Origin of the sequence: Pseudomonas sp. GL93 (assembly GCF_003408955.1) — a bacterium.
Taxonomy (GTDB): Bacteria; Pseudomonadota; Gammaproteobacteria; order Pseudomonadales; family Pseudomonadaceae; genus Aquipseudomonas; species Aquipseudomonas paracarnis.
Window position 1 is genome coordinate 1 of the sequence record NZ_NKRF01000075.1, and the last position, 115,343, is coordinate 115,343.

Here is a 115,343-nt window from a genome sequence, read left to right on the forward strand (position 1 = left end):
GCGCGGTGGTTGACGATCAGTTTTACAGGCGACCGCAAGTGGATTGCCTAAAGTCTGTTAGACCGAGGTGAGGCTATCGCAGGCAAGCCAGCTCCCACAGTTGATAGTGTTTGCACATTAAAATGTGGGAGCTGGCTTGCCTGCGATGGGGCCTTGCAGGTCAGCCCAGATGCTGGACCAAGCCCTGATAGCAAGTCGCCAAATGATAAGGCGTAGTCGAAGGCATATCCCGTCGGCTCACCTTACCCTCGGCATCCAGGCATTCATGCCAACCCTTGGCATGCAAAAAGCGCTGTTGCAACGCCTGCAACTGACGCTGCAGCACCGCTTCGCTACCTGGCCGCAAGGTCAGCGCCCGCAGGTACTCCGCCTGTGCCCAGATCCGTTGGGTACCGTCGCGCACCGTGCCATCCAGCGCGAGCATGCCGCTGACCGCACCGCTTAACTTATCCACACCCTTTTGCTCGGCATAGGCAAATGCCCGTGTCAGCGAGCCATGCAGCGCGGTGCCGCGCAGCACAGCTGAAGACTCGAGCAAAAAGAACCATTCGAACTGGTGCCCCGGCTCAAACCAGTTATCCACAGCGCCCAAAGGTTTCTCCATCATCACGCCGTGCTCGCGGTCGATGAAACGTTGCTGCATGGCCGTCGCCAGTGCCAGCAGGGCCGCTTGCACCTGGGCGTCCTCACGCACCGCGAGGGTGGCCAGGAAACCTTCGGCCAGGTGCATCAGCGGGTTTTGCAAGGGGCCTGAGTTGAGGGAGGCCCAATTGCGTTCCAGTACTGCTTCGTACAAACCGTCGCCGGTGGCAAAGCGTTGGGCGACGACTTCCAGGGCAGCGTTGAGCACCGACTCTACCAATGGCTCACGCACCTTCGCCCAGTAATGGGCGCAGGCAAAAATAATGAAGGCGTGGGTGTAGAGGTCTTTGCGCTTGTCCAGCGGCTGGCCGGCGGGGTCGATGCTGTAGAACCAGCCACCGTGTTCGGCATCATGGAAGTGCCGTTGCAGGGAGCGAAACAGCGCTGCCGCACGTTCTTCGGCAAAAGCCGCGCCGGGCTCGCCGATCAGGCTGGCGAACAGGTACAACTGCCGGGCGCAGGCCATGGCGCGATAGCGCTGTGGGGGCAGTGGCTGGTGGTCGGCGTCCAGGGCCTCAAAGGGCAATGCCAGGTCGGCATTCCAGCCCGGGCCTTGCCAGAGGGGCACGATCAGGTCATGGAAGTGCGTGAGCACAGGCGTCAGGGAAGAGGGGGAAGCGATGGGCATTGGCTGGCGTCGTCACGGCAGGGGGGTTTGCCGCGCATGGGAGCAGGCTTGGGATCGGTGGTGTTTGTACTGGCGCTATCGCGGGCAAGCCCGCTCCCACATTTTTGAAGTGTGAACCGTCTCACATGTGGGAGCTGGCTTGCCTGCGATGAGGCCCTTACAGGCGCTGGCGATCAGCCCGCCAACAACCACACCCCAGTCGCCGCCGAAGCCGCCCCGGCCACCCGCACCAAGGGTGCAGCAGCAGCTGGCAAAAAGCGCACGACTGCATAACCGGCTGCATGCAAGGCCGCGGTCGCCCCCACAAACCCAGCCGCATACGCCCAAGGGCTGGTCATGTCCGGCAGTTCCAGGCCATGGGCCACGCCGTGAAACAGCGCAAACAAGGCCGTGGCGCCCACGGCCACGAACAGCGGCGGCCGCACCGCCAACGCTACCGCCAGGCCCAAGGCCAGCACCGATGCGGCAATCCCGCTTTCCAGCGCCGGTAGTTGCAGCCCTTCAAAACCCAGCACGCCGCCGATCAGCATGGTGCCGACAAAGGTGCACGGCAGCGCCCAGCGCGCGGTGCCTTTTTGTTGGGCAGCCCAGAGGCCCACCGCAAGCATCGCCAGCAAATGATCGAGGCCGCCCAGGGGGTGGCTGATACCGGCCACCAGGCCATTGTCGCCATGGCCCGGATGGGCGAAGGCCAGGGCAGGGGCGAGCAGCAGCGCGGCGGCGGCGAAAAGTCTGTTGAGTCTCATGGACAGGTTCCTTATGGGTTGATCAGGCGGCGGTCAGCAGGCCCTGGCGTTCGATGAAGGCGACGATGTCGTCCAGGCCGACCCCGGTTTTCTGGTTGCTGAACACAAAGGGTTTGCCGTTGCGCATGCGTTGGGTGTCGCTGTTCATTAGCTCCAGCGAGGCACCCACCAGCGGGGCCAGGTCGATCTTGTTGATCACCAGCAGGTCAGACTTGCAAATACCGGGCCCGCCCTTGCGCGGCAGCTTGTCGCCCGCAGACACATCGATCACATAGATGGTCAGGTCCGACAGTTCCGGGCTGAAGGTGGCTGACAGGTTGTCGCCGCCGGACTCCACCAGAATCAGGTCCAGGCCGGGAAAGCGGCGGTTGGGTTGATCCACGGCCTCCAGGTTGATCGAGGCATCTTCGCGAATCGCTGTGTGCGGGCAGCCACCGGTTTCCACTCCGATGATGCGCTCCGGCGCCAGGGCCTGGTTGCGCACCAGGAAGTCGGCGTCTTCGCGGGTGTAGATGTCGTTGGTCACCACCGCCAGGTTGTAGCGATCGCGCAGCGCCAGGCACAGGGCCAGGGTCAGGGCGGTCTTGCCCGAGCCTACCGGGCCGCCGATACCGACGCGCAGGGGTTGTGTGTTCATGTGCTTCTCCACAATCAGGAACGGAACAGGCGGCTGTACTGGCGCTCGTGGGCCATGCACGCCAGGGACAGGCCAAAAGCGGCGCTGCCCATATGGTTAGGGTTAATGCGTCCGGCATCCTGCTGGGCTTGTTGCAGCAGCGGCAGCAGTTCGCTGGTCAGGCGCTGGGCGGCTTGCTGGCCCAGTGGCAGGGTTTTCATCAGCACTGCCAATTGGTTTTCCAGCCAGCTCCACAGCCAGGCGGCGAGGGCGTCGTCGGCGTTGATGTGCCAGGCGCGCGCGGCCAAGGCCCAGCCAAGGGCCAAGTGCGCTTCGTCGCGTTGTGCAAGAAAGTCACGGGCGCTGTTGTCCAGTTCCGGCAAGCCGTTGAGCAGTTGTTGCAGGGAGTAGCCCATCTGGCGACTCTCCTGATACAGCTCCCGGGTCTCACGACTGGCGCGATGCTCGTCGCACCACTGCGCCAGTTGTGTCCAGTCCTGCTCGACGGCTGCGCGGCAATGGGCAAGCAACAGCGGCGCTTCGAAACGCGCCAGGTTGAGCAGCAACTGGTCACTGATCCAACGTCGGGCGCTCGCGGCATCCTGCACGCGGCCGTTGTCCACCGCCATTTCCAGGCCCTGGGAATAGCTATAGCCGCCAATCGGCAGGTGCGGACTGGCCAGGCGTAGGAGCGCCCAGGCTGGGTTCATAGACGTACGCCGAACTGATGTAGCTTGGGGGCGTAGTTGAAGTCTTCATCACCATGGCGCGAATGATGATGGCCGCCGCCATAGGCGCCGTGCTCGGGTTGAAACGGCGCTTCGATGGTCTGTGCATCGGCACCCAGCTGTTCAAGCATGGCCTTGAGCACGTAGTCATCGAGCAGGCGCAGCCAGCCGTCACCGACTTGCAGGGCCACATGGCGGTTGCCCAGGTGATAGGCGGCGCGGGTCAACTCGAACGCGTTGCGGCAGGTGACGTGCAGCAGTTGTTCAGGACGGGCGCACACCCGTACGACGCGTCCGTCTTCTGCCTGTAGGAATTCACCATCGTGCAAGGGCGGCTGGCCCCGCTCCAAAAACAGGCCGACGTCTTCACCGTCGGCACTGAAACAGCGCAGGCGGCTTTTGCTGCGGGCTTCGAAATTGAGCAGCAACTCGGCGGCCCAGAGGGCTTGGGGGGCGATTCGGCGGTGTATCACCAGCATCAGAGAGCTTCCAGCTGTGAGCGATGAAAGACCTAGAGCAAGGGGCTTGCCAATCACGGAATTGAGTAGGAATTCCCTGTAGTCAGGCAGGCATGCTGCTCAATAGGGCGTCGGATAATTCAGTGCGTGAATCAATTTGGTGCGTGGCGAGGTTTATAGCACCGGCGAAGGGCGTTTTGCGTTGATGGCGGCGCTTGTCTTGATGAAATTTCTTTCATCTTTTTCTCTGTAGGCAGTTTTTAGGATTTTTCCTACGAATCATGAGGATTTGGAGTTCATGAGATTACCTGAGGGTTCTTTAGGCTATGCGCCCTGTTTAATACCCCCGTGACGTTCATCATGCTTCGATCAATTTTCTGTATATGCCTGGCCAGCCTGACCTTCTTCATTTCAACGGCATCGGCCAATTTTCAGCCCCGCGCCAGCTTCGGCTCGTCGCTGCAAAGCCTCAAGCCCGCCTCCATCGACGACGTGATCGACCGCGCCCATGAGTTGCTCGGTACGCCCTACAAGTGGGGCGGCACCTCGGCGGAGCAGGGCTTCGATTGCAGCAGCTTCCTGGTGTACCTGTTCAAGACCCAGGCCAATATCCAGATACCGCGCACCACCACGGCCATGCACCGCTCATCGGCGGCGACCATCAAGCGCAATGCGTTGAAGCCTGGGGATGCGGTGTTTTTCAAAGGCAACGGGCGCGGCCAGGTCAGCCATGTCGGGCTTTACATTGGCCAAGGCAAATTCATCCATTCGCCGCGCACCGGTAAAACCATCCGTATCGACTCATTGAGCAATAGCTACTGGAACAAGCACTACACCACCGCCAAACGGTTCCACACGGCGGGTTGATTGGCTTATTCGGTGCTGCCCAGCCCTTGCCAATGCTTGAGGCCGATAAAGATAAAGCGCAGTTGCTGGGTGATTTTCGCTTGGGGCGTAAGATGGGCCGGCAAGGCGTGGGGCGGTGGGTCGATGATATCGGGCAGGGTGGCGAACACACTCTTGACGATCAGGTCGGCCATCACGTGCAAACCTTCCGCATCCAGGTGCTGCAACTTGGGCATCAACGTCAAGTCGGCGGCCAGGTCGCGGGTGATGTCTTCGCGCAGGGCGGCGATGGCTTGGCGCACGGCCAGACAGCCGCCGTACTGTTCGCGAGCCAGGAAGAGGAACTGAGAGCGGTTAGCCGAAACCACATCGAGAAAGATGCGCACCGAGGCATCAATGATGCCGCCCATCACGAATTCGTTGTGGCGCACCAGGCGGATCGTGGCGCGAAAGGTCTGGCCGACCTCGCTGACCAATACCAGCCCAAGCTGGTCCATATCGGCGAAATGACGATAGAAACCGGTGGGCACGATACCCGCGGTCTTGGCCACTTCGCGCAAACTCAGGCTGCCAAACCCACGGCCACACTCCATCAGATGGCGGGCTGCGTCCATCAGGGCGAGGCGGGTCTGTTGCCTCTGTTCGGCGCGGGGCAGCATGAGCGGATGAGCTTTGTCGGCAAGTACAGCGACGCACTCTAGCAAAAGCGCTTTGCCGGCGTCGAACTTGGCAGGGGCGGGGCGGGACGCGGTCTATATAAAAGCAAAAGCCCGATCGGCAGATCGGGCTTTTTTTCTGGGCCACCACAGGCTTAGCTCTGTGCTTGATGCAGTTCTTGCAGACGGTCGGCACCGCCTTCAGCAACGCCTTCGGTGTAGGCGCGTTTGTTGGCTTGTTCAGCACCGCCTTCGACCAGACCTTTCTCTTGCAGGCGGTTGTAGCCATTTTCAGCCACGGCGCCTTTGGCGTAATCACGGTTTTCGTCTTCTTGCGAACCGCTGCGAGCCACGGTTTGGCTGGTTTGCACGGCTTGGGCTTTGTTCTGTGGGGTGACCTGTTCGGCAGCTGGCAGGGCAAAAGCGCTGGAAGCCAGGACAGATAACAGAACGGTAGCGAGTAATTGGCGTTTCATGATGGTTGCTCCTAGGGAGGGCGATAAAGTGGGTACAGGGCTAATGTTACCCTTGATAAGTCGATATAAAAGTTCATAAACACAATGGTAATAATCAACAGAATTGATTGTTCTCCCCGGAGGCTCTAGATCGAGCCTCTCAAGCCCGCGGCTTTGCACCGATGTGGGTATTTTCGACACGAGCCTGGGTAACAATGGTGCGTCATCGATGGGGAAAATTGTCGGGTTGATCAGGAAAATCGCTTTTTTCGGCTAAATCCGCCGTTGCGTTAAACCCCCAGGCACTTTGCCAGTCGTAGTCCTATAAGCTGTTTAAAAGGCTGTAGCCCAGCCAGTCGTATTCAGGAGCCCTGTGCAATGACGCGCACTCGTAAAATTCTCGCTTGGAGCTGCGCCAGCTTCGTTCTGTTAATGGCCATCGTGGTACTGGTGTTGGTGTTCTTCGACTGGAACCGCATCAAGCCGCCCCTCAATGCCAAGGTCTCCGAAGAACTGCACCGCCCGTTCGCCATCAACGGCAACCTCGCAGTGGTGTGGCAGCGTGAGCCCGATGAAGGCGGTTGGCGCGCCTGGGTGCCGTGGCCCCATGTAATTGCCGAAGACCTGACCCTGGGTAACCCAGATTGGTCGAAACAACCGCAGATGGTCACGCTCAAGAAGGTTGAGCTGCGCATATCGCCCCTGGCCTTGCTGGTGCAGCGTGTGGTGATCCCGCGCATCGACCTCACCGAACCCAGTGCCCAGTTGCAGCGCCTGGCTGATGGCCGTGCCAACTGGACCTTCAAGTTCGACCCCAAGGACCCTGACGCCGAACCGTCCAACTGGGTGGTGGACATTGGCGCCATCGGCTTCGACAAAGGCCATGTGACCCTTGACGATCAAAGCCTCAAGACCCAGCTGGATGTGATCATCGACCCGCTGGGCAAGCCGATTCCCTTTGGCGAAATCGTCGGCGACGCCGATGCCAAGAAGGCCCTGGAAAAAGGCTCGGCGCCTCAGGACTATGCGTTCGGCCTCAAGGTCAAAGGCCAGTACCACGGCCAGAAACTCGCGGGCACGGGTAAGATCGGTGGCTTGCTGGCCTTGCAGGACGCGGCCAAGCCGTTCCCGCTGCAAGCCCAGGTCAAGATCGCGGACACCAGCATCGCCCTGGCTGGCACCCTGACCGACCCGCTGAACCTCGGCGCCCTGGACCTGCGCCTGAAACTCTCGGGCAGCAGCCTGGGCAACCTGTACCCGCTCACCGGCGTGACCCTGCCGGACTCGCCGGCCTATTCCACCGACGGTCACCTGATCGCCAAACTGCATGAGGCCAGCGGCGCCTCCTTCCGCTACGAGAACTTCAACGGCAAGATCGGCAACAGCGACATCCACGGCGACCTGGCCTATGTCGCCAGCCAGCCACGGCCCAAGCTCAGTGGCGCGCTGGTGTCCAACCAACTGCTGATGGATGACCTGGCACCTTTGATTGGCGCGGACTCCAACGCCAAGCAAAAAGCCCGTGGTGGTGAAAGCAAACAGCCGGCGACCAAAGTGCTGCCGGTTGAAGAGTTCCGCACCGAGCGTTGGCGCGATATGGATGCCGACGTCGAGTTCACCGGCAAGCGCATCGTGCACAGCGCCGATTTGCCCTTTACCGACCTCTACACCCACCTGGTGCTTAACGACGGCCAACTGAGTCTCGAACCCCTGCGCTTCGGCGTGGCCGGTGGCAAGCTCGATGCGCAGATTCGCTTGAACGGCCGCATCACACCGATGGAAGGCCGCGCCAAACTCACGGCGCGTAACTTCAAGCTCAAGCAGTTGTTCCCGACCTTCGAACCGATGAAAACCAGCTTTGGTGAGCTCAACGGCGATGCCGATATTGCCGGGCGCGGTAACTCGGTGGCGGCACTGTTGGGCACGTCCAGCGGTGACCTGAAGATGCTCATCAACGATGGCGCCATCAGCCGAAGTCTGATGGAAATCGCCGGGCTCAACGTGGGCAACTACGTGGTGGGCCGCCTGTTCGGCGACGAGGAAGTGAAGATCAATTGCGCAGCGGCGGACTTCGGCATCAAGACAGGCCTGGCGACCACGCGGCTGTTTGTGTTCGACACCGAGAACGCGATCATCTACATCGACGGCACCGCGAATATGGCCACCGAGCAATTGGACCTGACCATCACGCCGGAATCCAAGGGCTTTCGCCTGTTCTCCCTGCGGTCACCCCTGTACGTCAACGGGCCGTTCATCAAGCCCAATGCCGGGGTCAAGGCCATCCCCCTGGCCCTGCGCGGTGCCGGCATGGTCGCTTTGGGTGTGATTGCCGGGCCTGCCGCCGGCTTGCTTGCCTTGGTAGCCCCAAGCGGTGGTGAGCCCAATGAGTGCGCACCGTTGCTGCAACAGATGAAGGAAGGCAAGGCGCCAAAGACTGTTAAGTAACTGTGGGAGCGGGCTTGCCCGCGATAGCGGAGTATCAGTCAATGATTTATCAACTGATCCAACGCTATCGCGGGCAAGCCCGCTCCCACAGTGGGTGTTGCGGTGTTAGTTATTACAGATCCTGCAGAATATCCGCCATGTCATCGGCGTGTTCTTCTTCCTGGGCCAGGATGTCTTCGAAGATGCGACGGGGAGTCGGGTCTTTGTCACCGATGTACTGGATGATCTCGCGGTAGCTGTCTACCGCGATCCGCTCGGCCACCAGGTCTTCGTAGACCATTTCCTTCAAGGTGTTGCCCGCCACGTATTGCGCATGGGAGTTCTTGGACAGCAGGTCGGGGTTGAACTCCGGCTCGCCGCCCAGTTGCACGATGCGCTCGGCCAGTTTGTCGGCGTGCTCGGCTTCCTGGGTCGCATGTTCCAAGAACTCATCGGCAGCCACGCTAGCCTTGAGGCCGTTGGCCATGAAGTAGTGACGCTTGTAGCGCAGCACGCAAACCAATTCGGTGGCCAGCGACTCGTTGAGCAGGCGGATGATTTCTTCGCGGTCGGCGTCATAGCCTTCGGTTACGGCGCCGTTTTCAACGTTCTGGCGGGCGCGGCTGCGCAGGGTCGCAACGTCAGTCAATTGTGCTTGAGTCATTTCAATCTCCTGGGGCTAATCCGGTTGTACGCCACGCTCTGCCGGCGTGATCGCTATCAGGTGTGAGTCCTGGGCGGCGCAAAAAGTTTTATTGGATTTGCCAGCAGGTGTCATCTTCTGGTCGTGGGAGTGGGTTAGCCTGACTTGATTCCGTCTGGTTCAAGGACGTTCGATACATGCCGCAGTCATTAGCCACACGTTACCCCCTGGTATTGGTACCCGGCATGCTGGGGTTTGTGCGCCTGGGGTGGTTCCCTTACTGGTACGGCATCGTCACGGCGCTGCGGGCTGGTGGGGCGCAGGTATTTGCCGTGCAAGTCGCGCCGCTGGATTCCAGTGAGGTACGCGGTGAGCAGTTGCTGGTGCAGATCGAGCGGATTCTGCGCGAGACCGGCGCCGACAAGGTCAACCTGATCGGGCATAGCCAGGGCTCGCTCACCGCTCGCTATGCGGCAGCCACACACCCGCAATGGGTGGCCTCGGTGACCTCGGTGGCCGGGCCCAACCATGGTTCGGAACTGGCCGATCATATCCACACCCATTACCCGGTCGACAGCGCCAAAGGCCGACTGATGAGCGCTGCCTTTCACTTGGCCGCCTGGGTGATGGGCCTGCTGGAAACCGGCTATCGCGGGCCGCGCTTCAAGGCCGATCTGCCGGCCTCGCATCAGTCCCTGACCAGCGCGGGCGTGGCGCTGTTCAATCGCCAATATCCCCAGGGGTTGCCCCAGGAATGGGGTGGGCACGGCCTGGAGGAGGTCAATGGCGTGCGCTATTACTCGTGGTCCGGCACCTTGCAGCCGGGCAAGACAGATCGCGGGCGCAACCTGTTGGACGGGACGAATCGCAGCTGCCGCTGGTTCGCCCGCAGCTTTGTGCGGGAGAAGGGCCAGTGTGACGGCATGGTCGGGCGTTACAGCTCACACCTGGGCACGGTGATCGGCGATGATTACGCCCTGGACCATTTCGATATCGTCAACCAATCCCTGGGACTGGTGGGCAAGGGCGCCGAGCCGATCCGCTTGTTTGTCGAGCATGCGCGACGGCTGAAGGCGGCCGGTGTTTAGCCGGGGGACCGCGTTATCGCTCTTCGCAGGCAAGCCAGCTCCCACCGTTGAAGTGCATTCCCCTGTGGGAGCTGGCTTGCCTGCGATAGCGAAAGCTCAGGCCACACTGACCCGACGGCCAACTGGCGTGGTCCAGCGCTCCGACAGAATCACCCCACCCAAGGTCAGCAAACCGCCCACCAAGTGATACAGCGCCAGCTCTTCCTTGAGCACCAGCGCTGCAATCAGCGCGGTGATCAAGGGCAGCAGATTGAAAAACAGTGTGGTACGGCTTGGCCCCAGGGTCTTCACCGAGTGCATCCACGCCAACGGCGCCAGCATCGACGCCAGCAGGCACGCATACAGCACCAGCGGGATATTCGCCCAACCCAGCCCTGCCTTGGCCGAAAACAGGAACAGCGGAAACAGCACCAGCACCGCCACCAGCACCTGCAAATACAGGAGCACCAATGGCGGCAGGCGCAGCTGCCATTTTTTCAGCAGGGTGCTGTAGACCGCATAGGCCAGCGTCGCAACCAGCATCATGCCGTCGCCCAGGTTGACCCCATGTTGCAGCAACGCGCCCAGGCTGCCGGCCGACACCACTACTACCACGCCTGCGAACGACAGCACCGCGCCGGTCATCGCACCAAAGGTCAGGCGTTGGCCAAGGCTGATGATCGCAGCGGTCAGCGCCATTAACGGCATCAGCGACAGGATGATGCCCATGTTGGTGGCGCTGGTCAGCGTCGCGGCGTAATAGGCCAGGCTTTGATACACCGCCATGCCGAGCACGCCGAGGATAAAGATCTTGCCCAGGTTGGGGCGGATCTGCGGCCAGTGGGCGACCACCGGTTTGAGCATGAACGGCGTGAACAGCAACGCAGCGAACAGCCAGCGGTAAAAGCCGATTTCAGCCGGGAAGATCGAGCCCACGGCCAATTTGTTGACCACGGTGTTGCCGGCCCAGATAAAGATAGCCAGCAGCGGATACGCGTATTGCATTGAAAAGAAACCCAGTGTGTTGACGAGGCAGGATTATCCTCTGTCTGGATCGAAGCCTATACTGCGATCCAGACAACTGAGCGTTGAATCCAGACAATATGTCCCGACACACCGTACGCCTACCGGATTTCGCCCGCCTGCCCAGCCCGGTGTATTTTCGGTATTCCGATTTTGCCCCGGACACCGAATGTACCCCGCACCAGCACACCTGGGGCTCGCTGGATTACTCGGCCAGCGGCGTGATGCGCATGGAAGTGGCGGGCAATCGCTTCATGTCGCCACCGCAATACGCGGTGTGGGTGCCGCCGCATACCGAGCACAGCTCCTACAATGCCGAGGCGATTGTCTACCACTCCGTAGGTCTGGCGCCGCAGCTATGCGAGCAGTTGCCGCAGCAGCCTTGCACGCTGGCGATCAGCGACATTCTCAAGGCGATCCTCAAGGATTTCGCCCTGCGCGACGTCAATGCGCCGCGCACCGACGCCGATATCCGGCTGGCCCAAGTGCTGGTGGACCAACTCCGGCAGGCGCCGGTCCACGATTGCTTCCTGCCCTACGCCCGCCACCCAGGATTGCTTGGGGTCTTGGAGGGCATGCAGGCAGAGCCGGGAGACAACCGCCCGCTGGCGCAATGGGCCGAGCAGGTGCATGTGAGCGAGCGCACCCTGGCGCGCCAGTTTGTGCGCGAGCTGGGCATGAGCTTTGGCGAATGGCGCCAGCGCCTGCGCTACCTGGCGGCCATCGAAGCGCTGGACAGCGACCGCAGCGTGCAACACGTGGCGTTTGATCTGGGCTACAGCACCGCCTCGGCGTTTATCGCCATGTTCCAACGCCACGCCGGCTGCACGCCGGAGCAATATCGGCGGTCGAGTATTCGTGGCCGGTGAAGTTGTAACAGGTTTTGACTACACTGCGCTGTAGGCCGTGCCCGTCGGCACGGTAACAGGGAGAAAACTCCATGAAGATGCTGCGTATTCCATTGTTGATGATGGGCCTGCTGATGTGTGCCCAGGGTTTTGCCGCCACTGCCCAGCAGAACAAAATGACCACCTGCAATGCCGAGGCCACCACCAAGACGCTCAAGGGCGATGAGCGCAAGACTTTCATGAAGACTTGCCTGTCGGCACCTGCCGCCAACGATGCCAAGACCCTGACCCCGCAGCAGCAGAAGATGAAAGATTGCAATGCGTCGGCGAAAACCCAGGCCTTGGCCGGTGATGCGCGCAAAACCTTCATGAGCACTTGCCTGAAGAAATAATAGCCCCGGGCCATAGAAGGCTGCGACACTCGCACACAGCCCCTTTGTAGGAGCGAGCAAGTGTGGCGAGGGAGCTTGCTCCCGCTGGAGCGCGAAGCGCTCCCAAACCGAACAGACGAGTATGCCTGGTGCACACCGGCTCAATGGTTTGGGGCTGCTTCGCAGCCCAGCGGGAGCAAGCTCCCTCGCCACAGCAAGCTCGCTCCTACAACATCCTTCAACGCCGTTTGTTTTGAGGCTGTATGCCAACGTTTTCTCAGCGTCATGTGTTGTTGCTGTCCAGCTACATCATCATTTTCGGCGGGTTGCTGCTGGTACTGCCGCTGAAATTGCTGCCCAGCCTGCTGGCCGGCCTGTTGGTCTATGAGCTGGTCAACATGCTCACCCCTCAACTGCAACGCCTGATCGAAGGCCGACGCGCGCGCTGGCTGGCGGTGGCCTTGCTGGGCACCCTGATCGTCAGCGTGTTGGCCTTGATCTTCGCCGGCGCCATCAGCTTCCTGCTCCACGAAGCGGAAAACCCCGGGGCTTCCCTGGACAAATTCATGGGCGTGGTCGACCGCGCGCGCGGTCAATTACCGCCGTCCATCGACGCTTACCTGCCCGCCAGCGCCGCGGAGTTTCGCGTGGCCATTGGTGATTGGCTAAGCAAGCACCTGAGCGAACTGCAACTGGTCGGCAAAGACGCCGCCCACATGTTCGTCACCTTGCTGATCGGCATGGTGCTGGGCGCGATCATCGCCCTGCAGCGCGTGCCCGACCTGACCAAGCGCAAGCCCCTGGCCGCCGCGCTGTTCGACCGCCTGCACCTGCTGGTCCAGGCGTTTCGCAACATCGTCTTCGCCCAGATCAAAATCGCCGCGCTCAACACCGCTTTCACCGCGGTTTTCCTGGCGGTGGTGCTGCCGCTGTGTGGCATTCACCTGCCGCTGACCAAGACCCTCATCGTGCTGACCTTCCTGCTCGGCCTGCTGCCGGTGATCGGCAACCTGATCTCCAACACGCTGATCACCATCGTGGCGTTGTCGCTGTCGATCTGGGTGGCGGTGGCGGCGCTGGGGTATTTGATCGTGATTCACAAGGTCGAGTACTTCCTCAACGCGCGTATCGTCGGCGGGCAGATCAGTGCCAAGTCATGGGAATTGCTGTTGGCGATGCTGGTGTTTGAGGCAGCGTTCGGCCTGCCGGGGGTGGTGGCGGGGCCGATTTACTATGCCTATCTGAAAAGCGAGCTGAAGCTGGGTGGGATGGTTTAAAGACAGATTCGGGGCCTGAACTGGCCTCTTCGCGAGCAAGCCCGCTCCCACATTCGACTGCATTCCAAAGGTGGAACGCGGTCAAGTGTGGGAGCGGGCTTGCTCGCGAAGGGCGCGCCACGGTTTCAGCTAAAACTCAGCTGCCGTAACGCTTGCTCGCCTCAATCGCCAAACCACTGCCAATACTGCCGAAGATATTGCCTTCCACATGCCGCGCATTCGGCAGCATTGCCGAGATGCTGTGGCGCAGTGCCGGAATGCCGCTGGAACCACCGGTAAAGAACACCGTGTCCACCTGGGCCACGCTCACCGATGCGTCATTGAGTAACTGTGTGACACTGCCGCGCACGCGTTCGAGCAGGTTATCGATGGATGACTCGAACAGTGCCCGACTCAGGTCGACGCTCAAGCCCGCTTCGATACGGTCCAGCGGCACGTGGCGGGTGTCTTCGTGGGTGAGCTGGATCTTGGTCTCTTCCACTTCCATGGCCAGCCAGTGCCCGGCGCGCTGTTCGATCAGTTTGAACAGGCGGTCGATGCCGCCGGTGTCTTCGATGTCGTAGCGCATACTGCCCAGGGCCAGCTGGGATTTTTGTGAATACACCGAGTTGATGGTGTGCCAGGTGGCCAGGTTCATGTGGTGGCTGGTGGGCATGTAGGCGCCGCTCTTCATGCGGCTGCCGTAGCCGAACAGCGGCATCATGCCGGCCAGCGAGAGCTGTTTGTCGAAGTCGGTACCGCCGATGTGCACGCCGCCGGTGGCGAGGATGTCGCTCTGGCGGTTGTCGTTATGGCGGCGATCCGGCGACAGGCGTACCAGGGAAAAGTCGGAGGTACCTCCGCCGATGTCGACGATCAGCACCAGCTCTTCTTTCTCGATGGTGGACTCGTAGTCGAACGCCGCTGCAATCGGTTCGTATTGGAACGAGATGTCCTTGAAGCCGATCTTGCGCGCCACATCCACCAGGGTGTTTTCCGCTTCCTGGTCGGCCATCGGGTCGTCATCGACGAAGAATACCGGGCGACCCAGTACCACTTCTTCGAATTCACGACCGGCGTTGGCTTCGGCGCGGCTCTTGAGCTGGCCGATAAACAGTGCCAGCAGGTCGGTGAAGGGCATGGCAGTGCCGAGCACGCTGGTGTCGTGCTTGATCAGCTTGGAACCCAGCAGGCTCTTGAGCGAGCGCATCAGGCGGCCTTCATAGTTCTCCAGGTATTCGTGCAGCGCCAGACGACCGTACACCGGGCGGCGTTCCTCGAAGTTGAAGAAGACCACTGACGGCAGGGTGATTTTGCCGTCCTCCAGCGCGATCAGCGTCTCCTCGCCGGGGCGGATCCAGCCGACGGTGGAGTTGGACGTGCCGAAGTCGATGCCGCAGGCACGGGCTGGAGATTCGTTTTTCATGTCTAACAGGTTCCGGTCAAAAAACGGCCGCGCAGTGTATGTCACTCGGGGCCGGATGCGTAGACCGGTGATCCGTAAATCCACCGGCATTCGTGCTACATAGCTACGTCTTGAGCCTACCGGGGTTTGGCTAGGCTGCGGTTTTACCGCTCACGGATGAACCGCTATGCCTGATGCAACCTTCACCGCCGACCTGCGCGGCGTGCACTACGACTTCCTCAAACAACGCGTGCCAAGCTGGTTCCTGGAGGGCACGACCCAGCGCCAGGAAGAGCTGGGCCAGCACGAGATGGACATTCCTTCCTGGTACCTGGCCACGACTCACCAGGACAAAACCGCCCTGGCCGCGCAGCACACACGTTTTCGCGAAACCCTCAATTCAATCGAAGCGCATCTCGGCCAGATCGACGACATCCTCGCGTTCGCCGAGCAGCCGCTCAAGGACGCACTCAAAAAGCAGTTCAACCTGGAGCTGGATGTACGCAATGTGTTCTTCGTGCGCAAATATGCCTACAAAGGTGCTCGCGATGATTTTTATGGCGCCTTCGTGTTTGACCAGCAAAACGATCCCTCCCTGACCTACACCTACCGAGGTATCTCCCTGCTGGAAGCGGCCCTGGCCAATTTCGAGGCCGATGAAGAACAGCCAGCGCCGTGCAACGATTGCCAACTCATTACCCGCTGGAACCCCGACAACCCCCATATCATCGCGACATTCGCCGCCGTCAGCGCCCACGCCGTGGCGATCAAGCCCCATGAGTTTGCCAAGCTGTGCCGCTCCCTGGACCTCGGCGCCCAGTATCACAAGCACATCAAGGCGGTGGTCGAACCCGACGCCGCCCAGGAGCGCGAGGCGCTGGAGCAAGTGCTTGAGGAGCATCAACGCCAGCAACTGGCGCTGAGCATCGAGATTGCCCGGTTGCAGTTAAACGGCGCGTTGAGTGCAGATGCCTACCAGATGCTCAAACAGGTGGTAGCCGGTTCCGGCACGCCGAAGCTTGCGGGTAAGCCGGTTACCTATGCCGCCCTCAAGGTACTGGACAGCGTGCTGGTGGGGCCGCTGCTGATTGGGCCAGACCGTGCACATTCGGACCGTACCGAGCGCCTGGTGGTGTACATACCCGGCGACCCGCAACAGCCGGTCAAGGAGTACGCCTCCAGTGGCGAGTTCATGGTCGACCTGCGCATGCGCTTGCACAGCGCGTCGTATCGACGCTTTTTCAGCCGCTTTGTGCCGGTGCGCGAGCAAGGCGGATTTTTCGCTCGTTTCAACCGGTTGTACCAGCCCGCCGACAATGGCAACGGCGGGGCGGATTATCCGCTGCGTACGCCGTTGGTGCATTTGCCCATGGACGAGTTCCTCCTCTGCGGTGATCTCTGGCGGCGCAGTCGCCAGGCGCATATCCGCAAGATCTTGAGTGATGCGCGGGCCGTGGCCGTACCCACCGAGGACGAGGACCGCAAGGCGCGGCTGGAGCGCCTGGAAAGTTTTTTCGATGCCGCTGTCAGCGTGTTCAACCTGGCGGCCTTCGTGGTGCCAGGGTTGGGGCCGATCATGCTGGCCGTGGGCGCGTCGCAGATGTGCTACGAGGTGTTTGAAGGGATAGAAGCCTATGGGCAAGGCGAGCCACGGCAAATGTGGGCGCATTTTGCGTCGGTGGCGTTGAACGTGGCGTTTATTTCCACCGGCGCCAAGGTGTTGCCAGCGGTCAAATGGCAAAGCGCGGTAGACCACCTCAAGCCTGTGACGATGCCGTCCGGCAAGCAGGTGCTGTGGAACCCTGACCTGGCGCCCTACGCGTCGCCGGTCAAACCGGCGCCCGAGGCCAAGGCCAACGCGCTGGGCCTGTATGACCACGACGGTCAACAGTTGCTGGCATTCGAGGATGCGCATTATCAGGTCAGGCAAGACCCTCACACCGGCGATTACCGCATTCAGCACCCGACGCGCCGCGACGCTTATGCGCCGGAGCTGGAGCACAACCACAACGGCGTTTGGACCCACGAGCTGGAAGAACCGCTGACCTGGGACGAATCAACCCTGCTCAAGCGCTTGGGGCTTGCCGAGCAGGCCGACCCGCTGCGTATCAGCGGCGTCGACACCGACGTGTTGCGCCAGGCCGCGGTCCATCACGAGCCACTGCCGTTGCTGCTGGAAGACACGCTCAAACGCTTCCAATTGCACCAACAGCTCACCACCTTTGCCGAGCAGATAAAAAGCAGCGACCCATTGGTGTACTCGAAAGCCGAACCGGCGCTGCAATTTGACCTGCTTCAGCGCCGTGGCCTGCTGCCCGACAACGTGGCGCTGAAAGTTATCGGCCCTCAGGACGAGGTGCTCTGGGAGGCGGTCGATGCACCGGCGTCGGCCAGCAAGCGCGTCATGGTGGTGACCGAAAGCGCCATGGCCCAGGGCCGTTTGCTCCGGGAGTTGCTGTACACCTTGCAGGGTGTCGACCCGCTGCTCAAAGAGTTTCCAGGTAGCCCCGAGGAGTCGCTGGAGGTGCGCGCCGGCAAGCTGCGCCATTATCTCGGCGATGCCGTTGACACGTTCAAGGGGCCGTTGCTGGAACAACGCTACCAAGCGCTGAACCCTACGTCCGATGCCGATGTACAGCGTTTGCTGGATACCTATCCGGCCTTGCCCACAGCGGTCGCCGAGCGTGTGTTGCAAGGGGCGACGACGGATCAGTTGCAGGCCTTTCGCAGCACGCGCCGCTTGCCCGAGCCCCTGGCCACGCAAGCCCAATGGTGTGCCCAGGAAACCCGGGTGGCCCGTGCCTACGAAGGGTTGCATCTGGACACCCAGACGCACCTCGACAGCCAGCGCCTGGCCTTGCGCACCCTGGAAACCCTGCCGGGCTGGGACCGCGGCTCGCGCATCGAGCTGCGTCAGTATTCGGCTGAAGGCACGGTGCTGGATGCCATCGGCTCGCCTGACTTTCCGCATAAACGCACGCTGGTATGGCTGGAAAGCGGCGACTTCCAAGCCTCCATGCCCGGCGATTTTTACAGCGCTATCTGGGAACAATTGGCGCTCGATGAACGCCAGCGCCTGGGTCTGAGCAGTGCCGCTGAACTGAAGCAGGCGATTCAACGCAGCCCGTTACCGCGCGAACCGTTGCGCACGGTGCTGGAGGAGAACCCGTTGCGCAAGCCTGACTATGACCCGATGGCCAGGCTGCTGGGCGGCGCGCCTGGGGTGCGCCAGTTGTTAAGGACGGCAGGGAATGTGCTTCGCTCCCCGGCGGAACGGGTACGGCGGTTGTTTCCAACCTTCAGCGACGAACAGGTCACAGTGTTCATTGAGTCGCTGGGCACAGACGTGCGGGGCGAGTTGGCCAGCCGTGAGTTGGAGTACCGCACCCTGAAAAAAACCTTGAAGGTGTGGGCGCAAGCAAAGGGGCCGCGGGCCTTGGCCCCTTACAGCGAGGAGTGGCGTGTGAGCGAAGAGATCAAACGCTGCTGGCGCCGTGAGACCGGGAGCCAACTGCACATTCGCCTGCCCAGGGACAACCTCTATTGGGTGGATTTGCCCGCCGTAAAAGGGGGCTTCGACCATGTCCGGGAGTTGGTGTTGTCGAATGTCAAATGGAGTGGGCATTCCAGTGCGTTGTTTCTCGAAAACTTTACCGAGTTGAACAGCCTGAGTATCACGGGGGCCGAAATGACCGAGCTGCCTGCGGTGATTGGCGACATGAAGCAGCTCACGTCGTTGAAGCTGCACGCCAACGGCTTGCAGTTGACCGAACGCAGCGCGGGACTGTTAAGCGATCTCAATGCGCTGCAAGTGCTCGACCTGTCGAGTAACCCATTGGGGGTGACGCCAGACTTCAGTGGCATGCCCCATTTAAGAGAGCTGAATCTATTCTGGACGCGAATCGAGCGGTGGCCGTCGGGGTTGAGAGAGCAGGCCGGGCTGGAGCGCCTCGACCTGCGTCAAAACCGTCTGCAACAGGTACCGCAGGACAACCTGGTGCCGCCCGCGGATCAATTGGAAACCGTGGCACGGATCAACAATGTCACCTTGCTTGAGGATAATCCCTTCCCGCCCGATTACTGGAAAACCTTCGATAAGTACTGGCAGGACCTGGCCCAGTCTCGACCCGACCTGTTGCAAGGGGCGCTGGAGGGCGCTTTCGACAGTAAAAACCCGCGCATCGAGAAGGTGGTGTACATGTACCCCGAGTACTCCGTGCAGAAGGCCAGGGCGCTTATCTGGTCCTGGGGTGACGGGGCCGAGGCGCAGTTGAACCGCCTCTGGCAAGAGCATTCTGTGCTGCTCCGGCAGTTGAACGGATGGCTGTTTTCAGGCGGTGGTGAGCGTCAGCGCTATGTGCGTGTCGGCGAGCGTGCCAATGACGCAGGGTCTTTGCGTGACCGCAACCATGCCTGGGAGCGTATCTTGCGCTGCTGGAGGCAAGAAACACCGCAACAGCTCACCAATGATGGCGAACCTTTCGGCCTTGAGTTGAACCTCAGTGATCTGAACCTGCCGAGCCTGCCTGACCTGGATGCGGATTTCAGCCATGTGGGCTCGCTCAAACTGAGCAATATGAACCTTCGCACCTCGCCGGAAGGGTTCCTCGCGCGTTTTCGCGGCGTGCGCTGGCTCGACTTGTCGAACAACCAGTTGCGTGAGTTACCGCCGGCGGTTGGGCAGATGCATGGCTTGACCCGCTTGTCCCTGCAAAACAACCGGATCCGCCTGACTGCCGATTCGGCGGCGATACTCTCGTCACGCATCACGCTCAAGGCTCTGGTGCTTAATTCAAACCCTCTGAGCAGGGCGCCGGACTTCAGCCAAATGACCAATCTGCACTCCTTGGACATGGGGGCCACCGGCCTCGATACGTGGCCTACCGGCTTGGACGAGCTCCCCCTGTTGGACATGGTGTACCTGCGAGGCAACAATATTTCCACCTTGCCCGATGCGCTGGTCGCACCGTCGGATGAGCAACTTGGACAGACACTGCGGGTCACCCGGGTAACCGACCTGGGCCTGAACCCGCTGTCCGCCGATACGCGTCAACGCATCAACGCCTACGGCGACCGGCTCACCGCCGCAGAGCGAGCAGCCAATCGATTGGTTGCCAGCGTGACGAGTGCGGTGGATGGCCCGGTGGAGCTGCATGGCGCGGATGCGCCGTTTCGGCGCTGGTCCACAGGCTTTTCCACTGAGCAATTGGCGCAGCGCCGGCTCCAGTGGTCCACCCTGCGTGCGTTACCCGGTTCGGACGGCTTCTTTGAAGTGCTCCGGGACCTGGAAATAGCGCCCGCTGGTCTTGAGGACTTGCAGCGCCGCATCTGGGAGGTGATCGATGGCATCACGCAAAACAGCAATGAGTCCGAGCAGTTGCGCAAGGAGATGTTCGAGTGGGCGGGGCGGGCGGCCTGCTGTGACCGGGCGGCATTGACCTTCAGCAACCTGGAGATCCTGCTGATGACCCACAACGCCAAGGCGCTTGCTTTGGACTCGACCCAGGGTGCGGCCCTGCTGAAGCTGTCCAAGGGGCTGTTCCGTCTCGATGAGCTGGAAAAGATCGCCCTGGAGGATATCGACCAGCGCAGAGCCGCGATCAACGCACGCGAGGGCTTGACCCCCGCCCAACGTGAGAGCGCCTTGAGGGCCGTGGAAGAGGTGGAGGTGCGCATGGCGTATCGCCATGGGCTCAAGGATCGCCTTGAATTGCCCGGCCAACCACAGCAGGCCCGGTTTGCCCATTTCGGCAATGTGACCCAGGCGATGCTCGATGCGGCCTACCAACGGGTGCTAAGCCTGGATAACTCCGCTCAGGAGTTGCAAGCCATGCTCGCCAGAGACTTCTGGAAAGACTATGTGGCGAATAAATACCGCGCGCGGTTTGAAGCACAGAACGAACCCCATCACGATCAAATGGAAGCCTTGCAGCGCGATTTCGAGGCCGGGACACTGCCTCGCGCCAGCTACGACGCCAAGGTCAAGGCATTGCAGGCGCAGTTCGAGATCGAAGAAGCGCAATTGATCGAACGCTTGAGCCGCGATGAAGTGGCGCAGGCGCTGGTTCCGACGGCAAGCCTTGAAGTCTTGGTAGAAAGCACCGGCCCCGGGCTGCAACTGTCCCAGGCGCAAGCCATCGACTTCCATGGCAAGCGCTACTTCGTGGCGAGCATGCCCGATGCGGGCGATGGCGAGCACTACGTGTTATGGGTACAAACGGCGGATAACCCCTTGCGTTTGACCAGCAGCGCAATCGTCGCCAAGCCTGATCTCAACGGCGTGTGGCGACGTAGAGGCCTGGCGGGCGGAATGGTGCAGCCGGGGGCCGGCGATGAGTTTGTCGATGCTTCGGAATCCATGCCGGTGAAGCCCTATACCACGGCCGAACTCAGTTACATGCGTCGGGAAGTGCACTTTACGGCCAACCCTAATCCGGTCGGCAGTTACATCCGCGCCAACAATGGCAAGTACCCCCTCAGGGATTACCAGGGCAGGCCGATCCGTATCCGCTCCCTGGAAAGGCAAGTGACCTTGGACTCCGGCACCCAATACACCTCCGCGCAGGTCAAACCCTACATTCAGTTTGAAGGGTATGAACACGTCGGCGCACGCTATGAAGCGCAACTGCAACTGCGCACATTCACGGCGCAGGATGTGAAAGTGCCGGGCGAAAAGGCGTTGATCGGCCAGTCCATGGTGGTGGCCAACCGGCGTATTGCCAAAGGGGAAATCGTCGGTGTATACGGCGGTACCGTATTGCCGTCGGGTATCTTCGGCGAGGGTGGCCAGACCTACACCATGAAGGTGGGCAGCCAGAGTGTTGCCCAGGGCAATAGTCTGGTGGAGGTGCCGATCCATTTGTCGGGGGACAATATTCTGTCGCGGATAAACACCCACTTTGAGTACGACGACAACGGCAAGCCGCTGCGCCAGGCGCCAGGTGGCTATAACGTCGAGACGGTGGGGTTTGATGTCGAGGCCGATATGTGGCTGGGTGTGGGGCCAGGGGCGCAGGTAAAGCGCAAACCCTTCATCCTCAACGCTCTTTTCGCCACAGAAGCTATCGCCGCGGGCACCGAACTGCGCATGGACTACCAGTACACCGAGGGGATGATAAAAAAGCAGTTCGCCTGATCCTACCCGCATCGGTAATCGGTCCGTCGTCGTAAATAGCGCTATCCCATCTTGAAAGGCGGCGTTTTGCCCCAATCTTGTGGGCATATCCAGGCGGTACACAGCCATTGCATGACGTCTGTGTGCCGCCGCTTAACTTATGACGCGCCCTGCATCAATTCCCAGGCTGCCAGCCATGGCGTGCCGTGTGGCGGGCTGCGCGATATCGATAACGGATGGTGATGCCCCCATGGATTTCAAAGACTACTACAAGATTCTCGGTGTCGAGCCGACGGCGGATGACAAGGAGATCAAGTCGGCTTATCGCAAGCTGGCGCGTAAATATCACCCGGACGTCAGCAAGGAAAAAGATGCCGAAGCCAAGTTCAAGGATGCGTCCGAGGCCTATGAAGCGCTGAAAAGCGCCGACAAGCGCGCCGAATACGACGAATTGCGCAAATACGGCCAGCATGGCCAGCCGTTCCAGGGCCCGCCGGGCTGGCAGAGCCGTGGCGGCTTTGGTGGTGGCCAGGACGCGGGCGACTTTTCGGACTTTTTCAGTTCGATCTTCGGTTCGCGCGGCGATGCCTTCGGTGGCGGCCAGCGCCGTCCTACCGGGCGCAAGGGCCAGGATGTGGAGATGCAGCTCACGGTTTCTCTGGAGGAAACCCTGTCCACCGAGTCCAAGCAGATCAGCTTCCAGGTGCCGCAGTACGATGCCTCCGGTCGGCATGTGAGCAACACCACCAAAAGCCTGAACGTGAAGATCCCGGCCGGTGTGGCCGATGGCGAGCGCATTCGCCTCAAGGCCCAGGGCGCGCCGGGCATTGGCGGCGGCGCCAATGGGGATTTGTACCTGATCATCAAGTTTGCGCCCCACCCCAAGTTCGAGGTGGACGGCGAAAACCTGATCATCAACCTGCCGCTGGCACCCTGGGAGTTGGCGCTGGGCACGGAAGTGGCCGTGCCGACCCTCACCGGCAAGATCAACCTCAAGGTGCCTGCCGGCAGCCAGAACGGCCAGCGCATGCGCGCCAAGGGCCATGGCTTGCTGAACAAGGCCGGGCAACGCGGCTACCTGTTCATCCAGCTCAAGGCCGTCATGCCCAAGGCGGCGGATGATGAGGTCAAGGCATTGTGGGAGGCCCTGGCGCAAAAGGCTGCTTTCAATCCGCGCGAGCAGTTCTGAGCGGGTCATTGATTTAGTTAGCGCCAGCCGCAAAAACGCCGTGCCTAGGATGACAACCTCTTCCAAGAAAAAGGTTGTCATCCCATGCCGGACTTTCAGGTCACCGACCCCGCCACTCCGCTTCCCGGTGAGCAGGGTCAACATTACGAACTGATCAAGCAGGCGATCCCCGCTTGCCTGGTCAACAGTTCGCCCTCCCGCCGCAAGGCCCTCAAAGATACGCCGCCGGCCATTCCCCGCTGGTATGGCGCCGCTTCCCAAGCCTGCAAAGATCGGCTCAAGGTGCTGCTGGATGCCCGTTGCGATTCGCTTAACGAACTGGAGAAAACCTTCAGCCACATACGCTCGGAGCAAGCGTTTGCCCAACCGTTGCTGGAAGCCAAGCTAAAGGCTATCGGCCATGAGCTGGACGTCAATCAAACCTGGTTGCGCCTGTATGTACCGGTCGAAGATGCCTTTGGCGTAAAGACCGGTGGCTTCAGGGTCAAAACGTTCTCGCTGCTGCACGCTGCCCTCGGCAATTTCGAGCAACGCGAGACTCGAGAGGACTATTTCGACAGTGCCTCAGGTTTCATCACCCCACCGGACGTGCGCGATCATTTCGAGCGCCACACCACGACCCTGAAGATTCATGCGTTCACTCAACTGTGCCGAGACCTGGACCTGGGCAAGCAGTACCAGGCTCACCTCAAGGCGCAATTGAAACCTGACGACGCCAAATCCCAAGTCGAACTGCGCGAACGTTATGTCCGGCATCAGAAAGCCGCCTTCAAGGCGGCGGCGTACCTGGCGTTGCTCAAAGGCGACATTGGCGACAGCGACCACGCGCTGCTGATGCGGGTGGCGGCCGGGGAAAAATACATCCGCAGCGACGGCAAGCCAATCGGCTATCGCAGCCTGAGCCTGATGAACCTGCATGTGCATGATTGCCTGGTCATCGACACTTGCGCCAAGCCTGGCTACACCTGCTGGGTCATCGTCTATATTCCCGATGACCCCGACCATCCCATCAAGCGTTATGAAAGCTTCAATGACTTTCGCAATGATTTGACCGAGCGCCTGAGCGCGAAAACCACCCAGCAAGCTGACCGCTCCCAAGGCTGGAAGGCTACGCCGAACCAGCATTTTTTTGCCCGGTTCGTTGCCGACAAAGACCGCGCGTACTACTACAAACGACTGACCGAACTGGTGCTGGACGCACCTCCCCAGCCGTTTGGCGCACAGGCCTTGCGATCGGAGTGGGGTCGCTTGCTCACTTCTCCGTCCTTCTCCACGCCTTCAACGCTGGGGGAGCCCCAACCCCGGGTGCGCGTCCCTGTCAGCGCCCCTGAGTTCAACATCCGCGCTCACACCCTCGTTGACCTTTGGCAAGTCCCGGACCTGTGGACTTATCGCCTGGGCAGCCTGCGTACCCGCCTGTTCGAGAATGCGCGGCATCGTGCGGTGAGCACCGCCGATGTCGATGAGGCCTCGCGCTCACTGCGCGCCGCGCATTACATGAGCATTGGCCTGTTCGGCCTGAACCTGGTGGCCATGGCGGTACCGCCGCTGGGCGTAGTGATGGCCGTGGCGATGGCCGGGCAACTACTTTACGAAGTCATCGACGGTGTTATCGAGCTGAGCGAAGGCGACCGCGAAGAGGGCTGGGCGCACATTACCGATGTGGTGGAAAACCTGGCGGCGCTGGCGGTACAGGCAGTCGTGGTGCACTTCACCGTGTTGCCGTTTATCGAGCAGCTCAAGGCCGTTACCCTGCCCAGTGGCAAGACTCGGCTCTGGAAACCCGACTTGTCGGCCTATGAGCACACCGCGTCCCTCCCTTCAGTGGCGGCGGATGAGCAAGGCCTGCACCGGCACAACGGCCAGACCGTGCTGCCATTGGAGGGTAAGCGCTATGCCGTGCAACAAGACCCGCTGACCGAGCAATATCGCATCCTGCACCCCACACGTGCCGAGGCCTATCAACCGATATTGAAGAGCAACGGCACTGGCCTCTGGAACCATGAAGTGGAGCGACCGCACACTTGGGAAGGCGCCACGTTGATGCGACGGTTGGGGGCCGTGACGGACGGCTTCAGCGATCTTGAGTTGGAGCAGGCACGCAGCGTGGCGGATGTGAGTGAGGCGGTGCTGCGCCGCGTGCACGCGGAGGGCGAACCGGTACCGGCGATTTTGCTCGACACCCTGCGCCAGTTCAGGGCGTATCGCGATGCGGTGAACGTCGCCGAGGGCATTCGCCTGGGCGCGCTCAGCAGCGAGCTGTGCAGTTATGCCGCATCCCTGGCGGTGGAGTTGCCGGGGTGGCCGGCGAGCAAGGCGATCGAGGCATTTTCCGGCACCGAGTTGAGCGGGCCGTCGATCAAGTACGGCAATCGTCAGGCAACGGCGGCGGACACCGTGCATATCCACCGTGGCCAATTGATGGGCGGCCAGTTGCCCCGGCGCATTATCGAAGCGCTCAGCGAACCTCAGCGCGATGCCCTGGTGGGCAGTTACACCCCCCGCACGCTCGAGGCTCGAACCAAGGTCCTGCAATTGATGCTGGAACAGCGGGCCGAGGCAGTGCGCGAACGCTTGATGAAGAGTATTTACGTCGAGCAGCAACCACCGTCCGACACCGCGATCATGTTGATCCAGCGCGACTTTAGCGGTGTGCCGACGATCCTGGCGCGCGAAGTGCTGGCCGACGCAACGCCGACCGAGCGCGACACCCTGAACAGCGCCAAGCGCATCCCGCTGCGCCTCGCTCAGAAGGCGCGCCGGGCGCAGCAGCAAATGCGCCTGACCCACGCACATGAGGGCTTGTACCTTGATGCGTTGGCTGGACCGGACACCGAAACCCTGGCCCTCCACACCCTGCCGGCGCTTCCCGGCTGGTCGGACAATCTGCGCCTGGAAGTGCGCGAGGGCCGGTTTGAAGGCCCATTGCGTGCCAGTTTTGGCCCTCAGGAGGCGAGCAATCGCAAGGTCCTGGCACGCATGGAGGATGGGCGTTATCAAGCCTTTGATGAGCGCGGTCAGCATCTGCATGGGCTCAATGGTTTCTATGGCGCCTTGCAGCACGCATTGACCGATGTCCATCGCAACGCGATTGGCCTGCCCCACGTCGGCCAGGGTGAGCAATTGAAGGGGTTGATCAAGCAGCATGCATTAGGCAGGGCACCGTTGCGCAAAGCCTTGGGCATGTCGCCGGAAAAGCTGCCGTTTTTTCAACCGCCGAGCGTGTTGCCAGGTGAGCGTCGCGGCTATCCATTGAGTGGGCGCGGTGGCACTGAGTGGGAAAAAATCACGCGCGAGCGGATCCGCAGCCTGTACCCGGAAATCACCCGGGACGAAATGCTCGCCCTGATCAATGAGCGCGGAGCATTGGATCTGAGCTGGCTGCGTGCGTTGGAGCAAGAGTACAAAACCCTGCATTCCACGTTGCATCAATGGCTGAGCGTACAGCCCCAGGGCATGGAGGCGTTCGGTGAACAGCACCGTAGGGTGCTGAGGGCCAGACGCAAGATTTTTACCACGCTGGATGACGCCTGGAGACGGGTTGGCCCACGGCACTATGATCGAAGCGGACGCCTTTTGGGGCAGAAAATCGAATGGTTGGAAGAGGACCTGGCGCAGCAGTTGCGAACCTTGCCCGCACTGACTGCAAACTTTGACCATGTCAGCTACTTGGGCATTGTGGGAACCGAAGGCTTGCAGCTGACGGATGCCGATGTGCAGCCACTGCTCGCCAACTTTCGCGGTCTGCGTCGATTAGGGATCGAGGCTGCTCAACTGACAAGCGTGCCATCAGCCATCGAACAGATGCCGCATTTGCAGCGGTTGCATTTGGGCGGCAACGATATTGTCCTGACGCCTGAAGACGTCCTGCGCTTGAAAGATCGGGTGCATCTCAAGGAGTTGTTTTTGGAGATGAACCCACTTGGCTTGCCACCCGATGTCGGTCGCATGCCGCGCTTACAGACCTTGCTGCTCAATGACACAAGCCTGGAGGAGTGGCCTGTCAGTGTGTTCCGTGTGCCCAGGCCGGAAAATTTCATTCTGGATATGCGGCAGAACCCGATAGCGCGGATTCCCGAGTTCGCGCCGGGCTCGGATAAGGCACTGATTGTGGCAAAAACGTTCCTCACCCGTGAAGAGCTGACGCCTGAGCTGCTTGCTCAATTCAAGCGGTACATCGAGGCCGCTGGCCGCGATCCGGATCGCCAGTTGCCGAAAAGGGGCGCGCTCGACAGCGAGCAGTGGAAAGCCGGTTATTCGGCGCAGGAATGGCCCTCCAGGCAAGTGTTATGGGACAGGCTGGAAGAGTCGTTTGGCTCTGAGGGTTTTTTCAATCTTCTTCGTGCCGTCGGGCGTTCGGGGGATGCGCCCGCCGCTAGCGGTGTGTGGTTGCCCGAGCTGACAGCCAAGGTCTGGCGCATGCTCGAGGCCATGGGCGAGGATGCCGAGTTGCGCGAGCAACTGTTCCTGATGGCCAGGGACCCCGCAGCCTGCGTGGACGCCGGAGCCCAGATGTTCAATGCGATGGGCGTTGCCGTGCTGCATTGGTCGGCGTACTTCAGCGAGGATGTGGCCTCCGTGCGCAAGGCTGTCTTCAACCTGGCCAGGGGCAAGTGGCGGCTCGATGAACTGGGCCGTATCGCCCATGAGCGCGTGTCCCAATTGCAGGCCGACGGCGTCAAGTTTCCGGAGTACGACGCGCAAGGCGCACGCGTCGATCATTACGATGCCCACGGCAATGTGATCGCCGATATCGATGAAGTCGAGATCTACCTGGCGTACACAACGCCACTGGCAACCCGCCTCGACCTGCCCTGGCAATCCCGGAGCATGATGTTCCGCGAGGATTATGTGACGACGCCCATGGTCGAGGCGGCATTCAACCGCGTACAGCTACTGGACCAAGGCGAGTTGCTGCGTGGCAACCTGCTGGAGCAACCGATGTGGACCGACTTTCTGCAGCGAGCTCATCCAGCGGACTACGCACCGATTGCCGAAAAGTTCGATGCACTGATCGACTATCAGGCCGCGCAGGAACAATGGGCTGGCGCTGCCCACCTCCCCGAGAGGGCGCGGCAGGCCCTGCGTCGAACCATCAGCCAGGCGGCCCGGCGCCTGGGCCGACCGGCTTCGGAAAGTGAACCGGGGCAACTGATGCCCCAGCAAGACTACGACGACACCTTTGGCCGCATCAATGCTGAGCTGATCACCTTGAACCAGACACTGACCGATCAAGCGATCAGCGCCATCCACTAGAACAGGAAGTACCGCTGGGCCATCGGCAAAACTTCAGCCGGTTCGCACCACAGCAATTGACCGTCGGCCTTGACCTGATAAGTCTGTGGATCAACCTCGATATCCGGCAGGTAGTCGTTGTGGATCAGGTCGGTTTTCTGCACATCGCGGCAACCCTTGACCACTGCGATTTGCTTCTTCAGGCCCAGGGCCTCGGGCAGCCCGGCCGCCTGCGCGGCCTGGCTGATAAAGGTCAGGCTGGTGGCGTGCAGCGAGCTGCCGAAGCTGGCGAACATGGGGCGGTAATGCACCGGCTGCGGCGTCGGGATCGAGGCGTTGGCGTCGCCCATCAGGCTCGAAGCAATGGCGCCGCCCTTGAGGATCAGCGTCGGCTTGATGCCGAAGAACGCCGGGCGCCATAGCACCAGGTCGGCCCATTTACCAACTTCGATGGAGCCGACGATATGGCTGATGCCGTGGGTGATCGCCGGGTTGATGGTGTATTTGGCGATGTAGCGTTTGGCGCGGAAGTTATCGTTGCCAGGGCCGTCACCGGGCAGGGGGCCACGCTGTTTTTTCATCTTGTCGGCGGTCTGCCAGGTGCGTGTGATCACCTCGCCGACGCGGCCCATGGCCTGGCTGTCGGAGCTGATCATCGAGAACGCGCCGAGGTCGTGCAGGATGTCTTCGGCGGCGATGGTTTCGCGGCGGATGCGGCTTTCGGCGAAGGCCACGTCTTCGGCAATGCTCGGGTCCAGGTGGTGACACACCATCAACATGTCCAGGTGTTCGTCGATGGTGTTACGCGTGAACGGCCGCGTCGGGTTGGTGGAACTGGGCAGCACATTGGGGAAACCGCAGGCCTTGATGATGTCCGGCGCATGCCCGCCACCGGCACCTTCGGTGTGGTACGTGTGGATGGTGCGGCCCTTGAGCGCGGCGAGGGTGGTTTCGACAAAACCCGACTCGTTGAGGGTGTCGCTGTGGATCGCCACCTGCACGTCGTAGGCATCGGCGACGCTCAGGCAGTTGTCGATGCTCGCCGGCGTGGTGCCCCAGTCTTCGTGCAGCTTCAAGCCGATAGCACCGGCCTTGACCTGCTCGATCAGCGGCTCGGGCAAACTGGCGTTGCCTTTGCCGGTAAAGCCAATGTTCATCGGGAACGAATCGCTGGCCTGCAGCATCCGCGCAAGGTGCCACGGGCCGGAGGTGCAGGTGGTGGCATTGGTGCCGGTGGCCGGCCCCGTGCCGCCGCCGATCATGGTGGTGACGCCGCTGGTCAGGGCCTCTTCGATCTGCTGTGGGCAAATGAAATGCACGTGGGAGTCGATGCCGCCGGCGGTGAGGATCATGCCTTCCCCGGCGATCACTTCGGTGCTGGCGCCGATGGCCATGGTCACGCCGGGCTGGATGTCCGGGTTGCCGGCTTTGCCAATCGCGTGGATGCGGCCATTCTTCAAGCCGACGTCGGCCTTGACGATGCCCCAGTGGTCGATGATCAATGCGTTGGTGATCAGCGTGTCGACCACTTCATGGGCGAGCAACTGGCTCTGGCCCTGGCCGTCGCGGATCACCTTGCCGCCGCCGAATTTGACCTCTTCGCCGTAGACGGTGAAGTCCTGTTCCACTTCGACGAACAGCTCGGTGTCGGCCAGGCGCACCTTGTCACCGACGGTGGGGCCGTACATGTCGGCGTAGGCTTGGCGGGTGATTTTCATGTGTGTGCCCTGAACAATAGGTGTTGAATGTGAAATCGCTATCGCAGGCAAGCCAGCTCCCACAGGGGATTGCATTCCAACTGTGGGAGCTGGCTTGCCTGCGATGAGGCCCTAAAGGTCGCCCATGACCCGCCCTGCAAACCCAAATACCCGCCTTGCACCACTCAACTCCACCAACTCCACCTCCCGACGCTGCCCCGGCTCAAACCGCACCGCCGTGCCCGCCGGGATACTAAGGCGCATGCCACGGCTGGCCGCTCGGTCGAATTCCAGCGCGTCATTGGTCTCGAAAAAATGGTAATGCGAGCCTACCTGGATCGGCCGGTCGCCGCTGTTGGCCACGCCGAGGATGAGGGTGCGGCGGCCGACATTCAGTTCGATCTCGCCAGGCTGGATCTGATATTCACCAGGAATCATGCAGGTTGCCCCAGGGTCTTGAAGTAGATGGCGGTCGGGCTGTAGCGCCCGTCCGGGCTTTGGCAATAGTCGGGCAGCTCACCGATCTTGGTGTAGCGCAGCGACTGGTAAAAGGCTTCGGCGCCGGAGCCGGCCTCGGTGTCCAGGTACAGCAGGCCACGCTTGTGCTGGCGCGCGGCGAGTTCCAGGGTATTCATCAATTGCTGGCCCAGGCCATGGCGACGGGCGCTGCTGTGCACCAGCAACTTTTGCACCTCGGCGCGGTTCAGGCCGTTGGCTTTCTGGCACAACGCCAATTGCACGCTGGCGATCACCTGCTCGTCGCGCACCACCACCCACAGCAGCAGGCTGGTGTCCTCGACCCCGGCTTGCACGCCGCTCAGGTAGTCCCGGGCCTGAACCTCATCGAAGTCGGCCATGAAGCCCACCGAAGCGCCATGCTGCACCGCGTCCAGCAATAGCTCGATCAAGCCCCGGCGGTAATGGGCAAAACTTTCCGCATTGACTCGACGCAGTTGTGCAGCGCTCATCGATGTCACTCCTTGGGCGGTTGTGCGCCCGGGTTCAAGGTCAGTTGCATAAAGGTGAGGTCGAGCCAGCGGCCGAACTTGATGCCCACTTGCGGCATCTGCCCGGTAATGCTGAAGCCCAGGCGCTCATGCAGGCGGATCGAGGCCAGGTTGCCGCTTTCGATGGCGGCGACCATGACGTGCTTGCCGCCGTTGCGGGCGCGCTCGATCAGGGCCTGCATCAGGCGTGGGCCGAGGCCTTTGCCGCGCTGGTCATTGCGCACGTAAACCGAGTGTTCCACGCTATAGCGGAAGCCCTCGAAAGGGCGCCAGTCGCCGAATGAGGCGTAGCCGGTGACTTCGTCGTTGTCCACAGCGACCAGGATCGGGTACTGCTGCGCCTGGCGTGCACTGAACCAGGCTTGGCGGTTGGCCAGGTCCACCGGCTGCTCGTTCCAGATCGCCGTGGTGTTCAACACCGCGTCGTTGTAGATGGCGCGAATAGCCGGCAGGTCGTGTTCGGTTGCATCACGAATCATGGCCGCACCTCACGCAATGGGCTGGTGGACGGTGACCAGCTTGGTGCCGTCTGGGAAGGTGGCTTCCACCTGGATATCCGGGATCATTTCCGGGATGCCTTCCATCACTTGTTCGCGGCTGAGCAGGGTGGTGCCGTAGTGCATCAGGTCGGCCACGGTGCGGCCATCGCGGGCGCCTTCCATCAGGGCGGCGGAGATATAGGCGATGGTCTCCGGGTAGTTGAGCTTCACCCCGCGCGCCAGGCGCCGCTCGGCGACTAAGCCTGCGGTGAAGATCAGCAGTTTGTCTTTTTCCCGTGGGGTCAGGTCCATGGTTCAGTCCGTCGTAAGGCAATTAAAAGGGCGGGCGCTAACCCCTGTAGGAGCGAGCTTGCTCGCGAAAAACCTGAGGGCGCCGCGTACATTCAGGATGCCCGCGTTATCGTTAACGATCTTCGCGAGCAAGCTCGCTCCTACCGAAGGGCGCATCTTCATGTGCTCCAGATTCGTGGTGCGACTGCTTCTCGCCCCAGCACTGCCGGGCGTAGCAATTTCCATAAATCAATCAACCAACCCCGCGCCAGCAGCGCTTCACTGGCCAGGCAACGCGCCACCAGCAAGCCGGGCAGTTGGGTCAGGTCACCGCGCACCGCGTGGGGCAGTGAGCGGCATTGTTCAAGCGATTGCGCATCGACTTCACCGGTCACCAACAAGGTGGCAAACACCGGTTGCCCATCCAGCCCGATAGGCGAATCCAGCAACCCATCGGCGCCCACAATGCGCTGGCGTTCATGCCAGAGCAACTGGCCGTCGCGGCGAATGTCCAGGTGCGATTGAAAGTGGCCCAGGTCGAATCGTTCGCCACTGGCCGGGCGGCCCAGGGCGACCACATCCCAGTAGAACAACCGCGCATCGCCCAGCAGCTCGATCTGTGTGGTGAGTTCGGCCTGGGCCGCGCTGAACACGATGGTTTCCTGAGGCAGCCATTCCAGGGTCGCGCCGGCTTCCACGGTCAGTTCAAGTTGCTGATACGCCGGGCCGCTGGCGCGGTACCACTTGGCGGCGCCGGGGCTGGTCAGTTGTGCCCAGGCCCCTGTGCCCACATGGGCGCTGATGTCCAGGCGATCGCCACCGGCAATCCCGCCGGGTGGGTGCACGATGATGTGCTGGCACACCTCGGGGCCTTCGGCGTACAGGTGCTTTTGCACCCGTAGCGGGCCCAGGTGGCGGCGCAGTACCGGGCGTGTGGTATCGCCGAAACGCGCGTAGCCGAGTTCCAGCTCGGCGTGCCAGCTGGGGGTGAACAGGGCAGGGGTAACGGGCAGGTTCATGGTGTGTGCTTATCGTTAGGAGGCTACAGATTAGATGGTTACCAGCCCACGCACACCCTCGTTTTCCATATTTTCACCACGGCCCTGCTGTACGATTTCGCCACGGGACATCACCAGGTACTGGTCAGCCAGTTCAGCGGCAAAGTCATAGAACTGCTCCACCAACAGGATCGCCATATCGCCGCGCGCCGCGAGCTTCTTGATCACCGCACCGATTTCCTTGATCACCGACGGCTGGATGCCTTCGGTGGGCTCATCGAGAATCAACAGGCGCGGGCGGCTCGCCAGGGCACGGCCAATCGCCAACTGTTGCTGCTGGCCGCCGGACAAATCGCCGCCACGTCGATGCTTCATTTGCAGCAACACCGGGAACAGTTCGTAGATGAAGGCCGGCACCTCTTTGGCTTCGGAACCGGGGAAACGCGACAGTCCCATCAGCAGGTTTTCTTCCACGGTCAGCCGCCCGAATATCTCCCGGCCCTGAGGCACGTAGGCGATGCCGGCATGTACTCGCTGGTGCGGCTTGAAGCCGGTGATGGCCTTGCCTTCCCAGTTCACCGCGCCTTCCTTGGCCGGCAACAGGCCCATCAGGCACTTGAGCAGGGTGGTCTTGCCCACGCCGTTACGCCCGAGCAGGCAGGTGACTTCGCCGACCTTCACGTCGAAGGACAGCCCGCGCAGAATGTGGCTACCGCCGTAATACTGGTGCAGCTTGTCGACTTGCAGCATTCTCAAAACCTCCTCAATGTGATCGTTCCCACGCTCTGCGTGGGAATGCATACCGTGACGCTCTGCGTCACCGTTGCGCAGCGGGACGCGGAGCGTCCAGCGTGGCATTCCCACGCGGAGCGTGGGAACGATCAGCCGTTCGTGTCAGCATTAGCGGCCGAGGTAAACCTCGATCACCCGCTCGTTTTCCTGCACCTGTTCCAGCGACCCTTCGGCCAGCACGCTGCCCTGGTGCAACACGGTGACGTGGTCGGCAATCGAGCCGACAAAGCCCATGTCGTGCTCCACCACCATCAGCGAGTGCTTGCCGGCCAGGCGTTTGAACAGCTCGGCGGTGAACTCGGTTTCGGCGTCGGTCATGCCTGCCCCCGGTTCATCCAGCAGCAACAGTTGCGGGTCTTGCATCAGCAGCATGCCGATTTCCAGGAACTGCTTCTGGCCGTGGGACAGTAAACCGGCGGGGCGATGCACGGAGGCGGTGAGGCGGATGGTGTCGAGCACTTCCTCGATACGGTCTTTCTGTTCGCCACTCAGGCGCGCCCGCAGGCTGGCCCACACCGACTTGTCGGTCTTCTGCGCCAGCTCCAGGTTTTCGAACACGCTGAGGGCTTCGAACACCGTGGGCTTTTGGAATTTGCGCCCGATACCGGCCTGGGCGATCTGCACTTCGCTCATGCGGGTCAGGTCCAGGGTTTCGCCAAACCAGGCCTTGCCGTGGCTGGGTCGGGTCTTGCCGGTGATCACGTCCATCAGCGTGGTCTTGCCCGCGCCGTTGGGGCCGATGATGCAGCGCAATTCGCCGACGCCGATGTACAGGTTCAGGTCGTTGAGGGCCTTGAAACCGTCAAAGCTGACGCTGATATCGTCCAGGGTCAGAATGGTGCCGTGGCGGGTGTTGAGCCCTTTGCCCGCGACCTGGCCGATGCCAATCGCCTCGCGGCCGCTGCCTGCGTCGAAAATAGGTTCAAGCATGACGTTCCTCATTTCTTCAGCAGGCCGATAACGCCCTTGGGCAGGTACAGGGTGACGATGATGAACAGCGCCCCCAGGAAGAACAGCCAGTACTCGGGGAAGGCCACGGTGAACCAGCTCTTCATGCCATTGACCACACCGGCGCCGAGCAACGGCCCGATCAACGTGCCACGCCCGCCCAGCGCTACCCACACGGCGGCTTCGATGGAGTTGGTCGGAGACATTTCGCTGGGGTTGATAATGCCCACCTGCGGCACATACAGCGCACCGGCAAGGCCGCACAACACTGCACTCAACACCCACACGAACAGCTTGAAACCGCGTGGGTCGTAACCGCAGAACATCAGGCGGTTCTCGGCGTCGCGCAGGGCAGTGAGCACGCGCCCGAACTTGCTCTTCGCCAGGCGCCAGCCGATGTAGAGGCTGGCCACCAGCAACAGCACCGTGGCGAGAAACAACACCGCTCGCGTGCCCGGTTCAGTGATGCCGAAACCGAGGATGCTGCGGAAGTTGGTAAAGCCGTTGTTGCCGCCGAACCCGGTCTCGTTGCGAAAGAACAACAGCATCCCGGCGAAGGTCAGGGCCTGGGTCATGATCGAGAAATACACGCCCTTGATTCGCGAGCGGAAGGCGAAGAAACCGAACACCAACGCCAGCAAACCAGGGGCCAGTACCACCAGGCACAAGGCCCAGAGGAAGTGGTCGGTGCCGGCCCAGTACCAGGGCAATTCGGTCCAGGACAAAAAGGTCATGAAGGCCGGCAACTCACTACCTGCCGCCTGGCGCATCAAGTACATGCCCATGGCGTAGCCGCCCAGGGCGAAGAACAAACCGTGGCCCAGGGACAGCATCCCGGCGTAACCCCACACCAGGTCCAGCGCCAAGGCGACGATGGCGTAACAGAGAATCTTGCCCACCAGGGTCAAGGTGTAGGCCGACACATGCAGCGGGTTGTCGGCAGACAATAGCGAACACAGGGGCAGCGCCAGCAGCAGGAGCAGGATGACTGCACCGACCGCAATCGTGACTTTGGGGCCGGCCTTTTGCGTGGCCGTAAGCATCAATGGCTGGTTCATCAGTCGATCACCCGTCCTTTCAGTGCAAAGAGTCCTTGCGGGCGTTTCTGGATAAACAGAATGATCAGCGCGAGGATCAGGATCTTGCCGAGTACGGCACCGATCTGGGGTTCGAGAATTTTGTTGGCGATCCCTAAGCCAAAAGCGGCCATGACACTGCCGGCCAACTGGCCGACGCCGCCGAGCACCACCACCAGGAACGAGTCGATGATGTAGCTCTGGCCCAGGTCCGGGCCGACGTTGCCGATCTGGCTCAGCGCCACGCCGCCCAAACCTGCGATACCGGAGCCGAGGCCAAAGGCGAGCATGTCCACGCGCCCGGTGGGCACGCCGCAGCAGGCGGCCATGTTGCGGTTCTGGGTGACGGCGCGCACGTTCAGACCCAGGCGCGTCTTGTTCAACAGCAGCCAGGTGAGCACCACCACGAACAGTGCGAAGGCGATGATCACGATGCGGTTGTACGGCAGCACCAAGTTGGGCAGTACCTGGATGCCGCCGGACAGCCAGGCCGGGTTCGACACTTCGACGTTCTGCGCGCCGAACACCAGGCGCACCAGCTGGATCAGCATCAGGCTGATGCCCCAGGTGGCGAGCAAGGTTTCCAGCGGGCGGCCATACAGGTGGCGAATCACCGTGCGTTCCAGCGCCATGCCGATGGCCGCGGTGACAAAGAACGCCACCGGCAACGCGATCAAGGGGTAGAACTCGATGGCCTGGGGCACATAGCGCTGCATCATCAACTGCACCACATAGGTGGAGTAGGCGCCGAGCATCAGCATCTCGCCATGGGCCATGTTGATCACGCCGAGCAGGCCGAAGGTGATCGCCAGGCCCAGAGCCGCCAGCAGCAGGATCGAGCCCAGGGACATGCCGCTGAACGCCTGGCCGAGGATCTCACCCATCATCAGTTTGCGTTTGACCTGGGCCAGGCTGGTTTCAGCGGCGGTGTGCACGGCGGCATCGGCTTCCACGCCTGGCGCCAGCAACGCTTCAAGGCGCGTGCGGGCCAGCGGGTCGCCGGTGCTGCCGAGCAAGCGCACGGCCGCCAGGCGCACCACAGGGTCGGGGTCGACCAGTTGCAGGTTGGCCAGGGCCAGGCTGAGGGCGCTGTGCACCTGCTCATCCGTCTCGGCGACGACCTGCTGGTCGAGGAATTTAAGTTGTGCAGGCACCGCGCTTTTTTGCAGGGTGCGCGCTGCCTCCAGGCGCACCTTGGGGTCGGCGGCGAGCAGTTGCTGGCTGGCTTGCACGTTATTGATCAAGCCGCGCAGGCGGTTGTTCAGGCGCACGGTCTTGGTTTCACCGTTGAGCGTGAGTTGGCCTTGTTGCAGCGCGTCTACCAGCTCGATGCGTGCTGGGTCGGGCTGTGCGGCCCAGTCCTGAAGGAGCTTGGCTTGTTGTGTCGGGTTGGCGCTGAGGAAGTCCTCGGCGTCGCTGGCGTGTGCGGCCAAGGGCAGCAACAGCACAAATGCCAGGAAATAACGAGAGAGGGCAGTGGGCATAGCAAAATGTCCTGATCATGCGCGGACGGTGTGGGCACCGGTTCTTTGTGGGAGCTGGCTTGCCTGCGATGGCATCGCTGCGGTGTATCAGGTACACCGAGTTGCTTGCATCGCAGGCAAGCCAGCTCCCACATTGACCGTGCCCTACCTCGGGGCTTTAGTTGCTCTTCACCGCATAGTCCGGCTTTTTGTCATTGCCCGGAATGTAAGGGCTCCATGGCTGTGCACGAATCGGCGCCTCGGTCTGCCACACCACCGAGAACTGCCCGTCGGCCTGGATCTCACCGATCATCACCGGCTTGTGCAGGTGGTGGTTGGTCTTGTCCATGGTCAGGGTGAAGCCCGACGGTGCAGCGAAGGTCTGGCCGCCCAGGGCTTCACGCACTTTGTCGACGTCGGTGGACTTGGCTTTTTCCGCCGCCTGCGCCCACATATGGATGCCCACATAGGTGGCTTCCATCGGGTCGTTGGTCACGGCTTTGTCGGCGCCCGGCAGGTTGTGTTTCTTGGCGTAGGCTTTCCAGTCGGCCACGAACTTCTGGTTCACCGGGTTCTCCACCGACTGGAAGTAGTTCCAGGCCGCGAGGTTGCCCACCAGCGGCTTGGTGTCGATGCCACGCAGTTCTTCTTCACCCACCGAGAACGCCACTACCGGGACATCGGTGGCTTTCAAGCCCTGGTTGGCCAGTTCTTTGTAGAACGGCACGTTGGAGTCGCCATTGACGGTGGAGACCACCGCGGTCTTGCCACCGGCGGAGAACTTCTTGATGTTGGCGACGATGGTCTGGTAATCGGCGTGGCCGAACGGGGTGTAGACCTCTTCGATGTCTTTGTCCGACACGCCTTTGGAATGCAGGAACGAACGCAGAATCTTGTTGGTGGTGCGCGGGTACACGTAGTCGGTGCCGAGCAGGAAGAAACGCTTGGCGCTGCCGCCTTCTTCGCTCATCAAATATTCCACCGCCGGGATCGCCTGCTGGTTCGGCGCCGCACCGGTATAGAACACGTTGGGCGACATCTCTTCGCCTTCGTACTGCACCGGGTAGAACAGCAAGCCGTTGAGCTCTTCAAACACCGGCAACACCGATTTACGCGACACCGAGGTCCAGCAGCCGAACACCACGGCGACCTTGTCCTGGGTCAGCAGTTGCCGGCCTTTCTCGGCGAACAGCGGCCAGTTGGACGCCGGGTCCACCACCACCGGTTCGAGCATCTTGCCGTTCACCCCGCCTTTGGCGTTGATCTCGTCAATGGTCATCAGCGCCATGTCTTTGAGCGAGGTTTCGGAGATCGCCATGGTCCCGGACAACGAGTGCAGGATGCCGACCTTGATGGTCTCGGCGGCCTGGACGGTCCAGGTCAAACCCATGGCGGCAATGGATGCCGACAAAGTGAAAGCCTTGATCAAGCTGCGACGCTTCATGGTGCGATCTCCGTAAACCATTAGTTGTTATGGGGCAGATACACAGCGCTTTGCAAAGGCTGTGCCTGCGACCCGCCGCAGCGGTTTCAACGAGGATTCAGGGCCGGGCAGCGGCGGTTGCGCACCAGCTTGGCGCTGTAAGCGCGGACGCAGGCGTGACGCGCCTCAAAAAAGGGCGCCGGGAGCAATATGCAGCGCAAACTCGGCGCACGGGTATTCCAGGATGGTCACTTCTTCCGACTATCCAGGTGTTTTCATGGACGATTCCTTTGCGCGTGACAAGCGTGCGGCACTGCCTCGCGGCCACGCCAAACTGGGGCAGCTCAGCCCCGCCTTTATCAGCACTGACGATGCCGCGCGTTATATTCACGAGCAAATCGGTAACCAGCGTGACGTGGAGTACGCCAGTGTCATTTTGCGGCGCCTGAGCGATAACCTGTACGTTGCCAGCGAACCGCGCGCGGGCAAGCCCACCACGTTCGACTGGAACCTGTTGCTGGACCGTGAACATGCCGCCGGCGATTTCGTGAACCCCGAGGGCTACCAGATTGTGGCGAGCCTGCATTCCCACCCCAGTTCACTGGACTTTGTAAAACGTACTTACCCCAAGTGGACGCTGCAGCAGATGCAGGCGTTCATGAGTTTTTATTCCACGCCGGATATCTACTTCAATCATCAGGACCGTGCGCGTTTTACCCAGGCTTATCTCTCGGGGCCAGATGGCGCGCTGTTGCGCTACACGCCGAGCAACTCCGCCGCCGAGGCGGGGTTTGTACACTGGCTGGACACCAATGGGCCGTGGTCCTCGCCCCATGCCCATGACGGCACGCTGGAAGGCATCTACAAGAAGCTAGCCGCGGTAGGCCAGTTGACCTTTGTGCAGTCCAGCCCTGCCTGGGGCAGCTCGACGGGGGATGTTCCCGCCGACTGGCAACCTTACCAGCCCTTCAGTGCGCCAGCGATGCCATTGCCCTGCGGGCCGGTGTTCACTGACGCCGAGCAGGCCTTGTCGTATGCCTGGTCGCGTATCCAGCGCACTCCCACCGCCCGGCAGCGGGTGCTGTTGCTCAAGCATGATCTGCAAAAATTGTTTGTCGCGGCGCAGCCGGAACTCTCCAGTGACGTCAGTGATCAACTGCCGCTGTTGCCGACCGGGCTTCACCTGCTGGGTATCTACTTTCACTCCCGGCCCTTGCCCGGCCAATACCCTGACCTGGATGCCTGGCTGTATAAGAACTTTGTCAGCCCGTCGGAGCTGGCCACGCATATCGCGCAATTTCGGCAGTATGCGCTGGGGGCCCAATCTACCCTGGGCGCGTCGTTGTACATCCGTATGCGCGACGAGGCGATCCTGCGCTATCGGTTTTCAGGCTCGGCGGCGGAGACGGCATTGTTTACCCGCTCGAGCACGGGTGAAGTGGGTGACAACGGCACTCAGGCGGCCTTGCAAGCCGGCACGCTGCTGACCCGGGCGTTCGTGTTGCAGGTGGCGGCCGCCGGGGAGTTGACCGTCGAGAAAACCAGTGCCCTGTGGGACCGCGCCGGCGTGGTCGATGCGCAGTGGAAACCTTATTCCCTGGTGGCCCTGCCCAGTTTGAGCCGTGGCTTTCTGAGTGCCGATGATGCCGCCCGTCATGCCCATGAACGGATCGGCGCACGGCGTGATCGCGAGTATGGCGGGGCGATCCTGCAACGCGCGGATGGTCGTTATGTGGCGACCGAACCTGTGGCGACCGGGCCCTGGCCGTTTGCCTTTGCGCGGTTGTACCCGAAAGACCGGCAAGGCGCGCCGATCATTCTGCACGCCGGGTGCCGGTTGCAGGGGCTTTACGGCTCGCGCACCGCCCTGTCCCTGGCCGACCCCGCCGAGGCGTTGACGCTCAAGTGGAGTCGCCAGGATGTCGAGGTCAACGGGCAGATGTTCCGTGATCTGGACGTACACCCGATTTTGCAGGCCGGAGTAACCGCTTATCTGTCCGGCGCCGAGGACAGCCTGATCGCCTACCAGCCGGGCCACACGACGGCCGAGTGGGTGTTGCATTGGCAAGCCGAGGCCATCAGCGGTATCAGCCAGATAGCCAAGAACCTGGCCGATGGCACGATGAAGCCCGCCGATGTGGTGCGCAAACTCGCCGAGGCCGGCGCCTTGCGGGTGGTGATCGGCAATGCGTTGTGGGGGCCGAGCGGGCCAGTCGAACTGGATTGGGGCCCGTATGTGCGCAGCATTGCCTGGCAGCGTCCCGAGCAGCCGAGCCATGGCGCGCTGTTTGAAAGCGCCGACGCGGCGGCCTTGGATGCGCTCGATCGAGTACCTTACAACCAAGAGCAAAACCGCTATTTTTTCTGTTTTATCCTCAAACACACGTCGCGCAATGACTACGTGGTCAGCGAGTGCGTGCCGATTACCCGGCAGTCACCGATGCTGACCCTTGCCAGCCTGTACGCGAGTACCGGCCCTGGTACTTATCAGTTGCCCGAGGGGTTTGAGTGTGAGGCGCTTTATTACACCAACCAATGGGCTGGCAATGGTGTCACTGCCTGGCTGGAGCGCTGCTTCATGCTGCCTGCGCACCTGGACATCGGCGTGTCCCAGGCACGCTTGATCACCCGCGGCTCGGCCCTGGGCGCGGCGGTCTATATCGCGACCCCCGAGAGGGCTTTGCTGTGCTATCGCTCGTCTTCGCCCAAGTCCTTGTTTGACTCGCAAAGCAAGGGCGACAGCCTGGAGACGATCGAGGCCAAGTTGAAGGGCGGCACCCTTGAGCCGCTGAGGTTTATTCGCAAGGTTGCCGAGGCGGGCGAGTTGCGGGTGGTGATGCAGAGTCCATGTTGGGACCGCACGGGAACGGTGAACAGGTTATGGAACCCGTATGCGAACCTGTCACGCCGTCGCTTGAGCCCGGTGTTTGTGTCGATGGATGACGCTGCCCGCTACGTACGGCGACGTGTGGCGGTGACGCAGTCGCAGGCGTACGGCGGCCTTATCCTGCGCCGCGATGACGGCGGGTTCGTTGCCTCCGAGCCTTTGGTGGTTGCCGATGAAGTCTTCGATCTCAAATGGATCTTCCCTGATGAGCTGGTGACGCGAGGGGAGTACCCCATACGCACCACCGTGGTGGCCAGCTATCACTCGAGGCCCGCGTCCCAGTGGCCGTTTTTGCTGACGGCGGCCGAAGCCTCTGTGTACAGCAACACGTTTTCCACCCGTCTGCTGGCCCATGCCTTGACGCTCGGCGAGAAGCGCCTGTATCACTACCTGCTGGGGCCTGATGGTTCGTTGACCTGCCTGTGGCCCGAGCCGCGGGGCAAGTACCCGCAGATTACCGAACAGCAACTGCTCACTCACCCGAAAAACCGTTATGACTGGCTCACCGCGCCACTGGAGCGCCAGATACGGGCGGGGGAACTGGCGCCTTCGGAGTACGTCAACCGTATTGCCCGCAGTTTTACCTTGAGTGTGGTGCAGGGCAGCGCGATGTGGGGTGAGCCGGGCGTGGTGTCCATGTGGAGCGCTTTTGCGACGCCGGCCAAAAGTGACGGTCAGTATGCCCAGGCGCGCCATGAACCTGCGTACAGCCCGTTGTTCATCCAAGCCGACGATGCCGTGCGGCATGTGCACGGGCAAATGGCGCAGCGCTCGCAACTGATGTTCGGGTACGTCCTCAAATCGATGGATAACCGTGGCTACGTGGCGACGTTGCCGGTGAGCGACGGCGGTTCGAAGCTGGCTCGCCGCCGGGTGTTCAGCAGTGCGGGCTTTCCGTATCGCTACGGTTTGGCGGGCATCTATATCTGTGTGCCCGAACAGGCCGACTTCCATCCAACCGGCGGCGTGCGCACGGGGGATGATATCTACCGAGCGCTGTTCTCGCCGACCGAATTGCTTGGAGTGTTTCATCAAGTGCAAGCCACGACAGCTCGCTCGGTGCTGCCGATGTATTTTTCCTGTGCCGACGGCGCCTTGCTCAAGTTTGTCGCGCGCGATACGCGGGGAATCTCGTACAGCGATGTCGTGAATTTGCGCCTGCGCTTGTTGAGCCCAGCTGTCTATATCCAACGTGTGGCGGCGGCGGGTGAGCTGCGTGTGTTGCAACCCAGCACACACTGGCTGGGGGCGGGCATCGTGGATGCCCAATGGCAGCCGGGGCGTTCACGCGCGGTCATGCCTGCGGGCGAACGCCAGTTGGCATTGGGGCCGTTGCACACTCACCGCGATGATGCCGCGTGGTTTTCCCAGGCTTATGTCGGCGGCTACACGGGGCAGCAGTACGTGAGTGCGCTGTTGACGAACCCCGCCGGCAGCAGCCATGTCCCTGTACTGCCATTGCCGGACGACGGCTTCCCGTCCAAGCCCGCTGAAGCTTTGTTTGACGGGCGCGGGTTGCCGGAAAAATACCGGCTCACCGCAGCCCATCTGCTGTTTCACGCGGGCCTCGATCAGCCGGCAGGTGTGGCGCAGAACGCCTTTCGTACTCACTTCGTGTCGTGGCGCGAGTTGGCGTATTACGTCCACGATCTGAAGCGAAAGGGCTTGCCGATCGTCACGTTCTATCTGTCTGCACGGGATGGGGCAGTGCTCGCCTACGACCCGCACTGGAGCAATGAGGAATACAACCTGCTTGCCACGTCTGACAAATGGTCGGCGCAAACAGGCTATACCCCGCAGGCGCCGACGCCTTCGCACTTCATCTCCGAACTCGCGCGAATCGGCCGGCTTCGTGTGGTGCGCAGCGGGGATTTCTGGACAGTGCGCGGTGTATTGGGGGCGCAGTTGAAGCTGTCGGTTGACCGCCCCCCAAAGGACGAGTTGTGAACATCAGTGTTTGTTTCAGGCGGAACCTGAAGTTGGTTCACCATGGCGTAAAAAGCGCGACAGCACCCACCGGTCCAACGCCCACACGGCGATCAGCGACGCCCCCACCAAGGGGAAGATGATCGCCAGCCCGAGCATGATCACCATTGCGGTTTTCCACTTGGGCAGGTCATGGCGCAGCGGCGGTACGCCCAGCCCACCCTGGGGCCGGCGCTTCCACCAGATCACCACGCCGCTGACCGCGCTGAGCAGAATCATCAGGCAGATCACCAGCACGATCAGTTGGTTGACCCAGCCGAACATCTTGCCCTCGTGCAGCATCACGCCGGTCTCGGTGGCGCGTGCGACCAGGTTGTAATGATCCCAGCGCACATCGGCCAGGACCTTGCCGGTGTACTGGTCCACGTGCAGGGTGGCGTCGTTGCGCGGGTCGTCGGCGAACACCGCGACGGTGAATACACCGGTGGCGGTGGTGGGGAAGGTGATGCTGTAGCCGGGTTCGACCTTGCGCGCATTGGCCAGGTCGACCACCTGTTGCAGACGTACGGTGGGCGCAGCCGGGCCCGCGTGCATCGCGCCGTGGTTCATGTGCTCGGCGTGGTCGCCGGACATTGGCATCGGCGTGTTTTCCAGGGCCCAGGGCACGGTTTGCTGGGTGGCCGTGTTGAGCACACGGGCCTGCTCGTCGGACTGCGGCACGTTGTTCCACATCGCGGCCGGGAAGGTGTTCCACAGGTCGGCGTATTGCTTGCCCCAGAAGCCGGTCCAGGTCATGCCGCTGAGCAGCATCACCAGCAGGAACGCCGCACCCCAGAACCCGACGACAGCGTGCAGGTCACGCCAGAACAAGCGGCCACGGCTGCCGAAGCGCGGCCACAACACGCCGGCCGAGGACTTGCCCCGCGGCCACCACAGGTACAGGCCGGACACCACCAGCATCACGCCCCAGCCGGCGGCCAATTCGATCAGGCGATCGCCGACGGTGCCGACCATCAGCTCGCCGTGCAGGGCGCGGACGATGGCTTGCAGGTTGTTGTTTGCGTCTTGCTCACCGAGGACGGTGCCGCGATAGGGGTCGATGAATACTGTCACTTCGTGGGCGTCGTTGCGCATCACGAACTGCGCGCTGCGGGTGGCGTCGGCAGGGGGCAGGTATTTGCTGATCGCGGCGTGGGGGTAGGCGGCCTGGGCACGCTGCAGTTGCTCGTCGGCGCTCAGCGCGTGGTCGGCGGCGGGCACTGTGAGCAGGTGGCCGTACATCAGCGGGTCGAGCTGGGGTTTGAACAGGTAGATGATGCCGGTGAGGGCCAGCAGCACCATGAAGGGGGCGACGAAGAGGCCGGCGTAGAAGTGCCAGCGCCAGGCCAGGTTGTAGAAGGAAATTTTTTGCGTGGTCATCGGCTGCTCCGCATAAGGCTTTTGATTTTTCTTGGTCTGTTACACCGTCATCGCAGGCAAGCCAGCTCCCACAGAGGACTGTATTCCACCTGTGGGAGCTGGCTTGCCTGCGATGCTTTTAGAAGCTCATGTCCACCTTGGTCCAGAGCGTACGTCCCGGCTCCTTGATGGCCTGCGGGTCGTTCGTTGGGTAACCGAAACCTGCGTTACCGGCCAGATTCAGATGCTCGGCATAGGCCTTGCCGAACAGGTTGTCGACCCCGGTACTGACCTTGAAGTGCTTGTTGATGCGGTACGCCGCATTCAGCGAGAACACGCCAAAGCCGCCACTCTTGTCGTAGTCCTTGCCGACTACGTTGCCTTTGTTTGGGTCGATGCGGTTTTGCGCCGCGACCACCCGCCACAACGCACCAGCGCTCCAATCGTCTTCGGTGTAGGTCAGGCCCAGGCGTGCGTCCAGGGGTGGCATTTGTGGCAGGGCTTTGCCGTCGCTGCTGTTCTTGCCCCAGGCATAGGCGAGGCTGGCGTCGGCTTTCCAGTGTTGGCTCAGCTTGTACGCCGCGCCCACTTCGCCGCCCATGATGCGTGCGTCCACATTGCGCGCCTGGGAGGTGGTGCCCATCATGCCGGGCCTGTAGTCGAACAGGATGAAGTCGCGTACCTGGCCGATATAGCCCGAGGCCCAGGCTTCCAGGTCGGCGCTCTTGTACTGGGCGCCGAAGTCGAGCTGGGTGGTTTTCTCCGGCTTTACGCCGTCGAAGGCATTCACCGAACCGGCCGCGCCGGTGTTGGGGGAAAACAGTTCCCAGTAATCGGGGAAACGTTCCGCGTGACCCAGGCCGGCATACAGCGTGGTGGGGCTGTCCGCCAGGTCGTGTTCATAGCGCACAAAGCCCGAGGGTAATGTATCGGCGCGGGTATCGCCGGCAGTCGGGTTGGGGCGTGACATCATTCCCGAGCCGGTGCGTTGACGGAAGTCCTTGGCCGAGGCGCGGTCCAGGCGTGCGCCGGTGATCAGGCGATCGTTGTCGGCGGCGTACCAGGTCAATTCACCGAACACGCCATAGTTGTGGAAGTTGGCGTCCTTGTTACGCGGCAGATCCTTGTACGTGTCGATGCCCATGCTGCTGCGCGCACGGTGTTCATTGGTCTGTGCATCCAGGCCGCTGATCAATTGCACATCCGCCCAGCGCCAGGTCGCCTTGATGCGTGCGCCAAGGGTGCGGCGGTCGACGTTGGACGCCATAGGCCCCGCCATCATGCCGGTGCCCGAAGGGACACGCAGGCTGTAGTTGTCCATCACATGGTCGGCGTAGTTGTAGTAGACCTGGGCCTCGACCTTATCCAGCACCTCGCCGAGATTGGATTTCTCGAAACGCAGCCCCAGGCTTTCGCGCAGGAACTGCGAGCCGTCCATGCCGCGCCCGGCGTAGCGCGCCTCGCCATCACCACGGCCGGCGGTGAGTTCCAGCAGGGTGTCGGCATCGGGCGTGAAACCCACCGCCACGTCGCCGTTCCACTTGTCATAGCGCGAGGCGACGGTGTCGTTGTTGCCGTCCTTGTAGTCGTCGGCATGGGCCTGGTTGCCGATCACCCGCACGTAGCCCAATGGCCCGCCGGCAGCGGCATCGATGACCTTGTCGAAACGCCCGTTGGAGCCGGCCAATACGCTGGCGTTGACCCGCGTGCCCAGCTCGCCGAACTGCTCCGGCTCACGGTCGAACAGGATGGTGCCCGCTGACGCACCCGGGCCCCAGAGCACGGTTTGCGGGCCTTTGATCACGGTGAGCTTGTCGTAGGTTTCCGGCGAAATATACGAAGTTGGCGCATCCATGCGGCCCGGGCAGGCGCCGAGCATCATGCCGCCGTTGGTGAGGATATTCAGGCGCGAGCCGAACATGCCACGCAGCACCGGGTCGCCATTGGTGCCGCCGTTGCGCACCAGGGCAAAGCCGGGGATGGTCTTGAGGTAGTCGCCGCCATCGCTGGCGGGTACCGGTTGGCGTGGGTCTTTGGGGTTGGTGACCACGGTCAGGGGCGAGCTGGGGGCGATCGCGGTGATCACCGTAGGACTCAGCTCATGCTCGTCGGCGTGAGCGTGGGCAGCCAATAGTGCGCCGCATAAGGCGGTGAGCAGGGCAGTACTTCCCAAACGGGTGTCAGCAGAAAACCTGGACATGACAAATTCCATCAATCAATCGTAAACAACACGGCCAGCAGCCTGCGGCTGTCTGTCTAAAGTCGGCCGGGGTGAAGTAACGCGGTGAAGGGCTTACGACACGATGGGCGGCGCGCGGCTGCGGGCGCCGGGGAAGATGCTCTGCCGGGCATGGCCCAGGCGCGTGGCGGGGGGGAGGGCGTTGGCGGGCGGCGGGATACCGAGGGTTACGTAGGAGACGCTGCCGGGCAGGGCCGGGCAACTGAACAGCAGGCTGCAATAGCCGCACTTCTCCCAGAGCACATGATGTTCATCGGGGGCTTTACTCGGCTTGGCTTCGTCGTGGCAGGCGGGCATATCCATGGACATACCGGCGTGATGATCCATCGGCATCGCCTGGGAAATCAGCGGACCGATAAAGATCATCAGCATGGCGAACAGGCTGATCCAACTGCCGCGCTTCACGCGGTAGTGGGGAGACAACCTGGCGCGAGGAGCGCCCATCGAGGTTGGCTTACTGAGCGTGCATATGCTCGTGGCCAGCCATCGGTGGCGCTTTGTGCACCGACACTTGCACCTCGACCTTGCCGGCTTTCTCGAAGGTGAGGGTCAGCGGGAATTGCTTGCCATCGGCCAACAGGCTGCGGTCTTTAAGGCCCAGCAGCATGACGTGGTAGGCCATCGGCGCGAAGGTCAGTTCACCCTTGGCCGGTACGGCAACGCTGGGCACTTGTTGCATCTTCATCAGGTCGCCTTGCATTACATGCTCATGCAACTCGGCTTTCTCGGCGACGCTGGTTTCAACGCCGAGCAGGCGATCCGGGGTAGCCCCGGTGTTATGAATCACAAAGTAGGCCGCGACGGTGGGCGCATTCGGTGGCAATTCCTGGGACCAGGGATTGCTGACCTCCAAGTCGCCGGCCTTGTAGTCCTCGGCATTGGCAGCACTGAGCACCGGCAGCAGCAACGCAGCCAGAAGCAGGGAAGATTTGAGCATGGCAGTTCTCCAGAACGGTTCTAAACGCAGTTCACTTGCGAAGAAGCTCAGACCGTTGGAGAGGCGCGGGGGTTGAGGCTCGGCCATTGCTGGCGCGGGGTGGGAGTGCGCAATAAGCGCGGCGGCAGGTTCTGCACCGCCTCGAAGCGCGTCACATACAACTGCGGCACATGCCCCGGCAACGCCACCAACGGCGCCGAACCCGAGCAACACCAGCAATGCTGCATAGCCGAGTGATCATCCGGCGGTGCGGGGATTTCCAGCTTGCCCAGGGCAATCGCCTTGAGGCTGGCACCATTGGACGAACAGAACCCGCCCCACATCAGACGCTTGACCGGGTCGTCCGTCTGCTGCATCGCACTGGCCAACGGCATGGCAAACGCATTGAACAGCACTGCAAGGCAGGCGATCCAGGCAATTGCAAAGCGTTGACGGGCCATGGCGGATAATCCGTAGGGTTAAACGATCAGGCGGGTATTTAGCCTGATCGGGGGGGAGAAGTAAAAAGGGCGGGTGTGGTTTGGTGTCGCAGTGTTGGGTTTGAGGATAGACGAGAACGGCCGCTTGCCAATTTTGCAGAAGGGACGCGGCGCACCAGGCGACGCTGAACACTGTGGGAGCTGGCTTGCCTGCGATAGCATCACCCCCTTCCAATTGGAAGACCGAGTCGCCTGCATCGCAGGCAGCCCCTCCCACATGAGATTGTGGCGTTTAAAGAATGCTGATTGCCTGTAGCACCCCCTGACGTTGCGGTGCATTCATGCTGGTTGATATTGCAAATTATGCAGCGGGTACGCCGTGGACCTGCATATCGACACCCAGGGCTTTTCTAATCACGGCAAAAATCGCCGCAAGGTTATCCATGCTGGGGTTGCCGCTGGCCGAAAGCATTCGATGCAGGCTTTTGCTAGGTTTGGCGGTTTGTTTCGCAAGGCCTTCAAAGCCTACTGTGGCGTTGACTAAATCACGCAGGATCACGCGAGATATTTCCGGCTCGCCATTGAGAAATAGCGTAGCGGCCTCGTCGAGAAGCGCTTGGGCGAATGCAGGGTCTCGCTGGGCACGTTCAGCGATGGTGTGTTTGTAGCTACGGGTAAGCGCCATGCTGGTCACCTCTTTTGTTTCAATTTCTTGTCACGCTGATACTCATTAATCAGCGACTTTACGACCTTGATATCGCGCTTTTGACTGGACTTATCACCACCACCGAACAGGATGATTAATCGATGTCCTTCTCGTATCAAATAGATTCGCAAGCCGGGTCCCCAGTCGATACGGTATTCGCCTAGCCCATCGAACCACTTGATGTTGCTGGTGTTGCCTGTTTCAAGCCGAACTAAAGCGGTTGAAACTCGAGTTGCCGCTGGGACACTCAAGGATGAAAACCACTCATCGAACGGACTGGAATCGTTGTCGCGTTGGTATTCTTCGATCTCAATCATTAGCCGTCCTGAAGGTAACAAATAGGTTACTAATCAAGCAAGCGAGCGATCCTGACTCATCGAGTGAAGTTTGCCAACGCGCTGAGTGTTTCTTCAGGCGACAGGAATTCCTTGTTTACTTGAGCCAACACCGGCCGCTTCAACACCAATACCGGCACCCCACGCTCCCGCGCCACTTCCAGCTTCGGCTCGGTGGCGGTGCTGCCGCTGTTCTTGCTGATCAGCACATCGATCCGCCGTTCTTCGAATAACGCCCGCTCGTCCTCGATGAGGAACGGCCCGCGTGCGCCGATCACTTCACAGCGCTTGTTGCCCGGATACACATCCAGCGCGCGCAAGGTCCAGAACTGCTCGGCGGGGATTTCGTCGAGGTGCTGCAAGGGCTCGCGACCCAAGGTGAACAGAGGGCGCTTGAAGGGTTTGAGCGCTCCGACCAGTTCGGCCCAGTCGGCGACCTCTCGCCAATCATCCCCCGGCTGCGGCTGCCACGCCGGGCGTCGCAATGCCCAGCAAGGTACGCCGCATGCCCTTGCAGCTTCGGCCGCGTTGCGGCTGATCTGCGCCGCATACGGGTGCGTGGCATCGAGGATCAGGCTGATGCGTTCGTTACGTACAAACTGCGCCAGGCCTTCACTACCGCCGTAGCCGCCGACCCGCACCTGGCAGGTGAGGTCGGTTGGTACGCGGCCCACGCCGGCCAGGCTGTAGACGTGTTCCGGCCCCAAGGTGCGGGCAATGGCCAGCGCTTCCGTGACGCCACCCAGCAGCAGAATCTTTTTCATAGCGGCTTGATCACTTCCAGCAACGTGATCGGCAGCGCCTGGCGCCAGGTATCGAAGTCGCCCAACGGCTGGGCCTGGGCTACGTGGATGCGGGTCAGTTCGCCGCCATGTTGGGCGCGCCAGTTCATCAAGGTCATTTCGCTTTGCAGGGTCACGGCATTGGCAACCAGGCGGCCACCGGGGCGCAGGTGTTGCCAGCAGGTATCGAGCACGCCGTCGCGGGTGACGCCGCCGCCGATAAAGATGGCGTCTGGTGTTTCCAGACCGCTTAACGCCTCCGGAGCCTTGCCGCGAACCAGTTGCAGGCCGGGCACGCCGAGGGCATCGCGGTTGTGTTCGATCAGGCCCTGGCGGCCGGTGTCGGTTTCGATCGCCAAGGCGCGACAACTGGGATGGGTGCGCATCCATTCAATACCGATGGAGCCGCTGCCCGCGCCCACGTCCCACAGTAGTTCGCCCGGCATCGGCGCGAGGCGGGCGAGGGTCATGGCGCGCACATCGCGCTTGGTCAGTTGGCCGTCGTGTTTGAAGGCCGAGTCCGGCAAGCCGGCAAGACGTGACAGACGCGGCGCGTTGGCATCTGCCAGGCAGTCGATGGCGACCAGGTTCAAATCGGCAACCGCAGCCTGCTCCCACGCTTGCGCGTGCCCGTCGATACGCCGTTCAGCCGGGCCGCCCACATGTTCAAACACACTTATCCGGCTGGGGCCAAAACCGCGCTCGGCTAACAACGCAGCAATCAAGGCGGGACTGCTGCCGTCATTGCTCAATACCAACAAGCGCACGCCACTGGCCAGATGCGCGTTGATCGCCGCCAATGGCCGCGCCACCACGGATAGTGTCACCACCTCCTGCAACGGCCAGCCCAAGCGCGCCGCCGCCAGGGATACCGACGAGGGCGCGGGCAAAATCGTCAACTCCTCAGACGCCACTTGCCGGGCCAGGCTGGCGCCGACGCCATAGAACATCGGGTCGCCACTGGCCAAGACGCACACAGGCTCCCCGCTCCGCGACAGCACCGGCTCCAGGGAAAACGGGCTCGGCCACAGCTGGCGCTCGCCACCAATACACTGCGGCAGCAGGTCCAACTGGCGCTGAGCACCTATAATCCGCGTGGCGCGCAACAGGGCATGCCGGGCATTCCTGCCCAGGCCTTTGAAGCCGTCTTCACCGATGCCTACAACCGTCAGCCAGGGCGACATATCAATTCCTTGAACGACATCCGACGGGCAGGCTTTTCATGCCGCCGGACAAAGCAGGCATAATACCGCGCCTTTACCCGTCAACCGGTAGCCCCGTGAACCCAACGCCCGCTGTGAATACCTTGCGCCCCTCGGCTTGTCCGGGGTTGCTGCGTATTGTCCAGGCGTTGGACGGCGGCATTTGCCGGGTCAAATTGGCGGGCGGCGCGATCACCGCCGCCCAGGCTTACGCTGTGGCGGACGCAGCCCAGGCGTAGGCGGGGGGGGTGATCGAGGCGACCAACCGCGCCAACCTGCAGATCCGCGGCATCGGCGCCGAGCAGGAAGCGTTGATCGCCCGGCTGCTGGCGGCGGGCCTGGGCCCCAGCAACGCGGGCGGTGACGACGTGCGCAACCTGATGCTCAGCCCCAGCGCCGGCATCGACCCGCAGATGCTGTTCGACACCCGCCCGCTGGCCGCGCAGATTCTCGCCACCCTGGAAAACCATCCGCGTTTCCATGAACTGTCGGCCAAGTTCGCGGTGCAACTTGATGGCGGGGAGGACCTGGCGATGCTCGAACATCACCACGACCTGTGGCTGTCGGCCTTCGTACAGCATGGCGAAACCCTGCTTGCATTCGGCCTGGCCGGCTGTCCGGGCCTGGATGCGCCCCTGGCTGCTGTGCCATTGGACCAGGGCCATGGGTTGGTGGTGGCTGTGCTGGAAGCTTTTCTGGACCTCGCCACCCCAGAGCAAACGCGTATGCGGCATTTGCCTGTGGATAACGTACTGAGCCATTTGCGCTTGCCGTTACTGCCAATTGACGGCTTCACGCGCCCGCCCAGCGACCCGTCGCTGCAGGTGGGCACTTATCCACAAGCGCAAAAAAATCAGTTTTATGTCGCCGCCCTCGCGCCTCTGGGCCGCCTGGACCCGACGATGCTCAAGGGCGCCGCACAACTGGCCAGTGACTATGGGGACGGCACCTTGCGCTTCACGCCCTGGCAGGGCGTGCTGGTGCCCAACGTCGAAAAGCCTCACGCCGTGACCGAGCGCCTGGCGCAACTGGGCTTTATCTGCTCGGTGGCGCACCCGCTGGCGCGCATGATCGCCTGCACCGGTTCCAGCGGCTGCGCAAAAGGCCTGGCCGACACCAAGGCCGACGCCGTGCAGCTGGCCGCCCTGCAACCGGGGGGTGGGGTGCACCTGTCCGGTTGCCCGCGCTCCTGCGCCGCCGCGCACACCGCGCCCGTCACCTTGCTGGCGGTGAACCCCGGCCACTACGACCTCTATTTTCGCGATGCAGCCCAGCCAGGTTTTGGTCGGCTGCACGCGCGCACTCTTTCCATTGAAGCGGCGGGCGCCCTGTTGCGCGCTCGTCCACGGAGCAACACCGATGATTGATTACATCCGCGACGGTCAGGAGATCTATCGCAACTCCTTCGCCATTATTCGCGCGGAAGCCCAGTTGGACCGCATCCCGGCTGATTTGGAAAAACTCGCGGTGCGGGTGATTCATGCGTGCGGCATGGTCCAAGCCATCGACGGCCTGCAATTCTCCGAAGGGGCCGGCAAGGCCGGGCGTGACGCGTTGGCCGCTGGCGCGCCGATTCTGTGCGATGCGCGGATGGTCTCCGAAGGCGTGACCCGCGCACGCCTGCCAGCCAATAACCAGGTGATCTGTACCCTGCGTGACGACAGCGTGCCGGAGCTGGCGCGCGAGTTGGGCAATACCCGCTCTGCCGCCGCGCTGGAACTGTGGCGCCCGCATTTGGAAGGCAGTGTGGTGGTGATCGGCAACGCGCCGACCGCGTTGTTCTACCTGCTGGAAATGCTCGACGCCGGCGCGCCGAAACCGGCGTTGATCCTCGGTTTCCCGGTGGGCTTTGTCGGCGCCGCCGAATCCAAGGCGATGCTCGCCGCTGACAGCCGTGGGGTGCCGTTCGTTATCATGCAAGGCCGCCTGGGTGGCAGTGCCATGGCGGCCGCCGCCGTCAATGCCCTGGCCACGGAGGTCGAATAATGCAGGTGCGCGGACGTTTGATCGGCCTGGGCGTCGGCCCCGGTGACCCGGAACTGATTACCCTCAAAGCGCTGCGCCTGCTGCGTGAATCGCCGGTGGTGGCGTACTTCGTGGCCAAGGGCAAGAAGGGCAACGCCTTCGGCATCATCGAGGACCACCTGGTACCGCAGCAGACCCTGATGCCGCTGGTGTACCCGGTGACCACCGAAGTGCTGCCCGCGCCGCTGTCCTACGAGCAAGTGATCAGCGACTTCTACGACAACGCCAGCCTCGACGTGGCCGCGCACCTGGACGCGGGCCGTGATGTGGCGGTGATCTGCGAAGGTGACCCGTTCTTCTACGGCTCCTACATGTACCTGCATGACCGCCTGGCCGAGCGCTACGACGCCGAGGTGATTCCAGGCGTGTGTTCGATGCTCGGTGGCGCCTCGGTACTCGGCGCGCCGTTGGTGTATCGCAACCAGAGCTTGTCGGTGCTCTCGGGCGTATTGCCCCATGAGGATCTCAAGCGCCGCCTGGCGGATGCCGATGCCGCGGTGATCATGAAGCTGGGGCGCAACTTCCCGAAGGTACGCCAAGTGTTGGAAGAGCTGGGCCTGGCCGAGCGGGCGCTGTATGTGGAGCGCGCCACTATGGCCAACCAGAAGATTGTGCCGCTGGACCAGGTGGACCCGGCGTCTTCGCCGTACTTCTCACTGATCATCGTGCCCGGTGAACGGTGGCAAGGTTGATGACCCCGGCGATTGTGATTCTGGGCCAGGGCAGCCTGGCGACTGCGCGCAAGCTCCAGCAGGTTTACCCCGGCGCGTTGATCCACGGCCTGGCCACACGGGTTGAGGGGGCAGACCGCACCTACAGCGAGTTCGGCGCGACCTTGCGTCAGCTCTATCAGCAGGGCACACCACTGATTGCCTTGTGCGCCGCGGGCATTGTGATCCGTACCCTGGCGCCGTTGCTGCTGGAAAAGGGCGAAGAGCCCGCCGTGCTGGCCGTGGCCGAAGACGGCAGCGCGGTGGTGCCGTTGCTCGGTGGCCTGGGTGGCGTGAACCTGATGGCGCGCGACATTGGCGCAGCACTCGGCGTGTCTGCCGCCATCACCACCAGCGGCGAGTTGCGTTTTGGCACCTGCCTGCTCAACCCGCCGGCGGGCTATCAACTGGCTGACATTGAGCTGGGCAAACGCTTTGTCTCCGACCTTCTGGCCGGTGAAAGCGTGCGTATCGAAGGCGCGGCGCCATGGCTGGAGGAGGCTAATCTGCCTCAGGACCAACAGGCGCGCCTGACGATTCATGTGGGCAGTGCCGAGCGCACACCGGCAGCCAACGAATTGCTGATTTATCCGCAGAATGTCTACGTCACCTGCCGGCCGGGTGCGCAGTTGGCCGAGCGTGTGCGCACGGCGTTGCAGGAGGCGGGCGTGGCCGTGCAATCCCTGGCCTGCCTGCTGGCCAGCGATCTGCAGATGGCTGACGCGTCCTTGCATGAAGCCGCGTCGGCCTTGGGTGTACCGTTGCGGTTTGCCGCGCTGAGTCCCGTTGCGGACATCAGTATTACCGTGGCCGAGCAGCCCTTGGACCTGTCACAGGTTGGGCGCCCCCGCGGGCGTCTGGCGGTGATTGGCCTGGGCCCAGGCGCCGCCGAACTGATGGTGCCGGCGGTGAAGGCGGAACTGGTGCGTTGCACCGATGTGCTGGGGTATGAAACCTACGTGCGCATGGCCGGGCCGTTCCGGGACGACCAAGTGCAACACTGCACCGACAACCGGGAAGAAATGCAGCGCGCCCGCCACGCCTTCGAGCTAGCCGCGCAAGGCCGCTCGGTGGTGGTGGTGTCCTCTGGTGACCCGGGTGTATTCGCCATGGCCGCGGCGGTGATCGAAGCGTTGCATGAGTCCAGCGAGCCGGCCTGGCATCAGGTCGACCTGGAAATCCTGCCAGGGGTTTCCGCTTCGCTGGCCACCGCTGCCCAGGCGGGCGCGCCGCTGGGGCATGACTTTTGTGTGATGTCGCTGTCGGATAACCTCAAGCCCTGGTCGATCATCGAAAAACGCTTGGACCTGGCTTCCCAGGCCGACCTGGCCTTGGCGTTCTACAACCCGATCTCGCGGTCGCGGCCTTGGCAACTGGGGCGCGCTCTGGAGATCGTCGCGCTGCATCGCACGCCACAGACGCCAGTGGTGCTGGGCCGTGACATCGGCCGCCCAGGCCAGACCCTGCGCGTCACCACCTTGGGGCAACTGACGCCCGAGCAGGTGGACATGCGCACCATGGTGCTTATCGGTTCATCCACCACCTGTGTGTTCCCGCGTGCGGGTGGCGGCGAGTGGGTGTACACACCACGTTGGTATGGCGACAAACCCAACTCCTGAAAACAGCCCCGTTGGCTGCCGGAAAGCTCCGAATAACCCAGGGATTCCCCTGGCGTTGTTCGGGGCTTTTTCTTTTTTTTGCGATGAAAGCCGCACGCCTGCCCGCCGCGCCTTGTCATTGCTGGGCGCTGGTTTTGTGCGGGGCGGGCCAAGGGATGTTTGTCGCATGGAAAGCCCGCCGCTCCCTGGACTAGTGTGCAAGCAAGCCCCATGTGGGGTGCTTGTGGAGAACAGAAAATGGAGCGACGTCACAGAAGGATTAACAGTAAAAAAAGGCGCAAGCTGATTGCCGCCTACAAATTGCCGGGCGCGCCTGCCAGGCAGGCCTCGGCAGTGTTGGATCGCGAGGATGATTGCAATGCGGCCGTGGTCAACAACGGCGTGATTTCGTTTGCCGAAGGCTTGTCGGCGTTGAACCGCGAATACGTACGCAAAAGCTATCTGCTGGCCAGCAGTTATGTGAGCGATGTACTGAACGTCCAGCGCGGTAGCGAGGCGTGGTACGAGGAATTTATCAAGGTGATGGTCAGCCTGGGGTGGCTGCCGCTGCGCAGTCGCTTTGAGCGGGTCTCGCGTGCGGGCAAGGGCCTGACGGTGCAACTGGCGGCGCTGAATATCATCGCCTCGATGCTGACATCGACGGCGCTGTCCGGGCCACTGCTCAGCGCACTGCCGAAGTTGGCCGCCGATGCGCTGGACGCATTGAAGCGCCAGCCAGCGTCTTTCGAGCTGTTCAAGCGCAATTGCGCGGTGCATGAGGGCGGCGATTTCGGCCTGGCCTCCTGCGCTGAAACAGACGGCGAGTTGATCATGGTGCTGGTGACCTACAGCACCCATGGTGTGGATAAACAGGTGGGCCTGCCGTTCCTGGAGTGGGACAGCTCCTCGTTCGAGGCCTTCAGCGGGCAGACTTGCCTGGTGCTCAATACCTCGATGGTCAACGAGAAAACCATCCAACTGATGCGCGAAAGCGCCGGTGACAAAGTCGAAATGGCTATCGCCAAATACCGGATCTAGGGCACCAGGTAGCCGCGTACCCCGGTAAAAATGATTTGTGCGGCCAGGGCGCAGACGAACAGGCCCATCAACCGGCTGACAATCTGTAAGCCCTGGTCGCCGAGAATGCGTTCGATACGGTTGGACAGGTACAGCACCACGCCCACCGTCAGGCTGGCCAGGGCAATACTGAGGATGGCGGTGAGCTTATCGTCCCAGTGCGGTTGGCTGACGCCCATCACCAGCAAGGCGCCAATGGTGCCGGGGCCGACGGTGAGGGGGATGGTCAGCGGCACGATGGTCACATCCTGCTGCACGTTGTCGGTCTGCACCGCCGACTTGCCCTGGGCCATGCCCAGGGCGGAGATAAACAACACGCTGCCGGCGCCGATGCGGAACGCGTCGACGGTAATGCCGAACACACTGAAAATCACCCGGCCAAACAGGTAGAGCAGCACGCTCGATACCAGGGTGGCCAGTGCGACTTTCCACGCCAGGCGCCGACGCTCCTTGCTGGAGTAGCCACGGGTCAGGCTGATAAAGCAGGACAGCACAAAGAACGGGCTGTAGAGCACCAGCATCTTCAGGTAAACGCTGAATAACACATGGAGCATGGGGGCGGCTCGCGGGCGGGGAAAGTGTGGAGGAGTCTATCCGACACAGATCAAATGTGGGAGCTGGCTGATCGTTCCCACGCTCTGCGTGGGAATGCATCCAGTGACGCTCTGCGTCGCGCTCAAGCAGGACGCGGAGCGTCCCGGGCGGCGTTCCCACGCGGAGCGTGGGAACGATCATCAGGAAAGGGTGCTGTGCTCAGGGCGCTGTTGGCGCTGCGCCACCCAGTAGTCCACCAGCTCGCGCAGCTGCGACAGTTCCACCGGCTTGGCCATATGCCCGTCCATGCCTGCCTGGCGTGCGCGTTCTTTGTGTTCCGACAGGATGTGCGCGGTGAGCGCCACCACCGGCGTGCGCACGCGTTGGTGGCTGATTTCCCACGCCCGCAGTTGCTGCGTGGCGGAGAAACCATCGAGGATCGGCATCTCACAGTCCATCAATACCAGGTCGTAACGCTGGGCTTTCATTGCCTGCAGCGCTTCTTCGCCGTTGCTGGCGGTGTCCGGGTTGAGGTTGAGCTTGCCGAGCATGCCGCGAATCACTTTGGTGGAGATGCTGTTGTCTTCGGCTACCAGGATGCGGAAATCGCTGGGCACGGTGATGGCTGCCGGTGCGCTGGGGGCCGGGCGTGCAACGAGGGCGCCTTTGCTGCGCTGGGTCAGCTCATCGGCCAGGGTGGTCTTGAGGGTATAACCCGCCACTGGCTTGGCGAGAATGCGCTTGATGCCGCAGTTGCGCGCAATGATCTTGCTCGGCGCGTTACTGATGCCGGTGAGCATGATCAGCAGGATGTCGTGGTTCAGGCTCGGATCTTCCTTGATCTTCGCCGCCAGTTGCATGCCTGTCATGCCGGGCATGTTCTGGTCCAGCAGCACCACGTCAAAGTAATCCCGCAGGTGCGCCTTGGTACGCAGTAGCGCCAGGGCCTCCTTGCCCGAAGGCGCGGCGCTGACGTTCAGGCCCCAGGCCGTGCACTGCTGCACCAGCACTTTGCGGCAGGTGTCGTTGTCGTCCACTACCAGCACGCGGGCGTCCTTGAGCGGGCCGTCGAGGTCGCTGGTCGGATGTTCCAGGCGTTCCGGGTCCAGGGGCAGGGTCAGCCACAGGGTGCTGCCCTGGTGACTGCCGCTCTTGATGCCGAACTCGCCGTTCATCAACAGGATCAATTGGCGGGCAATGACCAGGCCCAGGTGGCCGCTCAAACGCGTCGCCGAGAGGAAGTTCTTGCTGTGCAGTTCGCTGTGCAGCAGGGCGTCGCGTTCGGCGGCGTCCATGGGCACGCCGCTGTCTTGCACGGCAATGCGCAGGCGTGGCTTGGTGCTGCGCTCATCCAGGGCGACAACGATCAGTACTTCGCCTTCATCGGTTTTGTGCAGGGCGTTTTCCAAAAGGCTCAGCAGCGCCTGGCGCAGCCGTGTCGGATCACCGCTGATCACCCGTGGCACCTGAGGCTGGATAAAGCTGATCAGCTCGACATTCTGCTGCTCGGCCTTGGCGCGGAAGATGCTCAGGCAGTCCTCGATCAATGCATTGAGGTCGAACTGCACATCATCGAGTTCGATCTGGCCGGACTCGAGCTTGGAAATGTCGAGAATTTCGTTGATCAGGGTGAGCAACTCATTACCGGCGCTGTGGATGGTCTGCACATAGTCGCGTTGCTTCACCGACAACGGCGTGCCCAGCAGCAACTCGGTCATGCCCAGCACTCCGTTCATGGGTGTGCGGATTTCGTGGCTGATCTTCGCCAGGAACTCGGCCTTGGCGGCGATTTCGGCGTTGCTGGCCGCCAGGTCGCGGCTCAGGCTGAAGCGGGTTTCGACAATGGCGCGCTGGCGCTCGCCGAGGGCCAGGCTCATCAGCAGGCCGCTGAGGCAGATAAAGCTCAGCAGGGGGACGATCAGGCCTTGTGGCGCCACCAGGGTGAGGCCGAGCAGGGCGGGCAGGATGATCAGCGTGCCGATGTTGAACACCACCATGGCCGCCACGAACAAGCGCGCCGGGCGGTAGCCTTTTTGCCAGTGATAGGCCGAGACGAACAGCATGCTCAGGCCCGCCAGCGCGACCAGCGCATAGGTGATGATGTTCAGCGGCAAGGTGTTGACGAACAACAACAGCAGGCCGCACAGGATGATCAGCAGGATGTCGGCGATCAACACTTTGTTCAGCGGGTGCGGGCCCAGGGGCATGAAAAATCGGTAGGCAAACATCAGCCCGCAGGGTGCGGTCAGCAGCAGGGCGAGGTAGGCGCCAGGGGTCTGGATCGCGTGCCAGTTCGGCAGCCACGGCCCCACCAGGTTGAGCAGTAGCGCCAGGCTGAGCATCAACAGGAATTCGCACGCGGCCAGCCACAGGCTACTGCGCGAGCGGTGGTAGGCGAAGCGCGTGAGGTTGTGCAGGATCAGCATCGACAGCACGCCGAACAGCAGACCGTAGATCAATGTCTGGTTCTGGTTGGCAGCGGCCAGCACCGCCGGTTCCAGAGTGATGTAAGGGCGCAGTTCGTGTTCCGAGACCAGGCGCAGATACACCTCAAGGGGCCGAGGGCTCTGGGGCATCGGTAACATGAAGTCACTGCTGGGCAACGGGCGCTCAGCCTGGGGTTGGCGAGTGCCGGTGATTTGTTGCTCTACCAGGGTGTCGCCGTCCAGCACGTACAGGCTCAGGCTGGACAGGTCCGGGGCGAACACCCGCAGCACTTGTTCGTGCTTGCCGGGCTGCAGCCTGAAACGCACCCACAACGCACCGTCCGGCTGCGCGGCGGTGATCCGGTCCAGTTCGATGGGGCTGAATTGATTGGTATAGCGGGCGGAACGGATGTCGCTCAGTTGCAGGTCGGCCTGTTCATCAAGCAATACCGCCCAGCCACTGCCTTGCGCGGCGGCCTGGGCCGGTAGCAAGCAGAGCAGGGTCAGCAGACTGATTGTGAAACCTATGGCGATCCTGAGCCAGCGCACGGCGAAATCCCTTCGGTAGGTGGATGCACGGGTTAACTATGCGCGGGGCGACAGGGTACGGCAAGGGCCAAAGGCCCTTACCTAACCGAACGGATAGCTACTGCAAGTGTAGCTGCTCAGTTGTTCTCACCGCGTTCGCGGGCAATGGCACGGTAGCCAATGTCGGTGCGGTAGAAGCAGCCTTTCCAGTCGATTTTCGCCGCCAGTTTGTACGCCTGTTGTTGCGCGGTATCGACACTGGCACCCATCGCGGTGGCGCACAATACGCGGCCACCGGCGGTTACAACTTTGCCGTCCTTGAGCGCGGTGCCGGCATGGAACACTTTGCCTTCCAGCGCAGCGGCCGCGTCGAGGCCTTCGATCACATCGCCCTTGGCGTAGTCGGCAGGGTAGCCACCGGCCGCCAGCACAATCCCAACGCTAGGACGTGGGTCCCATTGCGCTTCGACCTTGTCCAGGGCCTGGGCGAGGGCGGCTTCCACCAGCAGCACCAGGCTCGATTGCAGGCGCAGCATCACCGGCTGGGTTTCCGGATCGCCGAAGCGGCAGTTGAACTCGATGACTTTCGGGTTACCGGCTTTGTCGATCATCAGGCCGGCGTAGAGAAAACCGGTGTACACGTTGCCTTCATCCGCCATGCCGCGCACGGTTGGCCAGATCACCAGGTCCATGACGCGCTGGTGCACGTCGGCGGTTACAACGGGCGCCGGGGAGTAGGCACCCATGCCGCCGGTGTTCGGACCGCTGTCGCCGTTGCCGACGCGCTTATGGTCCTGGCTGGTGGCCATCGGCAATACGTTCTTGCCGTCGACCATCACGATAAAACTGGCTTCTTCGCCATCGAGGAATTCCTCGATGACCACGCGCGAACCGGCGTCACCAAAGGCATTGCCGGCGAGCATGTCGCGCACGGCGTCTTCGGCTTCCTGCAGGGTCATGGCGACGATCACGCCTTTACCGGCAGCCAGGCCATCGGCCTTGATCACGATCGGTGCGCCTTTCTCACGCAGGTAAGCCAGGGCCGGTTCGATCTCGGTGAAGTTCTGGTAGTCGGCCGTGGGGATCTTGTGGCGGGCCAGGAAGTCCTTGGTGAAGGCTTTCGAGCCTTCCAGCTGGGCGGCGCCCGCGGTAGGGCCGAAGCAGTCCAGGCCACGGCTGCGGAACAGATCGACGACGCCGGCAACCAGCGGCACTTCCGGGCCGACGATGGTCAGGGAAACATTCTTCTCGGCAAAATCTGCCAGCTGCTCCAGGGCCAGCACGTCGATGGCGACGTTTTCGCATTTGGCTTCGATGGCGGTACCGGCGTTGCCGGGGGCGACGAAGACTTTCTGCACGCGTGGGTCCTGGGCTACTTTCCAGGCCAGGGCGTGTTCACGGCCACCGCTGCCAATGATCAAAACATTCATTTCAAAAACCTCGGATGACGCAAATTCGGGGGGCACTGTTGGCTGTTTTCCTGTGGGAGCCGGCTTGCCTGCGATGCGGGCGCCTCGGTGTGTCAGTTGCACCGAGGTGATGCTATCGCAGGCAAGCCAGCTCCCACATGAAGCCAGTGCCCGCTTGAGATCAAATCAATCAGTGGCGGAAGTGGCGCATGCCAGTGAAGACCATCGCAATGCCAGCTTCATCAGCGGCGGCGATGACTTCTGCATCACGCATCGAACCGCCCGGTTGGATCACGGCGGTCACGCCGGCTTTCGCAGCGTTGTCCAGGCCGTCACGGAACGGGAAGAACGCATCGGAAGCCATCACCGAACCCACCACCTGCAAACCGGCGTGCTCAGCCTTGATCGCGGCGATACGTGCCGAGTTCACGCGGCTCATCTGGCCAGCGCCGACACCGATGGTCTGGCGGTTCTTGGCGTAGACGATGGCGTTGGACTTGACGTATTTGGCCACTTTCCAGGCGAAGATCAGGTCGTTGATCTCTTGCTCGGTTGGCGCGCGCTTGGTTACGACTTTCAGGTCCTGGCTGCCGATCATGCCGATGTCGCGGCTCTGTACCAGCAGGCCACCATTGACGCGTTTGTAGTCCCAGGCCGCAGCGCGGTCTGCCGACCACTCGCCACAGGCCAGCAGGCGCACGTTGGCTTTGGCGGCGACGATGGCGCGGGCTTCTTCGCTGACGCTTGGGGCGATGATGACTTCGACGAACTGGCGCTCGACGATGGCCTTGGCGGTCTCGGCATCCAACTCGCGGTTGAAGGCAATGATGCCGCCGAATGCGGATTCGGTGTCGGTGGCGTAGGCCAGTTCGTACGCCTGGCGGATACCGCCTTCAGCGTCCGGGCTGACGGCCACGCCGCATGGGTTGGCGTGCTTGACGATCACACAGGCCGGCTTGACGAAGCTCTTCACACATTCCAGCGCAGCGTCTGTATCGGCGACGTTGTTGTAGGAGAGTTCTTTGCCTTGCAGTTGAGTGGCGGTGGCGATACCCACTTCGGCCGGCTTGGCTTCCACGTAGAACGCCGCGCTCTGGTGCGGGTTCTCGCCGTAGCGCATTTCCTGAGCCTTGATGAACTGGCTGTTGAAGGTGCGCGGGAACTGGCTGCGGCCTTCTGTGCTCAAGGTATCCGCAGCTTGATTCACGGTGCCCATGTAGTTGGCGATCATGCCGTCGTAGGCGGCGGTGTGTTCGAACGCCTTGAGCATCAGGTCAAAGCGCTGGGCGTAGGTCAGGCCACCGGCCTTGAGGTTTTCCAGGACGTTGGTGTAGTCGCTGGCGTTGACCACGATGGCCACGTCTTTATGGTTCTTGGCCGCCGAGCGCACCATGGTCGGGCCGCCGATATCGATGTTTTCGATGGCGGTCGGCAGGTCGCAGCCTGGCTTGTTGATGGTGGCTTCGAACGGGTACAGGTTAACCGCCACCAGGTCGATCGGCTTGATGCCGTGCTCGGTCATGATGGCGTCGTCGATGCCGCGACGGCCAAGGATGCCGCCGTGGATTTTCGGGTGCAGGGTCTTGACGCGACCGTCCATCATTTCTGCGAAACCGGTGTAGTCCGCGACTTCTACTGCGGCCACGCCGTTGTCCTGCAGCAGTTTGAAGGTCCCGCCCGTGGAGAGGATTTCCACACCCAGGGCTTCCAGCTCCCGGGCAAATTCGAGGATCCCGGTCTTGTCGGAAACACTGATCAAGGCACGGCGGATCGGCAGGCGGGTGGTCTGGTCGGTCATCTCAATTTCCATCAAAAGCAAAGGAAGTCAGCAAAAAAGGCGACCGGTTTTACGCGGGCGCCTTTCTGGTTTGATTGAATGCTTACAGCAAATCGTACTGCTTGAGCTTTTTGCGCAAGGTGCCACGGTTGAGGCCCAGCAGCTCACTGGCTTTGGTCTGGTTGCCCTTGACGTAGTTCATCACGCTTTCGAGCAAGGGCGCCTCGACTTCGGAGAGCACCAGGTTGTACACATCCGTGACGGAAGCGCCCTCAAGGTGGGCGAAATAATTGTGCAGCGCCTTCTCGACACTCCCGCGAAGGGTCTGGCCTTCTTCGCTCGGCGTGTTGAGGTGCTGTTTCAAATTGACATTGTCGCTCACGGGTGTTGTTCCACTCACTAAAGTCTCGGTCATCATCGTCATGCGGCCACCCCTTCTCCATCCCCTGTTCCCAGGCTCTTGTCGCGTCCGGCGAAGAACTCACGAACGGTGGCGACCTGTGCCTGCGTTTCATCCAAACGATTGAACTGAGCGCGGAATTCCTTGGCGCCCGGCAAGGTGGCGAGATACCAGCCGACATGCTTGCGAGCAATGCGTACTCCCATCACGTCCCCATAGAAGGCGTGCAGGGCGGCCAGATGCTCTAGCAGAATACGTTCCACCTCGACCAACTCTGGTGCCGGCAAGACTTCACCGGTACGCAGGAAATGCTCGATTTCACGAAAAATCCACGGCCGCCCCTGGGCGGCCCGGCCAATCAACAAACCATCGGCACCGGTCGCGTGCAGCACGCGCCGGGCTTTCTCGGCACTGTCGATGTCGCCATTGGCAAAGACGGGCATGGACACAGCCTGCTTGATCGCGGCAATGGTGTCGTACTCGGCTTCACCGGTGTAAAGGTCGGCGCGGGTGCGGCCATGCACCGCCAGCGCTGCAATACCTGCCTGTTCAGCGATCTTCGCCACGGTCAGGCCATTCTTGTTGTCCCGGTCCCAACCGGTACGAATCTTCAGGGTCACCGGCACATCCACTGCGCCGACAACGGCCTGCAGGATCTCGGCGACCAACTGCTCATCTTTCAACAGCGCGGAACCGGCGGCCTTGTTGCAGACCTTTTTGGCCGGGCAGCCCATGTTGATATCGATGATCTGTGCACCCAGCTCCACATTGGCCCGGGCTGCATCCGCCAGCATCTGCGCATCGCCCCCGGCGATCTGCACCGAGCGTGGCTCGGGATCACCTTCGTGGATCATGCGCATCCGCGACTTGCGGGTGTTCCACAAACTCATGTCGCTGGTAACCATTTCAGAGACTACTAGACCCGCGCCCAAACGCTTGCACAGCTGACGAAAGGGCTGGTCGGTGACACCCGCCATCGGGGCGAGGATCAAGCCGTTTTGCAATGTGTATGGGCCGATGCGTACCGCCGACATAGGACTTCCCTGTTGTGGGGCCGGATCATTAGAGTTCGAAAAAGGGTTGGCATGATACCCGCTCTCGATGACGGGTTAAAGGCTGAATTGGATAAAATCTGAACAGTTACTTTTTTATCGCCATCGGTTTGGTCGACGGCGGCCAAGTCAATAATCCGCCGTCAAACCTCGGTGGGCGCGCCGTTTCACTCGGGTGAATGGAAGCTCAGGCTGTAATTTACGGCTTTGTTGCCGGGGTCCAGGATGTCCAGGGAGATGTGGATCGGCGTCTGCGAGGGCATTTCGCTGACGCCGGCCAACTCGCCGCTCAGGTATTCGGCCGGCTTGAAGCGACGACTGGCAATCAGGCTGCCGTTCAAGTCCGCAAAGCGCAGCTCCAGCAGTGGGAAGGGCTGGGAGAAGGTCGCGCGGTTATAGAGGATGGCATCCACCACCAGTGCCCCGGCGAACTCGGGGTGGCTGCGCACCACCAGGTTGCTGCTCTTGATATGGGTAATGTCGACCCGCGATGGCACCGTACATCCCAGTTTCGGGCACAGCGCCTGGAACCATGGGCGGTAGGCGTCCTGGCGGGCCAGGTCGTCGAATTGGTAGGCGATGTACTGGCCGGCCAGGCCGGCGGCGGCGAGTACCACCAAGAGTATCCAGAGCAGACGGCGACCCCAGCCTGACGGACGCTTCTGCGCGTACAGGTGCAGGGGGTCGTCTTCCAGGTCCTGGAGCAACTCGTCGTGTACACCGGCCTCCGTTCGCGCGCGCTTGCGTCGCGCGAACGCGCGGTCTTCGGGTTCAGGCTCGTCGTGCTCGTCGCGGGTGGGTGTCAGCGGCGGGTCGAGGTCGTCATCCACGGCAGTGGTGTACAGAGCTGGTTCGTCATCAAGTTCGTCGACGTGGGCCGACATGGACGGTTCGGTGCGCTGTTTGGACGCAGGTGCCTTAACCGGCTCGGGCTCTTCTTCTGGTGCCTGGGTGCGCTCTTCGGGTGGCTCGCTGAACAGGCTGGCCGCCCATTTTTCTTCCTCGGCCTTGACCGTGTCGCGGCTGGCACTGAAGGACTCTTCCTTTTGCCGACGGTCGGCGCCTGGCTGGCGACGTTCTGCGCCCCCTGCCTGGGTGTGCTGGATCTCGCGACGTTCCAGCCTCGCCAGTTCCTTGTCCAGGTTATCCAGGTCCAGCTCTTCGGCCGTCCACTGCTTCTGGCTGATGGCCCGCGGTGGCTCGGGAGGCGTTTCGACAGTCGGCTCGGTGGCCGGCTCGGCGCTGGTCGGCACTTCAGGCTCCGGCGCAGACGCCTGGGCCCGTTGCCCCAGCAACTGGCGGGCGGCGTTGAACACTTGCAGGCACGAGCCGCAACGCACCACGCCGCGGGCGACGCTTAACTGAGCGTGGCTGACGCGAAAACGCGATTGGCAATGTGGGCACTGGGTGACGAAACTGTCGGTCATGCGGCCATCCGATTCAGGCAAGCGCTCATTCTAGCGCCGACGACCGCTGATGCGTACCCAGCCATCACGGTTGGCGATCGGGTCCAGCTCGAAGTCCTTGGCGTAGGCCGCAGCCACGTCTTCACCTTGCTCAGCGAGGATGCCCGACAGCGCCAGGCGCCCGCCCGGCTTGACCAGGCTCGACAGTTGCGGCGCCAGCGACACCAGTGGCCCGGCGAGGATGTTGGCCACCAGCACATCGGCCTGAACCTGGGGCAGGTCCTCGGGCAGGTAGAGTGGGAATTTGCCTTCGGCAATGTTGTTGCGCCCAGCGTTATCGCGAGAGGCTTCCAGGGCCTGCACGTCGATATCGGTGCCTACGGCCTCCTTGGCGCCCAGCAGCAGGGCGGCGATTGCCAAAATCCCCGAGCCGCAGCCGAAGTCCAGTACGTTGCTGTCGGTCAGGTCCTGGCCGTCCAGCCATTCCAGGCACAGGGCGGTGGTCGGGTGGGTGCCGGTACCGAACGCCAGGCCCGGGTCCAGCAGCAGGTTGACGGCGTTTGGCTCAGGAGCAGCGTGCCAGCTTGGCACGATCCACAGGCGCTGGCCGAAGCGCATGGGCTGGAAGTTATCCATCCAGCTGCGCTCCCAGTCCTGGTCTTCGATGACCTCGCTATGATGCTCGGGCAGCGGGCCACCGGTGAGCAGTTCCATATGGGCCAGCACGACGGCGGCGTCGGTGCCGTCTTCGAACAGGGCCAGCAAGTGGGTGTGGGACCACAGCGGCGTGGTATTGAGTTCCGGCTCGAAGATCGGCTGGTCTTCGGCGTCCATGAAGGTCACCGACACGGCGCCCACTTCGAGGAACGCGTCTTCGTAGGTTTCGGCTTGTTCTGGGCTGATGGCGAGACGGACTTGCAGCCAAGGCATGGCGGGCACCTTTGAAAAAAATGAATGTGCGGCGGGCAGGCCGCGAAAGCGCGCAAGTTTACGCGAGCGGCGGGCAGAAGACGACACCACTGACTGCACCCGGTCAAAATGTGGGGCTTGTGTGGGAGCCGGGCTTGCCCGCGATGCAGGCATCCAGGTTTTTCTGCCGGACCGAGGCGATGCCATCGCAGGCAAGCCAGCTCCCACACAAGCCAGCTCCCACAAGGTTTGGTGGTGTTTTTTGGGGCCCACAAACAACAAAACCGCCCGAAGGCGGCTTTGTTGGGTGGAGCACTTACTGGTTGGCCAGCTTGTGTTCCAGGTAGTGAATGTTCACACCACCTTCGCAGAAGCCTTCATCGCGAACCAGGTCCCGATGCAGCGGGATGTTGGTCTTGATACCGTCGACCACGATTTCGTCCAGGGCGTTGCGCATACGGGCCATGGCCTCGTCGCGAGTGGCGCCCCAGGTGATCAGCTTGCCGATCAGCGAGTCGTAGTTGGACGGAACCTTGTAGCCGCTGTACAGGTGCGAATCCACACGTACGCCGTTGCCGCCGGGCGCGTGGAAATGCTTGACCAGGCCAGGGCTTGGGATAAAGGTTTTCGGGTCTTCGGCGTTGATGCGGCACTCCAGGGAGTGGCCGTGCATCTTCACGTCGTCCTGGGTGAAGGACAGCACGTTACCGGCGGCGATGCTCAGCATCTCCTTGACGATGTCGATACCGGTGACCATCTCCGATACCGGGTGCTCTACCTGCACACGAGTGTTCATCTCGATGAAGTAGAAACGGCCGTTCTCGTAGAGGAACTCGAAGGTACCGGCGCCACGGTAGTTGATGTCGATGCACGCCTTGACGCAACGCGCCAGCACTTCCTGGCGGGCTTTCTCGTCCAGGCCCGGTGCCGGGGCTTCTTCCAAAACCTTCTGGTGGCGACGTTGCAGCGAGCAATCGCGATCACCCAGGTGGATGGCGTGGCCCTGGCCGTCTGACAGTACCTGGACTTCCACGTGACGTGGGTTGGTCAGGTACTTCTCCAGGTAGACCATCGGGTTGCCGAACCAGGCGCCCGCTTCGGAGCGGGTCTGCTTGGCGGCTTCGATCAGGTCTTCTTCCTTGTGCACCACGCGCATGCCGCGACCACCACCGCCACCGGCGGCCTTGATGATCACCGGGTAACCGACTTCGCGACCAATGCGCAGAGCGGTTTCCTCGTCTTCAGGCAGTGGGCCGTCGGAGCCTGGAACGGTTGGCACGCCGGCTGCGATCATGGCGTCCTTGGCCGAGACCTTGTCGCCCATCAGGCGAATGGTTTCGGCTTTGGGGCCGATGAAGGCAAACCCGGATTTTTCCACCTGTTCGGCAAAATCGGCGTTTTCCGCGAGGAAGCCGTAGCCTGGGTGGATGCCATCAGCGCCGGTCACTTCTGCCGCGGCGATGATGTTCGAGACTTTCAGGTACGAGTTCGTGGCCAGTGGCGGGCCGATGCAGATGCTTTCGTCCGCCAACTTCACGTGCATCAATTCGGTATCGGCCGTCGAGTAAACAGCGACGGTCTTGATGCCCTCTTCCTTACAGGCGCGCAGGATACGCAGCGCGATCTCGCCGCGGTTGGCGATCAGGACTTTTTGCAGTTTCTTCGCAGGTTTCAACATCGAAGGCGCTCCGCGGTTCAAACGATGGTGAACAGCGGCTGGTCGTACTCAACCGGCTGACCGTTTTCTACCAGGATGGATTCGATGACGCCGGCTTTTTCCGCGGTGATGTGGTTCATCATTTTCATCGCTTCAACGATGCAGATGGTGTCGCCCACTTTCACGGTCTTGCCCACTTCAACGAAGGCTGGCGAGGTCGGTGCCGGGGTGCGGTAGAAAGTACCGACCATTGGCGATTTGACCACGAAGCCATTCAGCGCAGGCGCGGCTGGGGCGGCAGGTGCAGCGGCGGCAGGCGCGGCAGCCGGAGCAGCAGCGGCTGGAGCCGGCGCTTGCATCTGTGGTGCGTAGAACTGTTGGGCCGGGGTCTTGCTGTGACGGCTGATCCGTACGGACTCTTCGCCTTCCTTGATTTCCAGCTCGTCGATACCGGATTCTTCCAGCAGTTCGATCAGTTTCTTAACTTTACGGATATCCATGAATCATCAACTCCCAAGGGTCGGTCAGGGGCGTTTAGCCTGTTCTTCAATGTGTTCCAGGGCGGCCTCCAGGGCCAGTCGGTAACCGCTGGCGCCAAGGCCGCAGATCACTCCTACCGCTACGTCGGAGAAGTAAGAGTGATGGCGGAAAGCTTCGCGTTTGTGCACGTTCGATAAATGCACTTCGATGAATGGGATGCTCACCGCCAGCAGCGCGTCACGTAATGCAACGCTTGTGTGCGTAAAAGCGGCGGGATTGATCAGAATAAAGTCCACGCCTTCGCCGCGCGCGGCATGGATGCGATCAATCAATTCATACTCGGCATTGCTTTGCAGGTAGAGCAAATGGTGGCCGGCAACACGGGCCCGTTTTTCCAGGTCGAGGTTGATCTGGTCCAGGGTCACTGCCCCGTAGACGCCCGGTTCGCGGGTGCCAAGCAGGTTCAGGTTGGGTCCGTGAAGAACCAGTAAGGTCGCCATTGGCTGTTCCTTGTTATTGGTGTGGGTGCGTCAGAACCCGGCGACTATGCCGCAAAGCCTTTGTGACTGTCCAGTTCTATGCAGTAGCCGGCACGATTAGCGAGGATTGCGCAAAATTTGTGACTGTGAGCCGGCATCTGGTCAGTGTGGGAGCTGGCTTGCCTGCGATGACGGTGTGTCAGTGGCGGATGAGTTGGCTGATCCTGCGCTATCGCAGGCAAGCCAGCTCCCACATTTTGGTCTTCATGGGGCATCAGATCGAGTCAGACGCGGAAGGCTTGCACCGCGGTAGTCAATTGCCCGCCCAGTACCAGCAGGTGCTCGCCCTGGCTACGGCCCTGGCTAATACGCAGTAAATTATCCTCACCCAATTGATGAATCCGCTCACTGTTGTCGCGTATCTCGCTCACGGCGCCACTCTGTTGCGCGGTCACATCGGCAATGCGTACGGCGGTATCCGAGATGGTCTGGATCGCCCCGACGATTGCATCCAGCGCACCATCCGCCGCCTGGGCCTGCTGGGCGGTGGCTTCGGCGTGTTCGACCTGGGCGCGCATGCCTTCAACCGACTGGTGCGCGGCGCTTTGCAGGCCGGCGATCAGGCCCTGGATTTGGGCGGTGGCACCGGCGGTACGCTGGGCCAGGGAGCGCACTTCGTCGGCCACCACGGCGAAACCACGCCCGGCCTCACCGGCGCGAGCGGCTTCGATAGCGGCGTTGAGCGCCAGCAGGTTGGTCTGGTCGGCAATCGAGCGAATCACCGTGAGCACGCCGCCGATGGTGGCGGACTCTTCGGCAAGTTTCTCGATCATCTGCGCGTTTTGCTGCACTTCGCCTACCAGCGCATGCAGCCCGGTGAGGCTCAGGCCGATCACACGCTGGCCTTGCTCCACCGCCTGGCCCGCACTGCGACTGGCCCCGGCGGCCTGGCTGGCATCGCCTGCGACTTGCTGGATGGTGGCTTCCAGCTCGCCGAGGGAATCACGGATTTGCGCGGTGTCGCCGGCCTGGCGCTCGGCGCCGTCGTGCAGGCCGCTGCTCAGTTCGGCCAGGGCGCGGCTGCTGCCCGCCACTTCTTCGGCATTGCCACGGATGGTGTCGACCAGGTCTACCAGATAGGTGCGCAGGCGGTTAAGGGAGGCCTCGATATCGTGCAGTTCACGGTTGGTCTTGCCCAGGGCAATCGGTTGGCTGAAGTCGCCTTCGGCCCAGGTCGACAAGGCCGGTGCCAGGTTGGTCAGCACGCGCGCCAGGCGGCGTTGCAGGGTGTCGATCAGCAATGCGATCAGCAGAATCAGGCCAATCATCACGCCCTGCATCACGCGTACTTCGCCCTGGATCCTGGCATGTTGCGCGCGCACCACGGGTTCCAGGCCGGCGATGGCTTGTTGTACGTTAGTGATTTTAAGGTGGGTGCTGGCGGCGAGATCGGCGCGTTGCTGGATCTGTTCACGGGTGCGTTGCAGCTCGGCGGGGTAGCGGGTCAGCAGGCTGTTGAGTTCGCGCTTGAGGTCAACACCGGTGTCCTGGGCTTCGTTTTTTTCGGTATTTTCCAGGCCCATCAACGCGGAAAAATCGTCGGTGTTGGATTCAGCGCTGGCCTTTATTCCCAATAGGGGCAGTTGCGCGAGCAGGTCGGCCTGGGTTCGCAGGTTAGTCACCTCCCGCTCGACATCCGCAGCCAACTCGGCGCGCCCGCTGCTGACCAGCTTGTCGCGGGCCAGGGACAGTTTGCCCAGGTGCTGTGAGGCGGCGAGCAGCGGCGACATATAGCGCGCAGCCTCTGCGGAATTGACGCCGCTGGCGTACTGGCTCAATTGCTCCAGGTTCGCGCCCAGTTCACGTTCGGCTTGCAGCAACAGCGCTTGCGGGTCGCCAGCCAATTTACCGGCGGCCAACAGGTCGGTCTTGCTGAAGGTCTCCAACTCCGCGAGGCTGGGCCGCAGGCTTTGCGCCAATTCGGGCGGCAGTTCGCCCAGTTGCAGCTGCAGGCTTTCCAGGCTCTGGGTGGCACTGCTCAGGCGCAGGGCATCGCCGCTGGCCAAGTAGTCCTCGATGTTTCGGGCAGCCTGGTTTTGAAAGACCTGGGACAACCCCAGGTAGCGCTCCATCAACAAGTACGGGCGCTCCAGCGCCCGTTGCGACCACCACAGCGTCGCGCCGAGGGCCAGGCACACGGCCACCAGCAGAAGGGTATTGAGATTGGTCAGCAGCTTCAGGCGCATGCGGGGTTTCAACCGACGGCAAGAGATAAGCGCCTGAATTTATTGCGTTTGTATTACAGCGTTATGACCGAATCGGTGGATTCTGGTGAAAAGATGGCACTTTGCTTTGATGTGCGAGCGGCTTGCACTCGATTGCGTCCGGCGTCCTTGGCGCGGTACAGCGCTTCGTCAGCCTGGGCGGCCATCATTAAACTGTCGGAACCGTCGCACAGCTCCACCAGGCCGGCGCTGAAGGTGCACCACAAATCCTGCGGTTGGGCAGGGTAGTGGATTTCTGCAAAGCGCCGGCGAATGTCGTCCAGCACCTTGCAGGCCGATTCCACGTCGGTGTCGGGCATGACGATGGCGAATTCTTCACCGCCGTAGCGCCCGATGTAATCGGTCTTGCGCAAACGCTGCTTGAGAAACAGTGCCAGGCTCTTGATCACCCGGTCGCCCATGGGGTGGCCGTGGCTGTCATTGACGCGCTTGAAGTGGTCGATATCGAGCATGGCGAAGCTCAAGGGCTTGTTCTCGCGGCGTGCGCGGAAGCTGCAATCTTCGAGCAGTTGCAGGATATGCGTGTGGTTGTACAGCCCGGTCAGGCTGTCGCGCACCATCCGTGCCTTCAAGTTGCGTGCACGTGACGCACGGTTGCGCACAGTGGTGATCAGGTGGCGCGGCTTGATCGGTTTGGTGAGGAAATCGTCACCGCCCTCGCTCATCGCATCCAGCTGTTTATCCAGGTCGTCCTCAGCCGACAGATAGATGATCGGCACGCTGACGTAGCGGTCGTTGTGGCGAATCACCTTGGCCAGTTCCGTGCCGGTACAGGCAGGCATGTACATGTCGAGGATGATCAGGTCGGGCTGGAAGTCCGCCAGCTCGGCCATGGCCTGGATCGGTTCGATCAAGGTGCGGGTGACAATGCCAGCACTGTTGAGCAGGCGTTCGGTGTGCAGCGCCTGGGCTCGCGAGTCGTCGATGATCAGCACTTTGTAGGGCTCATACTGGGCCGCACAGGTCAGCACTTCGATCTTTTCCAGCAGGCTTGAGGCTTCCAGGGTGCCGGTCAGGAACTCTTCGCCACCGGCGCGTACGGCGGCCAGGCGCGTTGGGGTGTCGGTTTCGTGCAGGCTGAAAAACAACAGTGGCAGCTTTTGCTCCAGGCCCTCCTGGGCCTCTGCCGCGAGCTTCAGGCCCTGGCCCGTGCCGCAGAAGTCCACGTCCATCACAATCGCTGACGGCAAACGCTCGGCCATGGACGTGTGAAAGGCAGCGACGCTGTCTAGGGCGTGGGCACTCATGCCAAAAAATTCGAGCTGCTTGGCCAGGCGCTCAGCGCGGTCATGGTCGGCGAGCATCACATAGATCGGCTTGCGCATTGGCGGCAGGAAGGTTTGCTCAAGCTGATCGCCCTGACGCAGGCCGGTGCGGGACAGGCGTTGCATCAAGCGGTTGAGCTCGGTGATCAGTTGGCTGCTCAGGCGGCCACGGTTCTCGTCCACGGCCTGCAAGGATTCACTGATATGCCGAGCCAACTGTGTGTGTTCGGGCTGTTCGAAACGTTCGGCAAAGCGTTGCAGGCGCAGGTTGGCTTCGCTGAGTTCGGAAAAGTCGGCGTTCGACCACTCGCTGCGTTGCAGGCGCTGCCAGATCTCAAGAATTTGACGTGCCTGATGAATTACCCGCTGGGCAAAGTGCTGCTTGAGACGCTCGCGGCTGGGGTCTTCTGGCTCGGTCATATCCTGACTACTGTGAGGGTGCATGCTGAGGTCGACTGATGGCTCTATGCTAGCACCTCTTTTCTGATAGATGAGTGTCATACGTCAATTAAGTCTGCGTGCCCGTGATTCAGTTATTGACCGGCTGGTCGCCCAGCGTAAAAGGTGTGCATCCTTTATAGTCCAAGCGCCCCGGTGCGCCACTTTCGTGTAAAAGCCCCGCACCGATGGGCACGATGGGGTAGGGTTGTGGTCGGAATGTCTGAACGCACCCGGACAATTGACGTGCATGAACTCAAGTGATTGAAAGGATATCGCCATGCTGGACTGGAAAAACCGCGAAGGCAGTGCCAAAGGCCCCGCCCCTGAGCCCAAGTCGGCCAACCGCAGCTATTTTCGCAACTTGCTGATGAGCCGGGCTTTGCTCAGCATTATCGGCCTGTACTTGCTGGTCACCGGTGGCCTGGGTTGGTACTGGAGCCAGGAGCCGGCGCTGTTTCCGGTCCAGCAGAACGCCCAACTGGCCGCCGAGAAGGAAGGCAAGCAGATGGTAGTGGGTTACACCACCGTCGAAACCCTCAAGACTGTGGTTGGCACCTTGCTGAACAAGCCGGGCGGCTACATCTCCAACGACCGTTTCCCACCGGGCTTGTGGATGGACAACATGCCGAGCTGGGAATACGGCGTGCTGGTGCAGGTGCGTGACCTCACCCGTGCCCTGCGTAAAGACTTCGCCCGCTCCCAGTCGCAGTCGGCTGAAGACGCTGACTTGGCCAAGGCCGAGCCGCGCTTCAACTTCGATAACAAGAGCTGGGTGCTGCCTTCCAGTGAGTCGGAATACCAGGAAGGCATCAATTCTCTGAGCCGCTACGAAGCGCGCCTGTCTGACCCGAACCAGCGCGGCGCGCTGTTTTATGCACGTGCCGACAACCTCAACAACTGGCTGGGCGATGTGGCCACACGTTTGGGCTCGCTGTCCCAGCGTCTGTCCGCTAGCGTGGGCCGGGTCAAGCTGAACACGGCGCTGAAAACCGAGGCGCTGGCGCCGGGTGAAGTGCCTCAAGTCGATGAAGAAGTGGTGGAAACCCCATGGATGCAGATCGACAACGTGTTCTACGAAGCGCGCGGCCAGGCCTGGGCGCTGTCCCATCTGCTGCGTGCCATCGAAGTCGACTTTGCCGACGTACTGGCCAAGAAAAACGCCACCGTCAGTGTGCGCCAGATCATTCGTGAGCTAGAGGCCTCGCAGGAACCGGTATGGAGTCCTATGATTCTTAACGGCAGTGGCTTCGGCGTACTGGCGAACCATTCGCTGGTGATGGCCAACTACATTTCCCGGGCAAACGCTGCAGTGATCGACTTGCGTCAGCTCCTCAACCAGGGTTGATGATGGACGCTACTCAAAAGGAGGCCGCACACCGAGCGGCCTCCGACGCTGAACTGATCTGCTGGGTCGACGAGCAGGACCACCTGCTCGGCCATCTGGTCAGGTCTGACCTGCGCCAGCGCGGCTTGATCGGCCGTTGCACCTTTATCTTTTTGTTCAATTCCAAGGGCGAGCTGTGCGTGCATCGGCGCACCTTGAGCAAGGCCCTGTATCCGGGGTTTTGGGATACGGCGGCTGGCGGTATGGTGGCGGCGGGTGAGTCCTATGCGTTGTCGGCAGCCCGTGAGCTGGAAGAAGAGCTGGGTGTCAGCGGTGTGCCATTGATTGAGCATGACCACTTTTATTTCGAGGATGGTGACAGCCGCCTGTGGTGTACTTCCTACTCTGCCGTATGGGACGGTCCGCTGTGCTTGCAGCCTGAAGAGGTCATGGAGGCACGCTTTCTGCCCATCAAAACGGTGCTTGCCGAGGCCGGGCAAAAGCCTTATTGCCCGGATGCTCAAGAAGGTCTGCGGCGCTATCTCGCCTCACGTCGCTAAAGTTGCATAAATTGGCGCCATTTGGCTCTTAGCAACTTCGCTTTTTGCCGTTACACTGCGCGCCTTTTCACCCGAACCGCTATTGTTTCACCCTGTAGGAGCGAGCTTGCTCGCGAAAAACGCCAAGACACCGCGTGCTGCCTGAATGCCCGCGTTATCGTTGACGACCTTCGCGAGCAAGAACTAGGCGTCCCCCTCGCTCCTACAATGGTGGTGGCCTTGACGGTTCGGTAGCGCTGCCCCTGCCTGAGTGGGGCTTCGCGGTCGGTCACCGCCTTGTGCGGCGCCGATCAGTCTTCATCCTCCCAAGAGGATTGCCGGTGGCCAAAAAAGCCGCATCCTTCGCCGCCCTTGGTGGCCTGGTATTTTCCACCGACGCAGGTCGACACTGCCCGGACTGTCGTCAGCCCGTGGATTCGTGCACCTGCAAACAGACCCTGATCCCCGAAGGCGACGGTATTGCCCGCGTGCGTCGCGAGAGCAAAGGCCGTGGCGGCAAGACGGTGACCACCATCACCGGCGTGCCCCTGGCTGAAGAGGCCCTGAGGGAATTGGCCACCTCGCTGAAAAAGCGCTGTGGCACCGGTGGCGCGTTGAAAGACGGGGTTGTCGAGATCCAGGGCGATCACGTCGAGTTGCTGTTGGCCGAGCTGATCAAGCTCGGGTACAAGGCCAAGAAGTCCGGCGGCTGAAAGCCTCTTCCCAACCTGTGGCTAAACTCTGTCCTGCCAGTGGGGTCTACTTCCCTTGCAGGCAAATCGTCATTTTCATTCTTTAGACTGCGCCAGCCTCCGCGAGAGGTGGCGCCTTCGCCTTCATTTATAGGGGACTTCGATGTCCGTACGACGCACACGCAAAGACGATGGCAGCCAATGGACAGTTGCGGACAGCCGCAGTGTTTACGGGATTCGCCATTGGGGGGCCGGGTATTTCGCGATCAATGAAGCCGGTCGCGTAGAAGTCCGTCCGAACGGCCCGAACAGCACGCCCGTCGACCTGTACGAGCAAGTCGATGAGCTGCGCAAAAGCGGCCTGTCGTTGCCGCTACTGGTGCGCTTCCCCGATATCCTGCAAGACCGCGTGCGCCAATTGACCGGTGCCTTCGATGCCAACATCGAACGCCTGGAATACCAGAGCAAGTACACCGCGCTGTACCCGATCAAGGTGAACCAGCAAGAAGCGGTGATCGAGAACATCATTGCCACCCAGAACGTCTCCATCGGCCTGGAAGCCGGCTCCAAGCCTGAGCTGCTGGCCGTGCTGGCCCTGGCGCCGAAGGGCGGCACCATCGTCTGCAACGGTTATAAAGACCGTGAGTTCATTCGCCTGGCGCTGATGGGCCAGAAGCTCGGCCACAACGTGTTCATCGTGATCGAGAAAGAGTCCGAGGTGGGGCTGGTGATCGAAGAGGCGGCGAGCCTCAAGGTCAAGCCACAGGTGGGCCTGCGTGTGCGCCTTTCGTCCCTGGCATCGAGCAAGTGGGCGGACACCGGTGGCGAGAAATCCAAATTCGGTCTGTCGGCAGCGCAGCTGCTGTCAGTGGTCGAGCGCTTTCGCGCGGCCGGTCTGGACCAGGGCATCCGCCTGCTGCACTTCCACATGGGCTCGCAGATCGCCAACCTGGCCGACTACCAGCACGGGTTCAAGGAAGCCATTCGTTACTACGGCGAACTGCGCAACCTCGGCCTGCCGGTGGACCACATCGACGTCGGCGGTGGCCTGGGCGTGGACTACGACGGCACCCACTCGCGCAACGCCAGCTCGATCAACTACGACATGGACGACTACGCTGGCGTGGTGGTGGGCATGCTCAAGGAATTCTGCGACGCGCAGAGCCTGCCGCACCCGAACATCTTCTCCGAAAGCGGCCGCTCCCTGACCGCTCACCACGCCATGCTGGTGGTGCAGGTGACGGACGTCGAGAAGCACAACGACGAAATCCCGACCATCGAAAACAAGGAAAGCCTGCCGGAAACCGTGCAATGGCTGGTGGACCTGCTGGGCCCGACCGACATCGAGATGGTCACCGAAACCTACTGGCGCGCCACCCACTACATGAGCGACGTGGCCACCCAGTACGCCGACGGCAAGCTGACCCTGGCGGAAAAAGCCCTGGCTGAGCAGTGCTACTTCGCGGTGTGCCGTCGCCTGCACAACTCGTTGAAAGCCCGCCAGCGCTCGCACCGCCAAGTGCTGGACGAACTCAACGACAAGCTGGCCGACAAATACATCTGCAACTTCTCGGTGTTCCAGAGCCTGCCGGACACCTGGGCCATCGGCCAAGTGCTGCCGATCCTGCCGCTGCACCGCCTCGACGAAGAGCCGCTGCGCCGCGCCGTGCTGCAAGACCTGACCTGCGACTCCGACGGCAAGATCAAGCAATACGTCGACGAGCAAAGCATCGAAACCAGCCTGCCGGTTCACGGCTTGAACGAAGGCGAGGACTACCTGCTGGGGATCTTCCTGGTCGGCGCCTATCAGGAAATCCTGGGCGACATGCACAACCTGTTTGGTGACACCGACTCGGTGAACATCTACCAGCGTGAAGACGGTTCGGTGTACAGCGCCGGGATCGAGACCCACGACACCATCGAAGACATGCTGCGCTATGTGCACTTGTCGCCGGAGGAGTTGATGACGCATTACCGCGACAAGTGCGCGAGCGCGAAGATCAGCGCCAGTGAACGTACGCAGTTCCTGGATGCGTTGCGCCTGGGCTTGACCCGCTCTTCGTACCTGTCCTCGTAAACCTGTCACCTCTTGTAGGCGCGAGATTGCTTGCGAAGAGCATTAACGATGATGCGGTCCTCCTGAATACACGCGTCGCTTTAAGGTTTTTCGTGAGCAAGCTTGAAGATGCAGTGCCCGCGCGGAGTCCCCGAATATTCACGTTTTTTAGGGGTTCTCGGTACCTTGGACAATTAAGCAATACTGGGTTTCGCATTTGGTATTGGTGCCTAGCAGCGAGGCGAACTTAAACGCGCCAGTGGGAGATACAGGGGAGATTGTTACGGGGTAGCGATTGTCCAGGCGCATGCGGCCCTTGGGCTCGACGATGGTTTTCTTGCCTTGTTGTATCGCGTACACCTTGAAGTCGCTGTTATTCCAGACCTCTATCATCTCGGTCAACGCTCGGTTTGGAGTAACGGACGGCGCTTGGGCGGGAGGGGCGACGACATGGCCATCCGGCTGGGTGGTTGCGTCGGCAATGGCCGGTGAGGTGACGGCGTTGACCATCAAGAAAGTGACGAAGAGATGATTTTGAATGTTCATGTTTGGTCGTCCCTGAGTTAAAAGAAGGTTACGGTACTGAGCCTCAACCCTCTTCAGCACCGACCTTTATTCAACGGTAATACAAGGGACTTGTAACCTGTGAAATCTAACAGGTCGGCTCACTGATCCATTGATTTTTTCTATTCAAGTGCCAGGCGATCGCCCACAGCGTCAGGCTGCGCACCGCCATGAACAGCAGGAAGGTGATCCACAACCCGTGGTTACCCAAGCCCTGCAGCGCCCAGGCAACCGGTAGCACCGCTATCACCGTCAGCAACATCCCATTGCGCATCTCCCGCGCCCGCGTTGCGCCGATAAACAGGCCGTCGAGCAAATAACTCCACACCGCTATCAATGGCAATACCGCAAGGTAGGGCAGGTAGATATCGGCGGTTTCGCGCACACCGGGAATATCGGTTTGCATGGCGATAAACAGATGGCCGCCGAAGGTGAACAGCAGGGCAAAGCCGATGCTGGCGATCAGCGACCAGCCACAGGCAACCACCAATGATCGCCTTAACGCCTGGCGGTCACGCGCACCGATGGCGTGACCGCACAAGGCTTCGACAGCGTGGGCCAGGCCATCCAGGGCATGTGCCGTCAGCAACAGGCCATTGAGCAGCAGCGCATTGGCTGCAACGGTGGCGTCCCCCAACCGTGCACCTTGCACCGTGATCATGAAAAACACTGACTGCAAGGCGAGGCTGCGAATAAAGATATCGCGGTTCACTGCCAGCAGCGGGCGCCAGCTTTGCCACAGTGTCAGCGCGGCCCAGGCGATATGCCCGGGATAGGCACGTAGGGCTTTTTGCGTGAGCGCCAGGCCGAGCAGGGCGCCGGTCCATTCCGCAATCACCGAGGCGCGTGCGGAGCCGACCACGCCCCAGTCCAGGCCGAGTACAAACCACAGGTTGAGCGCGATGTTCACCAGGTTGGTGGTCAGCAAAATCGCCAACGGCGCTCGCGCATTCTGGGTGCCGAGGAACCAGCCGACCAGCGCATAGCTGGCGAGGGCGGCGGGCAGGCCGAACAGGCGGGTGTGGAAAAACTCGCGGGTCAGTTGGTTCAGTTCTGGCGAAGGCTGCATCCATTCCAGGGCCAGATGGCTCAAGGGAATGCCCACGGTGCCCAGCAGCATCGCCAGGCCCAGCGCCAGCAACAAGCCTTGCAACAGGATCTGCCGCAACGCTGCGCCATCATTGCGCCCGGCGGCCTGGGCGGCGAACCCGGTGGAGCCCATGCGCAGGAAACCCATGGCCCAGGCCAGGAAGGTATACAGGCTGGCGCCGACAGCCACGGCGCCCAGTTGATGGGCGTGGGGCAGGTGGCCGATAACCATGCTGTCTACCAGGGCGACCAAGGGCACGGAGATATTCGACAGGATCATCGGCGCGGCCAGGGCCCAGACGCGGCGGTGGGTAGGGCGGTGGCGCCAGTCAGTAAGCAGGGCGGTCATGAAGGCTCCTTGGTGGAGCGGCATTGTAACCGTCAACCCGCCACACAGCAGAACCAATGTGGGAGCTGGCTTGCCTGCGATAGCAGTGGGTCAGCCAGTGAAGATATTGGCTGAAAGACCGCTATCGCAGGCAAGCCAGCTCCCACAATTTGATCTCCAGTGGCTGTGGGATTTGGCTTGGCTTCATGCCCACCTAGAACCAACCGCCCCTCCGTCGGTCAATGTGACCGGCGCCGCAGCAGCCAGGCCGACGCTGATATATAGTTCACCCCCAGGTTCCCTCTGACGACGAGTGCCCCATGTTTAACAAAGGACTGTTCCTCGCTTGCGCGCTGGCCCTGCTGAGCGCCTGTGATTCTTCCGATAAACCGGCCGCACCCGCGGCCCCTGCAGCGCCAAGCGTGGCACCCAAACCTGCCAAGGCGGCGGTGGACGTGGCAGCGTTGAAGCAACGCTATGCCGGGCGTGAGCTGAGCGTGGTGGACGTGTCCGAGGTGCAGTTGGATGGCGCCAGCACGCTGTCGGTGAGTTTTTCCATTCCCCTGGACCCTGATCAGAAATTCGCCGACAAGCTGCACCTGGTAGACAGCAAGTCCGGCAAGGTCGATGGCGCCTGGGAACTGTCCGATAACCTGATGGAACTGCGCCTGCGCCACCTTGAACCGCAGCGCAAGCTGGTGCTGACCGTCGACGCCGGGGTGAAGGCGGTCAACGGCAACACCCTCGCCGCCGAATACAGCGCCCGCCTGGAAACCCGCGACCTGCAAGCCACCGTCGGCTTCGCCAGCCGTGGCACCCTGTTGCCGACGCGCCTGGCCGAGGGCCTGCCGGTGATCGCGTTGAATGTCGACAAGATCGACGTGGAATTCTTCCGGATCAAACCCGAATCCCTGCCGTCATTCCTGGCGCAGTGGGGGCGCAATACCAGCCTGCAAAGCTATGAGTCCCGTGAACTGCTGCCGATGGCCGAGCTGGTGTACGGCGGGCGTTTTGACCTGAACCCGGCGCGCAATACCCGCGAAACCCTGCTGCTGCCGATTGCCGGCCTCAAGCAGTTGCAGCAGCCGGGCGTGTACCTGGCGGTGATGCGCGCTTCGGGCACCTACAACTATTCGCAACCTGCCACCCTGTTCACCTTGAGTGATATCGGCCTGTCGGTGCACCGCTATGCCAATCGCCTGGATGTGTTTACCCAGGCGTTGGAAGGCGGCAAGGCGCTCAACGGCGTCGATCTGGAAATCCTCGATGCCGAAGGCCGCGTGCTCGGCCAGGGCAAGACCGAAGACGGTGGCCACGCCGAGTTGCCACTGCCGAAAAAAGCCCAGGTGTTGCTGGCAAAGCAGGGCGAGCAGACCAGCCTGCTGCGCCTGGACAGCGCCGCGCTGGACCTGGCCGAGTTCGATATCGGCGGGCAGCCCTCTCACCCGCTGCAGTTCTTTGTGTTCGGCCCGCGTGACCTGTATCGCCCCGGCGAAACCGTGCCGCTCAACGCGCTGTTGCGCGACAAGGATGGCAAGGCGGTGAAGCCTCAGCCGGTCAGCGTCGAAGTGCGGCGCCCGGATGAACAGGTGAGCCGCAAGTTTGTGTGGGAGGCCGACGCGTCCGGCCTGTATCAATACCCGTTGCAGCTGGCTGGCGAGGCGCCGACCGGGCGCTGGCAGTTGGTGTTCGACCTCGGTGACGGCAAGCCGCAACTCTATGAATTTCTCGTCGAAGACTTCCTGCCCGAACGCCTGGCGCTGGAACTCAAGGGCAGTGACACGGCGTTGAGCCCGGCGGATAACCCGGTCATTCAGGTCAACGGTCGTTACCTCTACGGCGCGCCCGCATCCGGTAACCGCGTCAGTGGCCAGGTGTACGTGCGCCCACTGCGTGAGGCGGTCAAATCCCTGCCGGGCTACCAGTTCGGTTCCGTCACGGAAGAAGAGCTGAGCCAGGATTTCGAGCTGGACGAAAGCGTACTCGACGCCAATGGCGAGCAAGCGCTGACCCTGGAAAGCAAGTGGGCCGAGGCTAAATCCCCGCTGCAATTGATTGTGCAAGCCAGCCTGCAGGAGTCCGGCGGGCGGCCGATTACCCGGCGCCTGGTGCAGCCGATCTGGCCGGCCGAGCAACTGCCGGGCCTGCGTGGGCTGTTTGACGGCAAGGAAACCAACGGCGATGGCCCGGTGGAATTCGAAGTGCTGTTGGCCAACCAGGACGGTCAGAAACTGGCCGCACAAGACCTCAAGGTGCGCCTGGTGCGTGAGCGCCGCGACTACTACTGGAACTACTCGGAGAATGACGGCTGGAGCTACCACTTCAACGAGAAATTCCTCAACCTCGATGAGCAGAGCCTGAACATCAAGGCTGGCGACACCGCCAAGGTCAGCTTCCAGGTGGAGTGGGGCCCTTACCGCGTGGAGGTCGAAGACCCGCACACCGGGCTGGTCAGCAGCCTGCGTTTCTGGGCCGGCTACCAGGCCCAGGACAACACCGAAGGCGGCGCCGTGCGCCCAGACCAGGTCAAGCTGGCGTTGGACAAACCCGCCTATGGCGATGGCGACACCGCCAACGTCACCGTCACGCCACCGGCTGCCGGTAAAGGCTACCTGTTGGTGGAGTCCGCCGAAGGGCCGCTGTGGTGGCAGGAAATCGACGTGCCGGCCGAAGGCAAAAGCTTTGCGGTGAAGCTCGACCCGAAATGGTCGCGCCACGATCTGTATGTGAGCGCCCTGGTGATTCGTCCCGGCGAGCGCAAAGCCAACATCACGCCTAAACGCGCCGTGGGCTTGCTGCACCTGCCGCTGGATCGCACCCAGCGCAAACTCGGCCTGACCCTCACCGCGCCAGAAAAAATGCGCCCCAAACAACCGCTGACGGTGAAGATCGCCGCCAAGAACGCCGATGGCAGCGTGCCCCAACAGGTGCACGTACTGCTGGCGGCGGTGGACGTGGGCATCCTTAATATCACCGAATACCCAACGCCCGATCCGTACGCGAGTCTGTTCGGCCGCAAAGCCTATGGCGTCGACCAGTTCGACATCTACGGCCAGTTGATTGAAGCCGGCCAGGGGCGCCTGGCCAGCCTGGCATTCGGTGGTGACGCGGCGTTGGCCAAAGGCGGCAAGCGCCCGGACACCAGCGTAACCATCGTCGCCCTGCAAAGCGCGCCGGTGACCTTGAACGAGAAAGGCGAGGGCGAAGTCAGCGTCAATATCCCCGACTTCAACGGCGAACTGCGCCTGATGGCCCAAGCCTGGAGCGATGATCGCTACGGCATGGCCGAAGGCAAGACGGTGATCGCCGCCCCGTTGATCGCCGAGTTGTCAGCACCGCGCTTCCTGGCGGGAGGCGACCAGACCACCTTGGCCCTGGACCTCTCCAACCTGTCGGGCAAGGCCCAGAAACTCGATGTGCAATTGACCGCGCAAGGTCAGTTGCAGTTGGTCAACAGCGGCGTGCAATCGGTTGAGCTCAAGCAAGGCCAGCGCACCACCCTGCGTATTCCGGTACAAGCCTGGGGCGGTCTTGGCCAGGGCAAGGTCACGGTTACCGTCAACGGCCTGGACTTGCCGGGTGAAAACCTGCCGCCGTTCAGCCGCGAATGGACCTTGGGCGTACGCCCGGCGTACCCGGCCTTGCTCAAGCATTACCGTGCCGTGCTCAAGGATCAGCCGTGGAGCTTGCCGTCGGGTGCACTGGATCAATTCGATGCATCGGGACGTGAGGCGTTGTTGAGCCTGTCGAGCCGGCCGCCGTTAAACCTGGGCGCGCAGATCAGTGCGCTCAAGGCGTCCCCCTATGGTTGCCTGGAGCAAACCGCCAGTGGCTTGTACCCGTCGCTGTACGCCGACGACGCGCTGCTCAAGCGCCTGAGCATCAAGGGCGAGCCGGATGCCGAGCGCAAGCGCAAGATCGAGTTGGGCATCGAGCGCCTGTTGGGCATGCAGCGCTACAACGGCAGCTTCGGTTTGTGGGGCGCCGATGGCGAGGAAGAATATTGGCTGACTGCCTATGTCACTGACTTCCTGCTGCGCGCCCGCGACCAGGGTTTTGCCGTCCCGCCTGAAGCCTTGAAGAAGGCCAGCGAGCGCCTGTTGCGGTATGTGCAGGAACGTAACCTGATCGAGGTGGATTACAGCGACAACGCTGAACACACCCGGTTTGCCGTGCAGGCGTATGCCGGCATGGTGTTGGCGCGCAGTCAGCAGGCGCCGTTGGGTGCGTTGCGCAGCCTGTTCGAACGGCGCAGCGATGCACGCTCCGGCTTGCCGCTGGTGCAGTTGGCCATTGCCCTGCAGAAAATGGGTGACCAGCCACGCGCGGATCAGGCGTTGTTGGCCGGCTTGGCGGCGCAGCGCAATGCCAATGAGTGGCTGGCCGACTACGGCAGCCCGTTGCGCGACCAGGCGATGATTCTGGCATTGCTGGAGGAGAACGACTTGGCCAAGGGCCAGCGCGAGGAGCGTTTGTTTACCTTGTCGGACCAATTGGCGGCCAGCCCGTACCTGTCGACCCAGGAGCGTAATTCCCTGTTCCTGGCCGGGCGCCTCGGGTTCGCCAAGCCGCAAGCGAACTGGCAAGTGTCGCTCACCGGCAGTGGTGGCGTACGCGAGTTGAACAACCAGCAATCGACGTTGGAGTTGGATGGCAAGTTGTTGTCCAGCGACCTGGCCTTGAGCAATCAGGGTGAAGCGCCGGTGTACCAGCAATTGACGGTTTCGGGTTATCCACAAGTGCCGCCAGCGGCGGGTGGCAACAACCTGAGTATCCGCCGCGAGTACCTGGGCATGAACGGCCAGCCGTTGAACCTGCGTAACCTCAACAGCGGTGATCTGGTGCTGGTGCACTTGGCGGTCAGCGCCAAGCAACGCGTGCCGGATGCCTTGGTGGTCGACCTGTTGCCTGCCGGCCTGGAACTGGAAAACCAGAACCTGGCCCAAAGCGCGGCGAGCCTGGAGAACGCAAGCAGCCAGGTGAAGGAGTGGCGTGAGTCGATGCAGAATGCCTCGCTCAAACACCAAGAGTTCAGGGACGATCGCTATGTGGCAGCGATGAATCTGGATGGCTATGGCACCACGCACTTGTTGTACCTGGCGCGTGCGGTGACACCGGGAACCTACCGCGTACCGCCGCCGCAGGTAGAGTCGATGTATCGGCCGAACTGGCAGGCGGTGGGCGAGACGCCAGTAGATATGGTGATCAAGGGCCGCTGAAAGACAATGGTGCGACCCCTGTAGGAGCGAGCTTGCTCGCGAAAAACTTCAACGATAACGCGTGTTTCCTGGGAGAACGCGGTGTCTGTGAGTTTTTCGCGAGCAAGCTCGCTCCTACAGGGGGAGTCGAGTGGTTATAACGTCAGTGCACGACCCAACTGAGTAGCCAAAGCCCCAGCATCAGCCAGATGATCCCCACGATAATCGAGGCCCGCATAAAGGCGCGTACCGCAGAGTAGAGGAACAACAACCCGACGATCAGGGTGATGATGCTGATGATCGAGGTGTCCATGCCCAAGGTGCGTGACAGGCCGTCGATAAAGTTGCCGCCGGCGTGGGTCAAGGCCCCGAACAAACCGCTGAGCCCGTCGACGATGAAGCGGATGACGGAACCGAGCGCCTGGCCCAACCATTCGAAAAAGCTTTCTACCTGCATGTGCGTGTCCTGATGAGAAGGTGGGCGTAACTGTGCCTTTGGTTGTCGATAACGCAGGCGAGTTCCCTGCAAGCATAGAGGTTTGCCCGTTTGAGTTTTAGTTTAATCACGTCCGGATGTACGCGGCCCAATGTGGGAGCTGACTTGCCTGCGATAGCGGTGGGGCAGTTGTGGATAAGTTGACGGACCCTGCGCTATCGCAGGCAAGCCAGCTCCCACGGTTATTGCGCTGGGCTTTGGGTTGTGTGGTGTTGGTGGTTGCCCTGCTATGGCTGGCCGATCGTATCTGGCCCTTGCCCCTGCCCCAGGACGACCTGGCCCGGGTAGTGCTGGCCGAAGATGGCACACCACTGTGGCGATTTGCCGATGCCAATGGCGTATGGCGCTACCCGGTACACACCAGCGAAGTATCACCCTATTACCTCGACGCGTTGCTCACCTATGAAGACCGTTGGTTCTACCAACACCCCGGCGTAAACCCGTTGGCGCTGGTGCGGGCGACCTGGCAAAACCTGAGCGGCGCGCGGGTGGTCTCCGGTGGCAGCACCTTGTCGATGCAAGTGGCGCGCCTGCTCGACCCGCACTCACGCACCCTGCATGGCAAGTTACGCCAGCTGTGGCGTACCGCGCAGTTGGAGTGGCACCTGTCCAAGGACGAAATCCTCAACCTGTACCTCAACCGTGCGCCTTTCGGTGGCACGCTGCAGGGCGTGGCGGCGGCGAGTTGGGCCTACTTGGGCAAGTCGCCGTCACAGCTGACCCACGCCGAAGCCGCGTTGCTCGCGGTGTTGCCCCAGGCGCCGAGCCGTTTGCGCCCGGACCGTCATCCGCAGCGCGCCCAGGAGGCCCGCGACAAAGTGCTGCGCCGCCTGGCCGAGTTTCAGGTATGGCCGCAATCGGCGGTCGATGAAGCGCTGGAAGAACCCCTGTTGCTCGCCCCACGCCTGGAACCGAGCCTGGCGCCCTTGCTCGCACGCCGCCTGAATCGCCCCGACAGCCCGCCGCTGATCCGCACCACCCTGGATGCCACCCTGCAACGCCGTCTCGAAGACCTATTGCTGGGCTGGCGCGCACGCCTGCCGGAACACACGTCGGCGGCCATCCTGGTGGTGGAAGAAGAAAGCATGGCGGTGCGCGCCTACCTGGGGTCGGTGGATATCAACGACACCAAGCGCTTTGGCCATGTGGACATGATCAGCGCGCTGCGTTCGCCCGGTTCCACCTTGAAACCTTTTCTCTACGGCATGGCGTTGGATGACGGACTGATTCACTCCGAATCGTTGTTGCAGGATGTGCCTCGACGCTATGGCGATTACCGCCCTGGCAACTTTTCCATGGGCTTTACCGGGGCGGTGCCGGCGAGCACGGCGTTGTCCAGCTCGTTGAACCTGCCGGCGGTGCCACTGCTTGAAGCCTACGGGCCCCAGCGCTTTGCCGCCCAGATGCGCATCGGTGGCATGCCGTTGGCGTTGCCGGCATTGGCCGAGCCGAACCTGGCGTTGATTCTCGGCGGTGCGGGCAGTCGCCTGGAAGACCTGGTCAGTGGCTACAGCGCCCTGGCCCGCGATGGCAAAAGTGCCAGCCTGCGGTTACAGCCGGACGATACGCTCAGGGAGCGGCCGTTGCTGTCGCCCGGCGCCGCGTGGATTGTGCGGCGCATCCTCAGCGGCCAGGCGCGGCCCGATCGCGACCCGCGTGCCGAGCTGGTTCAACGCCCGGTGCTGGCGTGGAAAACCGGTACCAGTTACGGCTTTCGCGATGCCTGGGCGATTGGCGTGGGCCCGCGTTACCTGATCGGCGTATGGATCGGCCGGCCCGATGGCACGCCGGTACCGGGGCAATTCGGCCTGGCGTCGGCAGCGCCGTTGATGTTGCAGGTGCATGACGTGCTGACCAACCGCGACAGCCAGCGCGGCATCAGTGCGCCGGTCAAACCAGTGCCGGCGAACATCGGCGTAGCGGCGATCTGTTGGCCGTTGGGCCAGCCCATGAGCCGCAGCGACCCCAATTGTCGTCGCCAGCGTTTTGCCTGGACCCTGGACAACACCACGCCGCCGACCTTGCAGGCATTGGATCAACCCTTGAGTGTGGGCTTGATGGAAAGCATCTGGGTTAACACAAAGGGCTTGAGGGTCGATGCTCATTGCCCTGGCGCAACCCCCAAAAGCATTGCCCTGTGGCCGGCGCCGCTGGAGCCCTGGTTGCCAAGGATTGAACGCCGTGAAGCGCGCATTCCTGCGCCTGACCCGGATTGCCCGCCACCGGCGCTGGCCGCGTCATCGCCGTTGTCCATCGTGGGCGTACGCGAAGGCGACCAACTGCGCCTGCCCGCCGCCAGTGAGCAAGCCTTGCGCCTGAAAATCTCCGCCCTGGGCGGCAGTGGCCGGCGTTGGTGGTTTCTCAACGGTGCGCCGTTGGGCGACAGCGCCAATCAGGACAGCGTCAATGTCAGTTTTGAACGGCTGGGCCGCTATCAGCTCAGCGTATTGGATGAAGCCGGTCAAACCGCGAGGCTCGAATTCAGCGTTGTCGACTAGCCCCCACTGTAGGAGCGAGCTTGCTCGCGAAAGACGTCAACGATAACGCGAGCGTCCTGGATAAACGCGGCGCCTGTGAGCTTTTCGCGAGCAAGCTCGCTCCTACAGAGGCTTGCGTTCATCCCCCATCCCCCTGAAGCTATACCCATTCAGGAGCCACCGCATGAACCTCGAACACCTCACCGAACGCTTGCACCGCATCCGCGATACCAATGACTGGAAGCAGTTCCACAGCCCGAAAAACCTGGCCATGGCCGCCAGTGTGGAAATGGCCGAGCTGGTGGAAATCTTCCAATGGCTCACCGAAGACCAATCCCCCCAACTGCCCGCCGATAAACTCGCCCATGCGGGCCAGGAGGTCGGCGATATCGTCCTGTACCTGCTGTTGCTGTGCAGTGAACTGGGGCTGGATATGAACGAAGTGGTGCGCGCCAAGCTGGCCGATAGCGAACGGCGGTTTGCCCATGAGTGATCGTCATTTCGACCAGTTGGCCACGCGCTTTGCCGAAAAGATCTACGGCGGTGCCAAGGGCGCGATTCGCCTGGCGGTGCTCCAGGCCGATCTGGTGCAAGCCCTGCCGCAACGCCCGTTGCGCGTGCTGGATATCGGCGCAGGCCTGGGGCATATGTCGCTGTGGCTGGCCGAGCAGGGCCACGAGGTAACCCTGGCCGAACCCGCTGCGCCGATGCTTGAAGGGGCGCGCCAGCGCTTCGCTGACGCGGGCCAAAGCGCGACCTTTATTCATGCACCGTGGCAGGACTTGCTCGGCCAACTCACCGAACCTTACGATCTGGTGCTGTGTCATGCGGTGCTGGAGTGGTTGGCCGAGCCCCACGCCATCCTGCCAGTGTTGCACCAACTGACGCTGCCGGGTGGCTGGTTGTCCCTGGCCTTCTACAACCGTGATGCGTTGATCTACCGCAACCTGCTCAAAGGCCACTTCCGCAAAATGCGCAAGAACGACATGGCCGGCGAAAAACAGAGCCTGACGCCGCAACAACCCCTGGACCCGCGGGAGTTGGCGGCGCAACTTGAAGGTTTGTGGCAGGTCGAAAGCCAAAGTGGCGTGCGGGGGTTTCACGACTATATGCCGGTGGAATTCCAGGCGCGCGCCAACCTGCAGGACTTGTTGGAGATGGAACTCGCTCACCGTCGTCACCCAAGCTTTGCCGGGCTTGGGCGATATTTGCACTGGATCTGCCGTCCGGTTTAAGCGGCCCAGCGTGGGAGGTCGACATGCGTCGTCTCGGTTTAATCCTGTTGTCTCTAGGCCTTGGGGCGTGCTCGAGCCCCAACCCTTACGTCGCCAGTTCGGCACCGATGCCGCCGGCGCCCGCCCAGGCGGCCACTACCTTTGATGCCAGCGCCTACCCCGCGCCGGTGCGCGACTATGGCGCCTACCGCAGCTGGGGGTGGCTCAACGGCCAGTTGCCGGCGGGTACGGCCTGGGCCGATTCGGCGCAGATTGCCGAGGCGGTCAGCGGCGCCCTTGACCAGCGTGGCTTGCGGCCCTTGCATGACAAGCGTGCGCCCGACCTGCTGGTGAGCGCCGATGTACGCCTGGAAAAACGCCTGCGCCAGGTCCAGGACGATTATGGTTACGGCTACGGCGGTTATAACCGTTATGGCAACGGCTATGGCATGTACAACAGCGTGCCGGTGGTGCGCACCTATGAAGTGACAGTGGCCGTGGCGCGTATCAGCCTGTTCGATGCGCGCACCCGCCAGCCGGTGTGGAGCACCAGCGCCGAAACCACCAGCCAGGGCAGCCTGAGCGAACGCGCCGATAGCTTGCGCAAGGCGATGCAGAAGGCAATGGCTGCCTATCCACCCAGTTAGCAGCTATTCTCATTACAGGCCCACGTTGTTTTTGGAGTACACCATGCTTCGTCGCATCGCTGCACTTGCTGTTGTCATGTTGCTGGGCGGTTGCCAGAGCAACCAGGTCAACCACGATTTTGACGCCAGCCGAGACTTCGGCGCCTACCGCAATTGGGCCTGGAAAGACCCGGCGTTGCAGTACCGTCCCGATGACCCGCGAATCAAGAGCGACCTCACCGAGCAACGCATCCGCCAGGCCGTGGGCGAACAGCTGGATCAGCGCGGTTTGCGTCCTGCGGCGGCGGGTACCAAGGCAGACCTGAATGTGCAGGCCTACCTGATCGTCGAAGACCGCCAGCAGCAAGTCACCACCAACTATGGCGGTGCCTGGGGCGGCCCGTGGAATGGTTATTGGGGCGCGCCGATGTACAACGAAACGCGCAACATCACCTACAAAGTGGCGACCATCCAGATCGACCTGCTCGACGGCAAGGACGGCAAGCTGGTGTGGCGCGGCAGCGACGAACAAATGATGGCCAGCACGCCAAACCCCGAGGATCGCAACAAGGCCATCCGCAGCACTGTGACCAAGATCCTTTCCAATTACCCGCCGCGCTGATCACCCCCTCTCACCCCTGTGGGAGCGGGCTTGCTCGCGAAAGCGGTGTGTCAGTCACTGCTTCAGTGACTGCCCTACCGCTTTCGCAGGCAAGCCAGCTCCCACATTTGATCTTCAGTGTTTTGAGCATTGCGTTCGCTTAACTGATTTGTATTAGGGCTAGCTCCGCACGGTTATATCCGATATTCAGTACATCTCCGCCAGTCGCCAATGTGGCGAGTTGCCAGCAACCTGTCGAAGCCTTGTCTACACTCCAGTGCAACGGAGAGTTAGCGCAGGAGTGCTTCGATGTCTCCCCGATTCGGTTCCAGACAGCGTGGTGCAATAGGCTTGATGGCGGCAGGCACGTTGGCTTTGGCCCTGGTGTTTACGTTGCTGGCGGTCGACAGCGGGCGCTTGTATCTGGAAAAGCGCAAGCTGCAATCCGTCGCCGACACCTCGGCGCTGGAAGCGGCCGGTCTCGGTGGCCAATGCGGCACTAACACCACCGCGAATGCCTATGCCACACAAAATGCGGCGCGCAACGGTTTTGTGGTCGGTAATGGCAGCACCCTGGCGGTGACGTGCGGCACCCTGGCGACCAACGCCCTCAACACCCGTGTGTTCAGCGCCGATGCCACCAAGAATGACGCAATCCGCGTGGTGGCCTCGCGCACCGTCCTGACCAGCATCGCCAATGGCCTGTGGAACCTGTTCAGCGGCGCGCCGATCACCCCGCAAATCAACTTGAGCGCCACCGCCGTTGCGGCGACACCGCCGCCCGTGGCGCAGCTGTCGATCCGCAGCAGCCTGGCCAGCGTCGATTCAGGCAAATCCCCGCTGCTCAACCTGGTCATCGGCAACCTGCTCGGCGGCAACCTGTCGCTCACGGCGGCGGGTTGGAACGGCTTGCTGCAAACCAACGTCAACCTGCTCAGTTATTTGGACCAACTGGCGATCAACCTGAACGTGAAGGCCGGTGACTACGATGCCTTGCTCAGTACTGCGGTCTCGGCTACTCAACTGATCGACGCTGCTGTGAAGGTCTTGCAGAAAAACGGTGCGGCGGTCACAGCGGTCGTCAACGACGTGATTTCGATTCAAGCCATTGCGCCGAACAGCAAGCTGTTGACCGTGGGCGACCTGATCGACATCGCCACCGGCACGCCGACGGCGGCGCTGAACAGCAACGTGCAGTTGTTTCAACTGTTGGAAGCGGTGGCGCAGTTGTCCAGCAGCAAGAATGCGGTGAGTGCGGCGGCGCAGGTCGCGATTCCGTTGGTGGGTAATGTGTCGATCCAGACCAAGGTCATCGAACCGCCGCAGCTGTCGGCCATTGGCAATCCTGTGTTGGCCAAGAAGGGCTTGCTGAATACCCCGCCGACCGATCAGATTTTTGTACGCACCGCGCAGGTGCGCACGTTGGTGACTGTGCAGGCGCCGATCATCAAGGCGGTTTCTGGCGTGGCGTCCATATTGACGGGCCTGGGCACGCCGGTGTCCCAGGTGGTCAAGGGCTTGTTGAATCTCAACCTGCCGGCGGTGGTTGGCGGGGGGTTGTGCCTGGTGGCCTGCAATGTGGCTGACGTGGATGTCACAACATCGCTGGCCATTTACATCGAAGCTGGCAGTGCGCAAACCAATGTCACGGATTTCAATTGCGACTCTCCGACCTCCAAATCCTTGACTGTGAAAACCACTACGTCCCTGGCGACCCTGGCGGTCGGTACGGTGGATCCGGTGGCGGCTTTTTCTTCCTCCGCAGCAGTCAATGTGCAGCCGGTCAGGCTGATTGATTTTGGCCAGCGCTACTGTGTGGTCCTGACGCTGCTGTGCAGCCCCAACCGTACACCCAATGTGGGTGGCGGTTTGCTGTTGAAAGCCAACTCCTCCATTGCCGCGCAAACCAGCACGATGGTGTTTGCGCCGGTGGCCGAGATGAATGCGCCGCCCACCTACAAGTTTGCGCCGGGTACCGCCAATATCGTCGGCAGCCTGGCGGCGACGCTTAATGGGTTGCAGGTCACTTACGCACCGCCCAGCGGGAGTGTCTCCAATGGTGCGCTGGCTGGGGTCGCCGGGCTGTTGGCGACTATCACCACGGCGGTGGTGGGGCTGATCCAGAATGTGCTGTCACCGATTCTCGACCCTGTCGTCAACACCTTGCTCAGCGCCTTGGGCATCAATCTGGGCAACGCCGAAGTCGGCGCCAACCTCACCTGCCATATGGGCCGGGCTTACCTAGTGATCTAGCCTGTTGCTAGGAGGTTTGCTTCCGGTTGTGGCTCGATAGCTGAGCAGGATGTCCGGTCCAGTACAAAGCCCTTCCTGCGTAAACGGCCGCTTATGGTTTCGCCCTTACGGCCACCCCTTTAAAAGTCTTCGGTAAAGTCCCGTAAAATTCTATTCAGGGCTTGGTCGTGCTTGAGAGCGCAGAAATGATTGGCAATACATTGATGGATTTTGCGCTATTTAAAAAATGTATTTATGTAAATGCAATAACATATCATTTGCGCCTTGGAGCAAGATGTTAGTGACGTTATCAAAAGGCCTTTAGATGCCCGTACCTTCACCCCTTTTTCGCTCCGAGGCGCTCGCAGCGGCCCACGAGCAGCGTTTTGGTAATGTCTTGATCAGCCAGCCGTGGGGATACAGCCTGGCTGCACTTGTTGCCGGAGTGTTGGTGCTATTGATACTGGCTTTTACCTACTTCGGTACCTATACACGTAAGGCTACTGTGAGGGGGTTGCTGATGCCTGAGCAGGGCATGTTGCGTCTGTCTGCTCCAGGTGTAGGGATTCTTACTCAGGTGAGAGTTGCTGAAGGGCAGAAGGTCAAAAAAGGCGATGTGTTGTTTGTCATCTCCGGCGAGCGCTTGTCCGGCGTTGGTGCGACGCAGGCGCTGATTTCCGAACAGTTGGATCAACGTTTGAATTTGATACGCCGTAACAGGGAGCTGGCGGACGAGCGCTTGTCAGGACAATTGCGCATGCTTGATAGTCGTCTAGTCACTATCGCCGGTGAGCTTCGACAATTCACTGAGGAGGTACGATTGCTACAGCGTCGTGCCGAGTTGGCACGCACACAAATGGGGCGTCAGCAAGAGCTGGTCGATGCCGGGTTTATATCTGTTGCTCAATTGCAGCAGGCCGAGAATGATTGGTTGATCCTGCAAGGTCAGCAGCAAAGCAACCAACGTGCCCGGGCAAGCCTGGAACGAGAGCGTACGGAGCTGTTAGCTCAGCGCCAAGAAATCGAAATACGCCATCGCAGCGAGATAAGTGAAGCTGACAGTGCCACTGCGCTGGTCAAGCAAGAGCAGGCTGAGAATGAAGTCCGTAGTGAGTTGGTCAGCATTGCTCCTTATGCCGGGACACTGACCGGCCTGAGAGCCCAGGTCGGCCAGCAGGTCACTGCGGGTTCATTACTAGCCAGCTTGATTGCCGAGAGCGCAACCTTGTCAGCCCATCTGTACGCCGCCCCACGCCAAGCAGGATTTATAGAGCCAGGGCAAAGAGTCTTAATGCGTTATGCGGCCTATCCCTATCAGAAGTTTGGCATGGCTCGCGGTCGCGTCATTGATGTTGCAAAGAGTCCCTACGCTACGCAAGAGTTACAACCTCATATCGCAACTGCACTGCAGGGGCCGGGACCAACGACTGAGCTGTTTTACCAGATTTCTGTCGCACTGGACTCCTCCAGTATTGAGTTGTATGGAAAATCCCAGTTATTGCAAGCGGGTATGTTGCTGGAGGCTGACATTCTCTTGGATCGAAGACGGCTGTATGAATGGGCACTAGAGCCTATCTATTCGGTAACAGGAAAGCTGCGCAATTAAATGAGGCTTGGAAGATTAGCCTTGACACCTTAAAAAACACACAAAACAGTGGGGCTCTCATGGAGCTGACAAAAAGAGAGTCGGATGTCTTGCAGCTGCTTTTGATCGGAAAAACCAATAAGCAAATCGCACTTGACTTAAGCATAAGTGATTACACCGTGCGTGATCATGTATCCTCACTATTGCGCAAGCGTGGTGTCAGAAGCCGCATGGAATTAATGGCAAAGCAAGTACGATTCTGAAAGGGCATGCACCCTGTAATGTAACGATCGCCTCCGTAGCGAGAAGTAATCAGGCGCGCTAAAAAGTTGATGTCCCTCCCCTATCTTGACTGAGTAATCAACAGCCTCCCTCCCCCCCTACATGTGTAGGGTCGCTTGCTCCGCGAAGAAGCTTTAATATAGGTATCGGCATTACTATTCATCGATATCGATCCTGGTTTCACCAGTGCCAAACTAGGTGCATCAAATGAAAATTGATTGTGCCGGGAGGTAGTGTGGACATCATTGATGTTCTGAGTAGTTTATGCCCTAACCGTTGAAGATCCTTATGGAGAGGCATATTTTGAAAGACATAACTATTAAAGAGTTGGAAGTGGTCTCTGGCGGCATTGGGGTTCCGGGCGCTCTTGCTGGCGGGATTACTGCTGGTGCGGGATATGTAGGCTTCGAGGCAACGACCGGTGGAGGAAGCATGACCGGTTTCGTATCAGCCGTGGCTGCTGGTGCCGTAGCAGGCTTTTTTTCCGGACCGGCGGGGGGGCAAGCCGTGGCTTCTACTATCATCGCTGGAGGGTCTGCAAGTTTTTACGGAGGCATGGCGGCGGGCTTCGGACTCAACGCATGGAATGCGGCAGGAACCAACTACAATCGCTAGTTCTTAGTTGTCAACCTTGGTGGCAACAGGTCTGCTACTAGTGTAAGCAATGGCGTCGCCAAGGATGATAATTCGCGCTAGTTGTTTGGGCACGAATGCATCAGTAAAGGCCATAGTTGGGACTGAACTGATAAGAAGGAGGAGCAATATAAACATGTCTGACTTTTTTCTGTATCTTGGAGTTCAACTGCTTTTGGCACTGGCCATAAAAGGCGTTCTGGTGATATCGCACTGGAAGGTGTCGAAACCGATAGAGCTATTCTTTATTGCAGGAGTTCCTGCAATTATTACCGCGATGGTTTCTGCTCGCTGGCTTGCTTGACTCCGATATAGGTCTAACGATTTAGTTTGGTTGCACATCATTAAGCTTGCGCACCGGCTTGAGCGGACTTGCTCGATATTATTATCATGGATGTACTATGATCATTGATTTCAATATTTCAAGAACGGATTTTGTTAAGTATTATCAAGGCAAGAAACCTTTGCTGATCAAGAAGGCCTTTGAAGTCACGCAGGCGTTTACCTGGACTGACGCCAATCAAATCATTGAGCGTAGTAGCGTCGAATCCGATGATTTTAAAATTCTCCACAATGGATTGGTGCCAAAAAGCGAGTACGTCGAAACTTTCTACGATGTGGGGATGATCAGACATCGACTGATTAAATCAGCGGTTTACGAGCGCATGAAAAGTGGCGCGACTCTGATTGCAAACAAAATCGTCAATGAACCCAAGGTCCATGCGTTTGCCCGACAGGTAGCTCAGTTCACGGGCAGGCAAACCGTCAGCAGTGCCTACGCAGCATTTGGCCGGCAGGCGTCCTTCCAAACGCACTGGGATACACGGGATATTTTTTCCATCCAACTGATTGGCCGCAAACGTTGGTTCATTTATGAGCCAAGCTTCAGCGATCCGCTGTACATGCAACAGAGTAAAGATCTTGAGCATGACTACCCTTGTCCTGCAGAGCCGTGTATGGATTTTGTCCTAGAACCAGGGGATGTTCTCTACCTACCTAGAGGCTGGTGGCACAATCCTTTACCTTTCGAGGAGGAAACCTTCCACCTCTCCATTGGCACGTTCCCAGCCGTTGTCCTGGACTATGTGCAGTGGTCAATGCAACAGCAACTGCCAGCCTTGCTGACGGCCCGAAAATCCATGAGCACGTTCGAGGATGACCGGGAGAACTTGACTCAGTTGGCCTCGCAATTCGCAGGGATGGTCCTGGACCCGACTCACTACGGACGCTTCATGGAGGCATTTGATACGGCTCAACGTGTGGGCGCGCCGCTGGCCATCGACCTTTTAGGGAACTCTGGAATTAAGCAGTTGCCGGACGATACAGGTCTGCAGCTTTCAGCTAACAGCACCCTGTCTATCGCACAAAACTACCTGATCGCAAACGGCACGCGGGTCAATCTTGACGAACAGGCTCTGTTACTTGTGCGCAGTATCGAGCACTCACCCGGAATTCGTCTGGACGAACTGCTTACACTACTCCCCGAAATGGATCCTGCGAAGGTTCGGGCCCTGGTGTTCGAGCTATGTCATCAGGACACTCTCGAACTGATTCGACCTTGAGAACCTTCCTGATCGTTTTGTCTGAGCAGGAACCGTTATGATGCGAGTGACCTTGCAGTCCGAGAGCCAAGAGTGCGGTCTGGCGTGTCTGGTCATGGTGGCTGCAGCGCACGGCCTGCATCTGGATTTGGCGACTCTGCGGCGGCGATTTGCGGTTTCAATCAAGGGTACAAGCCTGGCGCAGTTGATTCGTTATGCCCAAAGTCTGGAGTTTACCTGCCGTCCCTTACGGCTTGAGCTAGACGAGATTCCTCAGCTTCGCACGCCCTGTATCTTGCACTGGAACCTGAACCACTTTGTTGTGTTGATAAAGGCTCAGTCAGGTCGTCTTGTGATTCTCGACCCGGCGTGCGGACGTCAAGTGTTGTCGCAGGAAGAAGCCTCTCGAAACTTCACCGGGGTGGCTCTTGAGTTGTCACCCAACGCGGAGTTTGTTCCTGCTCAACACAAGCCCCGACTGCGTTTAAGGACTCTGATTGGCCGGGTAATAGGACTCAAGCGAGCGCTGGGAAATATCTTTGTCCTGGCGGTGGCACTGGAAATGGTGGCCTTGCTCTCGCCTCAGGTGACGCAATGGGTGGTTGACGGTGCTTTAGTGTCTGCTGATCAGCATCTTTTGCTGCTGGCGGTAATGGGCGGCTGCCTACTGATGTTGATCGATTTTGTGCTGCGGATGGCACAAGGCTGGATGGGGTTACGGCTCAATCAACAGTTGGCATTGCAGTGGTCTGGAAATTTGTTCAGCCATTTGTTGCGACTGCCATGGCCATTCTTCGAAAAACGTCAATTAGGCGATATTACCGCACGGTTTCAATCGTTATCAGCCATTCGTAATATCCTCACCAACGGTGCGATCACCGTGGTAATCGATAGTCTGGTCACGCTTATTACCCTTGCAATGATGATACTGTACAGCGGTGCGTTGACCGGTATTGTAGGCGTGGCTGTACTGCTTTACGCAGTGTTGCGTCTGGCGTTTTATCATCCGTTGCGCAATGCCTCCGAAGAACGAATAGTACTGGCGGCCAGGGAGAATTCTTACTTTCTTGAAAGCATCCGCACAGTACTTCCACTCAAATTGTTCAACATGACTTCTGCGCGCCTGGCCACTTGGCAGAACCTAATGGCAGACGTACAAAATCGCGATGTTACTACACAGAAAATGTTGCTGACGTTCGCCAGTTTTAATACTTTGATTTTTGGCGTTGAGGGCATGTTGTTGCTGTATGTCGGCGGCCTGGCAGTACTTGAGGGCAGCTTGTCTTTGGGCATGCTGCTGGCTTTTCTAGCTTACAAGAGTCAATTCACCGGGCGAGCTAGCAAGCTGATTGATCTGGGTATCGAAATCAGAATGCTGTCCTTGCATGCCGAACGCTTGGCTGACATCGCGTTAGAGCCAATTGAGCCTTCATCTCAATGGGAAATCGATGTGCAGCTTATTGAGCCCAACCTTGAATTCAGAGATGTTTCTTTCCGATATGCCGAAGGCGAGCCCTGGATTATTCGTAACCTTTCACTAACCATTGTTGCTGGTGATTCTGTAGCGATCGTTGGGGCCTCTGGTTGCGGCAAATCAACTCTGTTTAAGCTGATGCTTGGCCTGCTTCAACCCACCGAGGGTGAGGTTCTAATCGGTGGTGTTCCGGCTCGGCAACTTGGAATCGATGGATTACGCAGTTTGATCGGTGTGGTAATGCAGGAGGACCAGTTGTTTGCTGGTTCTCTGGCAGAAAATATTGCATGTTTTGCCCCACAGGCCGATCAAGGCAAGATCGAAGAGGTCGCTCGAGATGCCTTTATCCACGACACCATCTGCCAGATGCCGATGGGATATCAGACACTGGTTGCGGAGATGGGCAGTGGTCTTTCCGGTGGTCAGCGGCAAAGAGTGTTATTGGCACGGGCATTGTACAAACAACCCAAAATTCTGGCGTTGGATGAAGCCACCAGCCAACTGGACCTTCACAGCGAACGGTGTGTAGTTCATGCCATGCAACGCATGCCCATGACTCGGATCAGCATTGCTCACAGACCAGAAACCATTGCCTTAGCGCATCGAATTGTCCGGATGGAAAAAGGCACGATCATTGATGACCTCAGGCTCACTGCCGGACCGGTGTCCGCCTGATGCCACTCCTAAGGCGGTTGTTCGGCGTGCTTATGCTGCCGTGGGCTATGGCTGCTCAGGCGGACGATCTTATAAGTATTTACGAGGATGCCCTACTCAATGATCAACAGCTGTCGGCAGCTCAAGCTGAACGTGATGCAGGCTTGGAAACGGTTGTACAGGCGCGTGCTGGCCTGCTGCCGGAGGTGTCCTTGCAGGCACAGAATTTGTGGAACCGCAACCAGTACCAGGTTCAGGGGGGCGAAATAGAGCATCGCCGGCAGAACCAGACCTACAGCATACAATTGGCCCAGCCTGTATTTCGCTGGAAGAATTGGATTCTGTATCAGCAAGGTAGCCAGCAGACAGCCCTTGCCATCAGCCGCTTTTACAGTGCACAACAGACACTAATGCTGCGTGTCGCCACCGCCTACTTTGAGGTTTTGAGTACCGAAGAGGTCCTCGATACCTTGCGCCAGCAACAGGTGGCTGATGTTCAACTACTAGCCAGTGCTCGTAAACAGTTTGAACTGGGTAATGTCAGCATTGCTGATGTGTATGAGGCGCAGGCTAGCGCCGATCGGGCTTTGGCGGCATCTATCAAGGCTAATAGTGATGTTGAACTGGCCCGGCAGGGATTGGCGCGGATCATCGGACGGCAATCTGGATCTCTACTAGGCCTGCGCGATGGGGTAAGCCTTGAACCGCCATATCCCGCCGATATCAATTCATGGATTAGGGAGGCAGAGCAGAACGGATTTGAAGTTCAGGCACAGGCCCTGCTCCTGGATATCGCTCGCAATGAGGTGCGGAGCCGTAAGGCTGATCACTTGCCTTCAGTTGATCTAGTCGCTAGTAAAAGTATGCAGCAGCGCCCGAACGTGGGTACTGAGCGCAGTGACTCGTCCAGTATCGGCCTTCGTGTCAGTTTGCCTTTGTACGGTGGTGGACGCACTAGCTCAGCAGTGCGCCAGGCCCAAGCGTTGAGTGGCCAGAGCGAAGCTCAATACGAGGAAGCCAAGCGTGTTGCGCAGTTGCAAGTACGGGAAGCTTGGCAGGGGGTGGTCAGTGGTATGGCGCAAATAAAAGCGTTGGAAACAGCTAGAGTCTCGGCAAAATCTGCCCTGGAGGCTAACAAGTTGGGCTACAGAGTGGGTGCTCGTATCAGCATTGATGTGCTGGAGGTTCAGAGCCGCTTCACCGAAACGGTGCAGCAGCTTTCGCGAGCTCGCTACGATACTCTGTTGGCTACGTTACGCCTCAAGGCGGCTGTGGGCAGGCTCACGGAGCGCGACTTGAATGAAATTAATCGACTTCTACGTTCGCGCTGAGGTTTTTGAATTGCCTCACTTTGAGGCTGAAAAATGTCGATGGTAGCGGTGGCAGCCCTCGGCGTTCAACTGAGTAAAAATGCATGACCATACTCTTGCCGCCACCCGGAATGCTTTTCAAAAGGCGGGGGACACGACAACTACCCTGACACCGGGGGCGGTGATTTAGGCCTGCACGATGGGCAACTCGACGCAAAATTTCGCACCAGCCTCGCCATTGCTGACACTCAGGCGCCCACCCATATTTTCCACAATCCCATAGCTCACCGAGAGCCCCAGCCCGGTGCCGACACCTATCGGCTTGGTGGTAAAGAATGGCTCGAAAATCCGCTCCAGCAAGCGCGGGTCTATCCCGCCGGCGTTGTCTTCGACCCAGATACGCACATGGCGGCTGTCGTGCTCGCTGTGCAGGGCAATCCAGGGGCGCAGGGCAGGGTCTTTTTCTCGCTGGCTGAGTAATGCGTCGCGGGCATTGACCATCAGGTTGATCAGCACCTGTTCCAACTGGTCAACATAGCCTTTGACCTGCACCGAGAAGTCCGCAGGGCTGATGCGCACGTCCACACCTTTGCCGCGCAAGCCTTCGCTGAGCAGGGACAGAGTGCCCTCCAGTGCCTGCGCCGGGTCGAACGGTTGCTGCTCGATTTCCGAGCGGCGGCCGAACACGCGCATGTGGTCGACCACCCGTGCCGCGCGTTGCACCTGGGCGTCGATGCGCTGGAGTTTTTCCGTGAGGTAGTCGATTTGCACATCGCCATTGCCCAGGCGCTTGAGCACGTTGACGACGGCCATGTGCATCACGTTCAGCGGTTGGTTGATCTCATGGGCCAGGCCGGTGGCCATTTCGCCGAGGGTGGCCATTTTCGCGCTTTGGGTCAGCTGTTGCTGGGAGCGGCGTACTTCGGTGTTGTCGCGGCCCACGGCCTGCACTTCGATCAGGGCGCCTTGTTCATCGAAGACGCCACGGTCCGACCACACCCACCAGGCATGTTCGCGCCCCGGCAGTTGCAGGCTGATTTCCGCGGTGCTCACCGGGAGTTCCGGGGTCAGTTGCTGAATGCGCTGCACAAAGGCGGCGCGTTGTTCATCCGACAGCCACTGGCCCAGGTCGATGCCTGGCAATTGGTCGGGCCGACACTCCAGGTAATTGGCCAGCGGCGTGTTGCCGAAGGTGAGGATCAGGTCGGGGCGGTAGCGACAGATCATCGCTGGCGAGTCTTCCACCAGGATGCGGTAGCGCTCCTCGCTCTGGCGTACCTGTTCGGCGGCCAGGGTCGCTTCGGTGACGTCCAGCCACAGGCCCACGGCTTCCACCGGCAGGCCGAGGTCGTCGCGCAAAAGCTTGGCTTCGTCGAGCAGCCAGTGGTAGTGGCCTTGTTTGTCGCGCAGGCGGTAGCGGCCGCGCACGTTGCCTTCGCGCAGCAGTTGGCGGGTGCGTTCGAAGTAGCGTTCTCGGTCGTCGGGGGGGATCAGCGCCGCCAGGGTATCGTGGTTGCAATCGGCCAAGGTCCAGCCCAGCAGCGGCAACAGGCTGGCGCTGAAAAACGCCGGGTGCAGCGCGCCGTTGACGTAGCGCTGCACATAGATGACGGCCGGTGAGCTGGCGATCAGGTTGTCCAGGCGCGCATGGGCGGCGGCGGCTTGCAGTTGCTGGTTCTGGATGTCGCTGATGTCGAGCATGAAGCCGATCCAGCGCCGTTCATTGCCGGCGCCCAGCACTTGGCCTTGTATGCGGTACCACAGGGGCGACTGCTCGGACTCGGTGCGTTGCAGGCGCACGCTGGTCAGCAGTGGCTTGCCCAGGGCCTGCAGGTCTTGCAGGCGGCTGTTGAGGGCCTGGCGGTCGGCGGGGTGGATAAGTTCGAGCCAGGTGCCGAGAGGTTGGCGGGTGGGGCCTTCGTCCAGGCTCAGGTTGCGCAGCAATTGTGGCGCCAGTTGGATCTCCTGGGTGGCGGGCAACAGTTCCCACCAGCCAGTGCCGAGCAGGCCTTGCAGGGCTTCTACCCGTTCCAGTTGCTGGTAGTGACGCTGTTCGCGCAGGCGGCCCAGCAGCGGCGCGGCGAGTGCTGCGCACAGGTTCAGCCAGTCACGCTCGCCGGTGTGGGATGCCTGGCCGTTATAAAAACCACACAGCAGCCACGCGGCGGCGCCATGGCTGTCGCGGTACGGCACCAGGAAGCCGTCGGCATTGCCAAATACACTGTGCAAGCGCGGGTTGTCGCTGCGGCCCTGGGCAACGTCCAGGCTCAGTGGCGTGTTGCCGTTGATGCTGTCCAGGCTGGTGCCCAGGTGCTGCCCGGTTTGCCATAAGGCCGGGGCGTCGTGGGCGGTGTATTGGCTGTAGATGCGCCAGCCCTGGTCATCTTCGTCGAGCAGTGCCATGGCGACGCAAGGGATGCGCCAGCGCTGGGCCACGCTGCGCAGGTGTTCGCTGAACACCTGGGGCAGGCGGTTGAGGCTGCACACGCGCAGCTGTTCGCTCATCAGGGCGGCGAGTTGGTGGTTCTGCTCGCGTTGCTGCACCCGTAACCGGTCGGCCAGCAGGTCAGTGATGTCCAGCAGGTGCAGGGCCCAGCCGTCGCCCTCCGGCTCGATCCAGCCGCGGGTATGCAGGGCCTGGCCGGCAGCGCCCTGGAAGTCGAGGTCCAGGCCGTGCCGTTGCCACTCCTGCGGCGTGCCCTCGACACTCCGCGCGCTGTCGGCACACAGCAAGGTCTGCAAGGGTGGGTTGGGCGCGTTGGCAAGATGCTGGGCAAGCAAAGGCCTCAAGGTGCCTGAGATGTTCAGCACCCGCCCCAGGTTGTCCAATTGCACTTGCAGGCCCGGCGCGGGTGTTGCTGGCGCGTCCAAGGCCAGGGCGCTGGTGCGCCCGCGCAGGCGTGCGAACAATTTATCCCCCGTCGTCAAAACTGAAGGCTCGAGGTAGCAGTGAGGTGGGTGGGCAGGTTCGGTACGGTGCCCACCCCGGGCAATACCAGGGCCGGCAAGACCGCTTTGATATTGGCCGAGGGGTAGGTGATCTTCACCGTCAGCAAATTATTGGTGTAGGTGGCGGTGATATAGCCGGGCAAGAAATTCAAGGAACTGGGAATCCAGTTCAACTGGGCCTGAGTCGCCTCCTTGGCGCGTTGCACAACCAGGGCCGAATAGCCTGAACCTGCAGTGATTGGGTCCAGGGACACACTGCGGCGTACCCCCTCGGCGGCCGCCTGGTGAAATGACTGCATCAACAGCAGCGGCAAGCTGTAGCTGAGCATGCCGTAGAACACCGCAAAAAAAATCACGAAGACCAAGGCAAACTCGATCGCCGCAGCACCTTTTTGCTTTCTCGGGAGGCTCGATTTCATGACTGCGTCTACCCTGAGGCGAGTACTTGATATCAGCATAGAATCATTCAGCCAAAAGGGATGTTTTTTACGTGATCCAGACGCTAGTGATTGTGCTGTGGTTGGGCGTATGTGCCGTGCAGGATATTCGCCAGCGCCAAATTGCCAATACGCTGACCCTGGGCGTCGGGCTGCTGGCGTTGATCTACCTGTTGTGGGCGGGGTCGACCTGGCTGGGCGCGCCCCGTAGCGAGGGTGGCCTGGCCTTGGCTTTGGCGCTGGTGCTGACCTTGCCGGGCTATGCGTTGGGCCGCTTTGGCGCGGGGGATGTGAAGTTGCTAGCCGCCTTGGGGCTGGCCTCCAATATCGAGTACCTGCTGGGGTCGTTGATCGGTGCCGGCATCGCCATGGTGGCCTGGACACTTATGCATCAATGGCTTAGCTCGTGCCGTGTCGAGCGTAAGGCGCAGGTGTCAACAAAGCAGCCTTTTGCGCCCTTCGTTTTGACAGGTTTTGCCGGCGGCTGGCTTTGGATCCATCAGTCGCACGAGTTGATTAATGCTATGTACATAGTCGGAAAGTACGTCTACGTTTAATGAGTAGTTGTGTAGGAATTTTCGTCAGAAGGGATAGGTCATCATTTGGCTTGCCAGGCATGGAGTAGCGCGTGAACAAGCTTACGTCTGCAGTAAAAGTGCTCGTAGTCGACGATCAACCATTAATCGTAGAGGAGCTCTGTGAATTTCTTGAAAGCAGCGGGTACCGTTGTGTCCCGTGCGAGTCCAGCCAGCAAGCTGTCCAGCGTTTTGGCGAAGACCTTCAGATTGGTTTAGTGCTGTGTGACCTGCATATGCCGGACATGGACGGCATCGAACTGGTCCAGGCGCTGCAGCGGATCGCCGGCAAACATCGTGCGTTCGAAGCGATCATGCTCACCGGTCGCGCCGACAAGCAGGATGTGATCAAGGCGCTGCGGGCGGGCATCGCCGATTACTACCAGAAGCCGATCAACCTCGATGAATTGCTCGAGGGCCTCAAGCGCCAGGAAGCGGCATTGGAGGAGCGGCAGAAAGACCTGCAGTTGGGCACGCTCAACCAGAAGTTGCAGTACCTGTCCGAATCCATCAACGACTTGTATATGGACTTGGACAAGGTGCGCCGCAACCCGACGCCCCAGGACCATGACGGGGCCCCATCGACCGATGAAGCCGGTTCGTTGGAGATTCCGGCGATCTTCAATCAGCTGTCACCGCGCCAATTGGATGTGGCCCGCCTGGTGGGCAAGGGTCAGACCAACTATCAGATTGCCTGTGAGCTGGGGATCACCGAGAACACGGTCAAGCTGTATGTGTCCCAGGTATTGCGGCTGACCCATATGCACAACCGCACGCAGTTGGCGCTGGCGTTGTCACCGAACAACTCGGCGATGCGCCAGCGGGTGACGGCGCACTAGCACCGCCCTACTGTAGGAGCGAGCTTGCTCGCGAAAAACGCCAAGACACCGCGTTACCCCAGGATGCACGCGTTATCGTTGACGTTCTTCGCGAGCAAGCTCGCTCCTACAGGGGTTATTTGCCGCTCTGCGCAGTGCCGCCTACTTTCTGATCAAAAAACTCCGGAATCGGATGCTTGTTGCTGTCCAGCCAGCGCTTGAGCGCTTGTTCGCGTTCTGCCGGCGTGGTTTTTTGCGGGTTGGCCGAGGCTGCGCGGCCGCTCAGTTGCAGCGCCATCCAGTTTTCCGTTTCTGCCTGCCGGGGTGAAGACGGCCCCGCTTCGATGGCCGAAGCGAGGAGGGGTAGGGCCAGGCAGGCAACGCCAGCGAGGTGGAGGAATTTCATCATTGACTCCCTATTTCACAGAGGCCGGCAGCGTGTCGCTGACCGCCGCTACCTGATCCTTGACTGGACGCTGCGGTGCCGTGCCAGCGTCCTTGAGGTGTTGCGCCCGTGCCTGGGCCCGAGTCACCTGATCGGGACTCAAGCCGAGTTGGCCGACCACTTTCGCCGCTTGCTCCCAGTTGTCCTGATAGATCAGCAGGGTCACCAGGTTGACCGCCGCCAATTGATCGCTCTGCTTGAGCTCGATGGCGGTCATGAATTCAAAGCGTGCGTCGTCCAGGCGCCGTTGGTCGAGGTACACCACGCCCAGGTCATTGCGGATTTTTTCGTCGGTAGGCGCCAGCCGTGCCGCACGTTGCAGGTGAGCCATGGCCTGGCCGTTGTCGCCCTTGGCCGACGCCAGTTGCCCCAGGCCGTGCTCACCGTCGGCGGCCAGGCAGGTGCCCAGCAGGCTGCGGTACAACGGCTCGGCGTCAGGACGGCCTAGCAAGCGATAGGCACGGGCCTGGCGTTGACGAACCTGGGGCAGGGCGCTGGGCAGGTTCTGCAGGTTGGCGAGGCTGGCGTGCAGCTTGCCTTCGTTGGCCATGTCATCGGCCAGGTTCAGCGACAGCTCCTGGTCCGAGCTGGGCTTGGGGCAACTGCCCGGCGCCAGTAACCCGGCCCACGGAACCTGGCCATTGCTGGCACAACCGCCCAGCATCAGCAGGCTCAAGGCGACGATCAGTGGTTTCATGGCAGGCTCCTCAAAAGTTATTCAAGGCTCGGGAGATGGCGATCATGGCCGGCCCCCCCAGCACGATCAGCAAGGCGGGAAACAGGAACACCATCATCACCACGGACATCTTCGCGGACATCTTCGAGATGTATTCCTGCAGGCGGGTCAGGCGGCGGTCGTCGAGCAACTGCTTGAGGGCCAGCAAGGATTTCATCGCGCCGCCGCCTTGGTGGATCAACTGCTGAAGGATGATGCAGGTGTCGGTGAACTCATCCACGGCCAGCAGGCGTGCGGTCTTGCCCAGCTCTTCGGACAGTTCCAGGCCTGAGTCGACCCTTACCAAGACCAGGCGCAGTTCATGGGTCAGGTCTGGCAGCAGGCGCTGGGCTTCGGTGCTCAACACCCGCAGTGATTGCTCAACCGCCATGCCGGATTCGAACAGGATGCGCAGCAACGGAATGAAGGTGGAAATTTCTCGAGCGATGCGCTCCTGGCGGTATTTCGCGCTGAGGGCCAGGATGCGTTTGGGCAGCAGGTAACCGATGCCCAGGGCAATCGCCGGGGCAATCCAGGGCGAGCCGGCATGGGGGAACAGCAGTTGCTGGCCGAGCAGGGTCAAGCCCAGCAGCACGATGGGCACGCCGATCTGGCAGGCAGCAAACATGGAGCGCTGGTTGGATTTGCGCCAGCCGACGCGGTTGAGCAGGGTCTGGGTTTCGTTGTCCAGGCTGACCGAGCGCTGGGCTACGGCGCTGGCGCCCAATTGGCGCATCAGGCTGCCAAGCTTGTCCTCGCGGGTCAGTTGGCCTTGCAGGCGTTGGCTGACCAGGCGTTGACGGCGTCTTTGCTCCAGCAGGTTGCCGACGATCAAGGCGACGGCGGCGAGCGACAACAGGATGCAGATCAGGATGGCCATCTCAAATACTCCGCAACATGCGCCACATGACGAAGGTGCCCGTGATGTCGAGCGCCACTGCGGCCAGCAGCAGGTAGCGCCCGGTACCGTCATTCCACATGCTCATCAGGTAGCCCGGGTTGACCATCAGGAAGTAGCCGACCATGACGATAGGCAAGCCCGCCAGCACATAGGCGGTCATGCGCGTTTCGCCAGTCATGGCCTTGAGTTGGCGCGCACCCTGTTCGCGCTCGCGGATCATCTTGATCAGGTTTTCCAGCAGTTCGCTGGCGTTGCCGCCGTAGCGGTGGTTGACCTTCAGGCCCAGGGCAAACAGGCGGAACTCATCGCGTTCGTAAAACTCGGCAAAGTCGCTGACCGACTCCGGCAGGCTCACGCCCATTTGCACGTTACGCTGGATGCGGCTCATCGCCTGTTTGAGCGGCGCTTCGGCGCTGTCGATCGCGCCCAGCACAGCGTCCGCCAGGGTGCGCCCAGACTTGAGGCTGCGCACGCTGTGGTCCAGTAGTTGGGGTAATTGTTCGATCATGCGCTGCACTCGCCGTTGGTAGCGCCAGGCGATAAACACACGCAGCAGCAGCGGCGGCAGGATCAGCATCCCCAACAGGCCCAGCCCGCCGGCCAGCAAGTAACCCAGCAACATGCCCACCGCCCAGCTACTCAGCCACAACCCCAGGCGATCGGTGGGCTTGCCCAGGCCGGCGCGCTGGAACATGCGCTCCAGCGCGACCCAGCTGCCGTTCGGCTCCTGGGCTACCGGCTGGCCATCGGAGAGGCGCTCCAACACCCGATCGGTACCGGCCTGGCGCAGCCCTTGCTGGAACAGCCAGACGGACAGGCTGATCAGCAGGATACAAATGAGCAGCAAGACAAGTCCGGTCATAAGCCCTCTCTACAACGGCAATGCCGATTCACGCCGCAGCTTGTCGCCGGCCGGGTTGAGCGCTTCGCGCAGGAAGCCAAAACCGGTACGGCGGTCGAGGCGGAACAGGGTGTTGGTGACATACACGTCGTCGCGCACGCCCACCACTTCCACCACCTCGCTGACGCAACGGCGCCCATCGGGCAGGCGCGTCAGTTGGATCACCACATCCAGTGCGGCGCAGATCATCTGCCGCAGGGTTTTCTCCGCCACCACACGGCCGGTCAGGCCCACCAGGGTTTCCAGGCGCAGTAGCGCGTCCTGGGCATTGTTGGCGTGTACGGTGCTCATGGAACCGTCATGGCCGGTGTTCATGGCCGTCATCACGTCGAGCACTTCGACGCCACGGATCTCGCCAAGGATGATGCGGTCCGGGCGCATCCGCAGGGCGTTGCGAATCAGGTCGCTGGCCTTGACCTCGCCATGCCCCTCGGCATTGGGCGGGCGGGTTTCCAGGCGCACCACGTGGGGGTGGCCCAGTTGCAGCTCGGCCACGTCTTCGATGGTGACCAGGCGTTCGTGGGGGTTGATCAATTGGCTGAGGATATTGAGCAGCGTGGTCTTGCCGGTGCCGGTGCCGCCACTGATGAGGATGTTGCAGCGCTTGCCCACCGCTTCCTGGAAGAACTCGAAGATGTTGTGGTCGATGGTCTGCATCGCCACCAGGTCGCTGCTCTTGAGCATGTCCTTGCGAAACTTACGGATCGACAGGCAGGGGCCATCCAGGGCAATCGGCGGGATGATCGCATTGACCCGGCTGCCATCCGGCAAGCGCGCATCGACCATCGGCGACGACTCATCCAGGCGCCTTCCAAGGGGCGCGAGAATCCGCTGCATCACGCGCTCGACATGGTGCGCGTCGATAAAACGCAGGTCGCTCTGGTGGAGTACTCCGTCACGCTCGATAAACACCCGGTGTGGGCCGTTGACCAGGATCTCGGTGATCGACACATCGCGCAGCAGCACTTCCAGCGGGCCGAAGCCGGTCAGCTCATCGACGATTTCCTCGGCCAGGCGCTCCATCTCATAGCGCGAGATGGCCAGGTGCATGCGCGTGATGTATTCGGCCACTTTGTCGATGACAAATTGCGCCAGGGATTGGCGCGAACCTTCCAGCAGGTTCTGGCCCGACTCTTCGATGGCATCAATGATGTAGCGATGCAGCACCAGTTTCAGGCCGTCGTGGTCGTTGTGCGCGGCGCTTCCACGGGCCGGGGCGCCGAAGAGTTTTTCGCCGTTCATCGACTCGCCCCCAGCAGGCGTTCGAACCAGCGTGTCGAAGGTTTATCCAGGCCTTCGGAGCGTTTGGCCAGACGCTCACCCAGGTGGCGCAGGGCTTGGGTCAAGGCTTCGCGGGGGGCCAGGGTGAACAGGCTTTGCCCCTGGTTCTTGGCGTTCAGGCGCACTTCGGGGCTCAAGGGCAGCACGGCGATGCACTCCAGGCCGAAGCTTTTTTCCAGGGCTTCGGTGTCGGGGGCACAGCCTTTGATGTAGCGATCGACGAGCAGCTTGGCATGGTCGAGTTTCATGCCTTTTTCGCGCCACAGGTTCAGCACCGCCAGGTTACGCCGACAATCGAGCACGCCCTGGTCGGTGCACCACAGCAGCTTGTCGCAGTGGCTGACAAAGGTGCGCAGGGCTTCGCTGTCCGCTTGCCCGGTGAGGTTGACCACGATGTGCTGGAAGTGCTGGCGCAAGGCGCTGAGCAACATGTACAGCTCGGCGGCGCTGGTTATTTCCAAGGGTTCATCGCTGGCGGCGTAGGCAAGGATCCGCAGGCCGTCGTCGGTGCTGGTGAACGCGCTGTTGATCAGCGTGGCGTCGAGGCGGCGCAGGTGGCGCAAGGCGTCGCCGAAGTTGAAGGTGCTGTCCAGGCCCAGCAGCGCCAGGCTGTCACCCCTGGGCAGGCCAAGATCGAGCATCAGCGTCTGCTGGCCACTCTTTTGCACCACCATCGCCAGGTGGCTCGCCAGCAGGGCGCCATCGGTATTGCCCTGGGCACCGTAGAGTACGGTGAGGCCGCCGAGATGGGCGTTCGGCGCGGTGGGCGGCAAGCGCTTGCTCAGGCGCCGCACCAGCCCGGCCACTTCGCTGGAGCGTGAACCATAGGCGACAAAATCCCGCGCACCGGCACGCATGGCGTTGAGTACCAACTGGTTGTCCATGCCGTCGCCCAAGGCCACCACCGCCAACATCGGCTTGGCTTCCAGGGCGCCTTCGATCAAGGCGCTCTGGGCCACCAGGTGTTCACGGTCCAGACCCACGAACACCAGGTTGGCGAAGGTCACGTCCACCAGTGCCAGCAATTCATCCAGGCTGCCGCCGCCCACACTGATCACTTGGCCAAGGGGTGCCAGCGCGCCCTGGAGCCATTCCAGGTCGGTGCTGTTGCGGGTGATTGCCAGGAAGGTCTGGCTCAGGCTATCGCTCATTGGGAAAGTCCACTGCGACGGTCGAAGTTGCCGTTTTCCAGGAAGAACAGGCGGAACCAGTTCGGGTCATAGGTGCGCAGTTTTTCGCCGGGCAGCGACGGCAACTGCGCATTGGCGGCCAGTGGCTGGACGAGGTGCGGCGTGACAATCATCAGCAGCTCTTTCTCTTCGCTCTGGATATTGGAGTCGCGGAAAAACGCACCAAGGATCGGGATATCGCCCAGGCCCGGAAGCTTGGCGATGGTGGAGCGGTTGGTACTGCTGATCAGGCCACTGATCACGAAGCTTTCGCCATCGGCCAGTGACACGCTGGTGTCGGTACGTCGCACGGTCAGGGCCGGCACTTGAATGCCTTCGATGCGGATTGCATTGTTGTAATCCAGCTCGCTGACTTCCGGGGCGACTTTCAGGGCGATGCGGTTGTGGTCGATGACCGTGGGCGTCAGCGTCAGGCGAATGCCGAATTCCTTGTACTCAATGGTGATGGTATCGCTGCCGGCAGAGGGCACCGGGATCGGCACTTCGCCGCCGGCCAGGAAGGTCGCGCTCTGGCCGCTCATGGCCACCAGGCTCGGGCGCGCCAGGGTATAGGCGAAGCCGCTGCTTTCCAGGGCGTTGATCAGTGCCTTGACCCGGCCACCGCCAAATCCGATGTTGAAGTTGTCGGCGCTCACCGGCAATTTGAAGATGCCCTCTGACGGGGACAGCAAGTCGGGGCTGCCGAGGAAGAAGTTTTTACCCATGCCGAGGATCTTGGTGCTGGCTTCCTTGAGTTTGGTGCGGCTGACTTCGACGAAGCGGATATCGGTCTGCACCTGGCTGGGCAGCGTCGGGTCTTCGGAGGGCGACAGCGATTGGCTGGTCAGCGCCGAGGTAGCCTTGCCTTTGACGAACACCATGCTCTGGCGCGGCGTGGTCGAGCAGCCGGTCCACACCATCAGGCTGGTGGCTCCGCTGCCAACGCCGGTGAGCAGGAAGTGGCGGTCGCCGTTGACCCGCACATCGGCGATTTTCGGGTCGCCGATAGCCAGGCGCGTAATCGCTACCGGCGATTGCAGCTCGGTCTGCAAGCCTTCGCCCACCTCGATCACAGCGGGCAGTTGGCCCAGGGCGTTGCAGCTGCCCGATGCGCCCATCGCCATGCCCAGGGGCAGGCACGGCAGCATCAAGGCCAAGGCCAATTGAGCGTAGCGTTGGCTCATTCAAGGCATCCTTGTTCAATCAGGGGGTAGGTTGTGCCGCCGCCGCGCCGCGAATCACTTCGACGCCCCGACGCTGGCCGGTGTCGGCAACTGCGGGGGTGATTTTTTTCGGCGGGCCGCTGAGGGCCAATTGGGTGAATTGGTAGAGGTCGCGATTGGCGCTTTGCACCTTGTCCGGGGTGTCGCTTTCGCCAGCCCAGTAGCGGCTGAGCAATTGTTCGTCGGCACTGCGCACGGCCAGGCGTAGCGTGCCGGCTTGGGAGGCGAGCATCAGCCGACTCAGCAACGGTTCGGGTACCGCCAGCACCACACTGCGCGCGGCGGTGCGGCGTTGGGCGGCCTGGGCGCGTTCTTCGGCGGTGGCGGGTGGCGGTACGGCCGGGGTGCCGTCGTTGGCCAGTCCCAACTGGTCGCCGACGCTGAGCAGGCGAATCGCCGGGATGACCACCTGCGCCGATTGCTCGGCATTGGCATTGTCCTGGCGCAAGAACAGCAAGACATCGACGTAATCGCCGGGGCTCAGTTGCCCACCGGCACCGATGACCTCATCGACGGCGACGGCCAGCGCGCGTTCATTTGCACGAATCATGCGGGCCAGGGGGCCACCGGCGGTGAAGCTTTCATCATTGAGCCAGGTGCCGGCACCCAGGGCCCGCAAGGGCGTACGGCCGATGGCCTGGTCGACGCTGGTCAGGCTGCCAGCCGGCACGGTGCGCAGCTTTTCCACAGCCACATCGGCAGCGGTGAGGGGCACAAAAGGCGCAACCGCGTGCACCAGCACGACGACGGGCTGGCGGGTCTGGTCTTCTACAACAGCAACGGTTTTTTCAACGGAAATGACAGGTTCTGGCGAGGGTGCTACGGCGGGTGCAGGCGGACGACTCAGCACCAGGCCCCAATACCCTGCAACCAAGGCTCCGATAAGCAGCAAGCCAGCCAGGACCATGCTGATGCGACTGTTCATGACGGCTCTCCCTATCCTGTTGCACTGCTTTTATTCTCGCTAAACCAAACGAGTTAAATTCGCAACTGGGCTGTGATGAACAACTAACGATTTGGCTATTTGAAGGTAGCTCAGCTAGGACGAAATGCCATTACCGAATGAAAAATTTATCGATGTTTTTAGAATCGGGCCTTTAAACAACGGACTTACAGGGCGCATGAGGCGACTAATACTTTATGATTAATTCATTCTTACAGTTGTGAGTGTTAAATTTGTTGACAATGCTCTAGTGGCACACGGCAATCATTGTGCGGGCCAGCTGTATCGGCGCTTTGTGGCGCATGAAGGAGATCTCAACATGATCCTTGACCTGTTCTTGAAATTTTACGTTCACGCTCAGTTATTCCTGCGTCGCAGAGATGGGGCGTCGGCTATTGAATATGTGATTATTGTCGCGATAGTTGCGTTGGTTATCGTCGGCATTGGTACTGGGCTTGGCGATAAGATAAAAGGCATCTTCGAGCAAGTGTCCGATGCGCTGCCAGCGGCGACTTAGCAGTCATTGCGGTATTCTTTCGTTCTGGTGATTATTTTTATCAGGTACCGCCCATGACCCACCCTTCGTCATCCCGCCAACAAATCCTATTGGTGGACGACGAGGAGGATGCGCTGGTGGAGTTGGCCGAATCCCTCGAAAACGAGGGATTCGTCTGTTTTACTGCGACCTCCGTCACCTTCGCCTTGCAAGAATTGACACTTCACCCTGATATCGCCCTGGTCATCACCGATCTGCGCATGCCCGAGGAAAGCGGTATCTCCTTGATCAAACGCCTGCGCGAACATACCTCACGCTCGCATTTGCCTGTGATCGTGATGTCTGGCCATGCAGAAATGGACGATGTCAGCGATATGCTGCGCTTGCAGGTGCTGGACTTGTTTCGCAAGCCGATCTACCTGGCGCGCTTGCTCGATACCCTCAATAGCCTGTTTCCCCTCTCTACACCTGGTCGGTAACGGACCGGCACCGCTTATTAAATGTGGGAGCTGGCTTGCCTGCGATAGCGGTGGTTCAGTTAAAGATTCATTGACTGACACACCGCCTTCGCGAGCAAGCCCGCTCCCACATTTAGACCGCGTTTCACCCGATGATCAAGGCTTGAGCGGACGCTCCTGGTCACGCTCGGAAAGCTCTGTGCCGTCGTCCGGGTGCTTCCAGGTTTGCGGCTTTTCGTCTTCGCGCTGCCGCCGGGGTTCTTCACGCTCCGGCTCATTGTGCTGCTTCTGTTCGTTCCCCATAACGTCTCCGCCCATAAGAATTGGACACAGCTTCAAGCATAGAACACAGCAGGCTGTTTTGAAGCCGGCCCAGATTGATAGCCAATACGCATCAATTCATCCAAATTAGTCACTTATCATTTCTAAATGTGTCAGCCACTATCCCAAGTCTTAAGCGAAACAAGCACTTTAAAAAGAACGCTGGAGACACAAAACCATGACGACCCCTTCCCGGCCTGCGGCTGCCCCCTCGAAAGTAGGCGCGGTATTGCGCGTTACTTCGGGCAATTTCCTCGAACAGTTCGACTTCTTTCTGTTCGGTTTCTACGCCACCTATATCGCTGCCGCGTTCTTCCCGGCCGCTAATGAGTTTGCGTCATTAATGATGACCTTCGCCGTGTTCGGCGCGGGCTTCCTGATGCGTCCATTGGGCGCGATCATTCTGGGTGCCTACATCGATGACGTGGGCCGTCGCAAAGGCTTGATCGTGACCCTGTCGATCATGGCCAGCGGTACGCTGCTGATCGTACTGGTGCCGAGTTATCAGACCATCGGCCTATGGGCGCCGTTTCTGGTGCTGTTGGGGCGCCTGCTGCAAGGCTTCTCGGCCGGCGCGGAGCTGGGTGGCGTGTCGGTGTACCTGTCCGAAATGGCCACGCCGGGCCGTAAAGGCTTCTACACCAGCTGGCAGTCGGGCAGCCAACAGATCTCCATCGTCGTCGCCGCGGCCCTGGGTTATGGCCTGAACGTATGGATGGAACCTACGGTGGTGGCCGATTGGGGCTGGCGGATTCCGTTTGCCGTCGGTTGCGTGATCATTCCGTTTATCTTTGTGTTGCGTCGCAACCTGCAGGAAACCGAAGAGTTCGCCAACCGCAAGCATCGCCCAACCATGCGTGAAGTGATGGCGACCCTGGTGAAGAACTGGACCGTGGTCATCGGCGGCATGCTGATGGTGGCCATGACCACCACCGCGTTCTACCTGATCACCGTGTACGCACCGACTTTCGGTAAAACCGTGT

General features: G+C 61.1%; 94 protein-coding genes and 2 pseudogenes (1 of these 96 running past the window's edge). 38 read left to right on the top strand and 58 right to left on the bottom strand.

What is annotated here, in order from left to right:
- Positions 1-160: 160 nt before the first annotated feature.
- The 5 genes from CER19_RS13690 to ureE form a co-directional block, all read right to left on the bottom strand.
- Complete coding sequence (locus tag CER19_RS13690; RefSeq protein ID WP_116666790.1) at positions 161-1,270, bottom strand: AGE family epimerase/isomerase; 1,110 nt, start codon at positions 1,268-1,270, stop codon at positions 161-163.
- Between the two features lie 173 nt (positions 1,271-1,443).
- Entirely contained in the window at positions 1,444-2,016 is a 573-nt protein-coding gene (locus CER19_RS13695; RefSeq protein ID WP_116666791.1) for a HupE/UreJ family protein, read from the bottom strand.
- A gap of 22 nt (positions 2,017-2,038) precedes the next feature.
- Positions 2,039-2,653 (bottom strand): urease accessory protein UreG, encoded by a 615-nt coding sequence (gene ureG / locus CER19_RS13700; RefSeq protein WP_116666792.1) that lies wholly within the window; start codon positions 2,651-2,653, stop codon positions 2,039-2,041.
- 14 nt (positions 2,654-2,667) lie between these two features.
- Positions 2,668-3,342 carry an urease accessory protein UreF gene (locus tag CER19_RS13705; RefSeq protein ID WP_116666793.1) on the bottom strand — a complete coding sequence of 225 codons (675 nt, stop codon included), beginning with the start codon at positions 3,340-3,342 and terminating at the stop codon, positions 2,668-2,670.
- Positions 3,339-3,839 (bottom strand): urease accessory protein UreE, encoded by a 501-nt coding sequence (ureE, locus tag CER19_RS13710; protein WP_003188112.1) that lies wholly within the window; start codon positions 3,837-3,839, stop codon positions 3,339-3,341. Before ureE ends, CER19_RS13705 begins: the two co-directional genes overlap by 4 nt.
- 339 nt (positions 3,840-4,178) lie before the next feature.
- Between ureE and CER19_RS13715 the strand changes: the two genes are divergently transcribed.
- Positions 4,179-4,685, top strand: a complete 507-nt coding sequence (locus CER19_RS13715) for a C40 family peptidase (RefSeq protein WP_116666794.1) — start codon at positions 4,179-4,181, stop codon at positions 4,683-4,685.
- A gap of 5 nt (positions 4,686-4,690) precedes the next feature.
- On the opposite strand, the gene CER19_RS13720 is transcribed toward CER19_RS13715, so the two are convergent.
- Both CER19_RS13720 and CER19_RS13725 read right to left on the bottom strand, forming a co-directional pair.
- Entirely contained in the window at positions 4,691-5,323 is a 633-nt protein-coding gene (locus CER19_RS13720; protein ID WP_116666795.1) for a TetR family transcriptional regulator, read from the bottom strand.
- Positions 5,324-5,475: 152 nt separating this feature from the next.
- On the bottom strand, positions 5,476-5,796 hold the full coding sequence (locus CER19_RS13725; RefSeq protein ID WP_116666796.1) for a hypothetical protein: 321 nt from the start codon (positions 5,794-5,796) through the stop codon (positions 5,476-5,478).
- A gap of 357 nt (positions 5,797-6,153) precedes the next feature.
- Between CER19_RS13725 and CER19_RS13730 the strand changes: the two genes are divergently transcribed.
- Positions 6,154-8,220, top strand: coding sequence for an AsmA family protein (locus CER19_RS13730; RefSeq protein WP_116666797.1), 2,067 nt, complete (start codon positions 6,154-6,156; stop codon positions 8,218-8,220).
- 112 nt (positions 8,221-8,332) lie between these two features.
- On the opposite strand, the gene CER19_RS13735 is transcribed toward CER19_RS13730, so the two are convergent.
- The gene (locus CER19_RS13735) at positions 8,333-8,863 is read right to left on the bottom strand and encodes a bacterioferritin (protein ID WP_116666798.1); all 531 of its coding nucleotides are present in this window, start codon (positions 8,861-8,863) and stop codon (positions 8,333-8,335) included.
- A 176-nt stretch (positions 8,864-9,039) separates the two neighbouring features.
- Between CER19_RS13735 and CER19_RS13740 the strand changes: the two genes are divergently transcribed.
- Complete coding sequence (locus CER19_RS13740) at positions 9,040-9,930, top strand: triacylglycerol lipase (RefSeq protein WP_116666799.1); 891 nt, start codon at positions 9,040-9,042, stop codon at positions 9,928-9,930.
- A 96-nt stretch (positions 9,931-10,026) separates the two neighbouring features.
- Here CER19_RS13740 and CER19_RS13745 read toward each other — a convergent pair whose 3' ends face one another.
- Entirely contained in the window at positions 10,027-10,914 is an 888-nt protein-coding gene (locus CER19_RS13745; RefSeq protein WP_116666800.1) for a DMT family transporter, read from the bottom strand.
- A gap of 98 nt (positions 10,915-11,012) precedes the next feature.
- Between CER19_RS13745 and CER19_RS13750 the strand changes: the two genes are divergently transcribed.
- The 3 genes from CER19_RS13750 to CER19_RS13765 all read left to right on the top strand — a co-directional run bounded on the left by CER19_RS13750 (position 11,013) and on the right by CER19_RS13765 (position 13,428).
- Entirely contained in the window at positions 11,013-11,801 is a 789-nt protein-coding gene (locus CER19_RS13750; RefSeq protein ID WP_116666801.1) for a helix-turn-helix transcriptional regulator, read from the top strand.
- 71 nt (positions 11,802-11,872) lie between these two features.
- Entirely contained in the window at positions 11,873-12,172 is a 300-nt protein-coding gene (locus CER19_RS13755; RefSeq protein ID WP_032893794.1) for a PsiF family protein, read from the top strand.
- A gap of 242 nt (positions 12,173-12,414) precedes the next feature.
- Entirely contained in the window at positions 12,415-13,428 is a 1,014-nt protein-coding gene (locus tag CER19_RS13765) for an AI-2E family transporter (RefSeq protein ID WP_003188124.1), read from the top strand.
- A 136-nt stretch (positions 13,429-13,564) separates the two neighbouring features.
- Here the strand turns inward: CER19_RS13765 and CER19_RS13770 are convergent, their stop codons facing one another.
- A complete protein-coding gene (locus CER19_RS13770; protein ID WP_116666802.1) occupies positions 13,565-14,833 on the bottom strand; it encodes an Hsp70 family protein in 1,269 nt (422 codons plus the stop codon).
- A gap of 166 nt (positions 14,834-14,999) precedes the next feature.
- Here CER19_RS13770 and CER19_RS13775 point away from each other — a divergent pair, with 166 nt between their 5' ends.
- The 3 genes from CER19_RS13775 to CER19_RS13785 all read left to right on the top strand — a co-directional run bounded on the left by CER19_RS13775 (position 15,000) and on the right by CER19_RS13785 (position 28,371).
- Positions 15,000-21,947, top strand: a complete 6,948-nt coding sequence (locus CER19_RS13775) for an NEL-type E3 ubiquitin ligase domain-containing protein (protein ID WP_116666803.1) — start codon at positions 15,000-15,002, stop codon at positions 21,945-21,947.
- 229 nt (positions 21,948-22,176) lie between these two features.
- Positions 22,177-23,115: a DnaJ C-terminal domain-containing protein gene (locus CER19_RS13780; RefSeq protein WP_116666804.1), complete on the top strand. Its 939-nt coding sequence runs from the start codon at positions 22,177-22,179 to the stop codon at positions 23,113-23,115.
- Between the two features lie 84 nt (positions 23,116-23,199).
- A complete protein-coding gene (locus CER19_RS13785) occupies positions 23,200-28,371 on the top strand; it encodes a dermonecrotic toxin domain-containing protein (RefSeq protein WP_116666805.1) in 5,172 nt (1,723 codons plus the stop codon).
- Here CER19_RS13785 and ureC read toward each other — a convergent pair.
- The 12 genes and pseudogenes from ureC to urtA all read right to left on the bottom strand — a co-directional run bounded on the left by ureC (position 28,368) and on the right by urtA (position 38,545).
- Positions 28,368-30,068 (bottom strand): urease subunit alpha, encoded by a 1,701-nt coding sequence (gene ureC, locus CER19_RS13790; protein ID WP_020301612.1) that lies wholly within the window; start codon positions 30,066-30,068, stop codon positions 28,368-28,370. The genes CER19_RS13785 and ureC overlap by 4 nt on opposite strands.
- A 111-nt stretch (positions 30,069-30,179) precedes the next feature.
- Entirely contained in the window at positions 30,180-30,485 is a 306-nt protein-coding gene (locus CER19_RS13795) for an urease subunit beta (protein WP_116666806.1), read from the bottom strand.
- Positions 30,482-31,015 carry a GNAT family N-acetyltransferase gene (locus CER19_RS13800; protein ID WP_116666807.1) on the bottom strand — a complete coding sequence of 178 codons (534 nt, stop codon included), beginning with the start codon at positions 31,013-31,015 and terminating at the stop codon, positions 30,482-30,484. The genes CER19_RS13795 and CER19_RS13800 overlap by 4 nt, the downstream gene beginning before the upstream one ends.
- A gap of 5 nt (positions 31,016-31,020) precedes the next feature.
- Complete coding sequence (locus CER19_RS13805) at positions 31,021-31,533, bottom strand: GNAT family N-acetyltransferase (protein ID WP_116666808.1); 513 nt, start codon at positions 31,531-31,533, stop codon at positions 31,021-31,023.
- A 9-nt stretch (positions 31,534-31,542) separates the two neighbouring features.
- Positions 31,543-31,845 carry an urease subunit gamma gene (gene ureA / locus CER19_RS13810; protein ID WP_003171437.1) on the bottom strand — a complete coding sequence of 101 codons (303 nt, stop codon included), beginning with the start codon at positions 31,843-31,845 and terminating at the stop codon, positions 31,543-31,545.
- Between the two features lie 45 nt (positions 31,846-31,890).
- Positions 31,891-32,001, bottom strand: a pseudogene (locus CER19_RS29065) (outer membrane lipoprotein carrier protein LolA); the annotation flags it as partial.
- Between the two features lie 2 nt (positions 32,002-32,003).
- Positions 32,004-32,843, bottom strand: a complete 840-nt coding sequence (locus CER19_RS13815; RefSeq protein WP_116666809.1) for an urease accessory protein UreD — start codon at positions 32,841-32,843, stop codon at positions 32,004-32,006.
- Between the two features lie 30 nt (positions 32,844-32,873).
- Positions 32,874-33,572 (bottom strand): urea ABC transporter ATP-binding subunit UrtE, encoded by a 699-nt coding sequence (urtE, locus tag CER19_RS13820; RefSeq protein ID WP_116666810.1) that lies wholly within the window; start codon positions 33,570-33,572, stop codon positions 32,874-32,876.
- A gap of 150 nt (positions 33,573-33,722) precedes the next feature.
- Complete coding sequence (gene urtD, locus CER19_RS13830; RefSeq protein ID WP_165861630.1) at positions 33,723-34,556, bottom strand: urea ABC transporter ATP-binding protein UrtD; 834 nt, start codon at positions 34,554-34,556, stop codon at positions 33,723-33,725.
- Positions 34,553-35,620: an urea ABC transporter permease subunit UrtC gene (gene urtC / locus CER19_RS13835; protein ID WP_116666813.1), complete on the bottom strand. Its 1,068-nt coding sequence runs from the start codon at positions 35,618-35,620 to the stop codon at positions 34,553-34,555. Before urtC ends, urtD begins: the two co-directional genes overlap by 4 nt.
- A complete protein-coding gene (gene urtB, locus CER19_RS13840; protein WP_116666814.1) occupies positions 35,620-37,122 on the bottom strand; it encodes an urea ABC transporter permease subunit UrtB in 1,503 nt (500 codons plus the stop codon). The genes urtC and urtB overlap by 1 nt, the downstream gene beginning before the upstream one ends.
- Before the next feature lie 157 nt (positions 37,123-37,279).
- Positions 37,280-38,545: an urea ABC transporter substrate-binding protein gene (urtA, locus tag CER19_RS13845; protein WP_116666815.1), complete on the bottom strand. Its 1,266-nt coding sequence runs from the start codon at positions 38,543-38,545 to the stop codon at positions 37,280-37,282.
- Positions 38,546-38,801: 256 nt separating this feature from the next.
- On the opposite strand from urtA, the gene CER19_RS13850 reads away from it, so the two are divergent.
- Positions 38,802-43,358, top strand: a complete 4,557-nt coding sequence (locus CER19_RS13850) for a DUF4329 domain-containing protein (RefSeq protein ID WP_165861631.1) — start codon at positions 38,802-38,804, stop codon at positions 43,356-43,358.
- A gap of 15 nt (positions 43,359-43,373) precedes the next feature.
- Here CER19_RS13850 and CER19_RS13855 read toward each other — a convergent pair whose 3' ends face one another.
- From CER19_RS13855 to cbiE, 9 genes are all read right to left on the bottom strand, one after another.
- Positions 43,374-44,756, bottom strand: coding sequence for a PepSY domain-containing protein (locus tag CER19_RS13855; RefSeq protein ID WP_116666817.1), 1,383 nt, complete (start codon positions 44,754-44,756; stop codon positions 43,374-43,376).
- A 118-nt stretch (positions 44,757-44,874) separates the two neighbouring features.
- Positions 44,875-46,935, bottom strand: a complete 2,061-nt coding sequence (locus CER19_RS13860; RefSeq protein ID WP_116666818.1) for a TonB-dependent copper receptor — start codon at positions 46,933-46,935, stop codon at positions 44,875-44,877.
- Between the two features lie 93 nt (positions 46,936-47,028).
- Positions 47,029-47,418, bottom strand: coding sequence for a DUF2946 domain-containing protein (locus tag CER19_RS13865; RefSeq protein ID WP_116666819.1), 390 nt, complete (start codon positions 47,416-47,418; stop codon positions 47,029-47,031).
- A 10-nt stretch (positions 47,419-47,428) separates the two neighbouring features.
- Positions 47,429-47,911 (bottom strand): copper chaperone PCu(A)C, encoded by a 483-nt coding sequence (locus CER19_RS13870; protein ID WP_116666820.1) that lies wholly within the window; start codon positions 47,909-47,911, stop codon positions 47,429-47,431.
- Positions 47,912-47,958: 47 nt separating this feature from the next.
- Positions 47,959-48,351, bottom strand: coding sequence for a DUF2946 domain-containing protein (locus CER19_RS13875; RefSeq protein ID WP_116666821.1), 393 nt, complete (start codon positions 48,349-48,351; stop codon positions 47,959-47,961).
- A gap of 340 nt (positions 48,352-48,691) precedes the next feature.
- Complete coding sequence (locus CER19_RS13885) at positions 48,692-49,015, bottom strand: DNA-binding protein (RefSeq protein ID WP_014716718.1); 324 nt, start codon at positions 49,013-49,015, stop codon at positions 48,692-48,694.
- A gap of 5 nt (positions 49,016-49,020) precedes the next feature.
- The gene (locus tag CER19_RS13890) at positions 49,021-49,353 is read right to left on the bottom strand and encodes a type II toxin-antitoxin system RelE/ParE family toxin (RefSeq protein ID WP_019818285.1); all 333 of its coding nucleotides are present in this window, start codon (positions 49,351-49,353) and stop codon (positions 49,021-49,023) included.
- Between the two features lie 56 nt (positions 49,354-49,409).
- Complete coding sequence (locus tag CER19_RS13895) at positions 49,410-50,135, bottom strand: cobalt-precorrin-6A reductase (protein WP_116666823.1); 726 nt, start codon at positions 50,133-50,135, stop codon at positions 49,410-49,412.
- Positions 50,132-51,337 (bottom strand): precorrin-6y C5,15-methyltransferase (decarboxylating) subunit CbiE, encoded by a 1,206-nt coding sequence (gene cbiE, locus CER19_RS13900; RefSeq protein ID WP_116666824.1) that lies wholly within the window; start codon positions 51,335-51,337, stop codon positions 50,132-50,134. Before cbiE ends, CER19_RS13895 begins: the two co-directional genes overlap by 4 nt.
- Positions 51,338-51,375: 38 nt before the next feature.
- On the opposite strand from cbiE, the pseudogene cobG reads away from it, so the two are divergent.
- The 5 genes and pseudogenes from cobG to CER19_RS13925 all read left to right on the top strand — a co-directional run bounded on the left by cobG (position 51,376) and on the right by CER19_RS13925 (position 56,726).
- Positions 51,376-52,722: pseudogene (gene cobG, locus CER19_RS13905) on the top strand (precorrin-3B synthase).
- Positions 52,715-53,341, top strand: a complete 627-nt coding sequence (locus CER19_RS13910; protein ID WP_116666825.1) for a precorrin-8X methylmutase — start codon at positions 52,715-52,717, stop codon at positions 53,339-53,341. The pseudogene cobG and the gene CER19_RS13910 overlap by 8 nt, the downstream one beginning before the upstream one ends.
- Positions 53,341-54,072, top strand: coding sequence for a precorrin-2 C(20)-methyltransferase (locus CER19_RS13915; RefSeq protein ID WP_116666826.1), 732 nt, complete (start codon positions 53,341-53,343; stop codon positions 54,070-54,072). Before CER19_RS13910 ends, CER19_RS13915 begins: the two co-directional genes overlap by 1 nt.
- Positions 54,072-55,709 carry a precorrin-3B C(17)-methyltransferase gene (gene cobJ, locus CER19_RS13920; RefSeq protein ID WP_116666827.1) on the top strand — a complete coding sequence of 546 codons (1,638 nt, stop codon included), beginning with the start codon at positions 54,072-54,074 and terminating at the stop codon, positions 55,707-55,709. Before CER19_RS13915 ends, cobJ begins: the two co-directional genes overlap by 1 nt.
- A gap of 237 nt (positions 55,710-55,946) precedes the next feature.
- Entirely contained in the window at positions 55,947-56,726 is a 780-nt protein-coding gene (locus tag CER19_RS13925; RefSeq protein WP_116666828.1) for a hypothetical protein, read from the top strand.
- Here the strand turns inward: CER19_RS13925 and CER19_RS13930 are convergent.
- The 13 genes from CER19_RS13930 to CER19_RS13995 all read right to left on the bottom strand — a co-directional run bounded on the left by CER19_RS13930 (position 56,723) and on the right by CER19_RS13995 (position 73,792).
- Entirely contained in the window at positions 56,723-57,319 is a 597-nt protein-coding gene (locus tag CER19_RS13930; RefSeq protein WP_003171467.1) for a MarC family protein, read from the bottom strand. The two genes, CER19_RS13925 and CER19_RS13930, sit on opposite strands and share 4 nt — an antisense overlap.
- 180 nt (positions 57,320-57,499) lie before the next feature.
- Complete coding sequence (locus CER19_RS13935) at positions 57,500-60,274, bottom strand: hybrid sensor histidine kinase/response regulator (RefSeq protein WP_116666829.1); 2,775 nt, start codon at positions 60,272-60,274, stop codon at positions 57,500-57,502.
- Positions 60,275-60,390: 116 nt separating this feature from the next.
- Positions 60,391-61,683, bottom strand: coding sequence for a phosphoribosylamine--glycine ligase (gene purD / locus CER19_RS13940; RefSeq protein WP_116666931.1), 1,293 nt, complete (start codon positions 61,681-61,683; stop codon positions 60,391-60,393).
- A gap of 169 nt (positions 61,684-61,852) precedes the next feature.
- Complete coding sequence (gene purH / locus CER19_RS13945; protein ID WP_116666830.1) at positions 61,853-63,460, bottom strand: bifunctional phosphoribosylaminoimidazolecarboxamide formyltransferase/IMP cyclohydrolase; 1,608 nt, start codon at positions 63,458-63,460, stop codon at positions 61,853-61,855.
- 82 nt (positions 63,461-63,542) lie between these two features.
- Complete coding sequence (gene fis / locus CER19_RS13950; protein ID WP_002555375.1) at positions 63,543-63,863, bottom strand: DNA-binding transcriptional regulator Fis; 321 nt, start codon at positions 63,861-63,863, stop codon at positions 63,543-63,545.
- Positions 63,860-64,873, bottom strand: a complete 1,014-nt coding sequence (dusB, locus tag CER19_RS13955; protein WP_003188182.1) for a tRNA dihydrouridine synthase DusB — start codon at positions 64,871-64,873, stop codon at positions 63,860-63,862. Before dusB ends, fis begins: the two co-directional genes overlap by 4 nt.
- 185 nt (positions 64,874-65,058) lie before the next feature.
- A complete protein-coding gene (locus CER19_RS13965; RefSeq protein WP_116666832.1) occupies positions 65,059-66,318 on the bottom strand; it encodes a DUF3426 domain-containing protein in 1,260 nt (419 codons plus the stop codon).
- A gap of 30 nt (positions 66,319-66,348) precedes the next feature.
- Complete coding sequence (gene prmA / locus CER19_RS13970; RefSeq protein ID WP_116666833.1) at positions 66,349-67,227, bottom strand: 50S ribosomal protein L11 methyltransferase; 879 nt, start codon at positions 67,225-67,227, stop codon at positions 66,349-66,351.
- Between the two features lie 295 nt (positions 67,228-67,522).
- Positions 67,523-68,884 carry an acetyl-CoA carboxylase biotin carboxylase subunit gene (gene accC, locus CER19_RS13975; protein ID WP_003188188.1) on the bottom strand — a complete coding sequence of 454 codons (1,362 nt, stop codon included), beginning with the start codon at positions 68,882-68,884 and terminating at the stop codon, positions 67,523-67,525.
- A 17-nt stretch (positions 68,885-68,901) separates the two neighbouring features.
- Positions 68,902-69,363 carry an acetyl-CoA carboxylase biotin carboxyl carrier protein gene (gene accB, locus CER19_RS13980; RefSeq protein WP_012721998.1) on the bottom strand — a complete coding sequence of 154 codons (462 nt, stop codon included), beginning with the start codon at positions 69,361-69,363 and terminating at the stop codon, positions 68,902-68,904.
- 24 nt (positions 69,364-69,387) lie between these two features.
- On the bottom strand, positions 69,388-69,843 hold the full coding sequence (gene aroQ / locus CER19_RS13985) for a type II 3-dehydroquinate dehydratase (RefSeq protein WP_073524980.1): 456 nt from the start codon (positions 69,841-69,843) through the stop codon (positions 69,388-69,390).
- Positions 69,844-70,106: 263 nt separating this feature from the next.
- A complete protein-coding gene (locus CER19_RS13990; protein WP_116666834.1) occupies positions 70,107-72,068 on the bottom strand; it encodes a methyl-accepting chemotaxis protein in 1,962 nt (653 codons plus the stop codon).
- 53 nt (positions 72,069-72,121) lie between these two features.
- The gene (locus CER19_RS13995) at positions 72,122-73,792 is read right to left on the bottom strand and encodes a PleD family two-component system response regulator (RefSeq protein ID WP_116666835.1); all 1,671 of its coding nucleotides are present in this window, start codon (positions 73,790-73,792) and stop codon (positions 72,122-72,124) included.
- Positions 73,793-74,090: 298 nt separating this feature from the next.
- Here CER19_RS13995 and CER19_RS14000 point away from each other — a divergent pair, with 298 nt between their 5' ends.
- From CER19_RS14000 to speA, 4 genes are all read left to right on the top strand, one after another.
- Positions 74,091-75,158, top strand: coding sequence for a DUF2333 family protein (locus CER19_RS14000; protein ID WP_003188197.1), 1,068 nt, complete (start codon positions 74,091-74,093; stop codon positions 75,156-75,158).
- Positions 75,159-75,160: 2 nt separating this feature from the next.
- Positions 75,161-75,697: an NUDIX hydrolase gene (locus CER19_RS14005; RefSeq protein ID WP_116666836.1), complete on the top strand. Its 537-nt coding sequence runs from the start codon at positions 75,161-75,163 to the stop codon at positions 75,695-75,697.
- A gap of 320 nt (positions 75,698-76,017) precedes the next feature.
- Complete coding sequence (locus CER19_RS14010; RefSeq protein WP_116666837.1) at positions 76,018-76,389, top strand: translation initiation factor Sui1; 372 nt, start codon at positions 76,018-76,020, stop codon at positions 76,387-76,389.
- A 142-nt stretch (positions 76,390-76,531) separates the two neighbouring features.
- Positions 76,532-78,445 (top strand): arginine decarboxylase, encoded by a 1,914-nt coding sequence (gene speA, locus CER19_RS14015; RefSeq protein WP_034126423.1) that lies wholly within the window; start codon positions 76,532-76,534, stop codon positions 78,443-78,445.
- Between the two features lie 147 nt (positions 78,446-78,592).
- Here speA and CER19_RS28790 read toward each other — a convergent pair whose 3' ends face one another.
- Together CER19_RS28790 and CER19_RS14030 are read right to left on the bottom strand one after the other, a co-directional pair.
- Positions 78,593-78,970, bottom strand: a complete 378-nt coding sequence (locus CER19_RS28790) for a hypothetical protein (protein WP_165861632.1) — start codon at positions 78,968-78,970, stop codon at positions 78,593-78,595.
- A gap of 106 nt (positions 78,971-79,076) precedes the next feature.
- Positions 79,077-80,426 carry an MATE family efflux transporter gene (locus tag CER19_RS14030; protein WP_116666840.1) on the bottom strand — a complete coding sequence of 450 codons (1,350 nt, stop codon included), beginning with the start codon at positions 80,424-80,426 and terminating at the stop codon, positions 79,077-79,079.
- 299 nt (positions 80,427-80,725) lie between these two features.
- Between CER19_RS14030 and CER19_RS14035 the strand changes: the two genes are divergently transcribed.
- The gene (locus CER19_RS14035; RefSeq protein WP_116666841.1) at positions 80,726-85,624 is read left to right on the top strand and encodes an alpha-2-macroglobulin; all 4,899 of its coding nucleotides are present in this window, start codon (positions 80,726-80,728) and stop codon (positions 85,622-85,624) included.
- A 142-nt stretch (positions 85,625-85,766) separates the two neighbouring features.
- Here CER19_RS14035 and CER19_RS14040 read toward each other — a convergent pair whose 3' ends face one another.
- On the bottom strand, positions 85,767-86,060 hold the full coding sequence (locus tag CER19_RS14040) for a hypothetical protein (RefSeq protein WP_003188208.1): 294 nt from the start codon (positions 86,058-86,060) through the stop codon (positions 85,767-85,769).
- Positions 86,061-86,305: 245 nt separating this feature from the next.
- Between CER19_RS14040 and pbpC the strand changes: the two genes are divergently transcribed.
- From pbpC to CER19_RS14100, 13 genes are all read left to right on the top strand, one after another.
- Positions 86,306-88,597 carry a peptidoglycan glycosyltransferase PbpC gene (gene pbpC, locus CER19_RS14045; protein WP_371921549.1) on the top strand — a complete coding sequence of 764 codons (2,292 nt, stop codon included), beginning with the start codon at positions 86,306-86,308 and terminating at the stop codon, positions 88,595-88,597.
- A 163-nt stretch (positions 88,598-88,760) separates the two neighbouring features.
- Positions 88,761-89,069: a MazG-like family protein gene (locus CER19_RS14050; RefSeq protein WP_116666843.1), complete on the top strand. Its 309-nt coding sequence runs from the start codon at positions 88,761-88,763 to the stop codon at positions 89,067-89,069.
- Entirely contained in the window at positions 89,062-89,811 is a 750-nt protein-coding gene (locus CER19_RS14055) for a methyltransferase (protein ID WP_116666844.1), read from the top strand. The genes CER19_RS14050 and CER19_RS14055 overlap by 8 nt, the downstream gene beginning before the upstream one ends.
- A gap of 23 nt (positions 89,812-89,834) precedes the next feature.
- Positions 89,835-90,437, top strand: coding sequence for a DUF4136 domain-containing protein (locus CER19_RS14060; protein WP_003188213.1), 603 nt, complete (start codon positions 89,835-89,837; stop codon positions 90,435-90,437).
- A 43-nt stretch (positions 90,438-90,480) separates the two neighbouring features.
- A complete protein-coding gene (locus CER19_RS14065) occupies positions 90,481-91,038 on the top strand; it encodes a DUF4136 domain-containing protein (RefSeq protein ID WP_014716741.1) in 558 nt (185 codons plus the stop codon).
- 288 nt (positions 91,039-91,326) lie between these two features.
- The gene (locus CER19_RS14070) at positions 91,327-93,270 is read left to right on the top strand and encodes a pilus assembly protein TadG-related protein (RefSeq protein WP_116666845.1); all 1,944 of its coding nucleotides are present in this window, start codon (positions 91,327-91,329) and stop codon (positions 93,268-93,270) included.
- A gap of 304 nt (positions 93,271-93,574) precedes the next feature.
- The gene (locus tag CER19_RS14075; protein ID WP_116666846.1) at positions 93,575-94,855 is read left to right on the top strand and encodes an HlyD family secretion protein; all 1,281 of its coding nucleotides are present in this window, start codon (positions 93,575-93,577) and stop codon (positions 94,853-94,855) included.
- A gap of 59 nt (positions 94,856-94,914) precedes the next feature.
- The gene (locus CER19_RS14080) at positions 94,915-95,097 is read left to right on the top strand and encodes a LuxR C-terminal-related transcriptional regulator (RefSeq protein WP_084570974.1); all 183 of its coding nucleotides are present in this window, start codon (positions 94,915-94,917) and stop codon (positions 95,095-95,097) included.
- Positions 95,098-95,419: 322 nt separating this feature from the next.
- On the top strand, positions 95,420-95,731 hold the full coding sequence (locus tag CER19_RS14085; RefSeq protein ID WP_133298336.1) for a hypothetical protein: 312 nt from the start codon (positions 95,420-95,422) through the stop codon (positions 95,729-95,731).
- Positions 95,732-95,885: 154 nt separating this feature from the next.
- On the top strand, positions 95,886-96,053 hold the full coding sequence (locus CER19_RS28795) for a hypothetical protein (protein WP_156995553.1): 168 nt from the start codon (positions 95,886-95,888) through the stop codon (positions 96,051-96,053).
- Positions 96,054-96,150: 97 nt separating this feature from the next.
- Positions 96,151-97,311, top strand: coding sequence for a JmjC domain-containing protein (locus CER19_RS14090; protein ID WP_116666847.1), 1,161 nt, complete (start codon positions 96,151-96,153; stop codon positions 97,309-97,311).
- Between the two features lie 37 nt (positions 97,312-97,348).
- A complete protein-coding gene (locus CER19_RS14095; RefSeq protein WP_116666848.1) occupies positions 97,349-99,439 on the top strand; it encodes a peptidase domain-containing ABC transporter in 2,091 nt (696 codons plus the stop codon).
- A gap of 32 nt (positions 99,440-99,471) precedes the next feature.
- Positions 99,472-100,749 (top strand): TolC family outer membrane protein, encoded by a 1,278-nt coding sequence (locus CER19_RS14100; RefSeq protein ID WP_084571076.1) that lies wholly within the window; start codon positions 99,472-99,474, stop codon positions 100,747-100,749.
- Between the two features lie 165 nt (positions 100,750-100,914).
- Here the strand turns inward: CER19_RS14100 and CER19_RS14105 are convergent, their stop codons facing one another.
- Together CER19_RS14105 and CER19_RS14110 are read right to left on the bottom strand one after the other, a co-directional pair.
- A complete protein-coding gene (locus CER19_RS14105) occupies positions 100,915-103,656 on the bottom strand; it encodes a PAS domain-containing protein (protein ID WP_116666849.1) in 2,742 nt (913 codons plus the stop codon).
- Positions 103,653-104,096: a TadE/TadG family type IV pilus assembly protein gene (locus CER19_RS14110; protein ID WP_116666850.1), complete on the bottom strand. Its 444-nt coding sequence runs from the start codon at positions 104,094-104,096 to the stop codon at positions 103,653-103,655. The genes CER19_RS14105 and CER19_RS14110 overlap by 4 nt, the downstream gene beginning before the upstream one ends.
- 71 nt (positions 104,097-104,167) lie before the next feature.
- Between CER19_RS14110 and CER19_RS14115 the strand changes: the two genes are divergently transcribed.
- Both CER19_RS14115 and CER19_RS14120 read left to right on the top strand, forming a co-directional pair.
- Complete coding sequence (locus CER19_RS14115) at positions 104,168-104,671, top strand: prepilin peptidase (protein ID WP_116666851.1); 504 nt, start codon at positions 104,168-104,170, stop codon at positions 104,669-104,671.
- A gap of 71 nt (positions 104,672-104,742) precedes the next feature.
- Entirely contained in the window at positions 104,743-105,528 is a 786-nt protein-coding gene (locus tag CER19_RS14120; protein WP_116666852.1) for a response regulator transcription factor, read from the top strand.
- A 115-nt stretch (positions 105,529-105,643) separates the two neighbouring features.
- On the opposite strand, the gene CER19_RS14125 is transcribed toward CER19_RS14120, so the two are convergent.
- From CER19_RS14125 to cpaB, 8 genes are read right to left on the bottom strand one after another with little or no spacing between them, the layout of a single operon-like run.
- Positions 105,644-105,913, bottom strand: a complete 270-nt coding sequence (locus CER19_RS14125; protein WP_116666853.1) for a DUF3613 domain-containing protein — start codon at positions 105,911-105,913, stop codon at positions 105,644-105,646.
- A 10-nt stretch (positions 105,914-105,923) separates the two neighbouring features.
- Positions 105,924-106,649 carry a tetratricopeptide repeat protein gene (locus CER19_RS14130; protein ID WP_116666854.1) on the bottom strand — a complete coding sequence of 242 codons (726 nt, stop codon included), beginning with the start codon at positions 106,647-106,649 and terminating at the stop codon, positions 105,924-105,926.
- A gap of 10 nt (positions 106,650-106,659) precedes the next feature.
- The gene (locus CER19_RS14135; RefSeq protein WP_116666855.1) at positions 106,660-107,547 is read right to left on the bottom strand and encodes a type II secretion system F family protein; all 888 of its coding nucleotides are present in this window, start codon (positions 107,545-107,547) and stop codon (positions 106,660-106,662) included.
- 1 nt (position 107,548) lies between these two features.
- A complete protein-coding gene (locus CER19_RS14140) occupies positions 107,549-108,430 on the bottom strand; it encodes a type II secretion system F family protein (RefSeq protein WP_116666856.1) in 882 nt (293 codons plus the stop codon).
- Between the two features lie 9 nt (positions 108,431-108,439).
- Positions 108,440-109,711: a CpaF family protein gene (locus CER19_RS14145; RefSeq protein WP_116666857.1), complete on the bottom strand. Its 1,272-nt coding sequence runs from the start codon at positions 109,709-109,711 to the stop codon at positions 108,440-108,442.
- Positions 109,708-110,901 carry a pilus assembly protein gene (locus CER19_RS14150; protein ID WP_116666858.1) on the bottom strand — a complete coding sequence of 398 codons (1,194 nt, stop codon included), beginning with the start codon at positions 110,899-110,901 and terminating at the stop codon, positions 109,708-109,710. Before CER19_RS14150 ends, CER19_RS14145 begins: the two co-directional genes overlap by 4 nt.
- Positions 110,898-112,103: a type II and III secretion system protein family protein gene (locus tag CER19_RS14155; RefSeq protein WP_054896411.1), complete on the bottom strand. Its 1,206-nt coding sequence runs from the start codon at positions 112,101-112,103 to the stop codon at positions 110,898-110,900. Before CER19_RS14155 ends, CER19_RS14150 begins: the two co-directional genes overlap by 4 nt.
- Positions 112,104-112,122: 19 nt before the next feature.
- The gene (gene cpaB / locus CER19_RS14160) at positions 112,123-113,067 is read right to left on the bottom strand and encodes a Flp pilus assembly protein CpaB (protein ID WP_116666859.1); all 945 of its coding nucleotides are present in this window, start codon (positions 113,065-113,067) and stop codon (positions 112,123-112,125) included.
- A gap of 337 nt (positions 113,068-113,404) precedes the next feature.
- Between cpaB and CER19_RS14165 the strand changes: the two genes are divergently transcribed.
- Together CER19_RS14165 and CER19_RS14170 are read left to right on the top strand one after the other, a co-directional pair.
- Positions 113,405-113,602 (top strand): Flp family type IVb pilin, encoded by a 198-nt coding sequence (locus tag CER19_RS14165; RefSeq protein WP_034125890.1) that lies wholly within the window; start codon positions 113,405-113,407, stop codon positions 113,600-113,602.
- Between the two features lie 53 nt (positions 113,603-113,655).
- Complete coding sequence (locus CER19_RS14170) at positions 113,656-114,060, top strand: response regulator (RefSeq protein WP_116666860.1); 405 nt, start codon at positions 113,656-113,658, stop codon at positions 114,058-114,060.
- A gap of 135 nt (positions 114,061-114,195) precedes the next feature.
- Here the strand turns inward: CER19_RS14170 and CER19_RS28800 are convergent, their stop codons facing one another.
- Complete coding sequence (locus tag CER19_RS28800; RefSeq protein WP_165861633.1) at positions 114,196-114,342, bottom strand: hypothetical protein; 147 nt, start codon at positions 114,340-114,342, stop codon at positions 114,196-114,198.
- 196 nt (positions 114,343-114,538) lie between these two features.
- On the opposite strand from CER19_RS28800, the gene CER19_RS14175 reads away from it, so the two are divergent.
- Positions 114,539-115,343, top strand: the 5' portion of a protein-coding gene (locus tag CER19_RS14175; RefSeq protein ID WP_116666861.1) for an MFS transporter. Its footprint extends 503 nt past the window's final position; only the first 805 of its 1,308 coding nucleotides appear in the window; the start codon lies at positions 114,539-114,541; the stop codon falls past the right edge of the window.

Excerpts from the sequence above, each read along its gene's own strand:
- CER19_RS14155 (WP_054896411.1), bottom strand. The coding sequence starts at position 112,103 with ATGAGCCAACGCTACGCTCAATTGGCCTTGGCCTTGATGCTGCCGTGC.
- CER19_RS13910 (WP_116666825.1), top strand. The coding sequence starts at position 52,715 with ATGATTGATTACATCCGCGACGGTCAGGAGATCTATCGCAACTCCTTC.
- CER19_RS14100 (WP_084571076.1), top strand. The coding sequence starts at position 99,472 with ATGCTGCCGTGGGCTATGGCTGCTCAGGCGGACGATCTTATAAGTATT.
- CER19_RS13890 (WP_019818285.1), bottom strand. The coding sequence starts at position 49,353 with ATGATTGAGATCGAAGAATACCAACGCGACAACGATTCCAGTCCGTTC.
- CER19_RS28795 (WP_156995553.1), top strand. The coding sequence starts at position 95,886 with ATGTCTGACTTTTTTCTGTATCTTGGAGTTCAACTGCTTTTGGCACTG.
- CER19_RS14165 (WP_034125890.1), top strand. The coding sequence starts at position 113,405 with ATGATCCTTGACCTGTTCTTGAAATTTTACGTTCACGCTCAGTTATTC.
- CER19_RS13740 (WP_116666799.1), top strand. The coding sequence starts at position 9,040 with ATGCCGCAGTCATTAGCCACACGTTACCCCCTGGTATTGGTACCCGGC.
- CER19_RS13800 (WP_116666807.1), bottom strand. The coding sequence starts at position 31,015 with ATGAGCGCTGCACAACTGCGTCGAGTCAATGCGGAAAGTTTTGCCCAT.
- CER19_RS13730 (WP_116666797.1), top strand. The coding sequence starts at position 6,154 with ATGACGCGCACTCGTAAAATTCTCGCTTGGAGCTGCGCCAGCTTCGTT.
- CER19_RS13695 (WP_116666791.1), bottom strand. The coding sequence starts at position 2,016 with ATGAGACTCAACAGACTTTTCGCCGCCGCCGCGCTGCTGCTCGCCCCT.
- aroQ (WP_073524980.1), bottom strand. The coding sequence starts at position 69,843 with ATGGCGACCTTACTGGTTCTTCACGGACCCAACCTGAACCTGCTTGGC.
- prmA (WP_116666833.1), bottom strand. The coding sequence starts at position 67,227 with ATGCCTTGGCTGCAAGTCCGTCTCGCCATCAGCCCAGAACAAGCCGAA.
- CER19_RS13785 (WP_116666805.1), top strand. The coding sequence starts at position 23,200 with ATGCCGGACTTTCAGGTCACCGACCCCGCCACTCCGCTTCCCGGTGAG.
- CER19_RS13925 (WP_116666828.1), top strand. The coding sequence starts at position 55,947 with ATGGAGCGACGTCACAGAAGGATTAACAGTAAAAAAAGGCGCAAGCTG.
- CER19_RS14130 (WP_116666854.1), bottom strand. The coding sequence starts at position 106,649 with ATGAAACCACTGATCGTCGCCTTGAGCCTGCTGATGCTGGGCGGTTGT.
- CER19_RS14125 (WP_116666853.1), bottom strand. The coding sequence starts at position 105,913 with ATGAAATTCCTCCACCTCGCTGGCGTTGCCTGCCTGGCCCTACCCCTC.
- purH (WP_116666830.1), bottom strand. The coding sequence starts at position 63,460 with ATGACCGACCAGACCACCCGCCTGCCGATCCGCCGTGCCTTGATCAGT.
- urtA (WP_116666815.1), bottom strand. The coding sequence starts at position 38,545 with ATGAAGCGTCGCAGCTTGATCAAGGCTTTCACTTTGTCGGCATCCATT.
- urtB (WP_116666814.1), bottom strand. The coding sequence starts at position 37,122 with ATGCCCACTGCCCTCTCTCGTTATTTCCTGGCATTTGTGCTGTTGCTG.
- CER19_RS13775 (WP_116666803.1), top strand. The coding sequence starts at position 15,000 with ATGCCTGATGCAACCTTCACCGCCGACCTGCGCGGCGTGCACTACGAC.
- CER19_RS14110 (WP_116666850.1), bottom strand. The coding sequence starts at position 104,096 with ATGAAATCGAGCCTCCCGAGAAAGCAAAAAGGTGCTGCGGCGATCGAG.
- CER19_RS13720 (WP_116666795.1), bottom strand. The coding sequence starts at position 5,323 with ATGCTGCCCCGCGCCGAACAGAGGCAACAGACCCGCCTCGCCCTGATG.
- CER19_RS13765 (WP_003188124.1), top strand. The coding sequence starts at position 12,415 with ATGCCAACGTTTTCTCAGCGTCATGTGTTGTTGCTGTCCAGCTACATC.
- ureA (WP_003171437.1), bottom strand. The coding sequence starts at position 31,845 with ATGGACCTGACCCCACGGGAAAAAGACAAACTGCTGATCTTCACCGCA.
- cbiE (WP_116666824.1), bottom strand. The coding sequence starts at position 51,337 with ATGTCGCCCTGGCTGACGGTTGTAGGCATCGGTGAAGACGGCTTCAAA.
- urtE (WP_116666810.1), bottom strand. The coding sequence starts at position 33,572 with ATGCTGCAAGTCGACAAGCTGCACCAGTATTACGGCGGTAGCCACATT.
- CER19_RS13750 (WP_116666801.1), top strand. The coding sequence starts at position 11,013 with ATGTCCCGACACACCGTACGCCTACCGGATTTCGCCCGCCTGCCCAGC.
- CER19_RS13850 (WP_165861631.1), top strand. The coding sequence starts at position 38,802 with ATGGACGATTCCTTTGCGCGTGACAAGCGTGCGGCACTGCCTCGCGGC.
- CER19_RS14095 (WP_116666848.1), top strand. The coding sequence starts at position 97,349 with ATGATGCGAGTGACCTTGCAGTCCGAGAGCCAAGAGTGCGGTCTGGCG.
- CER19_RS14050 (WP_116666843.1), top strand. The coding sequence starts at position 88,761 with ATGAACCTCGAACACCTCACCGAACGCTTGCACCGCATCCGCGATACC.
- CER19_RS14090 (WP_116666847.1), top strand. The coding sequence starts at position 96,151 with ATGATCATTGATTTCAATATTTCAAGAACGGATTTTGTTAAGTATTAT.
- accB (WP_012721998.1), bottom strand. The coding sequence starts at position 69,363 with ATGGATATCCGTAAAGTTAAGAAACTGATCGAACTGCTGGAAGAATCC.
- CER19_RS13770 (WP_116666802.1), bottom strand. The coding sequence starts at position 14,833 with ATGAAAAACGAATCTCCAGCCCGTGCCTGCGGCATCGACTTCGGCACG.
- fis (WP_002555375.1), bottom strand. The coding sequence starts at position 63,863 with ATGACGATGATGACCGAGACTTTAGTGAGTGGAACAACACCCGTGAGC.
- urtC (WP_116666813.1), bottom strand. The coding sequence starts at position 35,620 with ATGAACCAGCCATTGATGCTTACGGCCACGCAAAAGGCCGGCCCCAAA.
- CER19_RS28800 (WP_165861633.1), bottom strand. The coding sequence starts at position 114,342 with ATGGGGAACGAACAGAAGCAGCACAATGAGCCGGAGCGTGAAGAACCC.
- ureC (WP_020301612.1), bottom strand. The coding sequence starts at position 30,068 with ATGAAAATCACCCGCCAAGCCTACGCCGACATGTACGGCCCCACCGTC.
- CER19_RS13930 (WP_003171467.1), bottom strand. The coding sequence starts at position 57,319 with ATGCTCCATGTGTTATTCAGCGTTTACCTGAAGATGCTGGTGCTCTAC.
- CER19_RS14055 (WP_116666844.1), top strand. The coding sequence starts at position 89,062 with ATGAGTGATCGTCATTTCGACCAGTTGGCCACGCGCTTTGCCGAAAAG.
- CER19_RS28790 (WP_165861632.1), bottom strand. The coding sequence starts at position 78,970 with ATGAACATTCAAAATCATCTCTTCGTCACTTTCTTGATGGTCAACGCC.
- CER19_RS13735 (WP_116666798.1), bottom strand. The coding sequence starts at position 8,863 with ATGACTCAAGCACAATTGACTGACGTTGCGACCCTGCGCAGCCGCGCC.
- CER19_RS13705 (WP_116666793.1), bottom strand. The coding sequence starts at position 3,342 with ATGAACCCAGCCTGGGCGCTCCTACGCCTGGCCAGTCCGCACCTGCCG.
- CER19_RS13990 (WP_116666834.1), bottom strand. The coding sequence starts at position 72,068 with ATGCGCCTGAAGCTGCTGACCAATCTCAATACCCTTCTGCTGGTGGCC.
- dusB (WP_003188182.1), bottom strand. The coding sequence starts at position 64,873 with ATGTCGGCGGTACGCATCGGCCCATACACATTGCAAAACGGCTTGATC.
- CER19_RS14065 (WP_014716741.1), top strand. The coding sequence starts at position 90,481 with ATGCTTCGTCGCATCGCTGCACTTGCTGTTGTCATGTTGCTGGGCGGT.
- CER19_RS13715 (WP_116666794.1), top strand. The coding sequence starts at position 4,179 with ATGCTTCGATCAATTTTCTGTATATGCCTGGCCAGCCTGACCTTCTTC.
- CER19_RS14140 (WP_116666856.1), bottom strand. The coding sequence starts at position 108,430 with ATGACCGGACTTGTCTTGCTGCTCATTTGTATCCTGCTGATCAGCCTG.
- CER19_RS14000 (WP_003188197.1), top strand. The coding sequence starts at position 74,091 with ATGCTGGACTGGAAAAACCGCGAAGGCAGTGCCAAAGGCCCCGCCCCT.
- CER19_RS13860 (WP_116666818.1), bottom strand. The coding sequence starts at position 46,935 with ATGTCCAGGTTTTCTGCTGACACCCGTTTGGGAAGTACTGCCCTGCTC.
- urtD (WP_165861630.1), bottom strand. The coding sequence starts at position 34,556 with ATGAGGAACGTCATGCTTGAACCTATTTTCGACGCAGGCAGCGGCCGC.
- CER19_RS14150 (WP_116666858.1), bottom strand. The coding sequence starts at position 110,901 with ATGAGCGATAGCCTGAGCCAGACCTTCCTGGCAATCACCCGCAACAGC.
- CER19_RS13885 (WP_014716718.1), bottom strand. The coding sequence starts at position 49,015 with ATGGCGCTTACCCGTAGCTACAAACACACCATCGCTGAACGTGCCCAG.
- speA (WP_034126423.1), top strand. The coding sequence starts at position 76,532 with ATGTCCGTACGACGCACACGCAAAGACGATGGCAGCCAATGGACAGTT.
- CER19_RS13780 (WP_116666804.1), top strand. The coding sequence starts at position 22,177 with ATGGATTTCAAAGACTACTACAAGATTCTCGGTGTCGAGCCGACGGCG.
- cpaB (WP_116666859.1), bottom strand. The coding sequence starts at position 113,067 with ATGAACAGTCGCATCAGCATGGTCCTGGCTGGCTTGCTGCTTATCGGA.
- accC (WP_003188188.1), bottom strand. The coding sequence starts at position 68,884 with ATGTTGAAACCTGCGAAGAAACTGCAAAAAGTCCTGATCGCCAACCGC.
- CER19_RS13875 (WP_116666821.1), bottom strand. The coding sequence starts at position 48,351 with ATGGCCCGTCAACGCTTTGCAATTGCCTGGATCGCCTGCCTTGCAGTG.
- CER19_RS13965 (WP_116666832.1), bottom strand. The coding sequence starts at position 66,318 with ATGACCGACAGTTTCGTCACCCAGTGCCCACATTGCCAATCGCGTTTT.
- cobJ (WP_116666827.1), top strand. The coding sequence starts at position 54,072 with ATGACCCCGGCGATTGTGATTCTGGGCCAGGGCAGCCTGGCGACTGCG.
- CER19_RS13870 (WP_116666820.1), bottom strand. The coding sequence starts at position 47,911 with ATGCTCAAATCTTCCCTGCTTCTGGCTGCGTTGCTGCTGCCGGTGCTC.
- CER19_RS13995 (WP_116666835.1), bottom strand. The coding sequence starts at position 73,792 with ATGACCGAGCCAGAAGACCCCAGCCGCGAGCGTCTCAAGCAGCACTTT.
- CER19_RS14060 (WP_003188213.1), top strand. The coding sequence starts at position 89,835 with ATGCGTCGTCTCGGTTTAATCCTGTTGTCTCTAGGCCTTGGGGCGTGC.
- CER19_RS14005 (WP_116666836.1), top strand. The coding sequence starts at position 75,161 with ATGGACGCTACTCAAAAGGAGGCCGCACACCGAGCGGCCTCCGACGCT.
- CER19_RS14145 (WP_116666857.1), bottom strand. The coding sequence starts at position 109,711 with ATGAACGGCGAAAAACTCTTCGGCGCCCCGGCCCGTGGAAGCGCCGCG.
- CER19_RS14075 (WP_116666846.1), top strand. The coding sequence starts at position 93,575 with ATGCCCGTACCTTCACCCCTTTTTCGCTCCGAGGCGCTCGCAGCGGCC.
- CER19_RS14135 (WP_116666855.1), bottom strand. The coding sequence starts at position 107,547 with ATGGCCATCCTGATCTGCATCCTGTTGTCGCTCGCCGCCGTCGCCTTG.
- CER19_RS13815 (WP_116666809.1), bottom strand. The coding sequence starts at position 32,843 with ATGAACCTGCCCGTTACCCCTGCCCTGTTCACCCCCAGCTGGCACGCC.
- CER19_RS13755 (WP_032893794.1), top strand. The coding sequence starts at position 11,873 with ATGAAGATGCTGCGTATTCCATTGTTGATGATGGGCCTGCTGATGTGT.
- CER19_RS13805 (WP_116666808.1), bottom strand. The coding sequence starts at position 31,533 with ATGATTCGTGATGCAACCGAACACGACCTGCCGGCTATTCGCGCCATC.
- CER19_RS13865 (WP_116666819.1), bottom strand. The coding sequence starts at position 47,418 with ATGGGCGCTCCTCGCGCCAGGTTGTCTCCCCACTACCGCGTGAAGCGC.
- CER19_RS13855 (WP_116666817.1), bottom strand. The coding sequence starts at position 44,756 with ATGACCACGCAAAAAATTTCCTTCTACAACCTGGCCTGGCGCTGGCAC.
- CER19_RS13915 (WP_116666826.1), top strand. The coding sequence starts at position 53,341 with ATGCAGGTGCGCGGACGTTTGATCGGCCTGGGCGTCGGCCCCGGTGAC.
- CER19_RS13725 (WP_116666796.1), bottom strand. The coding sequence starts at position 5,796 with ATGAAACGCCAATTACTCGCTACCGTTCTGTTATCTGTCCTGGCTTCC.
- CER19_RS14035 (WP_116666841.1), top strand. The coding sequence starts at position 80,726 with ATGTTTAACAAAGGACTGTTCCTCGCTTGCGCGCTGGCCCTGCTGAGC.
- CER19_RS14040 (WP_003188208.1), bottom strand. The coding sequence starts at position 86,060 with ATGCAGGTAGAAAGCTTTTTCGAATGGTTGGGCCAGGCGCTCGGTTCC.
- CER19_RS13895 (WP_116666823.1), bottom strand. The coding sequence starts at position 50,135 with ATGAAAAAGATTCTGCTGCTGGGTGGCGTCACGGAAGCGCTGGCCATT.
- ureE (WP_003188112.1), bottom strand. The coding sequence starts at position 3,839 with ATGCTGGTGATACACCGCCGAATCGCCCCCCAAGCCCTCTGGGCCGCC.
- ureG (WP_116666792.1), bottom strand. The coding sequence starts at position 2,653 with ATGAACACACAACCCCTGCGCGTCGGTATCGGCGGCCCGGTAGGCTCG.
- CER19_RS14170 (WP_116666860.1), top strand. The coding sequence starts at position 113,656 with ATGACCCACCCTTCGTCATCCCGCCAACAAATCCTATTGGTGGACGAC.
- CER19_RS13745 (WP_116666800.1), bottom strand. The coding sequence starts at position 10,914 with ATGCAATACGCGTATCCGCTGCTGGCTATCTTTATCTGGGCCGGCAAC.
- CER19_RS14070 (WP_116666845.1), top strand. The coding sequence starts at position 91,327 with ATGTCTCCCCGATTCGGTTCCAGACAGCGTGGTGCAATAGGCTTGATG.
- CER19_RS14030 (WP_116666840.1), bottom strand. The coding sequence starts at position 80,426 with ATGACCGCCCTGCTTACTGACTGGCGCCACCGCCCTACCCACCGCCGC.
- CER19_RS14080 (WP_084570974.1), top strand. The coding sequence starts at position 94,915 with ATGGAGCTGACAAAAAGAGAGTCGGATGTCTTGCAGCTGCTTTTGATC.
- CER19_RS13795 (WP_116666806.1), bottom strand. The coding sequence starts at position 30,485 with ATGATTCCTGGTGAATATCAGATCCAGCCTGGCGAGATCGAACTGAAT.
- CER19_RS13690 (WP_116666790.1), bottom strand. The coding sequence starts at position 1,270 with ATGCCCATCGCTTCCCCCTCTTCCCTGACGCCTGTGCTCACGCACTTC.
- purD (WP_116666931.1), bottom strand. The coding sequence starts at position 61,683 with ATGAATGTTTTGATCATTGGCAGCGGTGGCCGTGAACACGCCCTGGCC.